Source organism: Paenibacillus sp. DMB20, from assembly GCF_000987955.1.
Taxonomy (GTDB): domain Bacteria; phylum Bacillota; class Bacilli; order Paenibacillales; family Paenibacillaceae; genus Paenibacillus_AQ.
In genome coordinates this window covers 288,358-403,700 of the sequence record NZ_LAZU01000021.1, presented here as the reverse complement: position 1 = coordinate 403,700, position 115,343 = coordinate 288,358, and the positions used below count along the sequence as shown (strand labels likewise).

General features: G+C 49.5%; 90 protein-coding genes, 5 pseudogenes, 1 riboswitch and 2 other annotated features (2 of these 98 only partly in view). Of the genes and pseudogenes, 23 read left to right on the top strand and 72 right to left on the bottom strand.

Going from position 1 to position 115,343, the window contains the following annotated elements; all coding sequences use genetic code 11:
• From XI25_RS09065 to XI25_RS09045, 5 genes and pseudogenes are all read right to left on the bottom strand, one after another.
• Positions 1–3,295, bottom strand: partial view of an ABC transporter permease gene (locus XI25_RS09065; RefSeq protein WP_046678271.1) — the 5' portion only. 17 nt of this gene lie to the left of the window's left edge; only the first 3,295 of its 3,312 coding nucleotides appear in the window; the start codon lies at positions 3,293–3,295; its stop codon lies beyond the left edge, outside the window.
• A 13-nt stretch (positions 3,296–3,308) separates the two neighbouring features.
• Positions 3,309–4,010, bottom strand: a complete 702-nt coding sequence (locus tag XI25_RS09060) for an ABC transporter ATP-binding protein (protein WP_046678270.1) — start codon at positions 4,008–4,010, stop codon at positions 3,309–3,311.
• Positions 4,011–4,219: 209 nt separating this feature from the next.
• Positions 4,220–5,095: an L-serine ammonia-lyase, iron-sulfur-dependent, subunit alpha gene (sdaAA, locus tag XI25_RS09055; protein WP_046678269.1), complete on the bottom strand. Its 876-nt coding sequence runs from the start codon at positions 5,093–5,095 to the stop codon at positions 4,220–4,222.
• Positions 5,080–5,786: pseudogene (sdaAB, locus tag XI25_RS09050) on the bottom strand (L-serine ammonia-lyase, iron-sulfur-dependent subunit beta). The gene sdaAA and the pseudogene sdaAB overlap by 16 nt, the downstream one beginning before the upstream one ends.
• Before the next feature lie 27 nt (positions 5,787–5,813).
• A complete protein-coding gene (locus XI25_RS09045; protein WP_046678268.1) occupies positions 5,814–6,860 on the bottom strand; it encodes a PTS sugar transporter subunit IIC in 1,047 nt (348 codons plus the stop codon).
• A gap of 400 nt (positions 6,861–7,260) precedes the next feature.
• On the opposite strand from XI25_RS09045, the gene XI25_RS09040 reads away from it, so the two are divergent.
• Both XI25_RS09040 and XI25_RS09035 read left to right on the top strand, forming a co-directional pair.
• Positions 7,261–7,950 (top strand): helix-turn-helix transcriptional regulator, encoded by a 690-nt coding sequence (locus XI25_RS09040; protein ID WP_046678267.1) that lies wholly within the window; start codon positions 7,261–7,263, stop codon positions 7,948–7,950.
• 226 nt (positions 7,951–8,176) lie between these two features.
• Positions 8,177–8,713, top strand: a complete 537-nt coding sequence (locus XI25_RS09035; protein WP_235439771.1) for a YobA family protein — start codon at positions 8,177–8,179, stop codon at positions 8,711–8,713.
• 79 nt (positions 8,714–8,792) lie between these two features.
• Here XI25_RS09035 and XI25_RS09030 read toward each other — a convergent pair whose 3' ends face one another.
• The 13 genes and pseudogenes from XI25_RS09030 to XI25_RS08970 all read right to left on the bottom strand — a co-directional run bounded on the left by XI25_RS09030 (position 8,793) and on the right by XI25_RS08970 (position 24,428).
• Positions 8,793–9,653: a MurR/RpiR family transcriptional regulator gene (locus XI25_RS09030; protein ID WP_046678266.1), complete on the bottom strand. Its 861-nt coding sequence runs from the start codon at positions 9,651–9,653 to the stop codon at positions 8,793–8,795.
• 97 nt (positions 9,654–9,750) lie between these two features.
• The gene (locus XI25_RS09025) at positions 9,751–10,458 is read right to left on the bottom strand and encodes a hypothetical protein (RefSeq protein WP_235439770.1); all 708 of its coding nucleotides are present in this window, start codon (positions 10,456–10,458) and stop codon (positions 9,751–9,753) included.
• 35 nt (positions 10,459–10,493) lie between these two features.
• Positions 10,494–12,641 (bottom strand): hydantoinase/oxoprolinase family protein, encoded by a 2,148-nt coding sequence (locus XI25_RS09020; RefSeq protein WP_046678265.1) that lies wholly within the window; start codon positions 12,639–12,641, stop codon positions 10,494–10,496.
• A gap of 73 nt (positions 12,642–12,714) precedes the next feature.
• Positions 12,715–13,617, bottom strand: a complete 903-nt coding sequence (locus XI25_RS09015) for a citrate transporter (RefSeq protein ID WP_235439769.1) — start codon at positions 13,615–13,617, stop codon at positions 12,715–12,717.
• Positions 13,611–14,009, bottom strand: a complete 399-nt coding sequence (locus XI25_RS34435) for a hypothetical protein (RefSeq protein WP_235439768.1) — start codon at positions 14,007–14,009, stop codon at positions 13,611–13,613. Before XI25_RS34435 ends, XI25_RS09015 begins: the two co-directional genes overlap by 7 nt.
• Before the next feature lie 91 nt (positions 14,010–14,100).
• Positions 14,101–15,459 carry an FAD-dependent oxidoreductase gene (locus XI25_RS09010; protein ID WP_046678264.1) on the bottom strand — a complete coding sequence of 453 codons (1,359 nt, stop codon included), beginning with the start codon at positions 15,457–15,459 and terminating at the stop codon, positions 14,101–14,103.
• Between the two features lie 458 nt (positions 15,460–15,917).
• The gene (locus tag XI25_RS35740; protein WP_268794481.1) at positions 15,918–17,027 is read right to left on the bottom strand and encodes a glycosyl hydrolase family 65 protein; all 1,110 of its coding nucleotides are present in this window, start codon (positions 17,025–17,027) and stop codon (positions 15,918–15,920) included.
• A gap of 65 nt (positions 17,028–17,092) precedes the next feature.
• A pseudogene (locus XI25_RS35735) lies at positions 17,093–18,256 on the bottom strand (beta-phosphoglucomutase); the annotation flags it as partial.
• A gap of 146 nt (positions 18,257–18,402) precedes the next feature.
• Positions 18,403–19,490 (bottom strand): annotated as a pseudogene (locus XI25_RS09000) (carbohydrate ABC transporter permease).
• Positions 19,491–20,573: a carbohydrate ABC transporter permease gene (locus XI25_RS08990; RefSeq protein ID WP_046678262.1), complete on the bottom strand. Its 1,083-nt coding sequence runs from the start codon at positions 20,571–20,573 to the stop codon at positions 19,491–19,493. It abuts the pseudogene before it with no gap.
• A gap of 121 nt (positions 20,574–20,694) precedes the next feature.
• On the bottom strand, positions 20,695–22,098 hold the full coding sequence (locus tag XI25_RS08985) for an ABC transporter substrate-binding protein (protein WP_046678261.1): 1,404 nt from the start codon (positions 22,096–22,098) through the stop codon (positions 20,695–20,697).
• Between the two features lie 290 nt (positions 22,099–22,388).
• Positions 22,389–23,396, bottom strand: a complete 1,008-nt coding sequence (locus XI25_RS08980; RefSeq protein ID WP_327204748.1) for a LacI family DNA-binding transcriptional regulator — start codon at positions 23,394–23,396, stop codon at positions 22,389–22,391.
• Positions 23,397–23,687: 291 nt separating this feature from the next.
• Entirely contained in the window at positions 23,688–24,428 is a 741-nt protein-coding gene (locus XI25_RS08970) for an SDR family NAD(P)-dependent oxidoreductase (RefSeq protein ID WP_046678259.1), read from the bottom strand.
• A gap of 123 nt (positions 24,429–24,551) precedes the next feature.
• Here XI25_RS08970 and XI25_RS08965 point away from each other — a divergent pair, with 123 nt between their 5' ends.
• Both XI25_RS08965 and XI25_RS08960 read left to right on the top strand, forming a co-directional pair.
• On the top strand, positions 24,552–25,439 hold the full coding sequence (locus XI25_RS08965) for a LysR family transcriptional regulator (protein WP_046678258.1): 888 nt from the start codon (positions 24,552–24,554) through the stop codon (positions 25,437–25,439).
• A gap of 447 nt (positions 25,440–25,886) precedes the next feature.
• The gene (locus XI25_RS08960) at positions 25,887–26,171 is read left to right on the top strand and encodes a hypothetical protein (RefSeq protein WP_046678257.1); all 285 of its coding nucleotides are present in this window, start codon (positions 25,887–25,889) and stop codon (positions 26,169–26,171) included.
• Positions 26,172–26,705: 534 nt separating this feature from the next.
• On the opposite strand, the gene XI25_RS08955 is transcribed toward XI25_RS08960, so the two are convergent.
• The 10 genes from XI25_RS08955 to XI25_RS32045 form a co-directional block, all read right to left on the bottom strand.
• Positions 26,706–27,680 (bottom strand): DMT family transporter, encoded by a 975-nt coding sequence (locus tag XI25_RS08955; protein ID WP_046678256.1) that lies wholly within the window; start codon positions 27,678–27,680, stop codon positions 26,706–26,708.
• 131 nt (positions 27,681–27,811) lie between these two features.
• A riboswitch (FMN riboswitch) is annotated at positions 27,812–27,972 on the bottom strand.
• Between the two features lie 229 nt (positions 27,973–28,201).
• Entirely contained in the window at positions 28,202–29,383 is a 1,182-nt protein-coding gene (locus tag XI25_RS08950; RefSeq protein WP_052759533.1) for a DUF4855 domain-containing protein, read from the bottom strand.
• Positions 29,384–29,448: 65 nt separating this feature from the next.
• Positions 29,449–29,874 carry a hypothetical protein gene (locus tag XI25_RS32870; RefSeq protein ID WP_052759532.1) on the bottom strand — a complete coding sequence of 142 codons (426 nt, stop codon included), beginning with the start codon at positions 29,872–29,874 and terminating at the stop codon, positions 29,449–29,451.
• 104 nt (positions 29,875–29,978) lie between these two features.
• Entirely contained in the window at positions 29,979–31,070 is a 1,092-nt protein-coding gene (locus tag XI25_RS08945) for a hypothetical protein (RefSeq protein ID WP_046678255.1), read from the bottom strand.
• A 204-nt stretch (positions 31,071–31,274) separates the two neighbouring features.
• Entirely contained in the window at positions 31,275–31,814 is a 540-nt protein-coding gene (locus XI25_RS08940; protein WP_046678254.1) for a GNAT family N-acetyltransferase, read from the bottom strand.
• 186 nt (positions 31,815–32,000) lie between these two features.
• Positions 32,001–32,837: a GNAT family N-acetyltransferase gene (locus tag XI25_RS08935; RefSeq protein WP_046678253.1), complete on the bottom strand. Its 837-nt coding sequence runs from the start codon at positions 32,835–32,837 to the stop codon at positions 32,001–32,003.
• A gap of 53 nt (positions 32,838–32,890) precedes the next feature.
• A complete protein-coding gene (gene erm, locus XI25_RS08930) occupies positions 32,891–33,757 on the bottom strand; it encodes a 23S ribosomal RNA methyltransferase Erm (RefSeq protein WP_235439767.1) in 867 nt (288 codons plus the stop codon).
• A gap of 446 nt (positions 33,758–34,203) precedes the next feature.
• Positions 34,204–34,530, bottom strand: a complete 327-nt coding sequence (locus XI25_RS08925) for a thioredoxin family protein (RefSeq protein WP_046678429.1) — start codon at positions 34,528–34,530, stop codon at positions 34,204–34,206.
• A 194-nt stretch (positions 34,531–34,724) separates the two neighbouring features.
• Complete coding sequence (locus tag XI25_RS08920) at positions 34,725–35,315, bottom strand: YdeI/OmpD-associated family protein (protein ID WP_046678251.1); 591 nt, start codon at positions 35,313–35,315, stop codon at positions 34,725–34,727.
• 71 nt (positions 35,316–35,386) lie between these two features.
• A complete protein-coding gene (locus XI25_RS32045; protein WP_082112289.1) occupies positions 35,387–36,307 on the bottom strand; it encodes an AraC family transcriptional regulator in 921 nt (306 codons plus the stop codon).
• A gap of 169 nt (positions 36,308–36,476) precedes the next feature.
• On the opposite strand from XI25_RS32045, the gene XI25_RS08910 reads away from it, so the two are divergent.
• Complete coding sequence (locus XI25_RS08910) at positions 36,477–36,824, top strand: RidA family protein (protein ID WP_046678250.1); 348 nt, start codon at positions 36,477–36,479, stop codon at positions 36,822–36,824.
• A 103-nt stretch (positions 36,825–36,927) separates the two neighbouring features.
• Here XI25_RS08910 and XI25_RS08905 read toward each other — a convergent pair whose 3' ends face one another.
• Complete coding sequence (locus XI25_RS08905; protein WP_046678249.1) at positions 36,928–37,683, bottom strand: MerR family transcriptional regulator; 756 nt, start codon at positions 37,681–37,683, stop codon at positions 36,928–36,930.
• 141 nt (positions 37,684–37,824) lie between these two features.
• Here XI25_RS08905 and XI25_RS08900 point away from each other — a divergent pair, with 141 nt between their 5' ends.
• Positions 37,825–39,045 (top strand): MFS transporter, encoded by a 1,221-nt coding sequence (locus XI25_RS08900; RefSeq protein WP_046678248.1) that lies wholly within the window; start codon positions 37,825–37,827, stop codon positions 39,043–39,045.
• 318 nt (positions 39,046–39,363) lie between these two features.
• Here the strand turns inward: XI25_RS08900 and XI25_RS08895 are convergent, their stop codons facing one another.
• The 4 genes from XI25_RS08895 to XI25_RS08880 form a co-directional block, all read right to left on the bottom strand.
• A complete protein-coding gene (locus tag XI25_RS08895) occupies positions 39,364–40,359 on the bottom strand; it encodes a LacI family DNA-binding transcriptional regulator (RefSeq protein WP_046678247.1) in 996 nt (331 codons plus the stop codon).
• A gap of 128 nt (positions 40,360–40,487) precedes the next feature.
• Positions 40,488–41,873 carry an ABC transporter substrate-binding protein gene (locus XI25_RS08890; RefSeq protein WP_046678246.1) on the bottom strand — a complete coding sequence of 462 codons (1,386 nt, stop codon included), beginning with the start codon at positions 41,871–41,873 and terminating at the stop codon, positions 40,488–40,490.
• Between the two features lie 56 nt (positions 41,874–41,929).
• Entirely contained in the window at positions 41,930–42,808 is an 879-nt protein-coding gene (locus tag XI25_RS08885) for a carbohydrate ABC transporter permease (RefSeq protein WP_046678245.1), read from the bottom strand.
• Positions 42,805–43,662 (bottom strand): carbohydrate ABC transporter permease, encoded by an 858-nt coding sequence (locus tag XI25_RS08880; RefSeq protein ID WP_046678427.1) that lies wholly within the window; start codon positions 43,660–43,662, stop codon positions 42,805–42,807. The genes XI25_RS08885 and XI25_RS08880 overlap by 4 nt, the downstream gene beginning before the upstream one ends.
• A 543-nt stretch (positions 43,663–44,205) precedes the next feature.
• Between XI25_RS08880 and ucpA the strand changes: the two genes are divergently transcribed.
• Positions 44,206–44,997 (top strand): SDR family oxidoreductase UcpA, encoded by a 792-nt coding sequence (gene ucpA, locus XI25_RS08875; RefSeq protein WP_046678244.1) that lies wholly within the window; start codon positions 44,206–44,208, stop codon positions 44,995–44,997.
• Positions 44,998–45,090: 93 nt separating this feature from the next.
• Here ucpA and XI25_RS08870 read toward each other — a convergent pair whose 3' ends face one another.
• The gene (locus XI25_RS08870) at positions 45,091–45,756 is read right to left on the bottom strand and encodes a M23 family metallopeptidase (protein WP_046678243.1); all 666 of its coding nucleotides are present in this window, start codon (positions 45,754–45,756) and stop codon (positions 45,091–45,093) included.
• Between the two features lie 299 nt (positions 45,757–46,055).
• Here XI25_RS08870 and XI25_RS08865 point away from each other — a divergent pair, with 299 nt between their 5' ends.
• The 4 genes from XI25_RS08865 (at position 46,056) to XI25_RS08850 (ending at position 49,091) form a co-directional block, all read left to right on the top strand.
• Entirely contained in the window at positions 46,056–46,517 is a 462-nt protein-coding gene (locus XI25_RS08865; protein ID WP_046678242.1) for a MarR family winged helix-turn-helix transcriptional regulator, read from the top strand.
• Between the two features lie 89 nt (positions 46,518–46,606).
• Positions 46,607–47,674 carry an alpha/beta hydrolase family protein gene (locus XI25_RS08860; RefSeq protein WP_046678241.1) on the top strand — a complete coding sequence of 356 codons (1,068 nt, stop codon included), beginning with the start codon at positions 46,607–46,609 and terminating at the stop codon, positions 47,672–47,674.
• Positions 47,638–48,012 (top strand): hypothetical protein, encoded by a 375-nt coding sequence (locus XI25_RS08855; protein ID WP_046678240.1) that lies wholly within the window; start codon positions 47,638–47,640, stop codon positions 48,010–48,012. Before XI25_RS08860 ends, XI25_RS08855 begins: the two co-directional genes overlap by 37 nt.
• Positions 48,013–48,017: 5 nt before the next feature.
• Positions 48,018–49,091, top strand: a complete 1,074-nt coding sequence (locus XI25_RS08850; protein ID WP_046678239.1) for a serine hydrolase domain-containing protein — start codon at positions 48,018–48,020, stop codon at positions 49,089–49,091.
• Between the two features lie 62 nt (positions 49,092–49,153).
• Here XI25_RS08850 and XI25_RS08845 read toward each other — a convergent pair whose 3' ends face one another.
• From XI25_RS08845 to XI25_RS08830, 4 genes are all read right to left on the bottom strand, one after another.
• Positions 49,154–49,798, bottom strand: coding sequence for an MBL fold metallo-hydrolase (locus tag XI25_RS08845; protein WP_046678238.1), 645 nt, complete (start codon positions 49,796–49,798; stop codon positions 49,154–49,156).
• A gap of 35 nt (positions 49,799–49,833) precedes the next feature.
• Positions 49,834–50,823, bottom strand: coding sequence for a GNAT family N-acetyltransferase (locus tag XI25_RS08840; RefSeq protein ID WP_160308898.1), 990 nt, complete (start codon positions 50,821–50,823; stop codon positions 49,834–49,836).
• Between the two features lie 87 nt (positions 50,824–50,910).
• Positions 50,911–52,548 (bottom strand): methionine--tRNA ligase, encoded by a 1,638-nt coding sequence (gene metG / locus XI25_RS08835; RefSeq protein ID WP_046678236.1) that lies wholly within the window; start codon positions 52,546–52,548, stop codon positions 50,911–50,913.
• A 47-nt stretch (positions 52,549–52,595) separates the two neighbouring features.
• Positions 52,596–52,856 (bottom strand) — a binding site (T-box leader).
• A gap of 115 nt (positions 52,857–52,971) precedes the next feature.
• Positions 52,972–53,778, bottom strand: coding sequence for a class I SAM-dependent methyltransferase (locus XI25_RS08830; protein WP_046678235.1), 807 nt, complete (start codon positions 53,776–53,778; stop codon positions 52,972–52,974).
• A 178-nt stretch (positions 53,779–53,956) separates the two neighbouring features.
• Positions 53,957–54,183, bottom strand: a binding site (T-box leader).
• A gap of 217 nt (positions 54,184–54,400) precedes the next feature.
• Between XI25_RS08830 and XI25_RS08825 the strand changes: the two genes are divergently transcribed.
• Entirely contained in the window at positions 54,401–55,306 is a 906-nt protein-coding gene (locus XI25_RS08825) for an NAD-dependent epimerase/dehydratase family protein (RefSeq protein ID WP_046678234.1), read from the top strand.
• 103 nt (positions 55,307–55,409) lie between these two features.
• Here XI25_RS08825 and XI25_RS08820 read toward each other — a convergent pair whose 3' ends face one another.
• Together XI25_RS08820 and XI25_RS08815 are read right to left on the bottom strand one after the other, a co-directional pair.
• Entirely contained in the window at positions 55,410–56,558 is a 1,149-nt protein-coding gene (locus tag XI25_RS08820; RefSeq protein WP_052759531.1) for a serine hydrolase, read from the bottom strand.
• Between the two features lie 126 nt (positions 56,559–56,684).
• Complete coding sequence (locus XI25_RS08815) at positions 56,685–57,134, bottom strand: GNAT family N-acetyltransferase (protein ID WP_046678233.1); 450 nt, start codon at positions 57,132–57,134, stop codon at positions 56,685–56,687.
• Between the two features lie 258 nt (positions 57,135–57,392).
• Here XI25_RS08815 and XI25_RS08810 point away from each other — a divergent pair, with 258 nt between their 5' ends.
• From XI25_RS08810 to scfB, 4 genes are all read left to right on the top strand, one after another.
• Positions 57,393–57,809, top strand: coding sequence for a MerR family transcriptional regulator (locus XI25_RS08810; protein ID WP_046678232.1), 417 nt, complete (start codon positions 57,393–57,395; stop codon positions 57,807–57,809).
• The gene (locus tag XI25_RS08805) at positions 57,809–58,318 is read left to right on the top strand and encodes a hypothetical protein (RefSeq protein WP_046678231.1); all 510 of its coding nucleotides are present in this window, start codon (positions 57,809–57,811) and stop codon (positions 58,316–58,318) included. The genes XI25_RS08810 and XI25_RS08805 overlap by 1 nt, the downstream gene beginning before the upstream one ends.
• Positions 58,319–58,484: 166 nt before the next feature.
• Positions 58,485–58,634 carry a six-cysteine ranthipeptide SCIFF gene (gene scfA, locus XI25_RS32040; RefSeq protein ID WP_006679204.1) on the top strand — a complete coding sequence of 50 codons (150 nt, stop codon included), beginning with the start codon at positions 58,485–58,487 and terminating at the stop codon, positions 58,632–58,634.
• Between the two features lie 97 nt (positions 58,635–58,731).
• Complete coding sequence (scfB, locus tag XI25_RS08800) at positions 58,732–60,111, top strand: thioether cross-link-forming SCIFF peptide maturase (protein WP_046678230.1); 1,380 nt, start codon at positions 58,732–58,734, stop codon at positions 60,109–60,111.
• A gap of 598 nt (positions 60,112–60,709) precedes the next feature.
• Here the strand turns inward: scfB and XI25_RS08795 are convergent.
• The 19 genes from XI25_RS08795 to XI25_RS08710 form a co-directional block, all read right to left on the bottom strand.
• Positions 60,710–61,798: a serine hydrolase domain-containing protein gene (locus tag XI25_RS08795; RefSeq protein ID WP_046678229.1), complete on the bottom strand. Its 1,089-nt coding sequence runs from the start codon at positions 61,796–61,798 to the stop codon at positions 60,710–60,712.
• 340 nt (positions 61,799–62,138) lie between these two features.
• A complete protein-coding gene (locus XI25_RS08790; protein ID WP_442950368.1) occupies positions 62,139–62,999 on the bottom strand; it encodes a MurR/RpiR family transcriptional regulator in 861 nt (286 codons plus the stop codon).
• A 130-nt stretch (positions 63,000–63,129) separates the two neighbouring features.
• Positions 63,130–64,071 carry an ROK family protein gene (locus XI25_RS08785; RefSeq protein WP_046678227.1) on the bottom strand — a complete coding sequence of 314 codons (942 nt, stop codon included), beginning with the start codon at positions 64,069–64,071 and terminating at the stop codon, positions 63,130–63,132.
• A gap of 48 nt (positions 64,072–64,119) precedes the next feature.
• The gene (locus XI25_RS08780) at positions 64,120–64,824 is read right to left on the bottom strand and encodes an N-acetylmannosamine-6-phosphate 2-epimerase (protein WP_046678226.1); all 705 of its coding nucleotides are present in this window, start codon (positions 64,822–64,824) and stop codon (positions 64,120–64,122) included.
• A gap of 340 nt (positions 64,825–65,164) precedes the next feature.
• Entirely contained in the window at positions 65,165–66,757 is a 1,593-nt protein-coding gene (locus XI25_RS08775) for an FAD-dependent oxidoreductase (protein WP_046678225.1), read from the bottom strand.
• Positions 66,758–66,879: 122 nt separating this feature from the next.
• Entirely contained in the window at positions 66,880–68,418 is a 1,539-nt protein-coding gene (locus XI25_RS08770) for a DUF4127 family protein (RefSeq protein WP_046678224.1), read from the bottom strand.
• 15 nt (positions 68,419–68,433) lie between these two features.
• Positions 68,434–69,264: a carbohydrate ABC transporter permease gene (locus tag XI25_RS08765; RefSeq protein WP_052759530.1), complete on the bottom strand. Its 831-nt coding sequence runs from the start codon at positions 69,262–69,264 to the stop codon at positions 68,434–68,436.
• 12 nt (positions 69,265–69,276) lie between these two features.
• On the bottom strand, positions 69,277–70,176 hold the full coding sequence (locus XI25_RS08760) for a carbohydrate ABC transporter permease (RefSeq protein ID WP_046678222.1): 900 nt from the start codon (positions 70,174–70,176) through the stop codon (positions 69,277–69,279).
• Positions 70,177–70,279: 103 nt separating this feature from the next.
• Positions 70,280–71,584: an ABC transporter substrate-binding protein gene (locus XI25_RS08755; RefSeq protein ID WP_046678221.1), complete on the bottom strand. Its 1,305-nt coding sequence runs from the start codon at positions 71,582–71,584 to the stop codon at positions 70,280–70,282.
• A 490-nt stretch (positions 71,585–72,074) separates the two neighbouring features.
• Entirely contained in the window at positions 72,075–75,407 is a 3,333-nt protein-coding gene (locus XI25_RS08750; protein ID WP_052759529.1) for a family 10 glycosylhydrolase, read from the bottom strand.
• A 140-nt stretch (positions 75,408–75,547) separates the two neighbouring features.
• On the bottom strand, positions 75,548–75,748 hold the full coding sequence (locus XI25_RS32030; protein WP_442950372.1) for a MurR/RpiR family transcriptional regulator: 201 nt from the start codon (positions 75,746–75,748) through the stop codon (positions 75,548–75,550).
• Between the two features lie 700 nt (positions 75,749–76,448).
• The gene (locus tag XI25_RS08745; RefSeq protein WP_046678220.1) at positions 76,449–76,904 is read right to left on the bottom strand and encodes a hypothetical protein; all 456 of its coding nucleotides are present in this window, start codon (positions 76,902–76,904) and stop codon (positions 76,449–76,451) included.
• The gene (locus tag XI25_RS08740) at positions 76,889–77,182 is read right to left on the bottom strand and encodes an inositol monophosphatase family protein (protein WP_046678219.1); all 294 of its coding nucleotides are present in this window, start codon (positions 77,180–77,182) and stop codon (positions 76,889–76,891) included. Before XI25_RS08740 ends, XI25_RS08745 begins: the two co-directional genes overlap by 16 nt.
• 199 nt (positions 77,183–77,381) lie before the next feature.
• On the bottom strand, positions 77,382–78,596 hold the full coding sequence (locus XI25_RS08735; protein ID WP_046678218.1) for an MFS transporter: 1,215 nt from the start codon (positions 78,594–78,596) through the stop codon (positions 77,382–77,384).
• Between the two features lie 793 nt (positions 78,597–79,389).
• The gene (locus tag XI25_RS08730) at positions 79,390–79,884 is read right to left on the bottom strand and encodes a hypothetical protein (protein WP_046678217.1); all 495 of its coding nucleotides are present in this window, start codon (positions 79,882–79,884) and stop codon (positions 79,390–79,392) included.
• Positions 79,885–79,905: 21 nt separating this feature from the next.
• On the bottom strand, positions 79,906–80,409 hold the full coding sequence (locus XI25_RS08725) for a DUF6630 family protein (protein WP_052759528.1): 504 nt from the start codon (positions 80,407–80,409) through the stop codon (positions 79,906–79,908).
• Between the two features lie 70 nt (positions 80,410–80,479).
• Positions 80,480–81,334, bottom strand: coding sequence for a hypothetical protein (locus XI25_RS08720; RefSeq protein ID WP_046678216.1), 855 nt, complete (start codon positions 81,332–81,334; stop codon positions 80,480–80,482).
• Between the two features lie 17 nt (positions 81,335–81,351).
• Positions 81,352–81,972 carry a hypothetical protein gene (locus tag XI25_RS08715; RefSeq protein WP_046678423.1) on the bottom strand — a complete coding sequence of 207 codons (621 nt, stop codon included), beginning with the start codon at positions 81,970–81,972 and terminating at the stop codon, positions 81,352–81,354.
• Between the two features lie 67 nt (positions 81,973–82,039).
• Complete coding sequence (locus tag XI25_RS08710) at positions 82,040–82,867, bottom strand: hypothetical protein (protein WP_046678215.1); 828 nt, start codon at positions 82,865–82,867, stop codon at positions 82,040–82,042.
• Between the two features lie 150 nt (positions 82,868–83,017).
• Here XI25_RS08710 and XI25_RS08705 point away from each other — a divergent pair.
• Positions 83,018–83,968, top strand: a pseudogene (locus XI25_RS08705) (IS30 family transposase).
• 830 nt (positions 83,969–84,798) lie between these two features.
• Here the strand turns inward: XI25_RS08705 and XI25_RS08700 are convergent.
• Positions 84,799–85,341, bottom strand: a complete 543-nt coding sequence (locus XI25_RS08700) for a cupin domain-containing protein (protein ID WP_046678422.1) — start codon at positions 85,339–85,341, stop codon at positions 84,799–84,801.
• A 163-nt stretch (positions 85,342–85,504) separates the two neighbouring features.
• Positions 85,505–87,121 carry a 23S rRNA (uracil(1939)-C(5))-methyltransferase RlmD gene (gene rlmD / locus XI25_RS08695; RefSeq protein ID WP_082112283.1) on the bottom strand — a complete coding sequence of 539 codons (1,617 nt, stop codon included), beginning with the start codon at positions 87,119–87,121 and terminating at the stop codon, positions 85,505–85,507.
• A gap of 563 nt (positions 87,122–87,684) precedes the next feature.
• Here rlmD and XI25_RS08690 point away from each other — a divergent pair.
• The gene (locus XI25_RS08690; protein ID WP_046678214.1) at positions 87,685–91,209 is read left to right on the top strand and encodes a copper amine oxidase N-terminal domain-containing protein; all 3,525 of its coding nucleotides are present in this window, start codon (positions 87,685–87,687) and stop codon (positions 91,207–91,209) included.
• 80 nt (positions 91,210–91,289) lie between these two features.
• On the opposite strand, the gene XI25_RS08685 is transcribed toward XI25_RS08690, so the two are convergent.
• The 3 genes from XI25_RS08685 to XI25_RS08675 all read right to left on the bottom strand — a co-directional run bounded on the left by XI25_RS08685 (position 91,290) and on the right by XI25_RS08675 (position 101,618).
• Positions 91,290–97,424, bottom strand: coding sequence for a phosphodiester glycosidase family protein (locus XI25_RS08685; RefSeq protein WP_046678213.1), 6,135 nt, complete (start codon positions 97,422–97,424; stop codon positions 91,290–91,292).
• A gap of 305 nt (positions 97,425–97,729) precedes the next feature.
• A complete protein-coding gene (locus XI25_RS08680) occupies positions 97,730–97,930 on the bottom strand; it encodes a hypothetical protein (protein ID WP_046678212.1) in 201 nt (66 codons plus the stop codon).
• Positions 97,931–98,591: 661 nt separating this feature from the next.
• Positions 98,592–101,618 carry a glycoside hydrolase family 2 TIM barrel-domain containing protein gene (locus tag XI25_RS08675; RefSeq protein ID WP_046678211.1) on the bottom strand — a complete coding sequence of 1,009 codons (3,027 nt, stop codon included), beginning with the start codon at positions 101,616–101,618 and terminating at the stop codon, positions 98,592–98,594.
• A gap of 255 nt (positions 101,619–101,873) precedes the next feature.
• On the opposite strand from XI25_RS08675, the gene XI25_RS08670 reads away from it, so the two are divergent.
• Both XI25_RS08670 and XI25_RS08665 read left to right on the top strand, forming a co-directional pair.
• Positions 101,874–102,782 carry a TIGR01777 family oxidoreductase gene (locus XI25_RS08670; RefSeq protein ID WP_046678210.1) on the top strand — a complete coding sequence of 303 codons (909 nt, stop codon included), beginning with the start codon at positions 101,874–101,876 and terminating at the stop codon, positions 102,780–102,782.
• 293 nt (positions 102,783–103,075) lie between these two features.
• Positions 103,076–103,876: a TetR/AcrR family transcriptional regulator gene (locus XI25_RS08665; protein WP_046678209.1), complete on the top strand. Its 801-nt coding sequence runs from the start codon at positions 103,076–103,078 to the stop codon at positions 103,874–103,876.
• 85 nt (positions 103,877–103,961) lie between these two features.
• Here XI25_RS08665 and XI25_RS08660 read toward each other — a convergent pair whose 3' ends face one another.
• The 4 genes from XI25_RS08660 to XI25_RS08645 all read right to left on the bottom strand — a co-directional run bounded on the left by XI25_RS08660 (position 103,962) and on the right by XI25_RS08645 (position 107,351).
• On the bottom strand, positions 103,962–104,750 hold the full coding sequence (locus tag XI25_RS08660; RefSeq protein ID WP_046678208.1) for an ABC transporter permease: 789 nt from the start codon (positions 104,748–104,750) through the stop codon (positions 103,962–103,964).
• Entirely contained in the window at positions 104,747–105,637 is an 891-nt protein-coding gene (locus tag XI25_RS08655; protein ID WP_046678207.1) for an ATP-binding cassette domain-containing protein, read from the bottom strand. The genes XI25_RS08660 and XI25_RS08655 overlap by 4 nt, the downstream gene beginning before the upstream one ends.
• Before the next feature lie 209 nt (positions 105,638–105,846).
• Positions 105,847–106,329 (bottom strand): GyrI-like domain-containing protein, encoded by a 483-nt coding sequence (locus XI25_RS08650; protein WP_046678206.1) that lies wholly within the window; start codon positions 106,327–106,329, stop codon positions 105,847–105,849.
• Between the two features lie 62 nt (positions 106,330–106,391).
• Entirely contained in the window at positions 106,392–107,351 is a 960-nt protein-coding gene (locus XI25_RS08645) for a helix-turn-helix transcriptional regulator (protein ID WP_046678205.1), read from the bottom strand.
• 197 nt (positions 107,352–107,548) lie between these two features.
• Here XI25_RS08645 and XI25_RS08640 point away from each other — a divergent pair, with 197 nt between their 5' ends.
• Entirely contained in the window at positions 107,549–108,034 is a 486-nt protein-coding gene (locus XI25_RS08640; protein WP_046678204.1) for a PH domain-containing protein, read from the top strand.
• A complete protein-coding gene (locus XI25_RS08635) occupies positions 108,024–109,787 on the top strand; it encodes a PH domain-containing protein (protein ID WP_235439766.1) in 1,764 nt (587 codons plus the stop codon). Before XI25_RS08640 ends, XI25_RS08635 begins: the two co-directional genes overlap by 11 nt.
• A 213-nt stretch (positions 109,788–110,000) precedes the next feature.
• Here the strand turns inward: XI25_RS08635 and XI25_RS36800 are convergent.
• The 4 genes and pseudogenes from XI25_RS36800 to XI25_RS08615 all read right to left on the bottom strand — a co-directional run bounded on the left by XI25_RS36800 (position 110,001) and on the right by XI25_RS08615 (position 114,769).
• Positions 110,001–111,628 (bottom strand): annotated as a pseudogene (locus XI25_RS36800) (extracellular solute-binding protein).
• 50 nt (positions 111,629–111,678) lie between these two features.
• Positions 111,679–112,563 (bottom strand): carbohydrate ABC transporter permease, encoded by an 885-nt coding sequence (locus XI25_RS08625; RefSeq protein WP_046678202.1) that lies wholly within the window; start codon positions 112,561–112,563, stop codon positions 111,679–111,681.
• Between the two features lie 13 nt (positions 112,564–112,576).
• Positions 112,577–113,482, bottom strand: a complete 906-nt coding sequence (locus XI25_RS08620) for an ABC transporter permease (protein WP_235439794.1) — start codon at positions 113,480–113,482, stop codon at positions 112,577–112,579.
• A 111-nt stretch (positions 113,483–113,593) separates the two neighbouring features.
• Positions 113,594–114,769, bottom strand: a complete 1,176-nt coding sequence (locus tag XI25_RS08615; RefSeq protein ID WP_046678201.1) for a Gfo/Idh/MocA family protein — start codon at positions 114,767–114,769, stop codon at positions 113,594–113,596.
• Between the two features lie 550 nt (positions 114,770–115,319).
• Here XI25_RS08615 and XI25_RS08610 point away from each other — a divergent pair.
• Positions 115,320–115,343, top strand: the beginning of a protein-coding gene (locus XI25_RS08610; RefSeq protein WP_046678200.1) for a hypothetical protein. 165 nt of this gene lie beyond the right edge of the window; the window shows 24 of its 189 coding nt (coding positions 1–24); the start codon lies at positions 115,320–115,322; its stop codon lies beyond the right edge, outside the window.

The window sequence follows — 115,343 nt, the reverse complement described above, 5'->3', positions numbered from 1 at the left end:
ACGCCTCGATCATATCGATGCGTTTCAGCTTAAAATGCATGGACACCATGACCACCGTCGAAAAAACAAGGGTCAGGACGGATGCGTTAACAAAGCTTATTCCTTTGATTTTCCGGCTGAACATCATCATGTCCACCTCGGCCGTTTGAAGCACGAAACCGTGCAGCCATATCCCCAAGAACAGGCCGGCAGCGATGCCGAGAACGGTAAGAATGATGTTTTCCCGATAAATATACATCGTGACTTCCTTATCGTAGAAGCCGAGCACCTTGATCGTCGACAGCTCGCGAATCCGCTCGGACACGTTGATGTTCGTCAGGTTGTACAGCACCACAAAAGCCAGGGCCGCCGCGGAAATGATCAACACGACGACGACGACGTTCATGCTGTCCATCGTGTCTTCGAAAGCGCCGCTTACGCCGCTGGTGAAGTTCACCATCCCCACCCTTGGAAGAGCCGTCAGCTTCTCGCCGAAAGCTTTTTCCCAAGCCGGACTCGCGTCCCTGGAGTTCAGCAGCTGGCTGTTTACCGCGGGTTTCTTTCCGAAAACCGATTCATAATAGGACGGCGTCATATAGAGATAATGCATCGCATAGTTCTCGGTGATGCCCGCAACCTGAATCTCAAACGTCTCGTTGTCGCTGCTTTGGACGGTAAGCGCATCCCCGGTGCCGAGCCCGTAAAGCTTGGCGAGTTTTTCCGAGACCATCGCCCCTTCGCCCGGCAAGGAACCGGGCTTCTCGCTGTTTCTTTCCTTCAGCACGATAAAATCCTTCAGCTTGTCCGGCGACTCCGGCACAAAAACGGTCACATCCTGGTTGTTAACGCCTTTGGCAATGGCTGTCATCGTCTCCTGCGTCGCATTCAGGGTTGCCGTAATTTCCGGCGTCCCGGCAATCGCCTTGTCGTAATCCCGCTTCAGCTGTTTGCTGCCGTCATCCTGGAAAATGACCATGGCGTCGTATTTCTTAATCTTTCCATACTGCAGCGGCGCAATGTCGCCGATCGAATCCTTGAGGCCGAAGCCGGTCAGAATCAAAGCCGTGCAGCCCGCCACCCCGCATACGGTCATGAACATGCGCTGCTTATAGCGGAACAAATTCCGGGCCGTGACCTTGCCCGTAAAGCCGAGGCGCTTCCAGATCAATCCCAGTCTTTCGAGCAGAATCCGCTGTCCGCTCTTCGGCGCTCTCGGCCGCATCAATACCGAAGCGTTGCTTCGCAGCTCCACCCTTGCCGCTATGAGCGCCGTCATCGTCGTACACAGCAGGGCGACGGCAACCGAAATGATGCTGTAGTCCGGATAAAAGCTTGTTTTTACGCTCGGCAAATTGTACAGCGCGCCATACGCATTAAAAATAATGTTCGGAAAAAGCGTGAAACCCACCGCCAAGCCTGCCGCCGAAGCGCTTAACCCCGCGAGCGTGGCGTATACGAGAAACTTGCTTAGGATATCCCGGTTGCCGTAACCGAGTGCCTTGAGCGTGCCGATCTGCAGGCGCTGCTCCTCTACCATCCGGGTCATGGTCGTTAAGCTGACCAGCGCGGCAATCAGGAAAAAGAACACGGGAAATGCGGTTGCAATCGATGCCAGCCGGTCGGCATTGTCGCTGAATTCGGTATATCCCGGATTGGAGCTGCGGTCAAGCACATACAGCTTGGGCGGCTTGAGCTCCGACAGCTCGCTCTCTCCTTGCGCCAGCTCTTTCTCTCCGTCCGCTATTTTTCGTTCGGCCTTCCGCTTCTCCTTCTCATACTCGGCCAGCCCTTTATCGTACTCCCTTTGCCCTTTATCCAGCTCCGCCTTTGCGGAGGCAAGACGATCTTCTCCCTGCCGTTCGGCAGTTTCCAGATCAGCCTTTCCTTGCGCCAGCTCCGCTTCCCCCTGCGCCAGCTCCCGTTCCCCGGCACGAATGCGGGCTGCTCCCTCTGCCAGCTGTTTAACGGTGGCGTCCAGCTCCAGCTGTGCCTTCTCCAGCTTGGCGGCCCCCTCATTCAAGCCCCGCTCAAACGAGGAAACGGCCGATAGGAGCGTTTTGGCATCCACGTCACCGTTAATGTATCCCGCGGCAGCCTGCCCAAGCCCGGGGTCTGCGGCGCTTGCCGCTGCAGCCAGCTTCTGCAACTGCCCGGCTGGCAGTGAATCCGGGGGCAGCTGAGCGACCCGCCTCAGGGATTCGGCCAGCTCCCTGCCCCGTGAAATACGGGGCCCGGCCGTTTTCTTCTCGGCTTCAAGCCGTTTTTGACCTTCCTTCAAGCGGATGTTTCCGTCCGCAATTCTTTTTCGGTTCCGCTCAAGCTCGGCCCGTCCCTGCTCCAGCTTCCGTTCCGCCGAATCAAGCTTGGCGCGGCCGGCCTCAAGCTCGCTTTGCAGCTTTTCAACGCCGTGCTCATAGCTGCTTCGGCCTTCTTCCAGTTTGGCCTTGGCATCCTTCAGCTTTTGGTCCGCACGATCCAGCTGTTTTTTGGCATCGTCGATTTTCCCCCGGGCTTCGTCAAGCTTCTGCCGGCCTTCCGTACGGATCTCGGCAAGCCGTTCCTCCGGCATCCCTTTCAAAGCCTGCTTAACGCCGGCGACGTGCTGTTCGATCCGCTCATCATAAGCCTCGGAATAAGGCGCCAAATGCGTCGTATCCTTAAAAGCCATATAAGCCTCGGTATATACCGGCAAATTGAAATCCTGCTCCGGTATGACGACGAATACGTCGGCCGTTCCTTTGCCGATTCTGCTCGTCCCCCGCCCGAGGTTGCTGATGAACATCGGGCTTTTGACCGTACCGACCACCTTGTAGCTCAAGGTGCGAAACGTATCCTCAAGATTCGTATCGGCATCGGGATTCGTGAACGTAATCGTATCCCCCGGCTTGAAAGCCCCCCGCATTTCTCCGTTTTCATCAATCGCAATCTCGCCGGATGCCTGGGGCAAGCGGCCGGAAGCCACGACATATCGGTTCAATGGGTTGTCGGGGGCGAAGGAGTAAACCTTGGCAATAAGTCCGCTGTCGCCGAGGAAAGCGTCCGCGCTGAATCCCGGCTGCACGGCCGATACGCCATCCATGTTTTTAAGAACGCCGATGTCTTTTTCCCGTAAACCGTACGTCGTCTGAACCTTCGCGTCCATCAGCCTCAGCTCTCTGAAATAGTTCTCGGCCGTATCAAGCATGTCCGGGCCCGTGGCTTTGATGCCCGAGAAAAAACCGACCCCCAGCATAATGATGGCAAAGATGGACAGAAACCGCGCCTTGGTCCGCCATATTTCCCGGAAAATATCTTTCCATAAAGCTCTTTTTTTCAAATCGGCCAGCTCCTCACCATTCGATCGTATCCACCGAAACCGGATGCGGATTTACTGCGATTTTTCTGACCTTGGCATCATAGATTTCGATAATCCGGTCGGCTATGGGCGCGATTGCCGAATTATGGGTTATGACAATCACCGTGGTGCCGGTATTCCGGCACGTGTCCTGCAGCAGCTTAAGCACCTGTTTGCCTGTCGTAAAATCCAAAGCCCCCGTCGGTTCGTCGCAGAGCAAAAGCTTGGGCTGCTTGGCGAGCGCCCTGGCAATCGCCACGCGCTGCTGCTCTCCGCCGGACAGCTGGGCCGGAAAATTATCCATCCGCTCTCCGAGCCCGACATCCTTCAGTACCTGCGCCGCGTCCAATGCCCGGGAAGAAATTTGGGAAGCAAGCTCCACGTTTTCTTTAGCCGTAAGGTTAGGAACGAGATTATAAAACTGGAACACGAACCCCACATCCGTACGGCGGTACCCGGTCAGCTGACGGCTGTTAAACCGGGCAATGTCCGTTCCGTCCACGAGAACTTGTCCTTCATCGGCCGTATCCATTCCGCCCAAAATATTCAGTACCGTCGACTTTCCCGCACCGCTCGGCCCCACGATGATCGCAAACTCGCCCTTTTCGATATCAAACGTAATGCCGTCATTGGCCACGATGGTCGTTTCGCCCATTCGGTAACGTTTGTATTCGTCCCTGATGCTTACAAATGCCATTTCAAGCCCCCCCGTCAGTTCGAACCATCCCGTTCCTTTTTCCGGTTATATCTGGTTATTACCAGTTTAGCACAAAGAAATGGCGGAATGAAAAATGCAACGAAGTAAGGTAAAAGGCATAGCCGAGGTTGCAGGCCCGTTGCAAATAAATAAGGCCTGTGAACCGAAATTCGTCAATGAATTCGCGGCTTCACAGGCCTTAATTCGTTTTATTGCTCGCCCCTTAACACCTTGGCTTCCAGTCTGCGTCCCGTTGGCGTTGCCGCAAGCCCGCCCTCCGCCGTCTCGCGCAGGGAGCTCGGCATGGCAAGGCCGATCTCGTACATCGCCTTGATCACTTCATCGCTCGGGATGCGGCTCTTGATGCCGGCCAGCGCCATATCGGCAGCAACGATTGCCGTGGACGTCCCGATTCCGTTGCGTTTGACGCACGGGACTTCCACCAGGCCGGCCACCGGATCGCACACCAGTCCGAGCATATTCTTCAAAGCGATCGACATCGCTTCCGCCGACTGCCGGGGCGTCCCCCCAGCCATCTCCACGATGGCGGCTGCCGCCATCCCCGTCGCGGAACCGACTTCCGCTTGACAGCCGCCGGCCGCGCCTGAGATGAACGAGTTGTTGGCAATGACGAATCCGAACGCACCGGCCGTAAACAGAAACTCCAGCATCTGCTCACGCGTAGGATTCAGTTTCTCCTTGACGGCGAACAGCGCTCCCGGCACAACCCCGGCAGAACCGGCCGTCGGGTTGGCGCAAATGATGCCCATCGCCGCATTGACCTCATTGGTGGCCATCGCTTTGCTTACCGCATCAAGCAGGAGAGAGCCCGACAAGGAGTTTCCGCTGGCAATGTATTGCTGCAGCAAGACCGCATCTCCTCCGGTTAAACCGGAATGGGAAACAACTCCCTTCAGGCCTTTTTCGATAGCCTGCTCCATCACGGTCAGGTTTGCGTCCATCAATTGCAGTATTTCGGCTTCGGTTTTCTTCGAGATGCTCATTTCCCTTTCTATCATCAGACGGGAAATTTTGCTCTGTCTTTCTTCCGCAAGCCGAACCAGTTCCTCTACAGTGCGGAACATGCTTTCGCCTCCTCCGTAATCTTGTGCTGATATCTGTTTACCTGCCACACTTCCTTAATATGGGGAAGTCCGTACATATGACGAATAAGCTCGTCATCGACCGAATCGTCGACTTCAATAGCCATGATGGCAGATTGTCCTTTTCCCCAACGGGAGACCTCCATATATCCGATGTTGATGCGTCGTTCGGCCAAGAGGGACGTGACATCGGCTACGGCCCCATGCTTGTCCTCATGCAGGATGAGCATGGCCGGCTTGGATCCGGACAGCTTAGGATCCGGTTGATTGACTTCGCGGATTTCCACGCTGCCTCCGCCAATCGATATTCCTACGACTTCCAGCGCCCCTTGTTTGTCCCGCAAGACGAGGCGAGCCGTGTTCGGGTGTTCCGCGTTTTCATCAGACTGCACGAACGATATCCGCACCCCCATCTCCTGCGCAATGTTCATGACGTTTGGAATGCGCTCGTCAGCCGTATCGAAATCGAGGATGCCGCTGACGATGGCCAGATCGGTTCCATGGCCCTTATATGTCTTGGCAAAAGAGCCATATAGCGTAACAATGACGGTTTCGGGCAAACGCCCGAACAGCTTTCGCGCCGCCCGACCGATACGGTTGCTCCCGCCGTATGGGAGCTGGACGGACCGATCATGACGGGACCGATAATATCAAAGACTGATTTGAACTGCATGAGGCTTATCCTCCTTAGGTTTCGATGTCAAGCGGCGGATGCGCTCTCGGCGGCGGGCTCGCTTCCGCGGATTTCCGCAATGGTACGGATTTTAAAGTTCTTGAAGACGAACGAGCCGACAAAACCGGCAGCAATGCCGCAGAGCGCGCACAGGACGGCGGCGATCGTCACCGTTTTGGCGTCATTGAAACCGTACATGACCATGAGTCCGGCGATCGGCGTGGCGGTACCCGTAGCGTTGTTCGTCAAATTAAACAGCGCGACGACAACCCCGGCCATGGCTCCGCCCAAGAAGTTGGTGATATAAACCGGTATCGGGTTGGCGGATATGACGTCCGCTTGCGTCAAAGGTTCAATGGCAACGGCAATCGTAGAACGGCGGTCGCCGAATTTCATGCGTTTGAAGAAAACGAAATTCATGAACGAAGATCCCATGACGGAAAGCGCGCCGATCGCCATCGGCAGCCCGGTCAGCCCGAGCATCGCGGTAAGCGCCATGGAACTGAGCGGCGCCGTCGCCACGACGGTAATCACTCCGCCGAGGACGATCCCCATAATAATTGGGCTGTTGTTGGCAGCCGTTGTAATGATCCCGCCTATGTTTAAGAGCGTTGCGTCCACCACCGGCGTCGCGAGATTTGCCGCAAAGCGTACCAGCGGTGCGGCCACGATAATGCAAACGATTAAGTCCAGGCCCTCCGGTACCTTCTTCTCAATGAACTTGATCAGAAATGAAACCAGATAGCCGGCGATGAAGCCGGGAAGCAAGCCCGTTCCGGCACAGGCCGCTCCAAGCAGCAGCGCGTAGACGGGAGAGACGCCCATGGCCAGAGAGACGAGAGCAGCCGCGGCAACGCCGCCCATGCTGCCGGAAGCAAGCCCAACCTCCTTGGCAAGCGAGAAACCGAACAAGTCCCCGCCGACATAGCTTTGAAAGGCTTCCACCAAAAAGCTGGCAACGGCCGCATTGGCCAAAGCGCCCATCGCTTTCATTCCGTTAGGGGCTTTGAAGCTGAAAAGAGAAAATAGGGACAATACCAATAAGAGCAATAACGTACCTACTAAAATGTCCATTTCGAAGTGCCTCCTTGTTATGCTTCGTCTCTTAGAAATCGTTTACATCCTTTTGAAAACAGGAATTTGCCGGAACGACTGCTTGACATCTAAAATATTAATTCAGTCAAAAATAATTGATTGACTTAACTATTTTTGATTATATCAAGTTCATTTGGGTTACACAATAAAATTTTTGTAAGCGTTTTATATTTTTTTTGGAAATAAAGCCAAACACTCCTTAAAAAGCCTTGGAATACCCGAATAATCAGAATTTACGCGTGACCAAGTATTGATTATCCAGGATTCCAGCGCTAAGATAATACTAATATTTATAAGTCATCCTAGTGATTTCAATAAACTTTTGTTAAGCCGATTCATCTTCATCATCATTTCAGATAAAGAAAAGGTGACTTCCATTATGAATAATATTGAATTTACGGACTTTGATCGGGCGATATTGCAATCTTATGATTCGATCGTGGACGGTTTGGCCGATTATTTGGGAGATGCCAGCGAAATCGTGCTGCACAGCTTGGAGGATTACCAGCATTCCGTTGTCCATATCGCAAACGGGCACCATACGGGCCGGGAGCTGGGGGCACCGATCACGAATTTGGCTTTGCAGATGCTGAACGAAATCAAACGCTCCAACTCGAAGCAAGCGATCAGTTATTTTACCCGAAGCAAAAACAACCGCCTCATGAAGTCCAGCACGATTGCCATTCGCGGCGAAGGCGGAAAAATCATCGGTTTGTTATGCATCAACATGAACATGGATGAATCGTTCTTCGACTTTTTACAGGCTTTTATGCCGCAGCCGGATATTGAAACAAGAGGACAGCAAGAGTATTTTGCCTCGTCCGTCGAGGATATGATTCTTGAAACCATCGAGCGGACGATCGAAAGCGTGGATTCTTCGCCGGACATCTCGTATGCCAACCGAAACAAGCATATTATCGGTCTTTTGCATGACCGGGGCGTGTTTAATATGAGAGATGCGGTAACCATCGTGGCGAATGCGCTGAAAATCACCAAGCATACCGTATATATGCATTTGCGAAATCTTGCTTCCCATAACGAAAAGAAGGATAACACAGGAACGGAATGATGGTTTCTGGCAGAAGACCAAAAGGCGTCCCCTGTCGGCTAATGCCGAAATGGGGGCGCTTCTTTTCGTCATCAATCCGTCCCCGCTTAACCCGAAGGACGATCGGACCGCAGCCTTGCAACATCATCCGAATTTTTGCGTCTACATAAATATAGAGTTCATCTCTAAAGCCAAGGAAGAACCCTTCCGAGCGATTGGTTAGATAGTATGAAGAGTGAGGTGTGCCATGAAAAAACGATTCATCTCCATATTGATCTTATTGGTCGGCATAGGGCTGATCGGATGCAGTTCGGGTACGGCGAAGGAACCCGGGATCAAGGATGCTCCCGATAACGGCAGCACACCCGGCATGGAAGGTTATGTCGTTGCAAAAGAGGATCGGAGCATTTTGGTCGTCAGCAGCGCGCCCAAGGATTTTAGCGGGACGGGAGGCGTGAAGGAGTTTTATGATGCCATCTGGTTCTCCAATGCGCCAAAGAACGTTTCCATCGGACAGAAGGCTCAAGTCTGGTACAGTTTTGTCCAGGAATCCTATCCCGGTCAGTCGAAGGCGGATAAAGTAACCGTCTTGCCGGACATCCGGCCTGAGGGCGCCCGTTTAACCGAAGCCGAGGCGATTGCCAAAGCCCTGTCGGAGCAAACGGGGCCAAAAGTAGGCGTTCCGGTGATCAAAAGGGCGGACCATGACCAAACATCAAAAACGTGGACGATTACCATTAAATACGGGGAGGACGAATCTCCTATTCAGATCGAGGATAAATAGCACAGCCATTCAATCCGGAAGTTCCTAAAATAAAAGACGCCCACCTGCGGTTTGTGCCGAGGCGAGCGTCTTTTTCAGTTTACAGAAAGTAATTCGTAATGGACTGGTCGCTGGCCAGAATGGCCTCGCTGTCCAGCTTCTTTTTCAAATATTTTTTGTCCGAGGAAATGAATACGTTCATGATGAGATCCACGACGAACAGGAAGGTAATGTGATTGGACATGAGCGCGCTGTTGCTGACCGAAATTTTATCCGGTACGATCATATCGACCACCGCGTTTTCCGTGATCGGGGAGGCATCGTAACAGGTTATCGCAACCGTTTTGGCCTGATTCATCTGGGCAATGGCAACCGCGTCCACGATCTCCTTCGTGGATCCCGACCGGGAGAACGCAATGACGACATCCTCCGGGCTGCACTGCGAAGCGGCGATCTTCATCGCCCGGCTGTCGCTGATTGCCTCCGACATGATTCCGATGATCGAAAGCCTGTTCTTTAACGCAATGGCGGCCAGAAAGGAGTCGAACAATCCGAACAAAAAAATCCGCCGAGCCTGTTTAAGCAGTCCAACCACTTGCTGCAGCTGTTCTTCCGTAATCAGGGCCGAGGTATTGACGATCAGCTCGTTATAGTCCAAGGCAAGCGCGTCAATCGGATTGATCTCCCGCCGCTCTTTCTTTTTCGCCTGCATGTCCCGGTAAAACGCATCCTGGGCAAATGCGATTTTGAAATCGTTAAAGCCCTTAAATCCGACTTTTTTGCAGAAGCGGTTGATGCTTGTCTCCGATACGCCGATCTCATTGGCGATGGCGGTAATGGTATTCCGCGTAATAAATTCGGGGTTGTGAATCACGAAGTTGGCGATCTGATTTTCCCCGTATGTTAATTTTTGCGTTTGCGATACGATTTTTGCGATGACGGCCGGAACCTGTGAAGACATGTTACCTCCTCCTGATCTACCTAAGAAAAATAGCTAATCCGGTAACCCTCGCTAGCACACCCCATTATATCACACTGATTCGGGTATTGAGAAAAGGTTACAGCCAGGATTGCCATTCCCGGAGCCGGGATTCGAACTGTTGCTCGCTCAGCTCTCCTCTGCCGATCAGGTAGACGTAATCGATCAGGTTGGGCAGGCACGGCAGCCGCAGCAGCTCCTTGCAAAACGCATGGGCCGCGATCTCGCTCGTTTTGGCCACGCCGGAACGCTTCGTATACAGAGAACCCAGACGGAACACCTCGACCGGTTCCAGTTCTTCGTTCGTAAAGCGTCCCGACTTGAATTCCAAATAGTGATAAAACTCGTGGGCCAGATGGATATCCACCAGGCGATCCATTTCACCCTTGTCCGGCGTACTTCCGAAAGTGTCCAAATAAGCCTGCTTCATCCCCCGGAGCGAAGCCGAATAAATGATGATTTCCGGTTTATCCTTGGCAAAATCGATTTGTGCGCGAAAGGAAAGATTGTGGAAAGTTCCGGTCCGGTCCGTCACTTCATACCGGAGTCCTTCCGTTCTGCAGAGGGCCCTGATGCCTTGTCCTTGAAAGGCGGACGCCGCCTTCCTGCCCCGGTCAAGCGAGGCGCTCACATAATACGGCAGTTTCTCTTTCGGGATTTTGTGAAAAAGAAGATCCTGTTCCAGCTCCGCGCAGGCCATCGCCTCGTCCGTGATCCGCCCGATTTTTTCCGGAAATGACATCGTTTCATCCCTGATCTGTCCGACCTCTTCCCGAGCCGCCATCATGGGTTCCTCCCCTCCTGTTCAAAACGCCGTTGCCGTTACTGATACGCGATAACGATCAATTCATCCTCGGCCCGCAGTAATTCCGTCTCGATTTCCAGAATGGATAACAGCTGCTCCTTCGTCTGCATTCCCGTTAAATCCAGCATCTTCTCCTTATAAAAAACAAACACCTTCGGGATCGTGGCATTGGCGTCGGAATAAATCGTGTTATCGTCCAAGAACTCGTTCAAAGCTCCCCCAAACTGTGACTTGGACAGCTTGGCGTATTGCACGTTCGCCCTTTTGAAACGCACGACGCCTTCCCGGTCCAGGACGCTTACGGCATTCGACTTTTTCTTAACCAATCCGAAAAATGCTTTTTTCACCTGCTCGCTGGCGTAAAGGCTCCAGCGTCCCGTTTGGGCCGCCAGCTTCGTGTGCTCCAGCGGCTGATCCACGGATTGGGCCGCGATCGCCGCCATTTCCTGTTCGGACATGGCCTGCTGTCCCAGATCCTTGGAGCGAAGCTCCGTCGATCCCGTGGCAATGGCGCGCAAAATATTTTTCTGGCTGTCGATTTCAATCGTGACCTCGACCGTATCCTCGTTGGCGCCCGATTTGACGATGCGCTCCACGATCTCGGCCCGGATCCGCTTGATGTCCTCTTCCGTCGGATTGACGACGGTCCGTTCAAGCTGCTCCTTGACCATGGCCAGAGCGACGCCGATGGTTGAAATATAAGGAGCATTATTCGCGATCTGGCACTTCATGTTCTCGCGTTCCGCCATGGCCGGGACAAGCACCGCGCCGCTTCCGCCGCCGCCCACGAGCGTGACGAACGAACGGTCCAGTTCGTAATCCTCGATCATCTCGTTTACCGTCTTCATCGTTTTATCGATCGCGATGTCCATGACCTGCCTTGCGGTTTCCTCCACGCTTAAGCCTACATGGGCCGCCAGGGCCTCCCAGGCTTTCACCGCCGCCTCCTTGTTCCCTTCCGCATAATCGCCTTCCGGGATATAACCCAGGATGTTGGCCGCCCCGGCAAGCGTATAGGAAAACTCCTTCCCGCCGGCGCACTCGCAGACGGCATATTCCGCCGGATCTCCCGCTCTCGGGCTGACATACTTCACTTTGGGACTGACGATATCCCCGGTTTGGGCAAATGCTTCGTACTCCTTGCCGGCAATATGGGCGCTGCGCGGGCCGACATCGCTGATCCGGCCTCCCGAAACCTTGATCATGCTGCCTCCGGCAATGCCGAGGGTCCGTACGTCCAGCGACTGCAAATACGTGCGGTGGCCGCCGACCTGAGCATTCTTGATCATGACCTTGCCGTTCTTGATGACGGAAATATCGACGCTCGTGCCGCCGACCTCGAAAAAGATGCCGTCCGAAATTTTTTCGTACATCAGCGCTCCCGCAACCCCTGCCGCAAGGCCGGACAGCATCGTCAGAATCGGGCGCTTCCGCACCTCGTCGATGCTCATCACGCCGCCGTCGCAGCGCATGATCATCAGTTGGGACTTGATGTTCGCGTTTTTGACGGATTTTTCCGTCATATTCGCGGTTTCCATCATTTTCGGGATGAGCGAGGCGTTGACCACGGCCGTTCTCGTTCGGGTCTTCAATCCGTATAGCTGGGATATTTCGTGGCCTCCGGTCGCGTAAATGCCTTTGCGGCTCGCGATGTCCGCCACCCTCAGCTCGTTCGCGGGATCGTCCACGCTGTAGGCTTCGGAAGCAACGATCACCTCGGCCCCCTGCCTCACCAACTCATCAATCGCCGCTTCGATCCGCTCGTCCGTGAGTTCCTTGGAATCCAGGTACGTATGGAAGGTCTTCAGGAACTTGCCAGGCGCCAGCTCAATGTCGCCCGGATTCGATTCCGAACGCGCGCTGAGACCGTCGAGCCCGGAACCCATGCCGATGATGCCGACGGACGCTACATCGCCTTCAAGCAGTGCGTTCGTCGCCTGCGTCGTGCCGTGCGCGATAAAGGTAACGTCGTCCGGCCGGATGCCCCGGCTTGCCAATATTTTGTCCAAAATCTGCACGATCCCTTTAGCCACGCCGTCCTCGTCGTGGTGGGTCGTCGGAATTTTCATTTTCTCGATCACTTCGAACGTTTCATTGTCAATGACGGCCGCGTCCGTAAACGTGCCCCCGACATCAATCCCTACCCTTACTTTTTGTCTCTCCATCGTTCTCCTCCTGAAGTAACGGGCGGGTGACCGCATGGGTTATGCAATGCCCCGCCCGGGTTCGTTCTTTGGTTTAGAACACCATGAATGATCCGATCAGCATGGAAATCAGCACGGCAACCATCATCCATGGCAGCGTCTTCTTCAAAATCTCGTTAATGTCGCTCTTCGTAAAATCGGCTACCCAAACGTTATGCGAGTTCGTCGGGTCGGATACCGCCTGCACGTTGCTCACCACGCGCAGGGCAAGCATCGCGGCGATCGGCGTCATGCCCGCCGACACGAACAAGGCGGCGATGCCGCTTCCGAGTCCCCATACGTTCAGCGGTCCGCGATAAATCGCCAGCGGCGACAGCAGCGTAAAGAACAGGACGTACATGATCGGATTCGTCGGCAATACCGATTCGATGAGCGGCGAGATCAGCGCCGAAACCTGAGGGGCCATGACGGAATTCAGGAGAATGCCGATGCCGATCATGAGCGCCATCGCCCCGGCGATATCCTGAATGCCCTCGACCAAAGCGCTGGAGAGCACATGTACCGGACGCTTCGGCAGCGTCAGCAGGATGGTGACCAGTGCGCCGATCACGACGGCAGGCACGATGTCCAGCTTAAAGGCAAATACGAGAATGACCGGCACGAGCGGGCTGATCAGGGCGATGGCCGGCACTTTTTTGCCTTCGCCGCCTGCGGCCGTATTCGGCATGGCCCAAGCTTTGCGGCCTTTTCCGTCTTTTCGGATGTAAAACACGATCATGGCTAGCGAAATAACGATCAGAGGAAGCGCGGCGACCAGCGTATAATCTGCGATTTCCGCCACGGAAAGGCCTAAAACATCCACATAAACCGCCCAGTTGGATACGTTGAACAAGGCGCCGACTCCGACGGCCGATACCACGACGATCGAGGCGACGAATTGCGAAATGCCTGCGGTAAGCATGATCGGAATGACGATGGTACCGACCAGGATCACCATGCCGAGGCGCCCGCCGCGGAGAAAATGATGGAAGCCGTCACGAAAAACAGGATGGCGATCAATACCGGCTTGTCGCCGGCAAGCTCCGCCGCCTTGCGGATGATGGATTTCGTGATGCCGACTTTGTTCAGAATTTGCCCGAACCAAGCGCCGAACACGAGGCCAGCGATTGCGCCGGACAATCTCATGGAACCGGCGGACAATATGGTTTTCGCGATCGTCTGCGTCTCGGGATCGTCGGACATCCACGGCACGCCGGCGATCACGGCAAACAGGATCGCCATGAGCGGCAGCGCCAGAATGGTCGGCAGCTTCCGGGTCATCATCAAGCCGACAAACACAAGGAACACGATTAGAATGCCTATAGCCTGAAACCACATTAAAGATGTCACTTTAATATCCCCTCTCAAAATGATGGCTCGTTTTCATTTGTAAAATAATAACTAAAGCACGCGATCAAAATATGACTTTTTGAATTTCCTCTTAAATCTCCAGATAGGCGCCTTGTTGTTTGAGCAACCGCTGCACTTCCTTGATATCCACGTCCTGCACGTCGACCCCGTTTTTTGCGGCCATCGCTGCCGCCACGCCGCCGGCATGACCGATCGCTCCCGTGGTCGGCGTGGTTCTCATTGCGGCCTGGGCTTCGAAGGTTGCCGAGATGCAGCGGCCGATGACGATGAGGTTTCGTACCTCTTCGGTGATCATGCAAGAGTATGGAATGCTGTACATGCCGCCCCATTCCAGCTTCTCGTGCTTCGTTCCTTCCCCGTCCGGACTGTGGATATCGATCGGATATCCGGAATGCGCGATCGCATCCTCGAATTTCCGCTGCTGCAGAAGGTCTTCCGCCGTCAGCGTATACATTCCGACGATCTGCCGGGAGCCTCTTACCCCGATGCTCGGTCCGGTGGATTCCACCACGGCGTTCTCGAAACCCGGAATATACTTGCGCACGAACAGCTCGAGCTCCCGGCACTGCTTGCGTCCGACCATTTCCGCCCGGCTGAGGCTGAACGCGTCCGTCGGGTCATGACCCAAGATCCGGGTCGTGTTCAGGATGACTTCGCCGGGGTTGTTCGTCTCGAAGAACAGGATATTTTCCCGGGGGATGGATATCTCGCCCTTGGCCTTCGCTTCCCTGAACAAACTGTCGAACCCGCCGACCGACAAGCGCGGAGCCTTCTCGATGATGGACGTGTCTCCGTTATACAGCGGGAAGTCCTCCGGGTGGGCATGAATGTATTCCTTAACCTTCGGAATATCCACGTTGTACATTTTCATTTTTAGCGTCATGGGCTGCATCGCCCCGTCGGATTCCCGGCCCTTGGTGAACTTTGCGCCTGCTCCGACCGATAGATCCCCGTCGCCTGTGCCGTCAATGAAGACGGACGCCTCGATTTCGCTCAATCCCGACTTGTTGCACACCGTGATGCTAGCGATCCGGCCGTTTTCGGTCTTTACCCCTGCCAGCATCGTATGGTACAGGATTTCGCCCCCGTTTTCGGTCACCATCAATTCCAGCTCATGCTTCATTGCTTCGGCGTCGAACGGGGTGACCGAATATGTAAACCCTACCGTGTCGAATATATGCCCCGGCGATTTCCCGAGCTTCTTCAGCCGTTCGATCAGCTGATCGGTGAATCCCTGGATGGCCAGCTTCTCACCTGCATGGAAGGTCATCATCGGACCGACGCCATTGGCGGTCAGCGTGCCGCCCAGGAATCCGTGCGACTCCACGATCAACGTCCTTGCGCCCGAGCTGGATGCGGCCACGGCCGCCATTGCTCCTGAAATGCCGCCGCCCATCACGACTACGTCATATTTCTGCACCTTGTTCATTTTTCAATCTTCACTCCTTCGGTTCATGAGTTATGTGGGTTTCTTGACCCTAGATTAACAAATCAAAACGATTATGTAAACGCTTTTAGGAAAATATTTTTCTAAAAATCCGGAAATTAAGAAAGTTATTTTCCGAAAAAAGACGAGCCCGATGTTACAGTACCCTGTCGGACGCCAAAATGAGCAAGCGGTTGCGGCATGGATTCCGGCTTGAGAGAGAAGTATGCTTTTCCCCCAAAAACTATGCCTTTCGGAACGGCTTGCGAATGAGAGCGCAATATTTTGAAGAAGGCCCTGTGCTAAACTAACTGAAACGAACAAAAAAGAGTGAATGGGATGAAAAGATTAACCGGAAAAACCGAAAAAAAACATGATCCTGGCATGCGCTCAGGATCATGTTTTTTTACATATGTTCAGCCCCAAGAAAAGTTAACCGGTCGGTTGAAAAACCTGCCGCCTTACAAACGCAAGGTTTCCTGAGGTTTTATCGCCACTTCCCTGCCTTCATGAAGAAATGCCATGGGCTCTCCTTCAAGCAGGGCATACTCCGTCCCGGAAGGCTTCATCCGGATTTCCAGCAGCCTTCCCCTGTACGTTATGCGGAAACGACAACCGTCCCAGTGTGCCGGCAGCTTGGGACGGAAGCTCAACCTACCGTCCGCGTTTCTGAACCCGCCAAAACCGTTTACGATCGCCATCCACGAGCCCGCCATCGCGGCCGTATGAAGTCCGTCCTTGGCGTTGCCGTTGATGTCATCCAGATCCATCCGCACCGTCCTGTTGAAGTAATCATACGCGCCCGCAAGATCGCCGATCTCCGCGGAAACGATGCTGTGAATGCAAGGCGACAACGAGGAATCATGCGTCGTCAGCGGCTCGTAATATTCGTAGTTCCGGCGCTTCTCCTCAAGGGTAAACCGCTCGCCGAGAAGGAACAGGGCAAGCACGAGATCCGCCTGTTTCAACACCTGATGCCGGTAGATGACAAGCGGATGGTAATGCAGCAGCAGGGGATATTTTTCCGCAGGCGCATTATCGAAGTCCCATTTTTTCTTGCTTAAAAAGGCGTCGTCCTGCGCATAGATTCCAAGCTCCTCGTCATAAGGCACATACATGCGTTCGGCGGCTTCCAGCCACAGCCCCGGCTCCTCGTCGCCAAGGCCGATTTTCCGCTTCAGCGCTTCATATTGCCCGGGATACTCCCGCCGCAGCAGCCCGGCCGTCTCGTACGCATACCTAAGCTGGCTCTGGGCCATCAGATTGGTGTAGGCATTGTTGTTCACGACGGCCGTATACTCGTCCGGTCCGGTGACCGCATCGATGCAGAACGCTCCGCCGCGCGCCGGATTGAAATGCCCCAGATCAACCCAGAATCTGGACGTTTCGAACAGGATCTCCGCACCCTTGTCGGCAAGGAACAAGGTATCTCCCGTAGCCTCGACGTACTGCCTGATCGCATAAGCGATATCCGCATTGATGTGCACCTGCGCGGTACCCGCAGGATAATACGCCGAGTTCTCGTCGCCGTCGATGGTCCGCCATGGATACAGCGCTCCCCTCTGGGACATGACGGAGCCCGGGTCCGCGCCCGGTCCAGCGTCGCATAGCGGAAGTCCAGCAGGGCCCTCGCCGTTTCCGGCTGCGTGTACGTGAAGAACGGAAGAATATACATCTCCGTATCCCAAAAATAATGTCCCTCGTAACCTTCCCCGGTCAGTCCCTTGGCACCGATATTCGTGACCCCGTCACGTCCGGCGGACTGCAGCAGCTGAAACGCGTTGAACCGGATACCCTGCTGCAGGGCCGGATCGCCCTCGATCTCGATATCGGCGCGGCTCCAAAACGCATTCAGAAACAGCTCCTGTTCCCGCTGGAGCGACTCGAACCCTTCCGCTGCCGCCTGCCCGTGCAGCTCTTCCGCAAGCGGAAGGAGCTCCGGTTCGGGATAATCTTTTGACGTGTGGTACGTAATATACTTCGTGAGGGTCAGGGCTTCTCCCGGGGCCAACCTTGCCGAAAATTCTACCGTCATGCATTCGTCCCTTACACTTGCGGAGCATTCGGTTTCACCAGGGGCCTCTACTTGATGGCTGATCGCCGTAAGCAGCTCAAATCCCGAATGGCGGGTACGCTGCCGCATCATCGAAACGCGTTCGCCGAAGATCGTCTCTTCCATCAGCAGGCTCGGCTGTACCGTTCCCGCTCCAAGACGGGGATCGCCCGAAGCTTCTCCCCCCGCGATTTTTCCGTCCATGGAGGATGCTAGCTGCAAGGTCCCGTCAAAATTGAGAGCTTTCACCTCATAGCATACGGCCGCCAGATGCTTCCGGCACAGCGCCACCATCCGCCGGATGTTGATCCGGACCCGATGACCCGCCGGAGACTCCCACTCCACCTCCCTGTGAAGCATCCCTTTTCTCATATCCAATTCCCTGCGGTAAGACAACACCTTCCCGGCATGAAGATGAAACGGCTCGCCTTCGACGATAAGCTGTATAAGCTGGGCATTCGTCACGTTCAGCATCGATTGATTGCGGGAAGGATACCCGTAGGCTCCCTCCGGATAAACGATCGGGTTGGAATCGTAAAACCCGTTTAAGTAATTGCCGGTGACGGATGAGCCCTTCTCCCCGAAATACCCTTCCTCGAAGTTCCCCCGCATGCCGATATATCCGTTACCAAGCGCAAACAGGCTTTCGCTCCTCTGATGGTTCGCCTCGTCGTAGGCTTCCTCCACAAGACTCCAGTCCCGGTATGGGTAAAGGGCCGCGGTACGCTCAAATTTCTTCAATTTCATCGGTTGTTCAGCCTCCTAACAGCTCGCGATTTCATATGAGAGGTCGTTCGTAAAGTCGACTTTTGATCACGATGAGAACCAAGTCCCGGTGCTGAAAACCCGCCTTTTTGAACTTATATTGAAAACCTGCTGCCACCGTTCCCTTGTCAACCCTTCACCGAGCCGCCCATCAAGCCCCGCACGAAATACTTTTGCAGCAGGAAGAAGATGGCGAGCGGCATAAGCATGGATATAAAAGCCGCTGACGTCAGCAAATGCCAGTCGTTGCCGCGGGAACCGACGAGATCGGCGATTTTCATGGACATTACCTGCACGCTCGGCTGGTTGCCGATGAAAATAAGCGATACCAGGTAGTCGTTCCATACCCACAGGAACTGGAAGATGCCGATGGAAGCCAGAGCCGGAACGGACAGCGGAAGAATAAGCTTGCTGAATATCGTAAAATGGCTCGCTCCATCGATGAAAGCCGACTCGAACAAATCTTTCGGCAGCTGGCTTATGAAGTTGTACATAAAGTACGTAACGAGCGGCAGACCGAAAGCGGTATGCGCCAGCCAGATTCCCAGGTACGTGCCGTTGAGTCCGAGCGCGGTATAATCCTTGAGCACCGGAATCAGCGCCACTTGAAGCGGGATGACCAGCATCGCGATGATCAGGACAAACAGCGTCCGGCGTCCAGGAAACCGTAGCCACGCGAAGGCATAAGCCGCAAAAGAAGCGATGAGCACCGGGATGACCGTAGCCGGGACCGCAATCGTCAGCGTATTCCAGAAAGCCTGGGACAGGCCGGTGCCTTTGTCCTTCGTTTCGCTGCCGTCCGGGTTTTTAATGGTATATTCCTTGCCGCTGACCACATTTTTGTAGTTGTCCAGCGTCAGCTTGGGAGCGGCCACCCAGCCCTGCTCCTGCACGTTAATTTCGCGTGCGCGGCGGTTTTGCCAGATCAGGCGGCTGTCCCCCTCCATACGCCCGATTTCAGTTGTTCGTCGCTGTAGGTTTTCCCGTTCACCTCGATCGGTTGCCGCAGATCGGTTTCCTTTGACAGCCGGATCGTTTCCGCCGTTTTCCATTCCTGGTGCGGAAGGACGTTCCACCAGCCGGTCTGCATAATGTCGGCCGCCGGACGGAAGGACGAGACCAGAAGGCCCAGCGTCGGAAGCAGCCATACGAAACAGATGAGGCCGAGGACCAGATTGACGATCCATTTGCCTTTTCTTTTCTTTTTGCCAACCATTTAGAATCCCCCCTGCTTGCGGAATTGACGTAGGTTGAAGTAAATCACGGGTATAACCGCAATCAGCAGCACGATCGCAAGGGTTGAGCCGTAGCCGAAATTCCGGTACATGAAGAACTGCCGGTAAAACTGCGTCGCTACCACCTCGGTTCCGTATTGTCCCCCCGTCATCACCATGACCACGTCGAAAATTTTCAGCGTAAACACGATAATCGTTGTCGTGACGGTCAGTATCGTGGTGGAGATGAACGGAATGATGATTTTGAAAAAGATCCGGATTTCGCCTGCGCCGTCCACTCTCGCCGCCTCGAGAATATCCTCGGGCACGCCTTTGATGGCCGCGGAGAAGATAACCATCGCAAATCCCGTTTGCATCCAGATCAGGATCACGATCAGAAAAAAGTTGTTCCACGGCTGCAGCAGGCTGACCCAGGCTTGCGGCTCCCCGCCGAAAGCGGTGACGATGACGTTCAGGAGACCGATCTGCTCATCGCCCGGCTGGTAATAATAAACAAACTTCCATATGACGCCGGCAGCCACGAACGAGATGGCCATCGGCATGAAAATAATCGATTTTGCAATCCGCTCATAACTGCTCCGGTCAGCAAGAATGGCAATCAGCAGCCCGAAAGCCACGCAGAACAAGGTTCCGACAAATACCCACAGCAGGTTGTTGCGCAAAGCCGTCGCGAGCAGCCGGTCGCTGAAGATTGCAATGTAGTTGCCGAGACCGACGAACTTATCAGAAGATGCATTAAAAAAGCTTAAATAAAACGTGCGCAGCGCCGGAAGCACCAGGAGCCAGCCCAGAACGATGACGGCGGGGCCGACGAATATATACGGGAGAACTTTTCTCCGCGTGAGATCCGGAAACTGTTCAACCGCCCAGCTCAGGGAGTAATAAATCAGGTACACCCCGATAACCCCCCACAATACGGCAAAAAGTGCCGTGAGCAGCGGATTCAGCGTGGAGTCCCGGAAAAACATGAAGATCAAGCCGTTGATCACGATGTTGGCGGCGAGCACGCCCAGGAAGAGCAGCACGCCTTTAAGGCTGATCCCTCTTTTGGCTTGTGTGTTCATTGGATAACCTCCTAGAATGGACCTCAAGGATGCAAAAAGAGAGGCAGACCTGCATGCGTAAATGACTGCCCCTCTTTTTGTCATGCCAAAAACCGCGTGGAATATCCGGTAAAGTTGTTCGTCAGTTGTCCCAACCGGACTGGATTTGTTTCAGGACTTCGTCAAGCTTTGCCGTTCCGCTCACATAGTCTGTCATGCCTTTCCAGAACGTTCCGGCACCTACTTTGCCCGGCATCAGGTCGGAACCGTCAAAGCGCAAGGTCGTGGCATCTTGCACGAGCTGTGCCATCCGCTTGTCGGATTCGGAGGAGTACCAATCGAGCGGAGCGTCGTTCATCGGCGCAATGACGCCGCCGGACTGCACCCAAGTCTTAATCGATTCGCCTGTCGTGAAGAACTCCATGACGGCGCGGACTTCAGGGCGGTCGTTAAACATCGCGTAAATATCGCCCGCTACCAGCACCGGTTTGCCGTACTGCTCATCGATCGGCGGCAGGTAGAACCAGTCGTAGTCCTCATCCACCTTGGCGGTTTCCGGGAAGAAACTTGTAATGAAGTTCCCGAGCAGATTAAACCAGGCTTTCGGCGGATTATCGAACATCGGCTTTGGAGCATCTCCGAACGACGTCGTGACGATGGACTTGTTGCCGCCGTATACATAGTCCGGATTCAGCCATATTTTGGACATGATTTCAAATGCGTTTTTCACTTCCGGCGAAGTGAACGGAAGCTCGCCCTTCACCCATTTATCGTAGTTTTCCGGCGAAGTCGTGCGGAGCATGATGTTTTCGATCCAGTCCGTAGCCGGCCAGCCCGTAGCCGCGCCGCTTTCGATGCCGATCGTCCAAGCCGGATCGCCGTCCTTCGCGATTTGCTCGGTCAGCTTCATCATGTCGTCCCAAGTTTCGGGAACTTTGTATCCGGCGTCCTCAAACTGCTTCTTCGGATACCACACCAGGCTTTTTACGCTGCTGCGGTTCCAGATGCCTGCCATGATTTTTCCGTCTTTTCCGTCCATCTTGGACATTTCCAGCCAGCTTTCGTTGTAGTTGCTTTTCAGTTTATCCTGGTCCAACACATTGGTAAGATCCACGACCTTGCCCGTTTTGGCAATGGAAGCCAGAAGACCCGGCTGAGGGAAGTCGGCGATATCCGGAGCATTGCCTCCGTCCACGCGGACGTTGATCGTGGCTTCGAACTCCTTGGAGCCCTCATACTGGATGTCGATGCCGGTCTTCTCTTCAAAGTCCTTGATGCTTTCCTCGAACTTTTTCTGGTCGACGTCCACGAAAGGACCGTACATCGTGACCTTGGTGCCCTTGTATTCCCCTTTGAGCGCTTTCTCCAGCGGGGAGCCGGCCGCCGTTTCTCCGCCCTTGTCTCCTTCATTGCCGCCGTTGTTTGAGGCAGGCGGTTCTGTCGAAGGTCCCGCATTACCCGATCCGCCGCAGGCGCTCAGCGTCATGGCAAATGACAACAGGAGCACCAGCAGCAGTGACATTTTGGATTTCGCAGCTTTTCTCATTTTTCCTTACATCCCCTTTGAAATAAATGTTGGAAAACAAAAATTCTTTGCCGTTCAGCACGTTTCGTCGCCGCTATCCGGGAGTTTGCGGATCACCTCCTTACCATTCCTCTGAGCCTTCCATCTATCTATCGACTTGAATCCAATTCGTAAAAGCGTTTACAAAACTTCGATTCGCTTAGGCGGTTCAATCAAGATCGGGGATCGCCGCAGGTAATCCGGTTAGCTTTGAGATTGGCCTCCGCCCCGCTTTGAAAAGCTTTTCAAAACGAAGGAAAAGCATGGAACTTTTACTTTTCCCGGGAAGATTCCCTGACAACCAGCTTATGCGGCATCCGCTCCCGCACAACCTCCACCTTTCCCGTGGTCGCAAGTTCATGAAGCTTTTCCGCTGCCCGGTACCCCATTTCATAGATCGGCTGGGCAATGGTGCTCAGCTTGGGAATAAACATATTCGCGATCCGCAAATTGTCGAAGCCCACGACCGATACCTGCCCCGGCACGAGTATGCTCCGGTCTCTCAGATAGGAAATGACCCCCATCGCAAATTCGTCCGCTACGCAGAAAACGGCCGTCAACTCGGGATAATCCGTAAACAACTCGTGGGCAGCCTCGTAAGCATGCTCAAAACGGTGCGTGGCGCTGCGGATTTTACTGGCATTATGCTCCAATCCGGCTTCGGTTAACGCCCTAACAAAGCCTTCATACCTCGGGGGTCCCGAAATTGAATTCTCGTGATTGAACCCGATCATGCCGATTTCGCGATGTCCGAGATCGATCAGGAATTTAACGGCATCATAGGCAGCCGCCTCATCATCGATCTCCACGCAGGGAATATCATATTCGTCGGAGTGCGTGGACAAGAGAACGAACGGAATTTTGCAGCGGAGCAGCTTGTCGTAATACTCGGGGAACAGCACGTCGCTCGCAAACACGATCCCGTCCACCTGCTTCTCATGCAAAATGTCGATGTAGGATAGCAGTCGGTCTTTGTCCCGGTCCGTATTGCAGATCATCAGGCTGTAGCCGAGCTTGATGCACGCATCCTGCATCCCCCGGATAATGCCGGAGTAATAAAAATTTTCGATGTCGGGAATAAGCAAGCCAAGCGTAAAGGACTTCTTGTAGATCAACCCCCTTGCAAAAGAGTTCGGCTGATACTGCAGCTTCTCGATGGCTTCAAGCACCCGTTCCCGCTTGCTTTCCACGACAGATTCAGGCGCGTTCATCACTCGGGACACGGTGCTGATGGATACTTGGGCCATTCGGGCCACGTCTCGGATCGTTGGTTTCATCATGTCGATAACATCCTCTTCTGAAAACCTTTTCAACGACATTATAACAAGGTCAATCGGCATTGGCAATCTTTTTGTCAGCGTTTACACGGAGGAGAAAAATGGAATCCGCATGCACGCTTTCGATTCTCTTACTCCTGCTTATCCTTTGCCCTGTGCTCGTTTTCATTCGAATCCGGCTTTTGGCGGAAATATAAAATGACCGAACAAGAACACCCTTGTCTTGTCCGGTCATCATGAGCACCCGCTACAGGGAACAAATCAAGAATATATACCTGCACGGGTTCATCCTTTTTACAGCGTTTGTCCACTGTCTACCGTAATGATTTGACCCGTCATCGCTTCCTGCTCCAATGCCGCGCAGATGAACTGCGCAATATCTTCCGGGGTTGAAATGCGCTGCAGCAGAAGATGGGGGGCCAGGTTCTTCATTTGTTCTTCCCTTCCCGCCCACCATCTTGTCGCGACGGCGCCCGGGACCACGCAGTTCACCCTGATATCGGGAGCAAGGGCACGCGCCAACGATTTCGTAAGACCGTGAACGGCCGCTTTGGAAACGGCGTAAGGCAGCGAGGAGCCAAGCCCCGTCTGTCCCGCGATGCTGCCGAGATTGACGATGGCGCCTTGCTTGTTCTTTTTCATGAAAGATGAGACGGCGCGGGCACAGTAAAACATGCCTTTCACGTTCACATCATAAAGCTCGTCCCACACCTCCCCCCTTGCCGACTCCAAGTCGTCAAACGGAATATGACGCGTAATGCTCGCGTTATTTACAAGCAAATCGATCGTCCCGAATTGATCCGCAACGATCTCGGCCATTTCTCTAACTTCCTTATCCCGGGAAACATCGGCCCGTACAGCTATGGCACGTCCGCCTTCGCCATTGATGATGTGTACCGTTTCTTCCGCCTCGGCTTTCGAACGCGAGTAATTCACCGCAACGGCCGCCCCCCGCTTGGCCAGAGCGAGGCACGTTGCCCGGCCGATCCCGGTACCGCCGCCGGTAACGAGTGCCACTTTATTGGTTAAATCCATCTTCCGTCATCTCCTTAGCTGCACCTGATAGAAATGATTGTATATCGTCGCGTTCAATTTGTATAATTGAATTAATTAAACTTTTGATTCAAAAAAATTGATCTTTAGATTGAAGGTACTCCAATGGATCTTAAAACCTTAAAAACGTTTCAAATGATTGTGAAGCACGGGAGCTTTATCCGTGCAGCCGAAGAAATGAACTATGCGCAGTCCACGGTGACGATGCAAATTCAAAAGCTGGAATCCGACCTAGGCGTTCCCTTGATCGAACGGGGGAAAAAAATCCGGTTAACCGAGGCCGGAAGGCTGTTTCACGAACAAAGCCTGCAAATCGTAAAAAACATGGAACAACTGCAATCAAGCATTTCAAATTTGCAATGGGGCGAAGCGGGGAACGTCCGTTTAGGGGTGACCGAGCCCACGGCCAGTTATCGCTTGCCCGGTATCTTGAGGAGTTTTTTAACCCGATTTCCGAACATTCGCATCTCGGTGGACATTTCGAATACGCCAACATTGAGCGAACGGCTGCTCAAAGGGGACGTCGACATGGCGCTCTGCTCGGCGCCTGATCTGGGCTCCGCTCTTTATTTTGAACCTTTGTTTAAAGAAAAGTTCGTGGTTCTGATGCCGGAGAATCATCCGCTTGCGCCAAAAACGGTGATAACGCCGGATGATCTTCGGGAGCACCGGCTTCTCATTACCTCGGCAGCCTGTCCCTACCGCAGAAAACTGGAGATGGTGCTGCAGGAATCGGGGACCGTTTCGCTGGATACGATGGAAGTCGGAAGCATGACGGCTTTGAAGTTTTATGTGGAAAACGGGTTAGGCATTGCCCTTGTGCCCGAAATCGTAACGAAAACCGTCCCCAATGGAACGATCGCACGGCCGATCGCCGGCAGTCTCATCGATATGACTTTCGGCATTCTCTGTAAAGCGTCGGAATACCCGTTAAAACTGGCGCAAGCCAAGCTGTATCAGTTTTTAAAACAAGAGCTGTTTATGCTGGGCTAACCGTTTCTCCAGTATCCATAACGACCGCCGTCCTAGCCCAAAATTTTAGTTAGAATACAATGCACACTCATACCATGATTTCTGCCATTTTCCTTCGTTCTCGCTTTGTCCGTTATTTCCGTCATTCCGGATGTCTTTTTCGACTCTCGGGACGTACGGCCAAAGCTTATAGACTTTCTTTCACTTCAGTTTATTCGCGGGATTTAACGGACATGGGATCCGTTAGACCCGTTTTTAGGGCGCTAAAAAATTCTAACGGACAACAGATCCGTTACTTGCCCATTTCGACGTATGTTACATCCCTCACTCCCTTCTAAGCGTTTCCTGTGTCCGTTAGAGAACGGGGACAAGGAGTTAGGAGGCAGTAACGGACTCTATGTCCGTTAACGTTAATTGGCGACTGACAGCTGCCGTCTATCGATATTTCATCGATTTTAAGGAGGGTCCATGAAACGATTATTACTGTACGTGCTTCTGCTTTCATTGCTCAACGGCTGCACGGATGAAAAAGGCTCTACCCGCGATACCGCTGAAGAAAATGCACTGGAACATGTTCCGCCATGCGGAAACGGCCTGCAAACGTTCAATAGAGTCACAGACGCCAGGCAAACCGGGAACGAATACATCATAAAGATAGAACGAAACTGCGAGCCGGAAAACGGAGAGGGGCCGAAAATGGAGACGGTCTATGCCTATTCGGTGACGCCGGAAGAGGTTAAATTGCTGGAATAGCCTTCCGGCTTGCTTGTCTGGCTGAAGTTCGAAAAAAGAGGCGCTCTAACGGGCATAAACGCTCTCTTCCATGTGTTTTCTTGCGATTCAAGAATGATTGGTGCGGCCGACCTCTTATAGCACAGAAACAAACACCCGCCCGGGCTAACGGACGGGTGTTTGCTGCATGTTCACGCTCAAGGCATCATATTCTGCCACTGTAAATACGGATAGGCGCGGCCGTCTTGCATGGTCCAAATGCCGTTCGGGCCAAAGTCCCAGCTTGTATAAGGGAGGATAGTTTTCATGATTGCGGTTGGCCAGCCCTGACCTTTGCCGACATTATTTTGCCCGGTCGTTTCCATATCGTAATTAGAATTGCTAACCCCCCCGGAGAAATTCGAGCCAACAAGGCCGCCTCTGGATTTGTATTTCCATCATACCAAAACCGCCGAGCTCCAATAAATCAGAAAATCCGAAAATTTGAACGATTAGGCAAAAAAAGCATAGCCCCGAAACGAGTCCGGAACCATGCTTATTCTTTTACGCGTATTATCACTCCCCCGCAGGGGCCGAGGAATCCGACTGTCTGGAAATCATGAACAGGGAAAACCAGATCAGCAAAAAGCCGGTAATTTGGGCATAGGTGACGACTTCATGGAAAACGACCCAGTTGATCAAAACGCCCACCATCGGGAAACTCAACTCGGCCAGCGTCGCCACCGACGCTTTGGTTGTGGTCAATCCCTTGTAATACACCAGAAGGCTGAGCAGTCCCGGCAGCAGCGCCTGGCCGATCAGATTGAGCAAGACCGCCGCAAAATCGCTCGTGCCGGCCGCAGGCAAATTCCATCCCGCTCCCTCATTCCACGTGATCACGCCCAGAAGGGGAAGCGCCAGGACAAAGCGCAGCGACGTGACCGTCTCATACTTCATCTGTCCCACCATGAGCCGGCCCATGACCGTCGATCCTCCCCATAAAGCTGCCGCTCCGAGCGACAGCAGACTGCCGACCTGCACGAATTCGCTCCAATGCCCGATCGGCAGGGTTACTCCGAAGGTAAGCAGATACGTCCCTGCAAGCGCCACGACGAACAGCTTGGCAAAATGCCGCGGAAGCTTCTCTTTAAGCAGAAGGCTTGCCAGGATAATGGCAAACAGCGGCTGCAGCTTTTGCAGAAGCAGCACCGCATTCAGGTTGCCGCTGGAAAGTCCCATGGTAAACAGAATCGTCGCTATGCCCGAACCGCCCCATGATATGAAGAGCAGCGCGCCGACATGCCTCCAGCCGATGCTTTTGAACTCGTGGCGGTTTTTCCAAATCACCGGGATGGCAATAAGAGATATAATGACATGCTCAAGCAGTACGATTTGCGAGGAGGTCATGTTCTTCAGAAGGATGATGCGGAACAAAGGGTCCACACCCCACAGGGCCGCTCCCAATACAACCAGCCAGAACCCGCCTCTGAAGCGGCGGTTTTCCTTTACCGAAACATTCGGTACCTTGACTCTTGCGCTAACGTTTCCCATCTTGCCGTCTCCTGTTCCTGAATACGGAGTCTTGCCAGCAGAAAGCCCCCGAAAATCGATCTCATCGACCGAACCGGGGGCTGACCAAATAAGCCTACCGAAAGCTAAAAAAAGCGCACGGCAAACCTAAGTTTGATCTTCTCCCATCCGGACTATACCGTCGGCCTTGGAATTGCACCAAGTCAGTCGCCGTCTTGAGTTTCAAAACGGAGAGTCGCGGGCTGAGGAACGTTTCTACATATAACGAACCATCACCGCCGGTCAGGAATTTCACCTTACCCCGAAGATCCATATTCATTTAAAATTTTGTTAACCTTAATTGTCTTGAACTTATGATACTAAAAATGAATGCAACCCGCTGATACATAGATCACATTGAAATTATATCATGATTATTTTCGTGAAAAACAATTATATTGCAGAAAAATCATGATAATTTCAAATAAATAAATCATTACTGAGAATTATACAGCATATATCAATAAGTTACCACCCCTGAAAATTCGTTTTTTATTTATGGCTTATGGCCGATAGGTCCCTTTTAAATAAGAATAGGTTTTATCGTATACCTCCCGGGCGGCGGGAACCGGAGATTCGGCTGCCTGTTTCAGCGTTTTCACTTGTTGATAAAATGCTTTGAAAGAGCGCATATAACCATATTCGACCCCTTTGTTCAAATAGGCATAATACTTATCCCGCGCCTCGGAATTTTCCAAAACCGCATCATTCATTTCGATCTCGACACCCATTCCGTGATCATATGCCGCTCTCGCTATCGTATCCAGCCGATCTTCCGCCGTATTATGGAACATGTAGTTCGGCTGCATCAGCGCCGTATCAAATCCGTTGCGTTTCCAATCGTTCCAACCGCGGGCAAAGTAATATGGTATCCATTGGAATGCTGCTCCTTGCCTATGGACATAATCGGAAGTCCATTGGATAAGAAGGTCTTCGTTCACGCTCGTCTGGCGTGAAACAAATTCCGCATACCAATAAAAGGAGGCTAATTCAAGTTCCTTGTAATCCGCCTGCATCCAACGCTTATAAACCTCGTCCACATACCACTTGACCACTTTTTTTCGATTGGCCAGGACCTGTTCCTCGCCCACCTCTTGCACGTTCAAATTCTCGTTGATTCCGTCGCCGTCCACGTCACCAAAGTTTCCTTGATCCGTGCGGGGATAAGGGATGGTCACCACCACTTTGGCCTTGTAATTCCGCTCCTTCAGCTCGGCTTTTGTCTCGGTCACGGCGCGATTTAGCGCCCCCAGCTCGCGGTCCTCCCGGAACAGACGGTCCAGATGATGCTCCCAGTCGTTCATATCGGTCGGCAATGCCGTATTCGGCGCATAATGGGCTCCGTTCGGCAGCGGTCCGTAAGGCAGGAACAAAAAACCGTCAAACATGAAATCCTTCGCTTCATTGTTCCGATCCACATAAGCCACCAGCGATTTCAGGTCCTCCTTGGTATAAGAGATCCAATCGGCTGGCTGATACTGCCACTCTCCCGTGTATAACAGCACCTGGTTATTCATGTGTCCCGAAGCTTTGGAACCCTCTTTGGGATATCCGGTATCGTCCTTCGGGCCTTTGGGGGAAGGGCGCAGTTTTCGACCGGAAAGATCCTCGGAACCCAAAACCTCAATCTCGTCCATGAAAATCCAAGACGATACCGGAACTTCCAATCTCACATACCGGGACACCGTGTTTATATCCCCGATTCCGATTTTTTGGACAACCGGGCCTCGCTCAGTGGAAGGGACTTTGCTTATCCCCTCCTCCAGATGCTGCCACTTTGTTCCGTCATTCGACAACGAAAAAAACACTTTTTCCGGAAAAAAATGCCGTTGGCATTGTCCTGCAGCATATGAATGTATACTTCCTGAACCGTGGACTGCTTGCCAAGGTCTATCGTGATGATGCGGCTGCCCTGCCACAACCTCCCTATGTAAGCGCTGTCGGAAAAGACCGTTCCGCCATGCTTCCCGTCGGTCAACTGGAATCCCGTATCATCCGGATGCGACATTTCCGTTTTTCCGAACAGCGCATCAACGGTGTAAGGCGTCTCCAGCGTGTAACTTTTTCCTAGAGCAAGGTTGATCGCCGGTTTGTCTGCCCCGTTGTCAGCGTTCAAGGAACCTGGTCCGGCCATCATCATTGCAGCCGCAAACAGTATCGCCATCGTTTTCTTCATGATATTCCATCCCTTCAATCATAAATTCGGTCCGTCAGCGGACCGTTAATAAAGACCGCTCCCTCCTCTCCAAAACAATTTTCTCGGCTTGCAGCTTCCCGAACCTATGCACCTTTACCGTCGGCGGTTTCCCCGTAAGGCCAATCCTCAAGCACCATGCAGGCAATCGTTCCGGCAAAACCCGCAGCTTTGCGGAATGTGGTCGTCACGGGCGTCCGGTCCGGCTCCTCATGTCGTACTTTGGGTTTAAACATCTCCATGCCGCGCTCTTTCAAGTCCTCCGCGGCTTCGAAGAAACGCCGGCGTCCTTTTTCGCGGATTTCGGGAACCTCGGAGACACGCCACAACGCCATATAGAGCTCCCATCCCAAACTCCAATCCCGTGTCCACCATGGAGCCTCGGTCTCTTCGGAAGGGGGAGACGCCATCGCGTTCACCATCGTTTCCACTGCTTCCCGCGAGACGGCAGTCCATTCATCGCGCATTGAAGCAGGAAGCAGGGGAACCGCCGTACGTGCCAGCCCGACAATCGTCGCTTGATACAGCACGCTGTTTCCCATCTGAACCGAGCCGTCCAAACGTTCGATGTAAGGCCACCATCCGGGCGTATTTTTGCCGAATCTTTCGGTTAAATGAGCAAATACGTCCCTGACCTTTTCCAAATAAACAGGATCGCCGCTTAGTTCGTAAGCACGGCCGAATGTATGCGCAGCGTACATATCGCCGTTCAGCACATCAAAATCTTCCCCCGGCCGCTTCATGACCACGCCCGGATTGTGCCTGGATACTTGTGTCAGCAGATACTCGGCGGAATGAATCAGGCTCGCCTTTGCGTGAGAGCTGCCTGTTGCCTTGTGAACGTGATATAACGTGTCGGCTGCCGCACCGACTTCTGCAATATCAATGGGCGGCTCCTCGCCTTGCTTCACGTAATAGGGCTGCGTATAGCCGCCGCTCGGCAGTTGCCGGTTTCTGACGTCCTCTGCCAGATGCCGGGCTATTTCGTTTCCATCCCCGCCGTGAAGGAGATGGTCCAAAGCGTAAAATGCGGCAATTGCCGCGGTGGTGCAGCAGCTTGCGCGATCGCCGAGCTCATCGTCACATAGGTATACTTTGTTCGTCGTTTCATCGAGCCTCAGCAATCCGTCAAAATAAGGCTTGATCTGTTTCGTTATCCGAGAAGCAAGCTCCTTCATTCAAATCATCCCTTTCGAATCATACTTCTTTACTAGATGAAAAAGAGAATATTTCTATGCTCCCTCCCCTCTTTATCATGAATGGATTCTGAAATCATTCTACTCCATCGGAACCTAAAAAAACGGACTTATCGATTTAAAGACGATTTTTTCTCTTTCGAAAATCAAAAGCAGGCATGCAAACATGCCTGCTTTTGGAACAGCCTAAGTGGTTTGAAGATATTCATGCTGTAGAATGCCCATGTGGATAATGTCACCCCACGCGCCTTCCCTGTATATGGCTTGACGGGAGGCGCCTTCATGCTTAAACCCAATTTTTTCGTACATATGTACCGCTCTATGGTTAAAAGAGAATACCCTTAATGAAACCCGGTGCAGATTCAGCTCTAAAAAGGCATAGTCCAGGAGCAGGCGGAGCGCCTCGTTCCCGTAGCCTTTACCCCAGTAATCCTTCTCGCCGATATCGATAATGCATTCCGCATTGCGGTTTTTGTAATCCAACTGAATGAGCGAGACGATCCCGACCGGCTGATCGCTTTGCTTGTCCACGATGATGTAGCTTTTGGACGTTCCTGATCCCAGGATAACATGATTCACGAACTCATTCGTTTCCTCCTCGGTAAACAAATCGAGTGCGGGGCTGGTCGTTCTCATGACCCCAAGGTCATTTCTCCATCGGTTATACATCCCCGCATCCTCCGCCGTCATCTTGCGGAATTTGATTCTTGCCGATTCAAACAGCATCTTCTTCTCTCCCTTTTACAAAATAGACATTAATGTCGTTTTTATAAGTCCATTATAACCAACATCCATCCAGGGTTTCAACTGCAACGAGACCCGGACGGCTTCAGGATTGAACTTTTCGCGCCTCAAAAAGAAAACGGACTGCCCGGCTTAACGGACAATCCGCTTGTTTTACTTGTTCTCCCTTTAAAAGGTAAACCAGTTGATTTTGTAACGATGACTTCTCGTTAAACCTGCCTTTTCCGCTGTTTTTTGGGAGGCGATATTGCTTTCCATGCAATCCCACCAAGCGGTAATTCCATGATTATGGAAGTCGTTCAACAACAGCTTCACAAGCGAACTCGACAAGCCCAGGCGCCGATAGTCCTCCAACGTCTCGACGCCAATGGCTCGGGTCATGCCAAACTTCGCCGAGGATACCGCCAGACCCGCGATAGCGTTGCCGTCGGTTAAGGCGGCATAACCAAAGCCCTCATCCAAAAAGTTGCTCAAAGTTCCCCAATACTGTTCAACATACCGGATCAGGAAATCTCCATTTTCCACTCGATCCAGCTCCCATTCATGAAGCTGCCGCGCATCCAGCCGGACAGCCCTAAAGGGTTCGGGAACGGCCGGATTCCCATCGGCAGAATGCCGCCAAGCCGGCGGGTCAGACTTGTACACATACTGATAGCTTTCTTGGAGATCCCGGCTGCCGAGAACATCATAGAGAGCCGGAACCCATGCCTCACCCTCCGCCGAAAATTCGAAACAACGAATGCCTTTCTCTTTCAAGAATGGAATGATTCCCCCATCGATAAAACTTTCGAAACCGTCTTGGGGCGGCAGCGTCAACGGATTCCCCATAAAACAAAAACCCTCCAACCCGCCTGACCATACGAGAGCCCATGAGGGACGGGCAAGGTCGTTTACCCATACTTCGCCGGGTTGATGCCCGGTTACTACCCCTGCGAACATGACGTCGCTGTCTGCGCGAAGCAGCTGTTTTCCTAACCATTCATTACGTTCTTTTATATAAAACATAGCTTACACGTCCTTTATCACGAAGACCGTTTCATGCTGTGTTTTTCCTAATGCTACCGTCTGTGTTTATTTTTTTTAAAGCCGTTCTTTGGCAATCTTGGCCGCCGGTGAGGCGGGGCGTACTGGACCATGGAACGGAATACCGTTCCCCATTGCCGTTCGTTCAATGTACCTATCGGCGCATCCCTGTTAAGATTCAGCAAACCTGCCAGCCTGGTGATCTGCACCGGCGTAAAAATGTCTCCCAAAGCCGCGGAAAGCGGCATTTTGGGCTGACGCAAAGCCTGGGAGGCGAGAGCCGAAAATTTGGCATGCTCCGCCGGCGATATCTCCGGATTTTTCTTTTTGCGGATGATCATCACCGCCGAGTCGACTCGCGGCCGGGGAGAGAAATGCTCCGGCGAGACCGTCCGTACCACCTGAAAATCGAACCACATTCTCCATTTCAGGATTCGCGGGTCCGTCACCGGAACCGATGTAAACCGCCTTGCCGCTCCCTTCTCAATAATCAGGACAGCGCATTTTAACGGCACTCCCGGATGATGGAGGAGTTTTTCGAGAATGGGGGTGGTGATGGAAAAAGGAATATTCGAGACGACCGAGAACGGCACCTTGGGAAGATCGGTTTGCAAAATATCCGCCTGTTTCACCCGGACATTCGGTATATCCCTCATTTTCAGAGCAAGCTTTTCGGCATATACCGGATCGTTCTCGACGGCCAAAACCCTGCCGGCTTTTTCCGCCAAAGGCAGCGTGATGGCACCCTTGCCCGCCCCGATATCCATGACGGTATCCATGGGGGTTATATGTGCGAGCCGGATCATTTCATGGATCAGCGGCTTATGGAATAACAAATGCTGCGAAGAGAAGTTCGGCGATGGTTCCGACTTCCCGCGGCGATTTTTCTTATTTTTCAACACAAAAAGCACCTCATTCATTCGTATTTAAGAGAATGAAAAAGGTACAGCACAAATAACCCTTGGTCATTTTTTAAAAAATGAAAGGGATAAAAGTTCTGTACCTTACATTTGTCTTAAACGAATAAATGCGATGCAATGCATTCAGGCTGAGCCTCCAAACATCAAGAGTGAGGTAAAGACGGTTACAATACCCAGTATAACAAAAGCTTTCATGTATTAGTACCTGAATTTTACATTAGTTCGTCGTCCTTTACATAAAAGCTTCCTTTGTTCGATTGTGGAAAACCATCGGTCTACGGGTGGAGTTGCAACTTAAAGATAATTTTGGCCGCAACGCTGCCAGTGAGTGAATTAAAGCAAAAGCACCGTCTCCCCGTAACCTTGCGCTTCAGGAAGAGCGGTGCTTTCTTGTCTACTATCCAATCGGGCATCTGCCCGGGATGCCTTTATTTCTTCGATTCCAGCGTCTCCAGGTACTCGGAAATCTGGGCCGGCGTTTTGGCGAACTTGCTGTGAAGGTGGGCGAGCTTCTCGCCGTTCCGGTATACCAACAGGCTTGGGATCCCGCGCACTTCATTTTTGCTTGAGATCTCTTCGAGTTGCTCGACATCCAGGGCGTAAAATTCTTTATCCGGATGCTTTGCCATAATATCGGGCAGGAATTTGTCCAGCGTCTTGCAGTCCGGACACCAAGTGGCGTCGTATTTAATGACGGTCAGTCCGTCGCGGTTGATCAAATCCTCGTATTGTTTCACGGTTTGTATGCGTTCCATGTTCATTCGTTTCCCCCTTGTCCAGATGTCTCTTGGCGGCTTCCATAGCAGTCGAGTTCGAAGTGATGCAATGATATAAATCACACTCCAAACCGATCAACTGTTATTGTAGCCGTTTAAGCCCCGGTTTGCAAAGGGTACTCGCCTAGTGCATGTTCATGAACCAAAGACGGATACGGATTCACCTGTTCCCGTCAGGGATATATCTTTTCCCCGTTTTCCAGCATGCGGATAAATTCCTCCGCCTTTCTCTTGCGGGTCTCGGCCTTTTTCGCATTTTGTATCCGGAACGAGATCGCATATTGGTTTTGGCGATTCAAGGTCTCGTAGAATTCTTTGGCCCGCGGATGCTCTGCAAAGCCAGCCTCCAGTTCCTCCGGCAAGGCGGTTCGGCTTTGCGGTTCGTAAGCGGCTTCCCAGCGTCCGTTGTTCTTTGCCGTTTCGACGGCCAGAAGTCCAGGGGGCTTCATCCTCCCCTCCTCGGTCAACCGCTGTACCTTCTCCCGATTCACCTGGGACCAGATGCTGTTTTTTCGGCGAGGCCCGAATCGCTGGACCCAGCTTTTTTCATCCAAAGCTTCTTTGCGGCTGTCAATCCATCCGTAACAGAGGGCGCTGTCCAGCGCTTCGACATAACTGACGGAAATTAGACCGGAATTCTTCTTGGCTATTTGCAACCGAATCCCCGTGGATTGATCATGGTTCTGATCCAGCCAAGCTTCCCAATCCTGCTGATTCTCGCACAGTAGAAGCGGCCACTCTGCTCCTCCCGCGGCATTACTCATGCTGCAGCGCCTCCTTTTTCCACGCTCTTCCCCGTTTTTTCATGGTCCCTTTTCAGGGGTTCCTCCCGCGATTAAGCTCTCTTTCTGATCGGGATGTACAGATCCACTTTGGCTTTGCCTTCCTTGTCTTCCGCAGGGTTGTTCATGCAGAATTCAAGGCACGGCCGGTCGTCGGCATCATACCCGCTGCCCGGCAGCCATTGGCCGAACAAGCTTTGGTAGGCAATGGCTAATTTGTCGATCGTGTCATAGAACGGATACAAGGCGCACTCTCCTCCCGCCAACTCCTTGAACTGAATTTCTTCGGGGTGGCCCGTCTTTGGAAACCCTGTCGGGAGCGTAACACAAGCATCATAACGGCACTCCGGCTCCGGAACCGAGCCCGGGTCATCCAGGGAAATCCCGATAAAATATTGATTCATGGGTGACAAGCCCTGCTCGGCCGCCCAACTTCCCAAGGCGTTCCACGCCAGATGCGTGTCCAAATAACTTCCGACATGCCGCACATACGCAACCTCATAAACGGGAAGCTCCTTGATCGTTACATTCATATCCCATATCCTCCTAAAAAACGTATTGGTGTGTCCTTCTTTATCGTAATTCGGAGGCTGGAATAACTCTTCTTGCTTTTTGCTGAGCATCCCGAAAATATTGCTATTTTGGCTTTCGCTCTTTCGAATCTCGCTGGGAGTCTTGTTATAGAGCTTTTTAAAGGCCGAGTTAAAGGCGGAAGCCGATTCAAAACCGCACAGCTGCGAAATATCCAGAATGGTCCTGTCGGTTTCCTTCAGCAAAGATAAGGATTTGCGCAACCGAACCTGGTTGACATAAGCCATCGGAGATTCCCCTACAAGGGAAGAAAATATTCGGCTGAAATGATACTTTGAAAAATTGCAGCAATCCGCCAGCTTATCGAGGCTAAGGCTGCCTGAGCTGTTTTCCTCAATATACTCCATCACGGCCTTGATTCTTTCCGCATAGTCATGATTCATCAACGATTCGTCCCTTTAATGGTTTGTAGAAAATGATGTTTACATTATACTTCCATAAAGGGAGTTTATGGAACATCGCCGGCTATCATATGAGAAATATTTTACATACAGGAACATTTGTTCTGTTATATCATAGTACGTATATTATACATAAGGAGGTTCACGTAAAATGGTGAACAGAATTCCCACTCCCTTCAGTTACTCCCAAGCCGTAATCGCGGGCGACTACATTTTTCTCGGTCTGCAGCGCGGGTTTGGGGAAACGTTTACGGAGCAAATACACAGCGTTTTTTCCGGATTGAAGGACACGCTTCAGAAATGCGACGCTTCGTTGGAAGACATCGTAAAGGTGCATGTGCACCTTAAGTCTATCGGGGATTTGCCTGAGATGGAGAAGGTCTTTTTCGATTACTTTCCCGAAGATTCTTTTCCCGCCCGAATGACCACGACCACCGAATTTATCGATTCCGACTGCCTCCTGATGATCGACGGCATTGCCTACCGGCCAAAGCCATAATGCAATTCGTGCCCCAAGCTTAACAAAACAAAGGATAGAGCAGCGGAAACGATCCCGCCGTTCTATCCTTTTTATGCTGGGTACATTTAAACCTATCCCGCGCCTATAACTCATGATTTTCAGCATAGGACTCCGCCGCTGCCGCAAGGTAATAGGCCAAACCGGTCTGCTGATCCTCTAACATGCGAAGATGAAAATCATCGCCGAGGAAAAACCGCGTTTGCGCCGCAAAATCATCCGCGGAAAGCGTAAGCCCCTGTTTATTCATAAAGTCCAGATGGCTGCCGATCCGAGCATGGACCTCCCGGTCATTATGCTTTATCCCCGTTTTCAAAGCCTGGGCCATGCCCTTCATGAACTCCGCGGCTTCCGCGGCTTGTTCATTCAACTCCTGCACTTCGATAGGAGCCGAATCCAGCATGTCAAAACCGTACGACTCCTTCAGGTGTTGATTTTGTTCCTCCAGTGCGTTTCTCCATTCTTCCTCGCTCTCAAAACCCTTGAACATGTCCTGACTCTCCATCGTTTCCCCTCTCTCCAACCTGGATATGGATTGCCGCAAAGTTTGAATGATTCGTTCCAGCCGCTGCTGGCGAAGCAGAAGAAGCTTTTCCTGCCCGGAAAGAATCGCCAGCCGTTCGGGTTCCCCATCAAGCAGCTGCTGAACTCTCTTCAAAGGAAAATCCAGTTCCCGATAAAATAAAATTTCCTGCAGTCGCTCCAGCTCTTTCGTTCCGTAGAGCCGATACCCGGCTTCACTGACCTCGTACGGCAAAAGGAGGCCGATTTTATGATAATGATGCAGCGTCTTCACGGTCACGCCCGACAGCTTCGATATTTCTTTTACCGTATACGGCACGCGTTCCACTCCTTTCTGTACTTGAGTGTAATCACTTACCCAAGGGGAGGGTCAAGCGAAAATTAATTTCCGAAAAAACGTTTGACCCTTACCTTGCGGGAGGGCCTAAGATGAGGTCCGAAACATAAGGAGGGAAAGATGATGCCCAGTTCCATTCAACTGCTTCGAAATCGTTTTGAGCGGGCGATCCTGGTTTCCAATTGGTTCTCCCAGGCCGGGATTTGGGTCCGTAATTTCGCTGTTCTGCTGTACGTTATGGAAATGACAAAAGGAAATGCATTCGCCGTGTCCCTGATTTCCGTGGCCGAGTACGGACCTATTTTTGCGTTTTCGTTCATAGCCGGGGTTTTTGCCGACCGTTGGCGCCCTAAGCGAATCATTGTCTGGTGCGAATGCTTAAGCGCCCTTTCCGTGTTTATCGTCTTTCTTGTGCTGAAAACCGGATCATGGGAGGCTGTCTTTCTGGCAACCTTGTGTTCTTCCATTCTATCGCAATTTGCCCAACCGTCCGGCATGAAGCTGTTTAAATTCCATGTACGCGACGAAGAAGCGCCTATCGCCATGTCGATGCTGCAGACATTATTTTCCGTCTTTATGATATTGGGGCCTGTGCTGGGGACGTATATGTTTCAACAGCTGGGAATCGAGCAGGCGATGTTGGCAACGAGCTTATTTTTTTTGATATCCGCTCTTGCCATGCTGTTCGTGCCCCCTGATCCAATTTCCTCTTCAAACAAGTCCGGAACTGAGCCCACTCTGCTTCGGGAGATGGCAGACGGTATCCGGTACGTCCTGCGGAGCAGGAGTCTTATGTGGTTAAGCCTGTGTTTTATGTTCGTGGGATTAGGAGTGGGGTTGATCTCGCCTCTTGGCATTTTCCTCGTTACGGAACGGCTCGGCCTGACGGCGGATATTTTGCAGTGGATCACCATTCCGTACGGCTTGGGGGAGATGATTGGCGGAGTTGTCACATTTATGCTGGCCTCCAAAATCACGCCCGGAAGATTATTAATGACCGGCTTGGCCGTCAACGGGGTTGGTATCATTATATCGGGATTGTCGACAGCGTTATGGCTCACGATGATTTCGCAATTTTTGATCGCTTTATTTCAGCCGGCTATTTTTATCGGCAACCATACCTTGGTCATGCAGCAGACCGAACAAGCGTATATCGGCCGGGTCACCGGTATTCGCACGCCGCTGATGACCGGCTCCATGCTGATCATGATGAGTTTATCCGGCGTTCTGAAGAACCTCTTCTCCCTCACCTTCGTTTATGCAATGGCAGGATTATGTTTTTTGATCGGACTGCTTATGATCATTCCGCTTCTTGGAGAAAAAAAGATCATCAGCAAAATATAAGTTAAGTTTAGGACGGCTCCTACCACGCTATGAGCTGACGGTCACGAAGAATCCGCCGGTCCGGACCGACGAGCAAGTTGTCGAACGCATTAAAGAACCGGCAAATGCCCGTAACGTACCCGCTTGGGTCGCAGCCTTCAGGCAAGTGTAACGTAGAAATAGAATGAGCTGAATCAACAAAGACACCTTGAAGAGGTGTCTTTGTTGTACACTCTTTGTCTTGTTGTTTGTTTTATAGATCAGGCTTCCTGCGAGAACCAGATCGAACTTATCCTTTTCCATGCCAAGTTTGTGCACGACATCGGCGTCAAATGGGGCCTATTTGGAAGCTGCCACCGTGGATTCACGAACAATAAGCTCCGGGTCAATCCGTATGCTGGATCCGCGTTTCATCTTTCCGGAGATGCGCCTGAGCAGCATATCCGCTGCCGCCAGTGCAATCTTGTCCGCTGGCTGGCGTAAGGTCGTCAGATGCGGACGAAGCTGTGAAGCAATGTAGTGATCATCATAACCGACGACGGCTACCTGATCCGGAACACGAATCCCCTCTTCCCTGAGGGCGTTAATAACGCCGAGGGCGATGTTGTCATCACCGGCGAAAACGGCGGTGGGCAGATTTCCATCGCTCAGCCAACGTCTGCAGGCGTTGTAGCCGAAATCAATTTCAAAATCCCCTTGCACGATTTCGAACGGGGCGAGTCCTTTTTCCCGAAGCGCCTGTTCGAATCCGTTGCGTCGCTCCCGCGTACTGCGGAACATTTCATGACCGCACAGATGGGCGATCGAGGTATGTCCGAGTTCCAGAAGATGGCTGGCGGCTGCGTAGCCGCCCTTAAAGTTGTCAATCGTGATGGAGAAGTTATCGTTTTCCGGCTTCTGGTTATCGATCAGTGCATAAGGTATGCCCCGCCGCTTTAATTGCACAATATAATTGTCTTCTTCCATCGGAGAGAGCAGAATCAAGCCGTCTACCCGGTCCTCCTGAATCAAATAGTGGTTCTCATCGGATTCGATGCCTGTCGATATGGCTATGGCCAGAAAATATCCGTGCAGTGCAAGCACTTCATTCAGCTCTTTGACAACGGCGTCAAAAAAGGAGTCCTGAAGGGTCGTTACAACAAGCCCGATGATGCCGGTCTTTCCGCTTGCCAGGCTGCGTGCAGCCGCATTAGGGCGGTAATCCAGCTCCTTGATGGCGTCCAGCACCTTTTGGCGGTTTTTCTCCCGTACCGAACCGGCCCCGTTTATCACCCGCGATACCGTTACGACAGACAGCCCTGATTTTTTGGCTACATCAAAAATACTCACTTTCATATCCAGTACTCCTTGCGGCAGATTTTCCGAACCTGTTATCCATCTTTAGTATACAGGGTTGGCAAACTGTCCGCTAAACATAAGATTTAAAGCAGGCATACCGCCCTGTACGGACGGCATGCCATGGATTAACGTTTGATGATTTCAGTGATTTTCTTCTGAATCGTCGGCATAACCTCTGCCACGGTCTTATGTCCTGTCTCGATCGGCTGCATTTCATTAATGAACATGTCATTAATTTGCGAGTAGTGGGTGATCAAGTGGTTGTAGGATTCAAAGCCGTATTTGACAGCGCCCTCGTAGACCTTTTTCACATCCGCCGGGTCGATGCCGTCAAAATGTTTATAGTAGGCTTCCGCAGCATCCGTGTTGACTGGCGGGTTACCGCCGCTCAACTCAATAGATTTCTCCTGAACTTCGGCTGTCACGAGGAATTTAATCCATTCAAAGGCTTCCTTCGGATGCTTCGAATCTTTCAGGATCAGCAGCGGGTCAACGTACAGCGTACTGCGCACCTTATCATTACCGCCCGCCGGGACAGCGGCAACGCCAACTTTGAACGGGAAGTCATTGGCGCCTGCAAGGCTCCATGATCCGCTGATGGACATGCCGATTTTGCCTGCTACGAACGGGTCACCGTTCTGGCCGGCTACGCTCTTGCTCCATTCGGTTGTTGGAGACACCTTTTCTTTAAAGATTAGGCCAAACAGTTTGTCATAAGCCGCAATCACTTCGGGAGAGTCAAAATGTGTCGACGAAGGAATGCCGCCGTTGGTCCAAGTATCCTTGGAATAGGGCTCAGCACCAAAATATAGCGGCCGCATATCCCGTTCCGACCAAGTGAAGTCCACGCCGTATTGTGCTTTGGCAATATCGTCCGTAGCCACAGTCAATTTTTTGGCTTCTTCGACCATTTTGTCGAACGTCCAGCTCTTGTCTTCGTAATCGCTTGGCGGGTAAGGAAGTTTCGCTGCATCAAACATGTCTTTGTTATAAAGCATGATGGTGACGTACATGTTCACCGGAATGCCGTAAGTGCGATCCTTGACGTTGTAGATCTTCATCAGGTTCTCTGGAATTTTGTAATCTTCCGCTTTGAATCCGTCTTCCTTGATCATGTCGGTCATATCCAACAGCATGCCTTTGTTGTAATATTCCGCAAACCCGCCATAACCGTAGTGGCTGGTTACATCCGGCGATTTGCCCCCGGCAATGAGCGTCTGCAGCTTGCTGTCAAACTGTTCATAAGGCGCCTTCTCGATTTTAACTTTGATGTTCGGGTGCTTTTTTTCAAAGTCCGGGACCAATTTCTCAACAAAAGTCCGGTCTTCCGAATCGATGGTGTAATGCGTGATCGTCACTTGGTCATCTTTGCCGCCGGAATTCGCAGAACCGTTGTTTGAGCCGGGTACGACATCTCCCGCCGATTTGCCGCCGCTGCAGCCTGACAATGCCAGAACAACGAGCATCGTTGTCGCGAGCAGAGTCATAAACGTTTTCCTGTTCTTTTTCATTAGCTAAACCCCTCCATGTTTCAAGTTTATTCGTCCACCGGCATGCCGGCGGGTTATTACTTGATGCCTGTGAGTACAATTCCTTCCACAAACTGTTTCTGGGCTACAGCGAACAAAGCAACGATTGGAAGCATTGCCAGCACGGAGGCTACCATCAGAAGATGCCACGGCGGAATACGGAACCGCGATGAGGTGAGGGAAGACATTCCGAGCGGAAGCGTAAATTTATCCGATGAACTTAAATAGAGCACCGGGGTAAGCAGGTCATTCCAACTATAAATGAAAGCGAAAATAGCAACTGTAGCCAGCGCAGGCGCAGAGAGAGGGAGAGCAATCTTGCGCCACATCCGCAGCTCGCCGCAGCCGTCAATGCGGCCCGCATCAAACATTTCTTCGGGCAGCGTGGTGAAGAATTGACGGAGCAGAAAGATATTGTAGGCAGAGCCGAAGAACGCAGGCACAATCAACGGTAGGAAGGTGTCAATCCAGTTCAATTTGGAAAAGAGAATAAACTGCGGAATCATGATCGCCGGATACGGCAGCATCATTGTGCTCAACAGCAGCATGAACCAAAGTTGATTGCCTTTGCCTCTGTATCTGGCGAATCCATAAGCGACCAGCGCCGAGGACAACAGGGTGCCGATGACAGTGAGAATGGCGATAATCAGACTGTTTTTATACAAGGTTCCAAACTGCAGCGTGTCAAAAATCTCCGTATAGTTGCTCCACTCCCAGCTTTCCGGCAAAAATGTGGGAGGAAACTTCAGCATTTCCCGCTTGGATTTCAGCGAGGTGGAGACCATGAAGAACAAAGGCAGCAGCATCAGGAATGTCGTAACTACCAAAGTGATAAAGCTAACGATCTTAACCGGGTCTGCCTTCCGACGTGGTCTTGAACCCGAAGTACGGGGGCTGATGCCTGGAACGGCGCTCATTTGCGTATGCCTCCTTCGTAGTGAACATAACGATTGGACAGTTTCATAATAAGTGCCGTGCACAGCATAACGACGATCAGCAGCACCCAGGCCAAGGCCGAGGAGTAACCGGCGCGGTATTCTTTGAAGGCGCTGGTGTAGAGATTATAGACGTAGAACCAGGTAGAGTAATTCGGACCGCCTTGGGTCATAACAAAAGCCTGGGTAAAGACCTGGAAGGAGTCGATCAAGCCCATAATCAACTGGAATAACAGTACGGGAGAAATCATGGGTAATGTAATGTTCCAAAAAATTCTGAAACGTCCCGCCCCGTCAAGCTTCGCTGCTTCGATGAGACTTGAAGGCACCCCTTGTAAACCCGCAAGGAACAGAATCATGCCTGACCCGGCTGTCCAGAAGGACATGATAATCAGGGCGTAGAGCGCGGTATCCGGGTTCATCAGCCAGGCCGGCCCACGGATGCCGAACCAGGAAAGGATGTAATTGAACAGTCCGATCTGCGGATTGAAGATCCAATACCATAGCAGGGACATGGCCACGCCGGATACCATACTAGGAAAATACATCGCTGTTCTGAAAAAACCACGGAGTGGAATCGTCTGGTTAAGCAGCAGGGCAAAACCGAGTGCGAGCACCATTTGGATAGGTACGCCAATGAGTGTATATCTCAGTGTGACCGTCACCGATTTCCAAAACAGTTCATCGTGGAACATCTCGGTGTAGTTGGCAAGTCCGATAAACTTGGGCGGGTGGATAATGTCATAATCCGTAAAGCTGAAGTAAAGCGACGACAAGATAGGGTACAGGGCAAAGATGAAGAATCCGATAAGCCAAGGAGAGATGAACAGGTACATGTAGAACGTCTGCCGCCGGCTCTCACGATTGATCACGGACACACCAACCTTTCTCTCTTAAAGTTTAAGCGCTTTAACTTTTATCCATGAAAAAAGCTATTAAAATAATATTTTTAATAGATTGTAATTCACGAAAGTTAAAGTGCTTTAACTCTTGAATCACTTCGATGACATTATCTTAGAGGAACGAAGCAAAATAATCAACACTTATTTTTAAAAAATAAAGCGCTACCAGTGATATAAAATGACATAAAAACCGATAATAACTCAAATTTATGGCTCGAAGAGCAAAACTAAACAAGTCATATGTCACATAATGTATCATGCGTTCAGGAAGTATAGGAACGGGGAGTCGAAATTTCCAGGTTGCGAAAAAACGTAAACCTCCTAATTCTTTCGTTGTTTCAGCGACAAGCAACCTTCTCTCGTATCTTGCATTAATGTATATTGCGACAATTTGATTGTTTACGGACAGGACTATTCATTTGATTATTTTTACCTAACTTATATAATATTGGTACATGCTAAAAGGAGGAATATCAAATGGGGAAAATGGACGGAAAAGTAGCGATTGTTACGGGAGCTGCCATGGGCAATGGACAAGGCATCGCAAAAATCCTGGCTAAACATGGAGCCGTAACGGTCTTGGCTGATATTTCTGACCAGGTATTTGAAACAGCGGAACATATGAAAAAGGACGGCCTGAACGTACACGCGGTTCAAATGGATGTGACCCGTCACGAAAGCATCCGTCAGGCGATTGAGGACGTGATCGGAAAGTTTGCCAAAATCGATGCTCTCGTAAATAATGCCGGTGTCGTGCGCCTTGCTAATTTTCTTGACATGACCGACGAGATCCGGGATTTTCAATTTAAAGTTAACATTGAAGGCGTATGGAACGTAACCAGAGCCGTTCTTCCCTATATGAAAGAGAAAAAATACGGCCGGATCGTAAACCTGTCGTCCGTGACGGGCACGATGGTTGCCGACGAGGGGGAAACCGCCTATGCCACAACCAAAGCCGCCATTTTGGGCTTTACCAAGGCACTCGCCCGGGAGACTGCTCCACATCATATCACCGTGAACGCTATCCTGCCGGGTTATATTTTAACCCCAATGGCGGAGCAAATCGCCCGCGAGTCCAACCCTTCCAATCCGCAGCAGGTCATTGACGGCATTGCGGGAGGCGTTCCGCTTGGCCGTCTCGGAAAAATCGAAGAAGTCGGAGAGTTGGCCGCATTTTTGGCATCCGATGAATCCAGTTACATTACCGGAACGCAAATCGTAATCGATGGAGGCAGCACGCTGCCTGAAACCGTATCGGTTGGCGTATGACATAAAGGGAGGCTTCCCGTCGAAATGGAAGCCTCCCTTTTCTATCTTGAAAATGATAGAGCCGTACTCCGGTATGGAGTACGGCCATTTGGATTATTCTGTGGGAATGCCCTTCTCGATCCGTTCCTCAACCGTCATGTTCTGAATTTCCTCCATGCTGTAGAAAACTTCATCATTTGCGGTTTCAACGGAGTTATCGGAAGTATCCGGCAGAGGCAGCAAATCGGTCTCTTCGGTAGTAAATGAATCCGCGGTTAAGCCGTAACTAGGGAAGAAATTCGATATCGGATTGACAGGAGTGGAAGAGTTGTCGATTTGGCAGGCACCCGAACATTTTCTTGTCTCAAAGTGAAGATGGACGCCGTCGGAATCACCGGTATTCCCCATGTACCCGACGGTGGTTCCCTTCGTTACCTTTTGATTGAGCGATACGGAAGGCTCTTTATTCATATGAGCGTATCTGGATTGATAGTTTGTACCATTGATTGAATGATGAATATAAACGACCCAACCATAGCTTGTAGACCAGCCCGATCTTGACACGGTGCCATCATAGAAGGCAACGATCCGATCGCCGGCTACGCCGGCAGTCTTGGCCCCGATATCGATTCCTTTGTGCGAGCTGCTAAATTTCTGTGTAACTCTGCTTGAATCAGGCACGGGCCAGGTGTAAGTACTGTTTGCGGAAGCAACTGCGGAGAGTGAGGTAAAACATAAAACAAGCACCGATAACAACGTTACCAATCTTCTTTTCATCATTCCATCATCTCCTTTTTATAGTAAATACACTATTATAATATCATATTTTTCATATTTGTAAATATATGTTTTAATTGGCAAACTATTTTTTAATAGAATATTCTTCATAAACGGAATATCATGGCAGGCAGAACAACGTTTGAATCAAAGATGGATTCATATAAATAGAATAAAAGTCTATGAAATATGATTTGAGGAACCAAGTTGACCAGCTTATGGCATGAAAACAAAATGTTGACGACTGAACGGAAGCCTTGTAAAATCACAATGTAGATAACTTAACATTTAAGGAGTTTGAAATGAGTGAAGATCTGTTAATCCGATACATCCAAGAAATCAACAAAGCGGAGTATGAATGCAATGTGATGCTGACTCTGGAGTACGAATCCTTAATGGATGAGAATATAACCGATAAACAGCTCATCCTGTTGGGGCTCGTCCATGAATCCGGTCGGCTTACCGCGAGCGAGATCGCCGACAAGCTGGGCGTTACGCCGAGCGCCGTGAGCCAACTTCTCGGCAAACTTGAAAACGCCGGTTATATCAAGCGGTCGATCAATCCAAGCAATCGGCGAGAGATCGTTATTGAATTGGACGAAAACGGTCATCGATACATGGAACGGAACCGCCAGGTCGAATTGTCCATCATAGAGCGATACTATTCGAAGCTGGGAATGGAAGATATCAAGGACTTGAGAAGGATTACGTTAAAGTTGAAAAAAATCATAACCGAGGAGCAGTCGAAAGAGAAGGAAACCTAATTTTTTTTATTCAACAGTTAAGGTTAATTAACTATTACGAAAACTTAACTTTTTAATTTTCCAAACAAAATGTTAAGGAGGTTTTAACGATGCGTTTATTCGAATGGATCATTGCCCTGTCAAGCATCGGAATGCTCTGGCATGTCATTTGGAGCCGAAAGCAACTGAAAGGATCGGCATTGAAGATATTTTCGATGATAACCTGTATCGTCCTTCACCTCATTGTCGAAGGCGGACGATGGCAAATGGCTCCTGCATACCTGTTATGCGCCATCGTTCTGCTTGTGTATGTCATCCGTACGCTTCGCCCTTCTGCCGTTCCCGGGAAAGGAAAACTCGCAAAGATTGCTTTAAGTACCGCAGCCGTTCCGTTTACCCTTCTTGCCATAGGGCTGCCCGTCTTGTTTCCGGTGTTTGCCTTGAACCAACCGTCGGGACCTTATCCGGTGGGCACCATAACCTTTGAATGGACCGACGAAACGCGAGAGAGCGCCTCTGGCAAGCCACGAAAAATCAACGTGCAAATATGGTATCCGGCTAAAATTACGGACTCCTCGGAAATGGCTCCGTACATCGACAAACTGCCTATTCTAGCGAAAGCGATGAAAGAGCAGTTCTCGACTCCCGAATGGATGTTTAACTACCTCAATTTGATACAAACCAACACCTATCTCAAAGCGGATTTCGCGGATGTAAACGACAAAAAACTGCCTGTCGTGTTCTTCTCGCACAGCAACTTATTGGGAGCGCGCTTCACGAATACGTTCCAAACGAGCGAATTGGCAAGCCACGGTTACATCGTCGCCTCGATTGAGCACCCCCGAACCGCCTTTACCGCGGCCTATTCCGATGGAAGTTATGTAGCTTTCGAGGATTTTTTCTCACGATTGCCTATGGAATTTGAAGTCCAGAATAAAGCATCTATTCCTGTGATCAAAGATCAAGTCCGGGATATTGAGTTTGCACTCGGGCAAATGAAAAAGCTGGATCATGCCGCAGACAATCCGTTCGCCGGAAAAATCGATTTTTTAAAGATCGGCCTGTTCGGCCATTCTTTCGGCGGAGCACCATCATCGAGGCTTTATATGATCATGAGTTGCAATTTAAAGCAGGAATTAACATGGACGGTACTTTATACGGCAGGGACAGGGTCGTAAACCTTAAGCAGCCTGTTCTCCTTATGTACGGTGATAAATCCATCGATGGAGAAATGACGGAGACTATGGCCTCCGAAGATCAGAAACGAAGGGATAGGGCATTGGGAAATGAGGGGTACGTGCTCAACATCGGGGAAGCCGGTCATTTGAACTTCACCGATCTCCCCCTGTACTCTCCATTAATCGGCTTTATCAGTCCTCAAGCCAAACGAAATCATCGCATTATTAACGAGACAACCGTATGCTTTTTCGATACGTCACTAAAAGGACTCCCCGACCGTGAATGCGAATCATCGATCCGCAAATACCCGGATATCCGATTCAAGAAAGGAAATTGATCTTCATGCATATTTCTTCTTCCCAATTATTCCAGTCTATCGAAGCCATCGTAAAGCCATATCAAAACAAAAGCAAAAGGTGTGCAAACCCCATATTATCGATCGGGGTATTAAATGGAAACGAGCGCTTTATCTTTGGCTTTGGCGATTTGCAGCCGTTCGGCAGGATGTCATACGGCGATCTCGTGTACGAGATCGGATCGTTAACCAAGGTCTATACGACTTCCCTTCTCGCACTCATGATCGAGGAAGGATTAATCCGGTCTGACGATTCGATCGGCCAATACATTCCATCGCTTTCTTGCGATCACCCGGTTAAGCTCAGCCATTTGGCCACCCATTCTTCCGGATTTCACGCCATGCCTATCCTCAAAATCGTTCGAAATCTCTTTGATAAGAAGGTTCGCGATGCATATTGCAAATATACTTTGGAAGAAGCGATTACGTTTTTGCGGTCCGTTCCGGCTCATAAAACCGGAAAAAAATTTCTTTATTCGAACGAAGGGATGGGGGTGCTGGGGCAGCTTTTGGCACAGACGCTCGAAACGGATTACGAGACCGCGGTTATGGACCGGATCTGCAGGCCGCTTGGCATGCCCGATACACTTATAACCTTATCGGACGAACAAAGGACGCGACTTGTTCCTGGTCATGGAAGAAACGGCGAGCCCAAGCCCGAGCTGAATATGTTTGATTTTCCCGGAACCGGGGCCCTTCGTTCCACCGTAAATAATCAGTTGACGTTTATGTCCGCCCATCTGGGACTTCATCCGGATAAGGAACGCTGCAGCCTGTTCTCAAGCACGCATCAGGTGCAATTGCGTCCTGCCAAATCCATGGGAGTCGGCTTGGGCTGGATGGTGGAGGAAAGCGACAATATCATCTGGCATAACGGAAGCACGATGGGATTTTCAAGTTTTATGGGGTTTCAAAAGGATATTTTGTCCGGAGTGGTGGTCCTCTCCAACTACAGATCCGGCTTGCTCGCAGCCTCCCCTCTTCAGATTGGCTTCGCCATTTTGAAACATTTGGAGGAACGTTTTGGGATACCGCCAACCATTGCCGATAAACGCAAATGACCCGCAGGAGGGACACTTTTTTTTAAGTGTTCCATCTTACGGGTCAATGTTGGCGGGACCCCTTATAAGAGATCCAAAATTTTGTTAAAGACCTGCTTTTCCAAAACCGTATTATGCCCGGACACACAAAGGTCCATATCCATATCTTTATACTTTAAAAGAGTCTTGATATAGTCGTCTTTTTCACCATAGAGGCTGGGAACAAGCTCCTCCATCGTGTCACCGATATTATCGCCTACATGAATGACCTTTTCCAATTCATCCATAACGCTGATGGAATCCGCAGTATGCCCCGGTGTAAACATGATTCTTATTTGGTCATCGGGAAAATAGATCTCTTGTTCGAACGTTAGATCGGGAAGACGTTTTTCCGCTTCACCATCAACATGCTGTCCATACTTCTGCATCATCTCTTCCCAATTCTGCTCGATCATTTCCCTGCAGCGCGTGTGAGATAGGATCGTGCAATCTCGGAATGAGCCGTTTCCCCAGATGTGATCCCAATGATAATGGGTGTTGATGACGATAATAGGCTTGGCGTCATGCTTTATGTACTCTTTGACAGGCTCCATGCTCAACGAGCCCAAGCCTGTATCGATGATGAAATTGTACCGATTCCCCAAAATAAGTTGAACGTTTATATCCCACCCTGCAGGCTGCCGATACGTAAACAAAATGTTTCTATTCCTGATTTTTTTTATTTGCATGATTATATTCCCGCTTTCTCGTAGCTTGTGATGTTTTAAAGCTTAAGCACCATCTTGTAATTCCCCGGCTCCGCCCGGAAACCGATAAGATCACGGTTAATTCGAAGCATCGGGACGTTCATGGAATCATTGTGCGTTCGCAAATAGGGTACTCCGCATGCACGGGCCGTTTGAATGCCGAGCAGCTTTAAGGCAAGGGCGATGCGGCGGCCCCGGTACTCCGGGAGAACGCCGGTATATTCATGATACATCGCCTGGGTCTGCTCGTTCTGCTGCAATGTGACGACACCGATGTAGCGGTCGCCGTCCTTGGCGATATGGATCCATTCCGGGCGCACTCCGGTTTGTCCGATGCTCCATTTCTTCCATTCTTCAAACCAAGGGAAATCGCCGGAATAGCCCGGTATATCCGGATGCGTGACCTTGTACAGCTCATAGAGCTTTCTTTCGCTCGCTTCCCCCGGCTCATCGGCTAACGTAACGAACCGAATTCCGGCCCGCTCTGCCTCTTCGACCGAATCATACAGCTTGCCGCCGTCAAACGATGCCAAATCCAAAACGGATTCGAAGATATGGCGCTCCTGTACGTAACCGCGGCGTTCGGCAAAAGCTGCCGACGAAGCGTCCGCATCTCGCAAAATAACGGTCAAACGAGAGGCTTTAACCTGTGTCGCCCATTGATGAAGCGTATCGTACATAGCTTTTCCTACCCCGTTCCCGCGGTTATCCGGGTGTACGACAAGGGTCAGGAATAATTCACCCGGCTCCGTCCAAGGAGCCCGCCAAACGATCCCGTAGGCCACGGCTTGCCCCGACTCGTCTTCCGCCACCCATTTGGGACGATCCCATCCTGTCAGCTCGCCCTTCTCATTGTAATCCAGCTTTCCCGGAGGAATTTGGTCTTCCTCTTCCTTCAAAAGTTCTGCCGTCGTCGGTTCCGACAAAACCGTATTGAGCAGCGACGCAACCGAAGCAAAATCGTCCGGCTCTCTCATCTTTCGAATCATGAATTTCAACGGTATCATTTCCTCCATATTTTCAGATCCATTCCAAAACCATTATCCCATATCCGGAGGCTCGTTTCATGGTAAAGTATGGATATAAAGAAAGATTCACTTCTGATTTCCCAATAAAGCGGTCTCTTCTTCAATCCGACTCGTATCAATGCGTTCAAACAACAATTCCAATTTTTCGATTTTTCGGTCAACAGGTACGGAGATCAAATTCCAACCAGATGCTTCAATCCCTAAAAACCCTCTTATTTTATCGCAAGAAAAAGGTACAAAAGGATGCAGCAAGTTAGCCAGATTAGCTATGACCTGAACGCATGCGTACAGCGTATATCCGCATGCTTCCCGATTTTCCTTAAACTGAGCCCAAGGTTTTTGTTCATCAAAGTATTTGTTTGCGCGTCGGATGAACCCGAAAATCAAATCGAGAGCTTCTTTGAGATGACCTCTTTCAATCCTTGTACCCGACTCTATATACAAATTGTCAATTCTCCTTTGCCATTCCTCATCTAAATGTCCTTCAGGAACATGACCGCCGAACGATTTGTCGATAAAAGCCAACGTACGATTTACGAAATTCCCGAATGCGCCAAGCAATTCTCCATTGTGGCTATGAATGAACTCCCTCCAATAGAAGTCCGTATCCCGTTTTTCCGGGCCGTTAGCGATCAGAAAATAGCGAATGGAGTCGGGTTGATATCTGCTCAGAATGTCTGGGACCCAAACAGCCCAATTGCGGCTAGTCGAAAACTTTTTACCCTCCAGGGTCATATACTCGCATGAGACGATTCGATCGGGCAGATGGAGACCTCCCACTCCCATAAGCAGTGCCGGCCAAACCAGCGTATGAAACGGGATATTATCTTTACCGTGTACGTAATAAGATGTTATTTTTTCATTCCCATCCAGCCAAAATGTCCGCCAGTCGCCGCCTGTCTCCGCAGCCCACTGTTTGCTTGCCGTTAAATACCCGCTCACAGCTTCAACCCAAACGTAGATTTTTTTGTCCTCGCAACCTTCGATTGGAACATCGACGCCCCATGTTAAATCCCTGGTCGCAGCACGGTCTTGAAGACCTTCCGCCAGATAGCGCTTGGTCAACTGAACCGCATTATCCCCCCACCCCCGGGCCTGATTTGCGTATTCGGTTAATTTATTTTGAAAATTGGAAAGCGCAAGATAATAATGTTCCGTTGGACGCTCGACAGGCGGATTCCCGCATATTTTACAAGTTTTCTCGGATAAGTCCGAAGGATCAAGCAGTGTAGAACAAGCATCGCACTGGTCTCCCCGGGCGCGGTTCCCGCAAACCGGACAAATTCCTTCGACATATCGATCCGGCAAAAAGCGCCGATCCGTTTCGCAATACGTCTGCTGTACCGTTTTTTTGTACAGATAACCATTTTCCAATAAGCTTGTAAACAATTCTTGAACGGCTTGGTGATGGAACTTTTGATCCGTCCGCGTATACAAATCATAGGAAAAACCTAACTGCCTAAAGCAATCGATAAATTCCTGATGATACCGATCTGCAATATCTCGCGGCGTAACGCCTTCTTGAATAGCTTGAACAGCGACAGGCGTGCCGTGGCAATCGCTGCCGGATACATACAATACGTTCTCGCCCTTCAAGCGGAAATAACGCGCCAATACGTCCCCGGGCAATAAACTCGCCAATCTCCCCAAATGCAAAGAACCATTTGCATAAGGCCATGCCCCGCCAATGAATATGTTGGCCATAGTGTATAACCTCCTTATTTTGAAAAAACACAAAAAAACTCTCATCCCAAAGGGACGAGAGTCGTGCTCACGCGGTACCACCCAATTTTATCAATGCCTTGCGGCATTCACCTCTTCAGGTACGACGCTCTTCGCGTTTATACCCTAGCACTGTAACGGATGCGGGTTCCGGCGCAGCTACAACCAAATGAGGGTTCGATGCGCAGCTCAGAGGCCATGTTCCCAAAATCCTTCTTTGCTCCTTTTCAGCTGCCGGAGCTCTCTGTTCAAAGAATCGTTTCGGTACTCTTTCTCTTCTTAGCCTTTCACGATATTCAAGTTACTGGAAATTATATTGAACACCTTCTCTAAAGTCAAGGTACAATTGCGCACTCCTAGAGTGGGATGTGCGGTCTGCAACATCTTTTATGCCCCTGTTATTTGTTATTTCCTTCTTCCGATATACAACAAATGTGATGAAATTCCCAAAACGGATGGATCCTTCGCTTTTTCAATAAGCAAGTTCATCAGTTTCCGAGACTCGCCTTTTTCTTCCCAAAACTGCTTTTGTTCGTTATTTAGCATCCCGCCGATACTTGAAGAACCGATCAAATCCATCGTCTCGAATCCATGGCTTTCCATAAAGGGCTTGATTTCATCCACGTTAAAGTAATATGCACCCGTAAATCTCCCCTGGTCTGCGTGATTAAAAATCCCCGTACTGCAAAACTCATTTATGGAATCCATCGTGTCATTCGGCTTCCAGTATTGCGGAAACTGCAACGAGGTAATCGTCATTCTCATACGACTTTGAAAAGCGACAAAAATGATGCCCTCCTTCTTTGTAACGCGGAACAATTCCCTAACGGCGTTTATTCGTTCTTCTTCCCTTTGCAAATGGTAAAGCGGTCCCAACATGAGAGAAGCATCAAAAAACTCATTCGGTAATCCATCTAAATTTGTAGCATTTAATACATGAAACCCGTTAAAATATTCCGTTAATCCTAATTCGGATGCCTTCTCCTTCGCAATTTCAACCAACCTCGGGGTTATATCGGAAAGGGTCACCGTCAATCCTTGTTTTGCTAACTCCATGGAATATTTTCCGGGTCCCGAACCGTTATCTAATACATTGCCGCAGGGAGGCAAATATTGTTTCATGTAATGCCAGTTCATGATAAATTCCAGCGGTTCCCTGTCTAACCTTCCCCATTCATCGAAATGGGAATAATAATCGATGACATTTTCCATCCGACATAACACCTGCCTTAAATGTATTCGTTTTTTGTTTCTGGTGAAAATAAGAAAAACGTCTATCGACGTACTTTCTCAGAAGACAGACCGCATTTAGCGGAATTTTTTCTTGCGAGATTAGGATGGAAAACCTCTGTAGTTTATCTTTCTCATCTCTAAAAAAACCTATTGCCTGCAAAGAGGCGATAGGTTTTACCTTCGCGGTACCACTCTTTTTGGATTCGTCGTTTCAAACATAAAACGAACCATCTTAAAACTTGGTTACGGAGGTTATCCGTTAAGACCTACCCGGGTCAGTCTTACCGCTCATGGGCGAGTTGGGGAAACCATTGACCGTCTTGCACCGATACGACGGTTCTCTGAACAATAGCAATCCTTAATACTCCCAATCATAACGTTTGGTTTGTATAAAATTTAACTCAGTATACCGTTTCCAAATAATTCCTGTCAATAAGGATTTTAAATTCCAATTACGTGTTTTTTTCCAGCACCTCCCTCACCCGCGGCTAATAAAACCATTCAGGGATGGGGAAGCCTAAAAAAGGTAACCGCATGGCTTGGAAATCATTACACGTGCATACGTGAGCCTTAAAATCATACAAAAAGAGGAGTGGAAACGGTGAAAATAGTGGTTACAGGAGCGGCAGGCAAAATCGGTCGGTGGACCGTAAGAACACTCTTGGAAGCCGGCCACGAGGTTAAAGCTTCCGATCGATTATTAAGGGAAGAATCGGCATCGACGGATTTTGTTCAAGCCGATTTGCGCGATTACGGCCAGGTTTGCCAACTGCTCAAGGGAAGCGAGGCCGTTGTCCATCTCGGAAATATTCCTACCGATGTAAGGAATACGCCCCAAGCCATATTCGAAAATAATATGCTCGTTAATTTTAACGTGCTTGAAGCCTTAAAAGATTTCGATATTCCCAAGCTGGTGTGGGCTTCCAGCGAAACGGTTTTAGGGTATCCTTTCGTTCCGGAAGAGCTTAGTTACCTTCCCTTGGACGAGGAGCATCCAACGACGGTAAAGTCCGCGTATGCCATGGCAAAACGGCTGACGGAGCATCTTGCGGGAATGTTCCACAACCTGACCAAAGCACAAGCACAGATCGTCGCCCTCCGCTTTGCCAATATCTACGAGCCGGATGAATATCAAAAAATTCCGACCATGCATTGGAATGAGCAACAGAAGGAGCTTCAAAAGAAAAACGGCTGGGCTTACTGCGATGTCAGGGATGCCGCTAGAGCCTGCCTTCTTGCCGTCGAGAAAAACGACCTGGGAAATCAGATCTTCCATATCACCGCCCCGGACACCATTATGCCCGATCTGAGCCGGGATTTAGCGAACCGTTATTTTCCTAACGTGCCTTTAAAAAGAGAAATACAAGGCCACGAAACGCTTATGGCCATAGACAAGGCCCGGAATATCCTCGGGTATAAACCGCAATATACATGGCGTTCGGTCCTGAATCAGGATGGCACACTCAAAGCTTTGCCGGAGGACCAATTGGCATTAAGCAATATATAAAACGATGTGTATGTAGAATATGCTCAGAAGAACAAAAGAAATCGCCTTTCGTTCAAATGGAAGCATCGAAGCTGCCATCGAAAAGAGCGATTTCTTTTTCAATTCATCGGGGACCCTCGTTCATCACGCCGATTTGGTCACTGACCTTTTTGCGAAACTCCGGTTTTGTAAGAACGCCATTCAAAAATGCATTTATATTTTTAGAAAAGTTTTGGTATTCCTTGCTCTCCAAATTGTTCGTAAACAGCAATATTTCAGTAGATTGGTTATCCTTATCCACGGCATACATGGCTGTATTCAATACATAGTTTGTGGATCCGCCCTTGAAGCCTAAATGCTTAAACGACTCCTTGTTCGCAGGGTTTTGCATGGGGCCTTCCATCACCGCATCCAAATGCTGGTGAACTTGCGGAGAAAAGGTAGTTCGGCTGTTGATTTTGGACAGGAGCAAACCATAGTCCTCTGTTGTGGAAGCTACCATTCGGTCAGAAAGGATTTTATCGAATTCTTCATCGTACCATTCTTCAATGGCAGCTGTTCGTTTATAAGAACCGTCCACATCATTTTTTAATTTTTCATGTTGCTGAATCGCAAAAGTCTGAAATTGTTCTTGTGACATGGTTCTTAATTCCTCTTTAGCTTTCTTGATCCTTTCTTCCTGAGGCAAATCCGGATTTTTTTGCATGATCTCATAAGGAATCAGCAAGGAAGAGTAAATTGGGAATACCTTTTGATGGTTCGTTAATCCAAGCTTCGCAATATTGCTGTTAATAGGATCCATGCCAAGCCGCTCTATCAAATATTCCATGTTGGCATTGCTGCTAAAATCAATCATTCCTTTGGCAACTTCCTCCAAGGCAACGGAATCATCCTTAATGAGCTTGCGCGATTTTAGGCTTTCACCCCATTCCGGCTGCGCTCCTCCATCTAATTTAGGAATGTAGTATTTGTCTATATCCGCCAATTTCACGTATTCATGAGGGCTAATCTTCCCGTCAGCCGCTTGCTGGGCATATTCAAGGGCCACCATGATTTTCACGACGCTCGCCAAAGGCATCATTCTGTTGGAATGATAAGCGGCTACGACCTCCTCATTATGAATGAGGGTGAAGGATACGTTCTCAGGATGCTTTTTGATGAATCTCAGCACGGCTTCTTCGCCTTTATTTATGTTGCTGAAAAGAAAAACGGCAGCAATGCTGACGACGGTTATAGAGGCCATGCTATAAAGAATTAATTTGGATTTCTTCATTCCCGCCCTCGTTTCCTTGGCCAGACTTAAGCAGCTTGCAACCAATGGCATGTATATTTTTCATGAATTTACTATAGCACTCCAACCTTTACCTCATCTAAACGGAACCTTAACATTTGCTAACGTTTATAATATCTTCACCATTACCTTCTCTCCGTTAAAATCCAGTTCCCCGTTGAATTGAAATCCAAACTTCCGGTATAGATGCAAAGCCCGTTGATTGTCTTCGTAAAGACTTAAATAAATTTCGCTGCAATGATAAAGAGCGACAAGATGTTCGATTAATGCTTCTAACATGATGCCGCCCAACCCTTGCCCTTGAAAACGTCCATCGATTAAATATCGATCCAGCCAGACCCTTCCGTTCGGGCCTTCGTCCGGAAACAAGCCATACATCGCAAAACCGACAAGGAACCCATTCTTATACAGGCCGGCTGGGCGATAATAAGGGCATTCTTCCGCGTCTTTCAAACATTGTCTCGTGGATTCCACAAAGGATGTCTGGGTCGAATCAACCTGCAATGCAAGGATCTCCTCCATGTTTTCTTTGGTTACCGCTCTAATTTCGGTATTCATCTCGATCACCTTTCCATAGCGACATCTATATCTCCCCCCCCAATAATAAGTTAAAAATAGTTTATTTTCCAATGCGATGCTATCCTTTACTTCTTCTAAACCATTACTCGAAACCTTGAAAATATTCAATCTAATGCGATTTCAATTTCACCTTTAGGGTGGACTTTTTTATTTTTGACAAACGAATACCGTTACAGTAAACTGTACACAATACACTAAAGTGTAACTTTAACAGTTAAATGTCATTGGAGGTGTAACATGAATAGCTATACCGCTAAACAAATAGCTGAAATTCTCCAACAAGATGACCCGCGCATGAATTTGCGAACGGTAAGGTACTACACGCAAATCGGTATGGTTCCGCCTCTTGAATTAGTAGGTAACAAGAGGGTTTACACGGATAATCACATTCACTACTTCCGCGCCATTATTACATTAACAAGAACCGGGGAAACCTTGGCTTCCATTCAGGAAACATTAAAAAAACTATCCTCGGAGGACATTGAAAAGATAAGTCAACAATTAACATGGTTTGAACCTAGCCGAATTATTGAAAACGAAACACTGAAAATAACGGATGATGTCATAATCACGATTAGCCCTCGGATTTCCGCAGAGTTAAAACAAAAAGTCATTGATTCGGTATCTCAAGCACTAAGGGGTGAAAATCAGTAATGCTTGAACTAAAACTAGCCAAGTCCATGATGGAGAACGAAGAAGGAATGAATCATTTATGGGTTCGGATAATTCAAAATGAAAAAGTTCAATCCCCAAAGTCCGAAATTCAAATACGGCTGCCAAATGGCATTTACCGTTCGCATAACCTCAATGGTTTTGTTGAGAATGAACGAGAACATATTGTAGTTGATGCCTTCGACCAAGATATGATCATAGAAATTTTCACCCAAGACGCGATTGAATGCGGGGAAATGACTATCGGGGTAACTTTGATTTCATGCGAAGCCACGATAAGCAGAGAAATTGCAATTCAAGTGGTCCTTGAAGATGAAATGGATGAGGCCCAGATCGACGAACAAGTTGTCGAACGAGTCAAAGAGATCAGTAATGCCAATGTTCCACCCCACAGTAAAGAAACAAATGCCGTATTCATTCAACCGAGGGTAATGGAAATAAGGGATAATGAATTTTCATACTTGGAAAAGAAATACCGTATTGACTACTGATTCTTCCTTATGGCGGGTGAGTTATCAACGCACAGCGTTCAACATGTGTGGAATGCTGACGGTACGTTTATGTGTGACCTTTTTGATTGATATGCATCCAAAATAGTTGTTACGATAGTTCAACGCAGCAAGTTAAACTAATGAAATGGTAGAGGAGTTTTTCATCATGAAGAGAATTGTAACACTGAGTACGCGCAAACTGATGGACACTGTAAAGCACGGCGGATGCGGCGCTTGCCAGACATCTTGCCAGTCTGCTTGTAAGACTTCCTGTGGCGTTGCCAACCAGCGTTGTGAAAACGCAATGAACAAATAGGAATTGAAACTCACCGCCGTCCCTACAAGGACGGCGAAGTTGTCCATGCTGGAGAGACGCCTGCAATTTATAGGCAAAAAGGAGCTTGATTCGCAGTATGATTCATCAATATCAACTGAACGGATTCAACATCGTGATCGACACCTATAGTGGCTCAGTGCATGTTGTTGATGACCTGGCGTATGAGATCATTGCGCTTTATGAGCATGCTACACCCGAACAAATCCTGACGATAATGAAGGAAAAACATTTTTCTGAGGAAAGCATTCGTGAGACCATCTCAGAGGTCGAGGAACTTAAAAGCAATGGGCAGCTCTTTACAGAGGATGCGTATGAGAAGCTGTCCATCGATTTAAAAAAACGAAAAACGTATGTTAAAGCGCTCTGTCTCAATGTTGCGCATACCTGCAATCTGTCATGCGAATATTGCTTCGCCAGCCAAGGGAAGTACAATGGCGATCGCGCAATCATGAGCTACGAGGTTGGACAAAGAGCTATCGATTATCTGCTGGAGCATTCGGGCCATCATCGAAACCTGGACATAGACTTTTTCGGCGGGGAGCCGCTTATGGCTTGGAAAGTCGTCAAACAGATTGTTGCGTATGCACGAAGCAAGGAAAAGGAATGGAAGAAAAAATTCCGCTTCACCTTCACAACGAACGGGATGCTGCTCAACGATGAGGTCACCGAGTTTTTAAATCAGGAAATGTACAATGTCGTCTTAAGTCTGGATGGAAGAAAAGAGGTCCATGATCGGCTGCGTACAACCGTTACCGGTAAGGGCAGCTATGATTCTATCGTGCCGAAGTTCAAGGAATTCATCCAAAAGCGCGGGGATCAGGAATACTATGTACGGGGAACGTATACGCGGAACAATGTCGACTTCACCAATGACATCTTCCATATCGCAGATCTTGGTTTTGACAAAATCTCGATGGAACCCGTTATATGTGATCCACGGGAGCCCTATGCGCTTACCGAGAAGGATCTTCCGGAGATATATAACCAATACGAAATTCTCGCCAAGGAAATGATTGAACGCAGCGAACAAGACAGAGGCTTTACTTTCTATCATTACATGCTGGATCTCTCAGAAGGCCCTTGCATCCAGAAAAGAATCACGGGCTGTGGTTCAGGCACAGAATATCTCGCTGTCACTCCATGGGGCGAACTATTCCCTTGCCACCAGTTCGTCGGGGATGAAGCGTACAGCATGGGCAACATCTGGGATGGCATCACGCGACCTGAGCTGCAGTGCCAATTCAAAGAGAGCAACTGCTACACGAAGCCGGAATGCCAGGATTGCTGGGCTAAACTCTACTGTAGCGGCGGCTGCCCTGCCAATGCCCTGCATGCGACGGGCTCCATCAACGGAACCTACGAGTTTAGTTGTGATGTTTTCCGTAAACGGATTGAATGTTCCATGATGGCTAAGGTTGCGGAGTCGATTAGAGCGATGGAAGAGAATCAAATGTAGATAAATGAAAGAGGGGCTCGCTGCCTCTCTTTGCTATTTTCGTCCGTACTTATCTATCATATTTATCTGATCATTTTGCAAAAATATCCATATGTTTTTGAAACAGTCATCTATTACCTACGATTTGCTTGAATGTGCTTGCAAAATTCCAAGAATGAAGGTGCTACAACTATTGCGTTATCAGGGTCGCAACTTTCTTCGTAATCCTTCCAAGAATCCTCGAATAAAATATCATGATTCAGAAATCTATTATTGTTCCCTTTAGAATGGTTGTTCATGTAAGTTCCACATCCTATCTTCCTTTTATTTTTCGTCTCCTTTTAGAGCGCCGCCTATATTACGTCCTTTTAGCTGACTGCTAAACCTTTTTCTTATTTCCATGATAAACTCCCCTACTTAAATAGAATATATCTATAAGCAACTTGGAGCAGTTCCATCTATCTCGCAAGAACCGACAGGTTATGACCTAGCAATTTAAAAAGAAAGAGTAACATGATAATCCAAGTTATACACCCCGGATTAATGCTACTCTTTAAATCTTAAAAATAAATCGATTTCTCCCTTGTTAAATTCAACAAAATATTGAGTTATTTTATAATTAAAGCTTCTCTTCCCATATCCAAATTGGCTCCTGAAGAACGATGGATGTAAGATTACGGTTGATTCTTTTTGAGTTCACCGTCATCTCGTTGCTAAGAACGATCACTGTTAATTCCTCGTCAATTAGCCGCGTAACATAATGACGGAAACCACTTGGATATCCTCCTGGATGCCCAACTGCTTTTTTCCCCATGACATCTTGCGTATACCATCCATATCCATATTGAGACGGAAACTTTTTAGCATGCGTCATACTCATCAGTTCTGATGATTCTTTGCTTATCAATACATTATTACGCAGGGCTCTGTCAAACCGCTCTAAATCTTCAACTGTAGAAATGATATCCCCAGCTGCATACGCTGCAGAATTATGCATTAAGGGTCCGACTTTCCCCTTTACATGTCCTTCCGCCTTGGGTATACCAGCCGAAACCGTAAACATAGAATTCAACATGTTGCTTGGTTCAAAAATATGCTCTTTTATGTAATTTGCATATGACTGTCCGCTGGCTTTTTCAACAATAAGTCCTAACATCACATAACCAGTATTACTATAACTAAAGCTTTTACCTGGGGTAAACTCTAATTCAGAATCGCTAACGGTTTTTACAATATCATTTGGATTCCATTCTTTGCTGTAGTCAAATTTGAAATTCGGCTTTAGATAATCCGGAATTCCCGAGCTATGACTTAGTAGATGACTTATTGTAATAGACTCTCCATTCGGGAAGCCTGGAAAGTATTGCGAAATTGGATTATCTAAGTTTAGAAGTTCCTTTTCTGCTAGTTGCATGACTGCTACGGCAGTGAATGTTTTAGATAATGAAGCAATCTGATAGAGCGTGCTTGGGCTATTAGGTAAATCAGTGGCTGCCAATCCATAACCTTTTTTAAATAAAACCTCACCTTCCTTTGCAATTAGGACGGTTCCCTGAAATTTTTCGCTTGTCAGATATTGATCGATTTTATCAGAAACGCTTCCAGATAAATTACTATGGTTGTTACGTCCAAATAATAGCAAAGCTATTATAGATACGATTACAATAACAAGAATAGTAATAGAGAAAATTTTTAAGAATTTTTTCACATTTATACCTCTCAATCTATTTCTTTATAGCCTATTAGATACTGCCGCAATAGATATAAATATTACAGTATATTCTACCGTTTTCTGTATCCATATTGAACCTCTTATCAAGATTGTTTTATGAAGAAATAATCAGCTGGTTGTTTCTGCTCCAGCATAGCGGCTAATTGGTTGCGCTCTTCTTCCGTGAGCTTAGGCGGTTGTCCAGGGGAGTAGCCCATTTCCAGCCCGCAAGACCCTGAGCTTGGCAACTTTGCCAATAATGGCAAAAAGCTCTCCATACGATGGGGAGCTTTCTCATTTTATCGACTAATTATAATTGAAATTAATGATTTTATCATTAATACAGTTTCTCAGAGATTGATTTTGCCGTTATCTCGCGGTATTTCAGAGCTTCATCCTTTATTTTTATAGAAACCCCGACATTCAAAATATCAATAACAGCTAGCTGGGATATCTTTGCAACAAGTGAGCTACCTTGTAATGGATTTTCTCTAGCAACCATTAACAGTTCGATATCTGCCAGTTTGGTTATAGGGGAACGCGCATTACTGGTAATAACGACTATTTTGGCGCCCGCTTTCTTGGCTAGGCTTAAGTTCTTCAGCGTATCTTTGGTGCTTCCCGAAATGGATATCCCAACAGCTACATCTCCTGGATGCATTAATGCAGCTGTCATAGCCTGAAAGTGCGTATCTGTCTTAGCGAAGCTTTGCTTGCCAATCCTGGTGAAGCTATGCGCGGCCTGTAACGCCGTCAATCCTGAAGATCCTACTCCAAAAAAGTGAATATGATTAGCTGCAGTCAATAGATCAATGGTCTTCTCCAACTGATCTGAACTAATAAGTTCCGAAGTTTGCTCCAGCGTCTCAATATGCATAGATATAACCTTACGGTTTATAGTCGCTGCATCATCCTCTTCAGTAACTTCATTATACAAGCGATCGGAAGGCTTAACCAAATCTTGTGCCAGAGATAATTTAAAATCCTGAAAACCATGGAATTTCATTTTCCGGCAGAAGCGAATCACCGTCGTCTCCCCGACGTCCGCTCTCTCTGCAAGTTCGGTCACCGAATGATAAATGATATCCTGAGCGTTTTCCAGAATAAAATTTGCAACTTTTTGTTCTGTTTTGGTTAATCCATTAAAATGACTTCTTATGGATAACAAAGTCTTTCCCGTTCCCTGCTCGTTAGACAAATCCATTCTCCTTTCAGGTTGCCTAACAAATAATGATACTGTAGACTAACCTATATTTAGGATATACACAAATCCTTCAAAAGGCAAACTAGTATGCTATAACAAGTTACATTATAATGTAAATTAAATTTTAAATAAAATAACCTGCTACAGCCCCTACTACACCTCCATTATCACCTAAAGAAGCCGAAACTACCTCGATTTCCCGAACCCTCTCCCTAAAAACAGGAAGCAGCTGGCGCGACAGACTTTCACGAACCGGATTAAGTAAAAAATCGCCTTGCCGAGTAATGGCCCCTCCAATGACAATCCCCTCTGGATTAAATGTATGGACCATATTAGCCAGACCAGCAGCAATATACTGAGTATATCTTCTCAGCACGTGAATAGATGCTTCGTTTCCTTCCTGCACAGATGCAAATATACTTTCCGCGGTACTAATCCCTTTTAGCTCTGCCCCAGCTTCCTCGACCATTCTCATCAATCCTGTAACAGAAGCATACTGTTCCCAACAGCCTGTTCTTCCGCAATTGCATGGATAACCACTGTACTCAATAACATGATGGCCTATTTCTCCCGCAAACCCATCCCGTCCTTGATACGGCCTATGATTAATGATCAGGCAACCGCCTACTCCCGTTCCCAAGGTAACACAGATGAAATCGTTCCAATGTCTGCCAGACCCTACCCACGCTTCGCCGAATGCCATGGCATTCGCATCGTTATCGATCAATACAGACAAGCCTGTCATGGAATGCAGCCGATTTCCAAGCTCCATTCCGGCCCATCCCGGCAAATTAGCTGTGGCCCCCATTACAACGCCTGTCCGACTATTAACTTGACCAGCAGTCCCTATGCCGACACCTTTTACCTTCCATCCTTGACTGCTTGAATACCTTTCTAATTCCTTCGTAATTTCGGCAATTCGATTTAACAGTGCTTCCCCACCTTCATTTGCCTTCGTCGGACAATTCAAATGGTGAATGACCGCTCCCTCCGCATTTACAATCCCCGACTTAATATTTGTTCCACCGATATCCAGACCTATAGCTACTTCCCCAGTATGTCCCAACCATAGAACCTCCTCGTTTAAAGGCTGCTGCAAATAAAATAATAAAGACTAAATTTCAGGAACGTTATGATATTGAAGTATAGCATCCGTATATTTCTTAGTAATCAATTGCGGCCTGGTAATGGCTCCGCCAATTACAACTGCGTAAGCTCCGGCCCGAAGACACTCAACAGTCTGTTCAGGACTATGAATTCTCCCCTCAGCTAATACGGGAATGCTAACCATTTGACTTAAATCAGCAACTAATTGAATATCTGGTTCCTCACTCTGCGGGCTGTAGTCTGTATAACCAGATAGCGTAGTAGAAATAAGATCAAAACCCAATCTCTCCGCCTCTACTCCTTCTTCTACAGAAGATACATCTGCCATTAATAGTACTTGGTGCTTCTCCCTTATTTCTTTAACCAAATCCGCAAGACGAACATTGTCCGGCCTATTGCGTAATGTAGCATCCGTAGCGACAATTTCGGCTCCAGCAGCGATTATACCTTCAACCTCTGTTAAGGTAGGAGTTATGTAAACGTCAGAACCCGTATACTCCTTCTTCCATAAGCCGATAACCGGCAAATTCGTCACCTTTTTTATCGCTCTAATATCTTGAGGCGTATTCGCCCTGATCCCTACCGCCTTGCCCATTTCTGCCGCTAGAGCATAGCGGGCCATATAATCACTTCCGTAGAATGGTTCTTCCTCAAGAGCTTGACAGGAAACAATAAGTCCACCTTTTAAAGTTTGAATAATTGAATGTAACATAGTGCAAACCTCCGTAAACTGTTCATTGAGTAATATGTAGCTCAAAAAGAAAATATCATTTTTAGTGGATATTATCTTCAAATATAAAATTAATATCGGTTATTTTCTCCAATTATAACAGATGCCTGTTCTTTGTAAACACTTTTAAGCAGATTATATAGAATTTAACAATTTAACGTTAATTCAGACTATTCTGCGGGTCCAGTACAGGGATCCACGGCATTCCGACGGTTCTTCACCTTGCGCAGTACGTACTCTTCCATTCCCTTAGAATCAGCAGACAGCCACCCTTTATTATCAATAGAGTGGCTGTCTGCTGATTTATTCTACTCTATCGGTGTTAAAGAACCAGATCGTCCGGCCAGTGGATTTGGACCCCTTGCCTTTGAATCAGCGCTTGATAGGCCTGAAGATGCTCCGAATTGGCGTGTACCTCATGCGGCGTCACTTGATTCTGTAGCGCATAGGCCGCTAAATAACCGACCGATTCCCCAATATTCCATTCCGTCGGGTGAAGGCGGTAGCATCCGTTCGTGATTTGAGTGGTGCCGATATTTTTACAAGCGGGAAGCAAATTCTTGACCCGGATCGGCAGTAACGCACCAAGCGGAATCTCGTACGGATAGTTCGGAATATAGAACGTCCGGTTCGTGACGGTCGTCAGGTGAACATCCAGATGATAGCTGCCGACACCGACGCTATCATCGTAACGGCGAATCCCTTGTTCCCCGCGGATTTCCTTACTAACATCCTGCTCCGTAATGGTATACATCGCTTGAATCCGGCGCGACTCGCGAATATACGGGTACTTCGCCAGTCCGTCCTCTGTACCCAGTACATCCTTACGCAACCGGATGCCTGGATACCCTCGCCCTCCGTCCGGACGAGGCGTCTCGGTCTGGAGCCAGTAGATCAGTGAGAGGCTTAACTGTCTAGCACTCGCCAGATGCTCCTCCCGTTCTGCTTCAGGAACGTCAATAATTGAACCCAGAAAATAATCGTTCTGCGGCCAATTGATCAATGTGATGTCGCTTTCATATAGCCCAGGCTCAAATAAAGCCGGGTCGATGATACGACGATACGTCCACAGCGACAGAAGCTCCCGCCCGGAAGCGTCCTTGCTGCCTGGAAACAGGGCGAACTCCTTCATTTTCTCCACGTCATCCGTATCGTTCGCATACCAGCTTAACAGCGGAATATTCGTATGCTTCGGTACGAACTTGCGCCAGAAATCATATTGCTCAGGCTTCTCAATCGTGAAATCGCCACCCTCAACATAATCGAGGGCAAACACATGGGTGATCGACTGCATATCGAGCGGATTTGCCTCTTCCAGCGCATGCGGCTCCCCTGTCTCATGCCTGGATTCCGCGCCTATTACATATTCAACCCCCGCTAACGGCAGTACGTCTCCACATTCCGTAGCATCGAGGAAGTATGATCCCCTTAGTACAACTTCTTCGCCTGTGTTTATATGTGTAACGGTTACACTCTCTATCTGATCCTCGTTCACCGAGGCTGCAGTTGGTCTGAAATGATACAATACCGTGATACGGCCGCTGTTCACATACGGGGCCAACATATCCTCGATGACGCGCAACGCCACCTTCGGCTCATGGCATAAGCGGCTTACCCAACCGTTGCCGGGATTAAGCAGTTCATTATTCTTCGCTTCCTCTGACATCGGATAGTTCTCTCGATAATAAGCACGCACCCGGTCTCGAAACTCGCGATACGTCTCTGTGCAGCCGAATTCCTCGATCCACTGATGTTCATCCGGCGGAACCGCCTGACTTGTCAGCTGACCGCCGAGCCAATCCGTCTCCTCTGTCATGATCACACGCACGCCCATTTTGGCTGCAGCCAATGCGGCCATGCATCCGCCCAACCCGCCGCCTAGGACGGCGACGTCTGTCATTCGCTCGTTATCCATCTCTCGCTGGCTCCTCCTCCGGCGCTTCCAGCATCCACCTGAGCTGTTCATGCACCTTTTCTGTTATTTGCAAAATTTGTAGACCCTCGCAGCATTAGCGAAGCTCGAACCCTCGTTGTACTTTATTGTCCTTGCTTAGTCTCACGGACATGGGTTTTCAATCCGACCTCAAACATCCGACTCCAAGGCATATAGCAATCGTCGATCACGATCTCATAATTATTCTCTGGGTTATGCAAATGCTGCTCGATGAACCGAGTCAATTCAGCTCTGACCCGCTCGGCGATTTGTCCCCGCTGTCCGTCGATCGAGAAATAATTGTATCCCGTACCAGGCAGCACCCGATCACTTACATCCCTACGCACGAAGGCACAATAGCCCCCATCCTCGACATAGCGTAGTGACAGGAAATCGCGATGCTGCGGCGTATTGCCATACACGGCATAGATCATGCCTTGAGCAATGCAAGTTCCGAGCGTGTTGCCACTTGTATTCCAGCCTGCATAACCGGCCAATTCGAACAATAGCTTCTTATCGCGAAGCAGCTGCAGCAGTTCAAGATCTGCTCCGTTGGCATAGGCTACATCGGCGATAACACAAGGCTTGCCGAGACGGTGAACAATATCATCAGCCATCTCTATCAGTTCAACTAGATTCCGGTATACCTGATACCCTAAATAAGGCTGCCCTTGATCATTCGACTCCATCATGCTCTCGCCGGGTGTATTGATGCATAGGGCCATATCGGCTTCTGCTAGGGAAGGCGACATTAGTCCTCCGGCCGCCATAATCTGATATTTGACCGATTCATATAGTACGCGGTCTTCATATAGAGGTATCACTAACGGCCCTTGCACACTGGCAAAATGAACATGCACCCGTGGCTTACGACCCTCAAAGTGATTGATCATGCGGGCAAGTAGCGTACATCCCACTTCGTCGGCCCCGGGATACATATAGACGGACAGCTGCTGCTGACACTTCTTGACATGCTCGCGAACGTGCTGCTGATCCACCGCAGTCAGACCATAAGGAGCCGAGTCATCCTGCGGGATGATCATGAAATCGACGGCCCCGTCCTGCACCAGTTCGATTGCTCTCTTATTCGCTGTTAAATTAACAGCACGGCGCTCCGTGTAGTCCTGCCACATCGATTCAGGCAAAACGCCCTCAATCTGCTGCAATTCATTTTGCTCTTCTTCTGTCGCGATGCCCAGCTCCAACCGGTGGCGGATATATCCGCGCCGGAAAATCTCCCTGCCCCAATTCTCGTAATAATCCGGTTCTTCATCACTGCTGGAATAGCGCGGGCAACGCATAATAAGCTGATAAGCAAATACCTGCAAAGCCGGGTTGATCCGCTTTAATTGACGGAGCTTCTCCAATTGCTCCCCGCATTGTTCCTCCGTCATCTCATGCAGCCGCGAGGGAATTATTCCTCCGTATAGCAACGTGTCCAAGGCCACAATCGCTCCGTCTGCATCACGCGCCTGCTCGAACAGCCAGGCCCATAGCTGTTCGATGTCTCCAGGGCGCTTCTTCAGCCCCATCATGCTCAAATCCGGACGAACGACATGATAATCCGTTCCCGCGGCAAGAAGTGCCGGAAATTCGTAATTGCACGGACGTTCGTCCAGCGGAATATATATAATTTTTCTCATTTGAGTAGTGTCCTCCTATCCTTTAACTGCTCCGGATACACCTTCCATGTAATATTTCTGGGTGCACAGGAACACGATGATAATCGGTATAACCGAAATGACGGTTCCGGCGGCAATCCAGCCAAAATTATAGGAAAATTGGCCATTTAAAAAGCTGAGCGCGGACGCGATCGGATACTGCTTCGTATCATTAAGCACAATCATCGGCCAGAGGAAGCTATTCCACATCCCCATGAACTCCAATAGTCCGATAACAGCGATCGCCGGCTTCACAATCGGCAGCGCCAATTGCAGCCAAATACGAAATTCGCTGGCACCGTCCACTTTACCGGAATCGCGCAGCTCATGTGGCATGCCCATAAACGCCTGTCTCATTAGGAATACGTTGAACACGGTAACCGCTGAAGGAAGCACGACTGCAAGAAACCCGCCCATCAAGCCTAGTGCTTTTACCGTCAAATAGTTAACTACCATGCCGGCTGCAGCGGGAATAATCATCGTCGCTACCAGTAGTGTAAAGATTAGATCCCGGCCTTTGAAACGGAATACGGCAAGCGGATAGGCTGTAAGACAAGAAAAGAAGATGTTCATTACAACGCCCATCAGCGCAATGATAACGGTATTCATTAAGTATGTTGGAAAGTCCATGTAATTCCATACTTGGACGTAATTATCAAAATCGATAAATGTCGGGAAGATCGCCGGCGGAGAGCTGAACACATTCTTGCCGGGCATGAGCGACACACTGAAGATCCATAGGAATGGTCCCATCATAAAAATGGCAAACAGAATCAAAGCTCCATACAACAATAATAATTTCACTAATCGAAGTGGTTTTTTTCTCATATCATGCATCCATTAATATGGATTGACACCACCCTTCCGGTTGAATCTGAAGATGACGATACTAAGCGCAGCAATCATGACGCTGACAATTAAGCCAAGTGCCGAGGAGTAGCCAAAATTAAATTGTTGGAAGCCTTGCTGATAAATATACAAGCTTGATGTTAAAGTTGAATCCCCCGGTCCACCCATCGTCAGGATGAACACTTCATCGAACACACGGATTGCCGCCATTAGTGAAATAAGCGTGCAGAAAAAGACATACGGCTTCAACAGCGGAATTGTAATTTTACGAATCGTCTGCGCCCGGTTCGCGCCATCAATCATCGCAGCCTCTGTCAGATCCTTCGGAATGGATTGCAATCCGGCCAAATAAATCATCATATAGTAGCCAAGGCCCTTCCACATCGTAATGAACATCAGTGTCCATAGTGCTGTATCTTTGTTGGACAGCCAGGTAATTCGCTCTTTCATTAACCCTACATTGGACAGCACATAGTTTATGACCCCATTCTGGTTGAGCAGCCAGCCCCAAATAAGCGCTACCGCGACCATAGAAGTAACTACGGGTATGTAATAAGCCGTACGAAATAATTTAATGCCTTTGACATTGCTGTTGACTAGAATCGCCATAAGAATAGATATAATCTGAATAAATGGCACAACAATGACGTATAGCAATGAGTTGAGCAGTGACGTGATGAAGCTCTTATCTTGCAACGCCTTAACGAAGTTATCCAAGCCAACAAACTCGGTATTGCCTATGACGGAGTAATTCGTCAGCGCCAGCGGTACGCTATAAATAATCGGCCAGAAGACAAATAGAGCCAGTAGAATCAAACCCGGTGTCATAAAGAGCCAAGCCACTGACGCTTCCGACTTGCCGAATCTAGTAAAGAAGGGGGTTTTTTTCATGATAGTAATCCTCCACCGCCTTTAATTAGGTAGTTCAAAAAGTCCACTTTTGAACATCCATTTATAGAAATCGGGCAGGACAAGCCTGCCCACCTAGACGTATTTAGTTGCCTAAGATTTTGTTAACCTCGCCCTCGGCCTCAGTCAATGTTTTCTTCGCATCAGCACCGTTCAAATAAATTTCCTGCAATGCTTTGGTGACGGCCTGATTGACGTCTTTGGCATTCTCAACGCCGATGTAGAAATCCTCGGCTTTATCAAGGCTGACTGCAGATACGGTCTTAGCCATTCCTTCCAGAGTTCCGTCATTTTCCGAGAAGAACGGATCTTTGGCGCTCTCTACTGTGGAAGGCAATGTATTAGCGAGCTTGGAGAATTCCAGTTGATTGGCCGCATTCGTTACGAATACAGCGAAGTCGACCGCTTCTTTCTTATGAGATGTTGCCGAAGGCACGACGATGTTCATCGTGTTGGAATAGCGGATGCCCGCTTTGCCAACCGGACTTGGAACGGCAAGCATTTTGTTGTATACATCCGGCGCGGCTGTCTTGATCTTGTTAATGAATGGCGAACTGGATAAGGACATGGCCACTTGCTCACTCGCGAAGTATTGCACTTGTTTATCGTAGTTGATAATGTCTTTTGGAATGACGCCGTCTTTTAACAGCTGTAAATTCTCATTAACATACTCTTCCACTTCCGGTGTATTAAAAGCTGCCTTCTTATAATCCTCGGTCAGGAACGGCAAGTTCTCTTCCAGCAGAGTGCGCGCCTCCATCGTGAAGATGTAGCCGTAGGCGCCGGTTTTCTCTTTGATCTGGCGACCCCATTCGTTCAATTCCTGTTTTGTCTTCGGCGGATTGTCCGGATTCAGTCCAGCTTTCTCCACCAGATCCTTATTCATGAATAGGACGGGCAATCCGGTGTACCAAGGGAGTGCGAACCCTTTGCCGTTCATTTCTGTTGAGGAGTAGATTCCCGGGAAATAAGCTGCCTTCTGGTCCGCTGTCAGCTCTTGGTTGAAGTCAACCAATGCATCCTTGGTTCCCATCTGATTGGCCAGCTCCGTATTAAGGTTCACCACGTCTGGCGCATCACCGCCAGCAATATTTGTCATGAGCTTGTTCAGTACAGCATCGTAAGGGTAGTCCTTCCAATCGATCTTGACATTCGGATTCTTCGCTTCATAATCCGCAATCAATTTGTTGAAGTAATCATTGAAGGTCGGCTGCAATGAGATTGTCCAGAACTCTACCGTGACTTGTTCCGCGGGCTTCTTGCTATCGTTGTTCCCACTTGAAGCAGCCTCTTTGTTGCCCGATGAATCCGAACCACACGCCGCCAATAGCCCTACCATCATCATTGATGACAATAGTAATGAAATCAATCTTTTACCTTTGAAACTCATACCATAACACCCTCTCTTTTTTTATAAACTATCTCTCAAAGCTAGGAGAAGAAATGACTGTAAGTCCGAAAACGGCAGCGCTTACAAAAAAGCTTTATTATTCTACGCTATATCTGTAATTGCTCCAATCCATGAATGATTTCGGAATAAGTGTCGTTCCTGCAACCTTCTCCCTTACTGCATGTTCATTGTAACACGAACTGAATAAATTCTCCACTATTTTTATAATAATAGGAGATTATTTTCTTCATATGACATAAACATTCGGATAGCGGCAGCGGTCTAGCACATACCACTAATTTAAACCGGCAACCCCATTCGCAATAAAATCAACCCACAACACATTTGCGCCTTTTTCGATGGATAGACTCATATTGGGATTGCCTCAACTATATAAATTAAAAAATTCGGGGTGCCAAATCGATCTGCGGCACCCCGTGAATTCATTAGGAATAGATGAAACCTAAATATTGCAGTTTCAACTCTGTCGTTATTCTTCGTGGTTCCCTTTATCATTACCAGCGCGCTGAATCGTCACCGTGTAGTTTTTCATTAGTCCATCTTCGGACATCACTTGTAACGTAACCAGATTCGAACCCACTTGAAGTTGTACGGGAATGACCGAATCATTTTCAATATGATTGCCACCCATGGAAATAACCGAATTCTGATTACTTGTACTCGCCGTAATATTTACCTGTGTAACCGAATGCCCGACCTTTACCTTGTAATCATACGTCGATGGTGTGAAGGAAGGCGTTAACTTCACTAACTTCCCCGAGCTCACCGTCAATTTACTTAATTGCGTTTTCGCTGTTTTGGAGAGATAGACGTCTATCATTTTACTGCCATAGTCCAAATCATGCTTCATACGATTCTTCACTTCTGTATCAATCGTGTTGCTTGCAAGAAGTTTGCTTATGCTGTCGATCTTCTGTTTCATGTCACTTGCAGTTTCATCTGTCATATTGGGATTCACATGTAGATCTTTTACAGCGGATTCAAGTTTCTGTATTAGTTTCTCGCCGTCCTTACGGCTCATCCCTTGGAAAGGAACGTAAATCTCATTGATTTTACGGATCATTTCTTCCATCACGGTCGCTAGAGGCTTGGTTGTATCATATTGAGGCAAAATTGCCTCATTACGATACACCCCAATCTTCAGCAACTTGTCATACTTATAATTAAATAGTCCTTCGAATTCAAATAATGCGGCTCCAGCACCATCATTCTTTGTCGCTTCATTAATTTGATCCACAACTGCTGATGTAGGATTGCCTTGGAACGTGTCTAGACCTGATGAGACGAATGCATTGTCCCCTGCTAATGCCATGGAGTTTCTCAGGTCAGATACCGTTAATTCCGAGCCCGGTGCATAAGACATATGATACAAGTGATCGATTAAATTATGATCTAACCAGTATTTCGCTTCTTGTGCGTGCGATTTCGGTGCTTCCTCATAATTCGGCCATACCGCAGTTGTAATTTGTAGCTTTGGTTTGATTTGATGCGCTTCATTCGCTACTCGAGCAACCCAAGTGTTAATGATATCCGCACGGAATTGAAGCCATTCATCCCAGTACTGATCCCCTGGATGAAGGTTCAGTGGATCAACGCCATACTTCTCGCTGAATAAGTCGCGGGTATACGTGTCGTAACCGAAATCATTCGTGTAATCTCCAGACCCTGGATACCTCGCATAATCCAAATGCAGTGAAGCAATGTCATATTTCGTGATGAGTTCATCGTATACAGAAGCAACGAAATCTCTAGCTTGCGGGAGCGCTGGATTAAGCCAATACCACTTGGCATTGTTAATGCCTTCTTCATAATTAATACCTTTTCTGCTTATCAAGAGCCAATCGGGATGATTCACCACAACCGGTCCGCCGACAAAGAAGTTCTCCACCCAGGCATGAATTTCAATCCCCTGTTTCTTGCCTTCCTCAATGAATGCTCCAAGTACATCAAAGCCTTCATACAAAGGATTTAATTCGGTATCTGGCAAAGACGTTGGCCAAGTAGTATATCCATCCCACCACGTTTCCAGATAGATGGCATTGATACCGGTCTCTTTGATTTTCTTCACATGATCTCGAACCTGCTCCAAGTTCTTCTCCTTCGGCCGCATCCAGAGACCTCGAGTTTGTACTTTTGGAGACTCAAAATTCATATAGCTTGCATCCGTAACTTTCTGATCCAAGTCATTCAGTAAATCCATTAATCCGTTGGTACCGCTTTCATTTAGTCGCTGTTTAGCCAATTCATAAACGTCTTTTGCCTCTACGATCTTCTGTTCAATTTCGGTATAAGGCACATCCATAAATTGATTCTTGGATAACTGGAGCGCCTTCTCTGCGCTATCGATACTTATCGATGCTTTATCTAAGTAAGATTCCGGCGTAAAAATAACCAACACTTGTTTTTTAGCAAAATCTAGACTCAATTTGGCTCCGACCAGTGCGTTATTCTTTAACCATGTGTTTTTAACCCCATGACCGGATAATACATAGCCGCCTTCAGGAATTTTACTGTTGTTCCCGCCATTGTTCGTCACATATCCGTCCGCATTAACAATCACTTCATTGCCCCATGGGTTCGTGCCAGTCTCCTCGCCATAATTATGATCATAGACGATCAACTGATCCGATCCACGAAATCCTGGATAAGGCACATTGCCAACATTGTCCCAGCCTCCGGGATTATCTTCTTTTACTTTCGGATTAAATGCATCAAACGAGGTTCTAGCCGCTTGGTAAATTAAACTATCCGTCACGAGCTCAACTTCTGCACCAATACGCACTTGACCCGCTAGTTGGTTATAGAATGGACTTGCCGATTGAATCGACAGTACATATCCATCCGATGGAATGGAGGAATTGTTATCGAGATAAGCCCCTGTGTTGGGATCGTATGCAATCTCCACGACGCCCGTTACCTTATTGCCAACAACTGTAAGCTCCATTCCCCAAGCATTCTGATTGGTGGTTGCGCCATAAGTAGGCTGGTATAACACCACCTCTCCCGCACCACGCGGCCCATTTATTTTATCAATGCCTACCGCAATACCATTCACTTTCAAATACTTGCTAGGCAGAATAGGAATATCTACGTTAATCGCTTGTACGGACTGCCCTACCCCCAAATTCAAGGATGACGCAGCGTTGCCAGAAGCCGAAATGACATAACCGTTCGCAGGAATGTAGGTTCCACTCTGACCATGAACATCATATGTGCTTTTCACGACCGACACATCATTGGTGATGATATATTGAACGGTATCTTCAGAGAATGGTTTTGTCTTCTCACCAAAATGACGTGTATAGACGGCGATGGTGTTCGTCGGTTGATCCTGATCTACAACGTCGATCGGTATGGTTCCCTGCTCTGTGATGAGCTGTGGACCTCCGACCACCGGTACAGGTAGCGTGTAGCCAACAATCTCAACCGGATCACCCGGACTCATATTGTCTTTAATCCACTGTTCACTCGATCCGTGACCAAACAGTACAAAGCCGTTCGTCGGTATTTGTACAGCACCTTCACGATAAGTGACGTCCGTAACACTGTAAGTACCTTCATGGTAGTCAACGACTGCAGCAGCCGCGTAAGGGTTCGAATCTGTGAGCTTACTACTATTTTCTCGGGTAAACAGGATCATTTCATCTGAAGCTCCGATGGCTCGATTCACTGCTGTAATGCTGATGGCGTTGCCATTTGCAGCTTTCGCCGTGATGGCTTCATCGGCCAACACAGTCAACGTCGTCCCTGAAAAAATGAGAGCAAAACATAAGATGAAAGACAGCGTGTTCTTTAATCTCATTTTCAAACCTCCCCATATTGTTCATGAAAATACAGCTTCCCAAGCACTCCATCTTATGTACAACTAATCTCATCTACAAATCTTTTTTTGCCGAGTTTTTTACAAGCATCACCTCCAACAATAATGATGGGGTATCCCTCTTATGCTATGATTTGTGAATCATGTTGAATTTCTACGTTTAACCCTAAAGCCCGGCAAAATCGAATAACAGATGTTTCCCCTACACCTGCTCGTTCCGCTAAATCTGTCACTGTAGCCAGTACCGCTTCCTCAGGATTGCTCTGTACAGCATCGACAACTTTCTTCTCCGCCTTCGTCAAGGAAGAATAAACACCAGAGATCAGTAATACGTGTTGGTGGAATTAATTAGTTTCTGTGTGTGCTTCATACAACCTACCAACTCCCAAAAATGTGAATAAATCGTTATATTCATCATAACAGACAACTCACATTCAAGGAAGAATATTTCCGCCTATTTTGTAATAAAAATTAAATTTTTCCTCCTTTCTAAAAAACTTTTGAGCACGTGTTTATACCAAGTGCAGTAAAATTTGGGGATTCATGATAAACATCGGATGAAGAAATGGATGAGGCAATATCGAGAGAAGGGTGAGTTTGGGCTTGGATTAGCGAGGAAGACGCCAGCAGTATATCGACCAAGATCGTTACGTGAATCAGCTGAAACGGGAGAATGAAATGTTAAAAAAGTGTTTGGAAATTTGGATGCAGGAGGAACGATTCAAAAATATAGAACGATAAAGGAAGCAGCAGGCGAGTACAGTGTTAGTGATTTATGCAAAGTGTAAGACAGCTCCAGAAGTAGGTACTATGCTTTTTTAAAGAGGCATAAGGCGGATCATGACAAGCCATTGAAAGACTTGATTCAGACCGTATATCAGAAGTTATACTCGGTCGTATTCGCCAAACCATCAGTAACTATTGGAAAAGCTAGTCATGGCTTTAAACTCTGGACTTGATTCAAATCCTTTACTCATAGTAAACTCCTTATTTCTTCTTTGTTCAGCCAACATAAAACTATCTTCATTTATCAAGATCTACAGTCCAATCCATCTCTTCCTTAAACCAATTGCAGAATTTTGTCGAACCATTATCCATTCTCAAAGGGATTTCGCGTGCCCACATTTTAATGTCATTTATGAACATCTCTTTCTCAAGCCCTTCAAAGTTGTGTTTCTGTAACGCCGTGTTTAGGTACTCTAAGAAAAGATTCCCCAAATGATACCGTTGCTCTGCTTTATACATCTCTTCATATTCTTCTACCGTAACTGCAATATCGATTGTCAGATAGTTATCCTTTGTAAATCGAATAAATGACTTTCTTCCATAGGATTCAGGCAAGCATCTAAAAGCGATACCGATCGAGACATCGACATGACCATATTTTGAGTTTATGTTGGATTCCAATGCTTTTCTTAATTCACTGGCTAATTCACCAACTCTCGCACCAGCAGTATCTGAGACTATTGAAAAATCCATACACCTTCTCCTTCTAATCTCATCAAAAATACTCCCTTTCTTTTTGCCCAGACACCACCTGAATTTTCTTCCGAGAGAATACCATGTTCAGGATAAGAGCTGGCAATTGCGTCACGAATAATGTTATCAGAGGCAATATCTGCTGAGGTTACAAGTTCTCCAACATTTTTATATGTTACTTCTACGAGTGATTCCGTCCTTAATTCAATCATTTTTTTCCCAGCTATGCGAATTACTCTCTCCGCGAATTTGGCCCATTCAAGTGCTTTATCTTTCACTTTAGACCCTCCCAAAATATTAATGTTCCTAAGGAATTGGTCTATCGAAAATCAGTAATTGAGCTTTATTGATCATTTATGCTTTTTAATTTCCTATAACTGCGTCTTTATTATAGTCCATACCATACCATACCATACCGAGCGTACCATAAAAAAAACGAATCCCTATGATGTGGAATTCGTTCTATCATGCTTATATTTATTTAACTTCAACGGGTTGCAGAACCTCATTCGGCTCTTTTCTTAGAGTCAACATGACGATAAAGGAAATGCAGTATAACGCAGCCAAGTAGATCATGACGACCGTCATATCATAACTTTGCAGAATATAGCCGACAAAGATTGGCGAAAATCCTCCAATGGCTCTACCGAAGTTAAAAATTGTATTTGTGGCCGTACTTCGAATCTGCACGGGATAGAAGCTGCTAATTAAAGCTCCATACCCAGCAAACATGCCATTCGAGAAGAAGCCGACAATCGCGCCACCGATTAAAATAGCGACACTTCCAGCAGCGTAGGAGTATAAAAACACAGCACATGCAGAGGCAAGCAAGAAGATGCCAAAAGCACGTTTTGCACCAAATCGGTCCATAAACAGGCCGAACGCCAGCATCCCAATAATCATGCCAACCGCTGTACTAATGGTCCACAGAGCGGAACTTGAAACGGATAAACCTTGCGATTTCTGCAGCATGGATGGCAGCCAAATCATCAAACCATTGTAACCGGCAATTTGCACCGTTGCCATAATAATCAATGAAATTGTTGTCATCGATGTTCTAGGCGTTTCAAATAGTTGAGCCAGCTTGCCTTTTTCATGTTGCTTGTTGATTTCTTTATTCTTCTGGGCAGCCAGCCACTTTGGAGATTCTTCAAGGTTCTTTCGCACAATAATGGCGAAAATGACAGGTACCACGCCAACAAAGAATAGGGCTCTCCATCCCAAGGACGGAAGAATGACAGCGCTTAGTAACGCTGCTAAAATAACGCCGTACTGAGCACCTACACTCACATAGGAGGATGCTCTTCCTTGTTTGTTTTTCGGCCAAGCCTCAGCAACGAGAGCCATACCAATGCCATATTCGCCCCCTGCGCCAAGACCTGCGATAAATCTGAAAATATAAACTTGTTCAATATTCGCTGCTAATCCCGTTAAAGCCGTTCCAATCGCAAACAACAAGACGGTATGCGTAAACACTTTTACTCGCCCATACTTATCAGCTAAAACCCCAAAAATAATACCGCCTAGCAGCATGCCGATATTCGTTATGGAAGAAATCAGTCCACCCGTTGCGAAATCAATGTTAAATTCTGAAATAATCATTGTCATCGCAAAGGAAATAAACATAATGTCCATTCCTTCCAACGTTAAACCAGCTACTGAAGCTACCACTGTTTTCTTACGATAATCCATTCTAACGTTCCTCCAATTTCTTGATGATAAAAACTCTCTTTTAGCGTGTTTGAGGGAATGGATTACACAAGACTTTCCATTCTCTTTTGAAGCCTCACAGGACTCCCTTTAAAAGAGGTGCTTAAGCAAAATAAAAAGCCCTTCTTGCACAGAGGGCAAAAAGGGCATGCGAAGACATAGATATTATTAACCTAAAATATCACGTAGCCCTTTTCAGCCTCTCTGGACTGTATTAAAGGAAAATTTATTCCGTGATACATACTAGCAAAATAGTGCAGAAGATGTCAACATCCGTTATATTTCTGATGTATTTTCATTTCTTCTATTTCTACTTTATAAAAGGGATTGGACTTTGTTGAGAAAAATGCCCACACTAAATTGTTTTGAATATCAACATTTGCAAAAAAACCTTCATTCCCCATGCTACCTTCACCACAGATAAATATATGTTTCAATCTCACACCAGATATCAGCATTAAAATTTTCTACACTTTCTATGGAAGTTTCACATACTGGATTTATAAAGAATTTGGTTATATCGTTATCAAGCACTTCATAAGAATCCATAATAATAATCTTGCCTGTTGAATAGACTATACCTTGCAATCCCTGGTAACTTATTATTTTTCCAATGATATTTTATAGTCTCATTATTTTGCATTTTTCCTCCGTAAAAATCCATTTCTATAATAACTTATTTAGTGTCTACACTTATTGCCTGAAAGATTGGCCATTAAAAACCACCCAAGTTACTAGATTTTGATCAACATTTGCATATCTTCTGAGGGCGTTTTCAATTCTTGTTCGAATCAGAAATGATTCCTATCTTTTTTAGAAACAAAAACCAATCATCCTGTTCAGAATCCGGGATCACCTTGCAATATCCAGATCCAAACACAACATTTGTCAAAAAGAACTCTAATTCTCCCAAGCCATTCATCGTCGTTCCGTCTTCATCCAATCTATAAACAGTTCCATCAAATCTATTCATGATTAAGGGTTCATAAAGAATCTGGCCGATTGATAACCATGATGCTTTGTCATCTTGAATATCGGAGAGAACATATTGATTACGCTCTAATTCACTGTAACTCCATAAATCAATGTCACCGCACCGCGCTCCATTTGTTAATTTTAATAAGTCGTAATATCTCCCTAGCTTTAGAGAATCCTCTTCTTCATGAATCCCCGTGATCCCATCATTTAATTTCCCAAAAACAATCGTTGAAGGATCTACCTTTAAACCTTCTTTTAGGCAATCCATCATTTTTGTAATGGCTTCATTCATTTTAAAATCAATCTCCCTACATCAAAAAGATTCTAGAATTCTATAACCTGCTATTTGTGCCAACTCCTTAATCTCATCAATGTCAGTGGATGGAACCGTGATTAGAACGTAACAGTCGCTTTCGATATCCAAACATGCCAACGAGATTCCCTTTTCACTTAGCCTTTTGGAAATTTCATTTAAGTACTGTGATGTCGGCAGTTCATCAAATTCTCCATCCTCAAAATCTTCCCATCTTATGCACGCCATTTTCTTTCTATCTAGCAATTCATCAACAACATCGCATAGGTATAACCCTGATTCTTTCCAGTCGATCTCAAATGCCAAATCATGTTCAAGGAGTGCATCGACGAGCGAAATCCATGCCAATTGATCAATCGGACTATCGATTCCTCTTTCATCAAGTCGATCTTTGAACTTCTCGACATAGGCTTCCGGCTTTTCTAAAGCTAATGAAACCTCTGCAACAATTTGTTCTTCCACATCACAAGAAAGCTTTTGCACAAGCAACAGCATTGCATTCATATCACCCACTCCTTTTCTACCTAACAGTTGAAGGTAACTCGTATTCTTAAAATTTCACAATGAAATGCCTTTAACGTATGATGCGTTGCGCATCAGGTACTTTTTCATATTGAATTACGAATTGCAATATCTCATCATCATCAATTTTGTACCCTGGTTTATCCTTTGGAATTGCAGCCAGAGGCGTTTGAAGCAGCGGATGTTCTATATTAGGGGTAGATAGTCCCTCTTTTTCTCTTATGAATTGAACACAATAATAATCGTAAGGAATACATTCAAACGATAAAATTTCACTTAATTTATGTGGCGTATCGCTTAGACTATAGATATGAAAATCACATAGCTCATAGAGATGCTCTCCGAAATCATTTGTATCGTTCCAACTTCGCATTAATTTTTGGTAGACATGATCTACTGGTAAAATATCAAACAATTCAGGCATTTCTCCCGTTTTCCATTTGTGATATAGGCATGTCATAAAAACATGATGGGTCTTATTCTCAGCATAAAAATCTCGATCTTTCGTGAACATATTTGTTGCATAGTTGTAGGTCAGCTCTGCAATATCTTCATAACCCCACAATAAGGCAAGCCCGATAAGTCCCCCTATTTGTCTATCTGATACATTTCTTCTACTTGGATTGCTTTTGATCATTTGATTCAACCAAAACAGTTGCTGCTCTAATAAAATCCATCCTGATGGTTCCCCATTGAATATTCTATGTTTTGCATTCATTTCAAGGTGTACACCTATTAATATTTTTAAGCGATCAGCTAAACGATTTCGTTCATTTTTTTCAATCAAGTCTTTCATTTCATTCAGTCGAGCATCACGTATTTCTTTCACTTCTTCATCTGAAATTACTCGTTTTTTGTACTCTTTCATCGCCCGATCAAAATACTTCCAGTATTTATTAGTACGCATGCTTTCACACCTTCACATTAAGAAAATTGCCAATAACTTTGTATGGGGTTCTCAATCGAACCTTCTAACATTCGTGCATATATATAGATAGCACCAAACGAAAAAGGATAACTTTTTCTTGGCTTTAAGAGTGTATCTGGATACCCATCTTCATCGACCTGGAATATAAAATCAAAACCGTCATCATGCAACCCCTTATAGTAATACTTTTCTCCCTGAATATGCCTTGGAGTTCCCCCAAATTTGATAAGAAAACGCTCTTCAAATGATTGTTTATCACTCACAATATCGGCTTCCGAAATAAAGTGCTTTACTAAATCGGGGTCGGCAAAAGTATCAAGTTTACTCTCTTCTGATTTAGGGTGTTTCATGGTGAATAACGAACAATTTGGATATCTATTTCTAGAAATACGATCTTCAAATTCTTTAGGAGCAAAAATGGAGATCATCTCATGATCATCAAAAGGGTTAACGATCGACAAATAAAAATACATTCCAGTCTCCTTATTTATCATGTCTTCCAATTCATCAAAATAAGCTGGTGCATTCCCTCCGATCCATCCATTACCGCTATCATTTTCACTCGTTTGGAAAAGCATACACTCTTTTCGTTCTTCAAGAATTTTCAAATCTTTCATTGTAATCTCCATTCTATTCACAGTCGCCTCTTATCCGTATCTATAGTGACTACATGATACATTGCATTTATATATATTCAACAATCTTTAAATATACAGGATCTGTATCCACCTCTATTAATCCCTCAACGACTGGAAACAAATCTTTAATAAGCGGGTGTTCCATAGTTTCCACTTCTAGTCCCATTCTTTTTCTCAGCAAAAGGGGGGCAAGTATTTCCGATGGTAAAAGCATTTTGTCTTCCCTATCAAATTCCTGGTACATTTTTGTTCTACTTAAATGAAATTCACAAGCTTGGTTCACAGAAGCATGGATGTCTTTCTTGGTTTCATCCATCAAATCGTTTATCAAATTTGTAAATATGTCATTTAGCGGTTTAGGGAATTCATGAGAAATTTCTTTATCCTTATAGAATACGGAGAACATTCTGTTTACAAACTGGCAAACGGATTCGGCCGGCTCTACATTAAAATCGATATGCTCAGGGGAGGCGTACTCTAACAATTGATGGGCTTTGTCTACTTCCTGTAAAATTAATAGATTACAAGCAGACAAACATACGTCTACGTACCATATTGGTTTAATATCTCCCATTTTTCCTGATGCATATAATAAATGATCTATTGTTCCCCATAACATACTTTGTTTAAGTGAATAAGAGTACTCTCCCTTTTTGTTCAAATAGCGTTCTAAAAAATCAGCACAATACCATGTGGAAAGTGTATTACATGCAATGCCTAAGGAAATAAAATCATTTTTTTCTTTAGGGCTTTTCAAAAATTTTTCTATAACCGTATAGCTTTCTTCATACATATACGGCCGTTCTTTATATGCAAATCCTTTACTCCATCTTTTAACTTTATTCTGTATTTTTTTATGTAGATTGCTTTCCAACTGTAATCCCTCGTTATAGGTATCATTTTTTACCTTTTATTTATAAGACAGATTGTAATATGAAGTGCGACACCTAAAAAAACAAAGGCCCATGAGGGTTTCGTGTAAAATGGGAGTTACCACACAACCATTCACACAGGAGAACCCAACATGAGCTACTCCCATCTTAGCATAATTGAACGCGGGCAACTAGAGACCTTGCATAGACTAGGCTGGTCCTGCAGGCGGATCGGTCGTGAGTTGGGCCGTCATCCTTCTACCATTGCACGGGAACTGAGTCGTGGCCGAAAGCCAGGCGAAGCTTATACCGCCTGCACGGCCCAGCAGACACATCAGGAGCGGAGAATGCGGAGCCGGAAAGTATACGGACTCTCTGGCCGAAGAGATTGATCTTAAGCTGCAGGAGACGTGGTCGCCCGAGCAGATTACACAGAGACGCCGAGCGGAGGGCAAGACTTCCGTGTGCTTCAAAACGATCTATCGCTGGCTCTACCAAGGCCGCGTGGCTAGCGGAAAGGTTCAAGTTCTGCGGCAGAAGGGGAAGCGCCGTAAACCTGTCGAAACCCGGGGCCGCTTCCTCGTTGGAACGCCGATTAGCAACGGCCCAAAGAGGTTCGCCAGCGCACGACCTTTGGCCACTGGGAGCTGGACACTGTCGTTTCCAGCCGGGGCAAAAGCAAAGCCTGTGTCGCCACCTTCATTGAACGGAAGACACGCCACTACCTTGCCCTAAAAATGCCGGACCGAACTGCTCACTCCATGGAGGTGGCCGTCGGAGTTATGGCTAGCCAGTATCCACAGGAGGCATTTCAGACAGCAACTACCGACAGAGGCAAAGAATTTGCTTGTTATACTGCCTTGGAGGCCGTTCATGAAGTGCAGGTCTACTTTGCAGACCCGTATTCCTCGTGGCAACGGGGGTCGAACGAGAACGCAAACGGCCTGCTCCGGGAGTTCTTCCCGAAGGGCCATGACTTTGCCTCCGTAACCGACGAACAACTCGCTGAGGCCATCCGCTTAATGAACAACCGCCCCCGCAAATGTCTCGGGTGGAAGTCCGCTCACGAAGCCTTCATGGAGGAACTGTCGCACTTAGCTTGACAATCCGTCATAAAAAAAGAGCAGCAATAAAAACCAATCTCAAGGACTTTATACCACTCTTTTATAAGTGCTTAATTACAAATATACCCGCGAAAAGGAAATCTCTTGTTTTACAACGCCAACATTAAAATGCCCATCTTTTCCAGTTCTGCCGTCCTCACGTCGCCAACACTTCTTCCAACGTCATATAAACGCCTCCTTAATGGATAAATCTCCGCATTTCAGGGTGTACCGTTAGGTGTAATCCTCTTGCCTTATCGGCTCGGACTTTCGGCAACGGTATGTTTCCCGCTATTCTTCTTACCCAGCTTGTAGAATCAGAAGTCGGGAAAATATTCTATTCCAATTGAGAACATTCATACAACAAATTATTTTTATAGTCATCCGCAGATACTCTTACAACTTCAGGATCTTCAGGAACTTTAAATACAACAACATGCGTTCCTTCTGTTTTCTCTGTCCTGTTCATCTTCTCACCATTATGACCATTTCATCATCCGCAAGCAACCTCTGGAACTCAGAATAGATCACATTTTGCTTGTTTCATTAACTTTTACTGTATATCGGATGGACCGCTTCCTTATGCTATTTCTAATCTACAAGAAGCCTAAGAAGAAGCACCACACGATAAGGATTTTGACAGAGATATGCCAAAAAGCGAATCTGATAAGTATTACATAGCCCCCTTTTATAATAGAAAGCACCTATTGTTCCTTGAAATAGAAACAATAGATGCCCGATTAGTTGACAATCATAATGTTCGCTTTTCGTAAATAATCCCTCGAATGGAACTTTCCAGAAAGTTCTGCAATGCTTAAAGCTAAATTTACTTACCTCGTTCCTTGAGCGATTGCTTTCGTTTCATGAACTGTACCATATGGATGCTCAGGCGGGGCATAGATAACGTAAACTTTAAGGGGGCGATTACCTGTATTGGTTATATTGTGCCATTTTCCAGCAGGTATCATAATTGCATAGTCGTCATACGCCATGACTTGAAAATTCAAGTTATCTCTGCTATCACCCATTTGAACAAGTCCCTGACCTTCTTCAATCCGTATGAATTGGTCAGTTGTCGGATGGACTTCCAAACCTATGTCTTCACCAACATTAATACTCATCAAAGTCACTTGGAGATATTTCCCTGTCCATAAAGCGGTGCGGTAATGATTGTTTTGCTCGGTTGCTTGGTCAATGTTCACTACAAATGGTCTTGTTCCATAATCTTGTAATGTGATGTTTCCATAATAAGGATTACAGTTGTGGTTGTTCCAATTGTAATAATGGGGATTCCCATCATAACTCCATTTGTTATTCCGGTGGCAATGCATTGGATGATGCCATTGATAGTGATAGCATGATTTAGAGTACATATTCATGCTCCTCTCAGTGATTTTCTTATTGACCATTTATCCTATGCAACTGCCTAGTTACATGGCAAGAAGAATTTGGCAAGGGTCCTCCGGTTTACAACGATAAAAAAAAGGAGCGGGCTTTGCCCGCTCCATGATTATATCCGCCAATACATCGCAAACATTAGTCTTTCCTCACTATCAACGCACAGCACTCCACATGACTCGTCTGCGGGAACATATCGACAGGCTGCACCCACTCGATGCCGTAGCCCCCATCCAGCAGGACCTTGCAGTCCTTGGCCAGCGTGGACGGGTTGCACGAAACATAAACAAAACGGCTGGGCTTGGTACGCAGCACCGTCTCCAGAAAACGCCGATCCAGTCCCGTACGGGGCGGGTCGGCCACAATGACATCGGGCTTCAAGCCGTTTTTAACCCACCGCGGAAGCAGTTCTTCCGCCGCCCCCACGTGGAAGCTGGCATTTTCGCGCCCGTTGCGGGCCGCATTCTGCTTGGCGTCCTCTACCGCTTCCGGGATGCTTTCGATCCCGCGGACCTCCTTGGCATACGGGGCAAGCCACAGGCCGATCGTGCCCGTGCCGCAATAGGCGTCGATCACCGTTTCCTTGCCGGTCAAGCCTGCGGCAGCCCTCACGGATTCGTACAGCTTGACCGTCTGCTGCGGATTCAGCTGGAAGAATGCCCGGGGAGACAGCGAAAATTGCAAATCGCTCAGCGATTCCTGCATCGTTTCCGAGCCCCAAAGCGTGATCGTCCGCTCACCGAAGATGAGCGAGGTTTTCTTCGGGTTGACGTTCAGGGCGATCCCGCTTACTTCCGGCACCGATAAACGCAGCAGACGGACGAAATCGTCCTGCCGGGGCAGCTTGGTCCCCGCCGTGACGAGCGTGACCTGAAGCTCGCCGGATTGGAAGCCGTGGCGGACCACGATGGTACGCACGCCGTCCTTGGCGCCGTTTTCTTTGTATAGCGGAATGTTGAGCTCTTGCAGCACGGCTTTCACTTTTTCCACGGCCTCGTTCACCTTGGGGTGCTGAATCGGGCAGCCGCTGATATCCACGATATCATGGCTTCCCGGTTCGTACAGGCCGGCAATGACCTCGTGCCCCCTCCGCTTCACCTGAAGCTGGGCTTTGTTGCGGTAGTCCCACGGGTGCTCCATGCCGAGGATCGGTTTGATTTTAATGTCATCCCGCCCGGCATAACGGCTGAACGCTTCGCGTACGATGTCGGTTTTGGCCTGAAGCTGGCCCTCATAGGAAATATGCTGGATTTGGCACCCTCCGCAGATCCCGAACACCGGGCAAGGAGGTTCAATCCGCTGCGGAGAACGCTTCTCCACTTGCAGCAGCTGTCCCTTGATGAATTTGGCTTGGTTTTCCCGGACCTCGGCCTTAACCACCTCATTCGTCAACGCGCCGTCGATGAATACCGCCTTCCGGCGGTAGTAGCCCACGCCTTCGCCGTTAATTCCCAAACGTTTGATCGTCACGACGATGACATCGCCGACGCGCAGCTCCTCGGCATGTTCCCGGCTTTTAGAGGGGCGTACTCGCGGTGCGTCTTGTTTGCGGGGCGGTTTGGCGGCGGCAGCTTGTCCGTTTTTCCCTTTATGCAGCTCCCGCTCACGAACCAGATCGCTTTTGCCCGAAATCCTCAGGGGCTTTGAATTACCCGGTGGTTTATTCGCTGAAGCTCCCGGGCCGGTATGCTTCTCCTTTTTCTTCATGCTTCCATATGTTTTCGTCCCGGAACGGGAACGCCGTTGTTCATCCATCAATCGATTTCTCCATCCTGTTTGGTTTCGTGTCCAATATACCATGACGGCTGAGCGAAAGCCATGCGGGGCGGGGAAAACCAAGTTCCTTCCCTCCTTTTCCTTACTCAGCTTACCTGGAATCTGGGGGCCATACCTAACGATACGCCCCAATAGACGGTTATAACCGCAATTGGAACTATGCAAAAATTCTAACGGACCTCAGATCCGTTGTTTGAACATTTAGATTCATTTCCGGCCACTGCCAGCGTTTTAACGGAATCCGTGTCCTTTAGAGAACCAAATCCCCGTTTTTGGAGTAAATAACGGATCCTATGTCCGTAAGCGAACGAAGCAGCTTTTCACCTTTTTGTCACTATATAGATAAAGTGGCTTTATCGGTTTACTGTCGTGGGATCTCTGGCTCAATGGCGCAAATGGCAGCGATTACTACAGCCTATATAACAGGTGAAAAATATTTTTTTCCGCTAACACCCTCCAATGATGAAACTTTACATTATTTTTAGTCGTCATATAATAGAGGTAAATTATAACAACATCTAAATTCTAAGGAGGACAAACGAGTGAAGAAGTTTTGGGCTGCCTTTCTGGCAGGAATACTTATGTTCCCTATGCTATTCCAGTCACAAGCACAGGCAGCGGTAAAAATTAACATTTTGATTAATGGGGTGCAGCTGAAAACCAGTCAGTCGCCCGTCATGATTCAGGGGCGTGTCATGCTGCCAATGCGTTCCATGTTCGAAGCCCTGGGAGCAAAGATAAATTGGAGTCAAAGAACTCAAACGGTGACGGCAGTTAAGGGCAGCACGAAAATCGTGCTGAAAATTAACGCCAAAACGGCAACGATCAACGGCAAAACGGTCAAAATGGACGTACCTGCGAAAAACCTGAAAGGTGCGACCATGGTTCCCGTCCGTTTTGTCAGTGAAGCCCTGGGCGAAAAAGTCGGCTGGAGCTCCAGAACAAAAACGGTAACGGTAACCACCGGCTCCGTTTCTTATCCAAAGCCCGGCAACGGAGGAGGCACTACGCCTCCAAGCAACCCTATACTCGGCATGGTCAATTACGTCTCGTTGAAAGATATTGGAAATTACGGCGATGGACGCGACTTGCAGGTCAACTTCACCAAGTCGTACAACGAGCAGCGTGCTTCCCATTACCGCGTGATGATCGTAAAATCATCGAAATCATCCGGCTTCGGCTTGTCTTCCGCCTATTCGGTACCATCTGCGAATTACACCTCGGTGTATCCTAACGGTTCCGATCCGTCGGTTACCCTGACAAGCGCTTCCCGCGATGTGGATGGCGATCTCATCCGCGATAATCAAGCTTATGTCGGTTACGTACTGGCTGTAGGTAACAACAGCAACGAAACTGTATTGTCGAGACCATCTTCCGCACTCACTCTGACCAATTCCCAGGCTGTCGAAGCGGCTACCAACGTCCGTGGGAACGATGTCAGCGATTATGGCGACGGAAGGGATCTTTCCGTAAGCTTCACCCGGGCATCCAACGAAAGCAACATTGCCCATTATCGGATATTTGCCGTCAAAACGAATGATATCAACAAATTCGATTTATCGGCTGCCAAATCCGCACCAAGCCAAAATTACGCCACAGTGTACAAAACCAGCTCCAGCAGCTCCACGCTGTCTGCAGTCCTTGGCTCATCGGCGCGCGATTCATCCGGTGAATTGATCCGGAACGGCATTTCTTACACCTTGTACGTACTGTCCGTAAGCAGCAATGAAAACACGACTGCAAGCAGGCTGTCATCAAGCTCTTCGTCCATCACCCTGAGCACAGGTTCTTCTACCTCCACTCCTGTCATTACGGATGTTACCGATGTGAGCGACTACGGAGATGGGCGCGACTTGCGCGTCAGCTTTACTAGAGTATCTGATGAATCAAGAATCAGCAATTATCGTATTTTTGTCGTAAAATCCAGCGACTCCAGCTACTTCGATTTGAACAGAGCCAATAATGTATCAAGCAATAACTCTACCTATGTCAGCAAAACGGGGTACAATACGATCACCCAAACGCTCTCTTCAACTACCCGCGACGTTGACGGCAACTATATTAGAAGCGGAGTTTACTACCGGGTATTCGTCATGGCCGTAAGCAACGGAAGTTATTCCAGTTACAACACGCTCTCATCGGCCTCAAGGGAAATTATCCTGTCGGGCAATACGAATGGCGGCGGCACAGTAGGCTCTGTTTCCGGCCTGTATATCAGTGATGTTAATGATTACAATGATGGCAGGGACCTGGAGGTATCGTTTAATCGCCTTTCTGATGAAAGTAACCTCAGCCATTATCAGGTATTTGTCGTGAAATCGCACAAAACCCTGGATCAATATAAGGCCGAGTCGTTATCAAGCTATTATTACACGCAAATCTATAAAACCGGATATAACATCAGACAAACGCTGAACAGCGGCAGCCGCGATACCGACGGGGATTATATCCGCAACGGCAACAGCTACCGGGTATATGTTCTGTCTGCACCATATAGCGGGTACAAAGCGCTGTCTTCCTCATCTTCGACAATCACGTTGACTGGCAACCAACAGGTTGACCGTCCTACGAACGTCGAAGCGAAAGATGTTGCCGACAAAAACAATGCAAGCGACCTACAGGTTACGTTCAGAGGTCCTTCCAATGAAAGCAACATCAATCAGTACAAAATCCTTGTCGTTAAGAGTCAAAATGCGCCATATTTTGATCTTTCTAAGGCTAATGCGGTATCCAGCAGCAATTCTACTGCAATAAACAGATCAAACGGAAGTTACACCGTGAACCTTCCATCGGGAGCCACAGACGTAGATGGAGCGCCGATTCGTAGCGGAGTCCCTTACAAAGTGTTCGTTCTGTCCGTAGCAACTAAAGGCACCAATGCGCTGTCTTCCGCTTCTAACGAAGTCACGCTCACCGGCAGTACCCCGGTAGATAAGGTAACAGAAGTAAAAGGGAGCGATGAGGGCACCAACAACGACGGGCGCGACTTGATCGTTTCCTTTAAGAAAGCGGCGGACGAATCCAGAATCAGCCACTATCAGGTGTATGTAGTCAAAGTTAATAAAGCACAAAATTTCACGGAGGCCGTCGCCAACAGCAACACCAACTTCACGCGATTTGACAAGAAAGGTGGCGACTTCTCCCAAAGTTTGGGCAACACCTCTACAGATACCGATGGTGAAAAAATCCGCAATCTTGTGGATTACAATATTTTCGTGCTCTCGGTGAGCAAAGACGGTAATGCGAACAACAACGCGTTGTCCGCTCCATCCGCACCCGTTACGCTTTCAGGCGAAAATGTAGCGCCGCCGCAGAATGTAAGCGCGACTGTATATTATTCAGATAGTACTGCTCCTAACGAAATCCGGGTTACGTTCGCACCGCCTGCCAATGCGAAAAATATTAAGGAATACAGGGTTATGGTTATTCCTTTCACCAAGTCGTTCGGTTTGGATGAAGCTAAAAAAGTAACTGCTGGAAATTACACTGTCGTTGAATCCAGTAAAGTTTCCGAAATGCCTATTAAACTGTTTGAAGGCCAAACACTTGATGTAACCGGCGCGAAGATTGCCAAAAATACATCATACAAAGTTGCCGTCCTTGCCGTAGGAGACGGAACCACAACAGCTTCCAGTGAGCTTTCGGATTCCACGGCCGGCGAACTTATTATAAGAGACCCTAAAGAAGCAACCAACGTAACAGCTTTGGTCAATCAGGACGGTCTTCAGGTCAGCTTTAAGAAAGCTGCCGTCGAACAAGGCATCGGCGAATACCAGATTATGCTTGTTCCGGATGAGACGGTAAAAAGCTTCAGCCTGAAAACCGCGGCAACCGTCAAAACCGAGAATATCCAAACCGCAGCACCGACAGGCAAAGATCAGAAGGTCACTGTACCTATGCCTACTGTCGATTCGTTTGGTAAGGAGATTCAACCCGGAAAATCTTATCAGGTGTTCGTCGTGTCCGTTGTCAAAACGGATAAAACGACTGCAACGACCGTAATGTCCCAGCCTTCCAAATCCTTCGTGCTGAAATCTGCAGACGCAGCAGCCAAGGTTGGAAACTAATACAATCTTTTGATCTTCCCGTTTTCAACCAAAAAGCCCGACTTTCCGTCAATGACGTGAAAGTCGGGCTTTCTTACGTTTTACTTCATTTTACCCGGAAGCCTGCCCAGCAGATTGTAGATCACCTGGGCACTCTCTGCGCGGGTTGCCGTTGCCTTCGGCTTAAAGAAGCTGCTGCTGCTTCCTTCCATCAGGTGAAGATCGTATGCGGCCCGCACGGCCTCCAGGGCCCATTGCGGAAGTCCGTCCACGTCGCTGAACGGCAGGGTCGACAAGTCCAGCGTTGGTTGGGCTGCAGCATATTGGTACGCCCTTACGATCATCGCGGCCATTTCCTGCCTCTGGATAAGGGCATCCGGCTTAAACGCCTGCCCGCTGAATCCTTTCACGATGCCCGTCTTCGCCGCGGCCGATACGGCACCGGCATACCAGCGGTCGTCTGCCACGTCGCGGAAGGAGCTTGTTCCTTCTTCCGCAAGACCCAGCGAGCGAACGAGCATGACCGTAAATTCGGCGCGCGTAACCTTTTGATCCGGCGCAAACTTTTCGTCGCTTACCCCTTGAAGCAGATGCTGTGCCGACATTTCCCGGATGACGCGATAGGCCCAATGGCGCTCCGGAACATCGCTGTACGTCTTGATATATTCAAGGGCGGCATACATGCTGAAGTGACGCACGTTCGCCGTAAGCTTCCCGTCTTTCCAGGTCCCCCCGATATATTCCAGTCCCCCGTCATTCGCAATGAAGTACATACCGGTCAACTTGCGGTCGGCATCTGCTCGGACAGGCAGGGTAATGGATACCGGTTTGGTAAACGAGTCCAGCCGTTTCTCTTTGCCGTCCTTCGGCGTAATGCCAAGACTGAAAGCAAGCAAATCGCTGGCTGTAACGATCTCCGCTCCCGATTTTCCGGCTAAAGCCAGCGGCCTCAAAGCGTCCTGCCCCGTAACCTGATTCACGGTCAGCTTGATCACGGCGCTTTCCCGCTGATCCGAGGCTACCAGAGCGCTTAACGCGCGGAGTACCTCCGCCGGGATCGTGACCGCCGCGTTAGGCGCCTCTACGGTGATCGGAATATCCCCAAGCAGCGCTCCGGCATGGCCCGGCAGCAAAAGCTCTTTCAAAGAACCTGCCGAGGTTATAACGACTTTCCCTTTGGATTTCATGGCTGCAAGCTCGGAAGCAGTTACCGTGATTTGCCCGCTGTCCGTCGGTTTTGGATCCGGTTGAACCGGTGGCTTAACAGGAGGCGGCACCGGACCGGTCGAACTACCACCGCCGCCGTTTCCGGGTTCTCCTCCGCCGTTTCCAGGGTTTCCTCCGCCGTCTCCCGGGCTGCCCGTTCTTTGAACCGTAAGATCATATCTGGCTCTGAACTCTCCGTAAGTGGCGGATATAACCGTCGCACCCGGACTCAGCGCGCGAACCAGGCCTCCATCGTCAACCGCGGCAACGCCCGGATTGCTGCTAAGATAAACGACTCCCTCAAGCAAGCGGATGCGGGTTCCATCGCCGTACACCGCTTCCGTCACCGTTTGATCGGTTTCCCCGGTCTTCAGCAAGGTTTTCCCCTGCAGTGCCAAAGATTCCATGGCTCCACCCGGTATCCGGTCTACGGTAATCGTCGTATCGGCATAAATGTGCGGTGCGGCTTTGCTTGCCGCCCTGACAACGGCTTTGCCCAAACCTTTGGCCGTAACGACGCCTTGTGCGGATACGGTGACCACCTCCTCAGCCTTCGAGCCGTATACCGACCAGGTTACCGTTTTATCCGAGGTATTGTCCGGTTTCACGACGGCCGTGAGCGCTTTGCTCTCACCGACGGCGAGGTTTACGTTCTGCTCCTTGATTTCCACCCGTTCCGGGGGAACGGTCGTTTTGGAAAGGGTGAATTCATCCACGATCCGTCCGCCTACCGTTTTGGTGACCATTTTTAGTTCGTCACCCGTCATTTCAATCGAGGCATACATTTGGGTCTGCTCTTCATCCGTAATATACTGCCAATCCCGCTTCGTTAGCGGATAAAATTTAGGACCCGACGAACCCGCGATAACATAGGTTGTTCCTTGGCCATCCTTGGCAATCTCTTTGCCTTTCATCGGATGCGTGCGCAAATAGATATGATCATGCCCGTTTAAAACAAGATCCACCCCGTTTTCCTCAAGAACGGGAGCCCACAAATCCCTAATCTCGGCCGTATCGTACACGCTGCCGTACGGTCCGCGGTGGAAGATGGCGATTTTCCACTTTTTCTTCGTTTTCGCCAAATCCTGCTTGAGCCATTCCTTCTGCGCTTCATACTCGTATTCGCTGTTCAGCACGACAATATGCGCATTTTTGTAATCAAAGGAAAAGCTGCTTCCCTTCAGGCTTGGCAGCCCGTTGCCCGGCTGATTGAAGTGGGCAAGGAAATCGCTGTTTCCTTTCGTTCCCATGACTTCATGATTGCCGATCGCCCCGACCAGGGTTGTATTCAAAAACGCATCCTGCGCTTCCTTGAACCAATAGTTCCATTCCTGTTCATTAAAGCCCTTGTCCACCATGTCTCCGGCCTGAACGATAAATTCGGCGTCAGGATGCTCATTTACCGCTTTCCGGACCGTATTGCCCCAGAGCTTGAACTCCGCTTCTTTACTGGCCTGCGAGTCGGCAAAATACAAAAACTTCGTACGATCACTAGAGTCATCCGTTGTCCGGAACGTTCCTTTCGGACCGTAGTTCCCTTTCTCGTCCCCTACGCGATACACATAAGCCGTACCGGGCTCCAAATCCGACGCCAACGCTTTGTGCACGCGGATCGTGCCCAGATCCAATGTATGATACAAATAGCTGTCGCCCGATATGGTCTTCACATCCGGACCGTCAAAATCGGTGAAGCCGGATTGTTTGGCGATCTCCACGACCGTCTGCTCCACGTCCGGATGGGTGTGCCAAGCAAACCCGCGGGATACGGTCGGGTCCTCGCCCATGTTGACGTTAATGTTATATGGCGTTTTGGTTCCCGCCAGTTTGGACACCGCAAACGCCATCACCGGGCTGTAAAAGCTGCCTTTTTCGGCCTGAAGCTTGTAGGTCTTAACAACGGCGGTAAGCTCCTTCGTTCTGAGCTGCCCTTGATCATCCGTCGTTCCAATCGCCTTGCCGTCTGCCGTCACCTGTGCTCCCGATACCGGCGTTCCGCGTTCATCCTTGACCTGAAGCACGGTTTCATATCCTTCGACCTGGCCGCTCTCGTTCCATGACAGCGTCAAGTGGTTCGCAATTTTGGACGTAAGCGGCAGTCCGAAAATCGGATAGACGACCGCCCCCGTATCCGCAAAGGATATCGATCCCGACAAAAAAGCAAACGCATGCGTGCCGGCGGCATCCTTCTTCACGTCATACTGCAGCTGTCCGATCAGGTCCTGATCGGACAGGCCCGCTGCGTCCAGATCGTTGAAACTTATCGTCACTTTGCCCCCTGCAGGGTCGATCTCGGCCCGCAGCCGGCTTTCGCTTACCTTGTCGTTCCGGATCAGCTGCAGGTTTCCAATCTTTGCGGGATCATAGGCAAACGCAATCGTCCCGCTGCGAATGTTCGAGGTTTTCACGCCCGAAAGATCCAGGGTATATGTCCCGCCCGCATATACGGTCTCAGGCGTATCGTAAACAAGCTTGGAAGCTCCGGTATCGACCTGGAACGTCCACTCCTTGATGGTCTGGTTGCCCGACAAGTCGCGAACCGACACCTTTGCCTGGTGGACACCGTCGGCAAGAGGAGTGCCCGGCGTGTAATGAATTTGCCCTTTTGGCGGATATAACGTATGCTCTACCAGCTTCCCGTCGAGATAAAAACGGATTTTCTCCGGATCGATCAGCGTCGTGCCGGGATGTTGATCCGGATCATAGCCCTTATCCTCCGCGATCACCGAGATTTTGGGCTGGTTCGTTTTTACGACGGCGCCTTCCGCCGGCATAAGATCCTTGACAACCGGCGGATCCATGTCATCCGTGTTCGGTCCGTACATCGCCCGGATTTGGTCCACATAAAGGACTCCGGCATCCTTCTTGTCCGCCTTCGTTTCCATGTACCGGACCGGCACGTCCATCGTCAGCGGCAAGGTCCGTCCTTTTGGCACGACCGCCTCAAGATATTTCCATCCTTCAAAATCGACCCCGACATCCTGCGGGACGAAGTCAATGTCAACAGCCCCCTTGGCGTCGCGCATTTTTGCCCGCAGCCAATGCTTCTTCCCGTCGCCGTATACCCACATGCTTATCTTTTCCGGGTAACCGGGGATTGCGATATTGTCGGCCTGGCTTTTGGTCTGAAGATAGGCACCCGACGTTCCCGGCTTTCCGGTAAAGTCATATTCCAGCTTCAGCGACCCGTTGCCGAACCGGACCAAGTCCTCGTTCTGTTCAATGCTGGCCTTGACCGAGTTATACTGCGCTCCAGCGCTTTCAAGATAGCGGTCGAGCCCGTTCTCGAAATCCTCCAGCACGACCGGAGGCAAGCCGATATTGACGTCAACGGAGGTTTCTACCCCCTTATGGCTCACATAAATTTTGCCTGTCTTTTCCGTAACGTTAGCGGCCGTGAAGGTACCGCCGGCGTCAATCGTTCCGATTTCCCCTTCGACCCGCCACTCCAGGCGGCTGTTATCCGCCCGAACGACCTGTCCGTCGCGCAAAGCCGTTACGCTCAGCGTTTCGGATTGACCGGGCGCAAAGCTTTTGACGGCATCGCCAAAACGCAGCTCGGTCAGCTGATCCACCACTTCAACCGTTCCCGTGCCGCTTAAGGCTCCCGACACGGCTTTGATTTCCGCGGTTCCTGCCTGATCTCCGGCCGTAAATGCGCCTCCCTCTCCGATCGTGCCGAGGTCCGGGGCAAGACTCCATTCCACGGCTCCGGGCATGCTGGCCGGATGAAGATTGCCGTCTACCGCCAAGGCTTTAAAAGAAGCCTTCGAACCAGCCAGTACCCGTTCCAGCTGCGGCTGAACGACCAGCTTGTCCGCCGCTCCTTCCGGCGTCTTATTGACGAGCAGCAGGCCATTCGCGGTTTTCCGCTCCACGCCGTCGGAAGGAGAGTTCAGGACCTTCCGCGCCGTCTCGCCCGGCAAGCGGGCGACAAACGTCGCCGAACCGCCGCCGTCCAGGTTCAGGGCATTGACCGCGCCCATTTCCTTCATGATGGCGGCCAACTCGTTCAGCGTTACGCCTTCGCTAAAACCCGGCTGGCGTCCGTCGATAACGAGCATGATGACGGTCCCGTCCGCCTTGGTGCCGATCGCCGTCCGCGGATGCACCGCCGGATCGGGGCTTTCCTGAATCTGTCCGTCCGCGATAAGTATCGCGCTCCCGCCGATGGCCGTCGTGACGTCCTTCCATGCCGGGTCCAGCTCCAGCCGAAGCGACGCTTCGTCTCCAACCTGAAGTCCGGCTAGCCATTCCCGCGGTTTGCCCGATGCGGATAAAACCGCCTTGCCTTCCGATAAAACCGTATTCCCTTTGTCCTTATGTATTGCCGCAACTTTCAGCTTCAGGGTTTGTCCGCTTTTGAACTCGCCCGAATCGATATCAAGAACAACCTCGTCCCCCAGGTCATTCGTTGCGGTCGACGTATGGAAAGAAGAAGTGTAAAGAACGAGCGAATCATTTCCGCGCAGCCGGTTGATGGCTGTCAACGCCCTGTCCGTCCCGCCAATGGACACGGTCCGGGTCAACTTGGGACTGGATCCGTAGAGCGTTGACCCGTCGCTCTTCATTCCGAATGCGTACCAATCGTCGGGAGGGCTGTTAAGAAGCTCTCCTCCGCCCATGAACAGACCTAAAGGCAGCCCGTTCGACATGTCGTAATAATCGCCGTTGATGCCCGCGATCACCCGGTTGCCTTCCCGGTCGGCATCCGCGGCCATTTTGGTAAGCTCCTGCATGCCGTAAATCTTCCCTCCGGTTGTGGCGGGCTGAAGCTCCATAGCAGGATTTGCCGGATTAAACTCGACATAGTGGAGCTTTTCCGCTCCCCTGTCCAGCTCGATGTTCTTCCAGGTATAAGTCGCCCCCGGGCCGATCTCCAACTTCCGCTCATCCACCGTACGTCCCGCATTCTGGTTGCTCGTTTCCGCCATGGACGGACGAACCGGTGCCAACAAAGACAGCAGCATGATGCCGCTGAGCAAAGAACCGACGAATCGGGTTGCGCTTCTGCTCCTTTTCACCCTTGGCATGTGTACATCATGACCTCCATTCCAGTAGTAAAATCTGCCGCATGAAAAAATAAAATTTCTTAATGGATCATGGGACAGTATATAACCGTCTTGTAAACTGCACCTCCTCAATATGTTAACCCCTTGTTAAATGACAAGAGATGTGAATCCGTCGTCCCTAGCGATGGTCAATATCTCCCGATATTAAAACGCTTACATAATAATATATAGAACCCGTTCTTATCCTTAAAGCATCTTTTTTACCAGATAGAAGGAACGCAAATCCGGGACAATCGGCCCCGGGATAAGACCTTCGAACCGTCCCCTTAAAAAGGTTGTCTAACCCGCTCGAATGCTGCCGCCATGACCTGGGTTCCGCCCCCCTTGGCTGTCGAACGGGTCTTCGTTCGATTCCCCTGCCTAACCTCACTGGCCTGGGTTCCGTCAGCCTTGGCTGTCGCGTCGAACTGCACTTGGTTATGCGCTCTCTTGCTGCCTGGCTGCCGCTGGCGTTGGGTTTGATTCACTCGGGCTCCCGCACCGAATACGGTTCTTCTTACAAACCCCGTCAACGGCTGCGCCGTTTACTTGTAAGGCTAACGGACATGAGATCCGTTACCGGCTCGTTAAACGCGGGAAAAAGTTCTTACGGACATGAGGGCCCCTTATCTGATCTTTTAGGTCCATTTTTCCCGCCCCAGACACTTGTAAGCGTATCCTGTGTCCGTTAGCGAATATATACCGGGGTTATAACTCGTCTAACGGACTCCATGTCCGTAACCATTTTTGGTCGTCGGTGCTTACGTTTCTGTTAGTTCTTAGGAGTATCGCCCGTTTTGCCGATGTGGCGCAGCCCCTAGGGATGCGCATAGCAAAGTCGGGATGTGCGGGAGACGAGACGGGCAACCAAGCCTGGCGCAGCAGACAGCAAAAGGGCATAGACGACTCATGCATCGAGCAGAAAAATCAGGCGGTCGAAGGTATCCGCGAAATTTTCATGCGTTATGAGATATACAAAAGAGGCCACGTCATCCGCAGCCCCTCGTCACCTAAACTATTATCTTTTTTCAAAAATCCAATAGCGCAAGGGAATTCACTCATCCATATATGGACCAAATTAAGCTTCTTCACCACGATGTCCTTAATAGCCGCAAAAATCGAACTCCGCAAAAGCTGTCTGTCCCCGTACTACTCATCCTCTTTAAATACAGGGCGCAGCCGGACCGCGTACTCAAATTCCTTCTCATCCAGGCGGTATGGCTTGAGCAGCTCCGGCCCGCAGGAGTTGGAGCCGACGCCGCTCATTTTGTAATCGAGGTGAACGATGGTCTCTCCCCGTCTTGCGAGCTCGTGCAGGTGGCGCGCTTTGGCCAGGTCTTCCGGCAAATAATGGCCGGCATGGAATGAGAACGGCCGGTCTCCTTCAAAACGCAGCCCCATGCCCAACTCGTTCGTGACGGCAGCCCATTCGGTCCCGTACCGCGAACCGTTCTCCTGCGGCATGATGTAAGGCACAAACATGTCGTCGACACGCTGAAGGTATTTGCCCAAACGGACGCTGCAGCGTTTGTCGATATAGCTTTCATGCGGACCGTAACCGAAATACTCTACCTCTTCATTGCCCTGCGGCATGATCACCCGGAGACCGAAACGCGGCAGAAAAGGAACCTCCTCGCGAACTTGAATGCTTACCCTAAGCGAAATTTCGCCCGATCCGTCCACCCGCCAGTACGCTTTGCCCCTCAAAACCGGCTTTTTAATATATCCGCCGAGGGAAAAATCCGTTTCGAATTCTGCAGCATGGCTCCCGCTTGACCGCAAGGCGGATTGATAAACTTTCATACCGGCACGGTGATAACCCTCATCCTCCCAAGCATGCCGGATGTTCCGATCATTATCCGTCGGCGCGCGCCAAATTCCGAACCCGAGAGGCGAAGCAATCATGTCCACGCCATGTTTGGAAATCCGGACGAAGGCGCCCTTGCCCAGGTCAAAAATATGCTCGAAATCCGGTCCTTCCACCGTGACCAGGCTCCCCTCCTCCCGAACGGAGACAGGCCGCAAACGGCTCTGCTTCAGCCACGGAACCTCTTCCTTCTCGTCCGGGCGGGATTCCGGCAATCGGAACTGTTCGAAGGTTACCTCATGTCCCAGCCCGGCCCACCAAAAGGATTCTTGGGTACGTACGGTCAAGGTAAGATAACAGCCGCCTTCGGGAACGGCCTTTTTATAAGGGATCACCACGTTGACCGATTCGTACGGGGCGGCCTGCACCATCGGCAGGTTTCCTTGCTCCAGAATCTCCCCTTCCTTTTCCAGGCTCCAGCTGAACGACAGATGGGATAAATCCCTGAAATCGTACAGATTGGTAATCCGAAGCACGCCGCGGGACAGCTTCTCCTCCTCGATGCGGACAGGAGCGATGACTTTTTTTAGCTCGAGCAGTCCGGTGTGCGGCTTCCGGTCAGGCGAGACCAGGCCGTCGATGCAGAAGTTTCCGTCATTCGGCTCATCGCCGAAATCTCCGCCGTATCCAAAGAAGGGAGTCCCATCCTTCGTGCGCGTTTTGATCCCGTGGTCGCACCATTCCCACACGCATCCGCCCATCAGCTTCGGATATTTATAAATGATATCCCAGTAATCCTTCAAATCGCCGGGGCCGTTGCCCATGGCATGGCTGTATTCGCACAGGAAAAGCGGTTTGTCGGCCGAATCTCCGGCCGCGTACTTCTCCACTTCAGCCGTGGACGTGTACATTACGCCGCGGACATCGAGAAATTCCCTGTTTTTGTCCCCGCCGTACCATTCCTCAGCCCCCTCGTAATGAACGGGTCTGGAAGGGTCCCGCTCTTTCGTCCACCGTGCCATTTCAATATGATTCGCCCCATATCCCGATTCGTTGCCCATGGACCACAGGATGACGCAAGGATGGTTCTTGTCCCTCTCCACCATCCGGACGGCGCGCTCCACGAAGGCCTCTTTCCACTCCGGATCCCGGGTAAGCATATGAAAATCCCCGGCCGGCTGCGTGCCGTGGCATTCCAGGTCCGCTTCGTCCACAACGTAAAATCCGTACTCGTCGCATAAATCGAGAAACCGGGGATCATTCGGATAGTGGGAGGTCCGGATGGTATTGATATTGTGCTGTTTCATCAGCTTCAGATCCTGGATCATATGGTTCAGCGGTATCGACTGGCCGAGCTCCGGATGGGAATCATGGCGGTTGACGCCCTTCAGCTTGACGGCCCTGCCGTTAATCTTGAATACCCCGTCCTCAATCGCTACGGTGCGGAAGCCGACCGGAAAACGCAGCACCTCTTCGCCTGAGGAGAGATAAAGCTGGTACAGATAAGGCTCCTCGGCATTCCACAGCACCGGATCGGGCACATTCAAGCCGAGAACGGCCTGCCCTCCCTCCGTTTTGAGCGATCCCGACGCCACCGTAAAACCTTCCGCGTCCCGCAGCTCTCCCTTAACCTCCAGCGCCCCTGTCAGCTCCAATTCGCACTGCAGGCTGGCAGATGAGCGGTCGGCCGAAAGCCGCTGCCGCACGAATGCATCCCGGATATGACCGGTTTCCCTTGCAAGCAAATACACGTCCCGAAAGATGCCTGAAAATCTCCATAAATCCTGATCCTCCAGATAAGTGCCGTCGCACCATTTGAGGACCATGACCGACATCCGGTTGGCGCCCGGTTGCAAGAATGGAGTAAGCTCAAATTCCGCCGGTACCCGGCTTCCTTGGCTATAACCGGCAAACTCACCGTTAACCCACACATAAAAACAGGAGTTCACGCCCTCAAATACCGTATAGACGGACTTGCCGTCCCATGTGTCAGGCACGGAAAACTCGCGTATGTACAGCCCGGCCGGATTCGCGTCCGGCACATACGGCGGATCATAAGGGATCGGATAATTTACGTTCGTGTAATGTAGCTGATCATACCCTTCGGTCTGCCAGCAGGACGGTACGATCAATTCATCCCAGTTAGAGCAGTCATAGTCTCTCCGGTGAAAGTTCTCCTCGATCTCCTGGACGCTCTCGTGGTACCTGAATTTCCAGCTGCCGTTAAGCGTCTGGTAGTACGGCGACCGGGAACGTTTGCCCGAGCGTGCAGAAACCGCATCTTCATAAGGAATATAATAAGCCCGCGGCGCTTCTCTCCTGACATGAAGCACGTGGGCATTTTCCCAATACTTGTCGATATCCGGCATATGATCCCTCTCCTTTAACATGCTTGATTTATGAATATCCTACCAAAAGCGGCCGGTGGCGGGAAGCACTCTTTTTGCAGCGCTTACATTTCAGGGCTGAAGTTATGTCTCTTTCGTGACATCGTTTCATTCTTGGCATTGCAACGCGGGTACATAGGACGATATTTTTTTCGCGGTTCGGCATTTGATTAAGCGTCCCCTCATCCTCTATGATGAGAGCAGAATACATGAATGAACGAGAGGAGGCCAGGCGTTGTGAAAATAACCGTTTGCGGAGGGACCGGCTTTATCGGTCAAGCGTTGTGCAACTTTTGGATAAAGGAAGGTCATCGTCTGTTGATCGTGACGAGGTCAAAACCCCGTCCGGATAAGCAGAATGAACAATCAGACCTGGTTTCCTATCTGACCTGGGAAGACATGGAGCGCAGCCCCCATCTGTTTGAGGATCTGGATGCCCTGGTCAACCTGGCCGGCTCCACGCTCAGCCAGCGCTGGACGCAGACAGGAAAGGAAAGAATCCTATACTCCCGGAAAAAAACGGTTGCTTCCGTAGCCGGTCTTATGCGCCGCTTGGAGCGAAAGCCGCCCGTCGTTGTCCAGGCCTCTGCGGCTGGCGTCTACGGCACCTCGGAAAACGAGGTCTTTGACGAGAACAGTCCCGTCCGCGTGATGGATTTTCCCTCCGGGGTGGTCAAGGCCTGGGAGGATGCCGCCGACCTGATTGAAGCGGACAGGCTGGTCAAGCTTCGCATCAGCGTCGTGCTCGGTAACAAGGGCGGGGCCTTTCCCAAGATGATGCTCCCTTACAAGCTCGGCTTCGGCGGAAGAATCGGCAACGGCCGGCAATGGATGTCATGGATCCATATCGAGGATATCGTCGCGCTGATCGATTACTGCATTGCCCATCCGGAAATTTCCGGGCCTGTGAACGCGGCTTCGCCGGATGCGGTGACCAACGATGAATTCGGACGTGCCGTTTCGAAGGTCTTTCGCCGTCCGTACTGGTTTCCCGTTCCTTCCTTCCTGCTTCGGGCCGTCCTTGGCGAGCTGTCCCTTATCCTGCTGAAAGGGCAGCGGATCATTCCGACCAAAGCGGAGGCACACGGCTTCCGGTTCCGGTATCCGCAATTGACGGAAGCCCTTAAGCAATTGAAAGGCAGCTGAAAAAAAGAACGAAAACCGCTCCGCGTCCGGAAGCTGACTTTAGGAGAGGTCATACCGATGAGTCGACGCATTCTTTTTTCGCACCGGACTTCCATACGGTTATATGGTTCATGAACGGCAGACATAGGCACACCCCGAAGCCATCCCCGCATGGCCGGCGTTACGGGAGATTGCGAAATATGCTATACTGTATATCGGATACGCATTTTTTGGCGGGCTTTTGCCAAAATATTCGTGCGCAGTTAGATGAGGCGACACTCCGTTCCTCAATTTACTTTAGGAGACATGAATACATGTTGAAGGATAATTCTCCGGATCTCGAAGCGGCAGCAAAAATCTTACCTCCGGGAGTAGCCATCAGTTGGGGCTTGGTCAAAGAGCCGCAACGGGGACCGAAGCGGGAGCTCAGCATTACGCAAATCGTCGAGGCTGCCGTCGCCATCGCCGACAGGGATGGGCTTCCCGCGGTCTCCATGGCCCGGGTTGCCGCTTCTTTGGGCTATACTCCCATGTCGCTCTATCGGTACATCCCCAGCAAAGATGATTTGCTGATCCTCATGCAAGAATCAGTCGGTCATATTACGATTCCGCCGGAAGGGGAGGAATCGGATTGGCGCGAAGGCTTGCGTGGATTCGTGCGGGCCTCGATCCAGGTCTACGTGGAACATCCCTGGTTCGGCGACATTCCGATTTCCGGAGCTCCGATCACGCCCAACAACCTTCGCATGGTGGATTGGGCCCTTCGTTCCATGCGCGGGTTAGATCTCAATGAATTTGAAAAAATGTCCATTGTTCTTCTTTTGGCGAGTTACGCGCGATCGACCGGCATGATGATGAGGGATTTGGACCGTTTCGTAAAGGCAGGGGCCAGTCCCGAAGCCTTCAACGGGCTGGAGTATGGATCTGCTCTTAAGCAACTGGTCTCGCCGGAACGCTTTCCCGACCTGCATCCGCTCATCATGTCCGGAGCTTATGTCGGCGAAACCGAAAATGAGCATGGAAATGAAAGCCCGATTGCCGATGACCTTGATTTCGGTACGGAACGAATATTGGACGGCATCGAGCACTATTTGGAGACCAAGAAAGGCAAATAGTCACCAGATTATGGTCACCGGTTTGACGGCAAAACAGCAGCCCGAGGCTGCTGTTTTTGTGTTTTTATAAAACCGTCTGTGCCGTTTAACGCCGTCCCGCTTTACGACGAAACGACCAGATGCTCCATGCCAATGCCCCCAGCAGGATAAAAATGCACCAACCGACCGCCAGCCAGGCTTCGTTCCGGATCGGGGCGCCGGTTAGCAATCCGCGAATCGTCTCAATCACAGGCGTGATCGGCTGATGGTCGGCGATCCCCCGCAGCCAGCCCGGCATCGTATCCGTGGAAACGAAAGCGCTGGAGAGATAGGGCAGAAACAGGAGCGCGAAGCCATATCCACTGGCGGCCGAAGGACTGCTGGCTACGAGGCCGATTGCCGCGTACAGCCACGTAAACGTCAAAATGAACAGGGCAATGATGCCCATGGCCCCGATCCATTCCAAAGGGCCGGCAGTCGGCCGGAATCCGACGAGCAGGGCCATCCCGATGACCACGCCGGTTGCAAGAAGGTTGCGAAGCAGACTGGCTGCAACATGCCCCACAATGACGCTTTGGCTGCGGATGGGCATCGTCCGGAATCGGTCGATAATGCCGTTTGTCATATCGGTTGCCACGTCCACGGCCGTGCTGGATGCTCCGAATCCGGCACACAGCAGAATGATGCCGGGAACGACATAATTCACATACCCTCCACTCGGGTCCAGCGCGCCTCCGAATACATAAGTGAAGAGCAGCATCAGCATGACGGGCAGCACGATGGCCATAAGCAACGCTTCCACGTTCCGCAAGCTGTGCCGAATGCTCCGGCCGATAAAGACGGCGTTCGTTCCCAGGAAGGAAGGTTCTTTGGATAATGCAGCGGGATGCCTCATGAATCGGTTACCTCCTTTTTCTTGGCCGTCAGGGCCAGAAACACATCGTCAAGCGACGGCCGGCTGATGCTTACCCGAGTCTCTATCGGAACGATGCCTTCCCATTCCTTCAACGCTCTGCTGACGTTTTGAATCGCATTGCTGAGAAGGGGTATTTTTTGAAACACCTCGTCGTTGGCATCACGCAGCTCCAGCATCTCGCCGCCTACCCTCGATTTCAATTCCGCAGCGGTACCCGAAGCAACGATGCGCCCCTCCGATATCACCGAGATCATGTCGGCCAACTGGTCCGCTTCTTCCAAGTACTGAGTCGTCAGAAAGATGGTGATGCCCTGCTCCTTGAGCTTCAGAATGATATTCCATAACGCCCGTCGGCTCCGCGTGTCCAGTCCCGTCGTCGGCTCGTCAAGAAACAATACCGGACGGACGACCGCCAAGCTGACAGCGAGGTCAAGCCGGCGCCGCATGCCGCCCGAATATGTTTTGACCCGCTTTCGGGCGGTTGCCTCCAGGTCGAAATCCCGAAGCAACTCGGCTGTCCGGATGAGCGACTGCACCGCTGAGAGCCCCGAAAGCCTGCAAATCATGCGGAGGTTTTCTTCAGCGGTCAACATTGCGTCAACGGCTGCGAATTGCCCGGTAAGGCTGATCGATCGCTTCACCATGTTTTTGTCCGCAGCGATATCATAGCCGGCCACGCGTACGGTTCCTTCGTCAGGGGCGATCAAGGTGGACAAGATGCTGATCAGCGTCGTTTTGCCTGCGCCGTTCGGGCCCAGCAGGGCATGAACGGTTCCTTGCGGCACCTGCAGATTGATCCCGTCCAGCACGACCTGGCTGCCGAGCCTCTTCCGCAGACCAATCACTTCAATGGCCTTCGTGTTCATCTCGCGCCTCCTTTTTGTTTATTTAATATACAGTATATGATGTATACAGTATATTCATTACGCAAATGTTTGTAAACAAGAAAAACGGGAAAATGGAACAAATGGCGCCGTCAATATGGGGAACAACCTGATCGTGCGGCCATTATCCCATACGCAAAAAGGCCGCGGACCGCAGGTCCATGGCCTTTCGATTATTTGCCTCTGATATTTCAGGATACCGCTACATAAATCTCCACTACGGCGTCCGAAGGATCGAATCCCTCCGCTTTATACAGCTCAAAATCGCCGGTATAGGTTCTCGATTCCGCGCTGCTCTGAAAATACTGCCATACCTGCTGCCATAATTCAATGACCACCGACCCCACCGGTCCTCGTTCGCTGGTGAACACCAGATAATCAGAAGCGGGCACCTCACGACTGACATACTCCGACGGTAATCCGGAATCCGGTCCGCCCATGTTTTCGCAACCAAGCAGTACGGTGTACTCCCCGTTTACGTCCGTCTCGTAATCCGTATATAGACCGTAGATCAGCCCGCCGTTGACTCGGTCGTTTTGCAAAAGCCCGCTTTGAAAAAAGCTGCCCCAAAGCCCCGGAATTTTCCCTTCCGGTCCGGCTTCATGACGATTGGAGGTCCGGGCGGCCACCCCCATCAGCTGTATGGCCTCTTTATGTACTCGTTTCATATTCATTTCTCTAAAGCCCCTTTCCATAAACCCGTGATGACCTTATACTAACCCGGAAAAGTGGACACCTATATGTCCTGGTTTTCGTAGCGGGCAATGATTTTTTTTGCCCTTCGGACAACTTCCTCGGCCACGGATGGGGGACTCTCGACGATCACCTTGCCGCCAAAGCTCAATATCATCCCGTAAAACCACTCATCCGCCTTCAATGAAACGTTCACCCGAAAGGATCCGTCCGGAAACTCTCTTATCTCGTCGGGATGAAAAACGTCGGCGATCCTCTGCCGGGCCTCCGGCTCGAACCGGAGCGCCATATCGGTCTCGCAGCCGTCCGACCAGGTCGTTTTCCAATCCAGCCTCTCGATTTCAGGGGCCTGCCGCGGAAGGAATGCCTCGTCCGTCAATTCAATATGCTGAATACGGGATACCCGGAAGATCCGAAATTCCCGCCGGAGTTTGCAGTACGCTTGAACATACCACACGTTTCCCTTCAAAATAAGGGATGCCGGCTCAATCATCCTGCTGCGGTTTACGGAATCGGACGAAATGTACCCGATCACGGCACACTGTTTTTCATGGATCGCCTGCTTCAGGATGCCGATGGTTTCCCGGATGCCTTCCCGCTGGCCCCATGGGTTCATATCCATGATCAAACGTTCCGTCTGCAAGCCTCCCTCCTCTCCGGAACGGCCTTGCAGCGCTTTTTGCAGGAGATTATTCACCTTTTCGAGAAGGGCTTCCGTTTCCATGTCCCCCATGGCATTGTTTATTCCTTTCACGGCGGTGACGAGCGATCTCATTTCTTCCACCGACAGCCAGTGCCTGTCGATCATGAAGGACTCCATGATCTCAAATCCGCCCGATACCCCCTGGTAGGCAATAATCGGAATGCCCGCCTGATTCAGGGTGTCCATGTCGCGGTATATGGTTTTGCTCGTGACCTCGAACCGCTCCGAAAGCTCTTTGGCGCTTACTCTTCCCCGGTTGAGCAGAAGCACGGTAATCGCAAGCAGACGATCCAGTTTCATTCGATCAGCCCTTCTATATTAGTCTCTTCATCTATCTTAACTCCAGCTAAACGCTTACGGAATACGTTAAGCCATTGTTAAAGTTGTCTTTACGCGGAATTCAAGCCATCGTGTTAAAATAGTAAGGTCGGCAGCAAGCTTCAACCATACATATAAACGGTCATCAAGGCAAACACATGAGGAGGATTATAAAAAAAATGAATCATCGACTAAGGGGCATGCACCAGTGCCACCCGGATATTATACAGGTATCCCGCATATCCAGCTTGATCGGCAATGCGGTTCTCATGGCCCTCGCCGCAGCCTATCTCATTGTGGCGGAATACAAGGATTGGACACTTCTCCCCGGCTGGATCGCCCTTGGGTTGTTTGCTCTTTCCCTTATCTGGTACACCTGGTTCGCTCCCGGCCTGTTCTATCGGACGTTCGGCTTCAAGGTATCCGACGAAGAACTTGAACTGCGCTCGGGGTGGATCTGGCTTAATGACACCGTGGTTCCCATGACCCGGATTCAGCATGTGGAGCTCGAAAGCGGCCCCATGCTGAGGAAATACGGACTTGCCGAAATAAAGGTCGTTACGGCTGCGAAAACCCATGTCATCAAAGCGCTGAAGCTGGAGGAAGCGGAAAAACTCAAACTGCAGATCGGGGAGCTTGCGAAAGTGGTGGAACATGATGAGTGAACGGCCGATCGAGCATCGTCTTCATAAGTTATACATCCTGTTTCCGCTTGCCGGCATCATCAAACCGCTGCTCCCGATCGCCGCTCTGTTTGCTTTCCGGATCTTCAAAGGCGATGAAGCCAAACCTTTTTCCTGGCTGTGGATGGCGGCTGCCGCCGCCGGCGTGGCCGCATTGCTGCTCTTTTACGGATGGCTCCGATGGAAACGTTTTGTTTACGTGCTGGAAGATAACAAAATCGTGATCCGGCGCGGGGTGTTGTTTCGGGAGGAGCTGTCGGTCTATACGGGACGCATCCATTCCATGAACATGGAACAGCCCCTGTTTCAGCGTATTCTCGGCCTGACCCAGGTGAAGATCGACACGCCGGGAAAAAGCGAGGAAGGAGGCAAGCTTCCCGCCGTGTCGGGCTCGGAAGCTCGGCGACTTCAGCAATGGCTGCGGGAGCGAACGGCGGCGGCTCACGACAGCAACGCTGCAACCGATCGTGCTTCAGATAGCCGTATGGCAGAGAGCGTTTTGAGGGCTGCACCATTCCCTGGGGCGGATACCATATCGGAAGCGGAACCCATGGGCTCCGTGAAAGAGCCGGGTCCGATCCATCCTGCCGGGGATGAATCCCTGCTCCCTCACGGGAAGGCAGAGGACGGGCACGCCATTCAAAGGCAGGGAGGATCATCCCCTCTTCAAGCCGTTCCTGCCGCCAACCGACACGGGGCTCCATCGGGACCTGCGCAATCCGCCAACGAACCGTACGGCGGTACGGCTGCACCGGCCGAAGAGCGCACCGTGCTGCTTCGCCTATCGGCAGGCCGCCTGCTGCTGGCGGCCCTGACCTCGTTCAATCTGTCGCTGGCGCTTGCGTTCGCGGCCGGCGTATTCTCCTTCGCGGATGATATCCTGCCCAAAAATCTGTACGGCAAACTGTTCCGCGAAGCCGGCCATCTGATGTCCGGCGGTTGGGCCGCTGCGGCAGCGATCGCCCTTTTGCTGGCCTGGCTTTTATCGGGCGTGCTGTACACGATCAAATATGCGGGTTTTACCGTGGAACGGGTCGGCAAACAAATCGCCGTCACTTGCGGCCTGCTGGAACGGAAGCAGATGTTTTTTTCTCCTAAACGGGTTCAGGCCGTATCGGTCAAAGAGGGAATTCTGCGGCAGCCGTTCGGTTACAGCGAAGTAAAACTGCACGTGCTTACCTCGGATTCCGACAAAAACCTGGTGCTGCATCCGATGATTCGTTTAAACGAGGTCGGGGAGCTGCTGCGGAACATCGTTCCGCAGTTCAGTGCCGATCAAGTGGACACCCGGTCCCCGCGGAGAGCGCTGTGGCTGTACCTGCGGATGGAAGCCGTCGTGACAACCGTCGTGTGCGCAGCGGTGATCTGGTACTTCAAAGCGCCGGGATTATGGTCGCTATTGCTGTTCCCGCTGTCCCTGTTGTGGTCGTACCTGACGCACAGGGATACGGGGATTGCCCTTCGCGGCAAGCAGCTGACGATGCGCAGCCGAACGTTGGCCCGGCATACCCGGTATGTGCGCCGGCCCCAGATCGTCAGCCTTAAGGTGACGGGCACCCGGCGCCAGCGGCGGCGGCAACTGCTGTCTTTTGAGGTCAGCCTGATCTCCAGCCAATATGACGGGAAGATCTACGCGATCGAGCAATCCGCCGTGGAAGGCATCTGGCACTGGTTCCGCCGCTCCAAGGAGGCAGCTTCGGAGGTTCCCGAAACCTCCGGATCCAGAAGCGGCTGATCGCGGGTAAGACACAGAAGACAGACCTCTTTTAGCGGAAGTTTTTCTTGCGATATCAGGAAGGTCCATGCTTCGAAGTTTATACTTTCCGATATCTTAAAACAAAACAGGCGAGTTCGTCTTAATCAGACGGCTCGCCTGTTTTTATGTTCCGTAGAGGAGACCTTGCCTTTCGTTCAGCTCTCCTGTTTTTGCGGCTCAGTAATCACATGGCTATTTCTCGCTCTTATACCGGTCATACGCAGCTTGGTACAGCTCCAGATAGCGCTTCACGTTCATCTGTTCAAGCTGCTTCACATAGGCGTCCCACTGGTCGGAACCAGCGGCGCCCGAAGCGAACTTGTCTCGCATCTCGTCGATGTAGGTCTGGATATCCGTCTGGATCGTCGTCAGTTCTTCCTGCTCTTCGGGCGTGAAGTTGAAAGCCGGCCAAACGTCTTCCATCTTGACGGAATAGGGCTCGGCGGCTTCCGCATTCTTCACGGAGGATGGGTAGCCCTCCGCCCCCTTGAAGAACTTCTGCTTCACGATGCCCGGGTAATAGCCCCCCGGCCAGGTGAGGTACTGGCTGATCGCCTGATCGAGATTCAAACCGTCCTTGTTGTTTTTAATGGAATCCAGATATTCGAATTCGCCCTTGTCGTTCACTTCGTAGGTCACGCCTTCGAAGCCCATAAAGAACATTTTGGCGCCCTCGTCGCCGTAGAAGTGGTCTATCCAACGGATAGCCGCCTCCGGATTTTGGGCTTTGTCGGTCAGGACGAACATGCCGATATTGCCCAAAGGCGAGCCGATATTCGTCAACAGCTTCTCCCCGTTTTCTCCTTGAATAACCGGCATGCTACATAACCCTCCTGGTTATAGACGGCTTTAGGGTCAACCCCGTCAAGGAAGCCATATAAGCCTTCGCTCGCTTTGGAGGTAATATCCGTATCCTTCATCGTAAAGGTTTCTTTATCCAGCAGGCCGTCCTTGTACAGCTTCGCGACATATTCCAGCAGCCGCTTGTATTCATCGGTCGCTTGGACGAAGCGAAGCTTGCCTGTGGCAGGATCCAGATCCACGTTGGGATTGGCTATGCCGTTCTTGCTAAGTCCAAAGGAGCCGCGCAGGAAGTTGATCATGATGTTGACGCCCCTCGACCCCCATGGAATCTCGTCCTGCTTGCCGTTTTTGTTCGGGTCCTTCTCCTTAAACGCTTTCAGCACATTGTATAACTCATCCAGCGTCGTCGGCGCCTTCATGCCCACATTGTCGAGCCACTCCTGCTTTACCCAGGGCGTCCCGTAAAATAGCGACTTGAACTCGGGATCGAACACCGTAGGCAGGCCGTAAATGCTGCCGTCCGGCATCGTAATCCCCTTTTTCACAATGGGATATTGGTCCATGATCTTCTTGAAATTCGGCGCATATTGGTCGATCAGATCGTTAAGCTTCAGAAACGTCCCCTGGCTTCCGTATTTGATTAAATCCGTTTTCGGCAGCGCGGAAGCAAAAAACATCTCCGGATAGTCGCCGCCGGCCAGCTTGATGTTCCGTTTCTCCTTCAGGCTGTCAACCTGCACGGTTTCCCATTCGACATGAATATTGGACATTTTCTCGTACTCCTGCCACAGCATGAGTTTGTTCCAATCGGATGAGGCATAGAACTTCCCGGCAAAGGCCGTCATCGGCAAATTCTCCTTGGCGATCGGCATGCCTTCCTTGTTGATCCGGGCCAGCCTTTCATCCTGATTGCCTCCGCTTGCCTCCCCGCTTCCTCCTCCACCGCACGCTGAAGCGATCAGTGAGAAGCCGAGCAGCACGCTCAGCGATACGGTATACCATTTTCCATGACGCATTCCATTATCCCCCTTATATAGACGTGATCAAAAAAGGTTGGCTGCTGCCGTTATCCCTTCAAAGCGCCAATCATAATGCCCTTCACAAAATAACGCTGCAGGAACGGGTACAACACGAGCATCGGCAAATTCGCCACCACGAGCACGGCGTATTTCAATCCTTCGACGCTCATCTTCATTCTCACCGCCGATTCGGAAGTCAGCTTCACGAACTCGCCGGAATCGCTTTGAATCAGAATTTCGCGGAGAATGAGCTGCAGCGGAAATCTCTCCTTGGTTGTCAGATAAATCAAGGCATTGAAATAAGAGTTCCAATGGCCAACCGCATAAAACAGCACCATGACTGCAATAATCGGCATGGATAACGGCAGTACGATGCGCAGCAGCGTCTGGAAGTGGGTACAGCCGTCAATCATAGCGGATTCCTGCAATTCCCCGGGAATCGACTGCTGGAAGAAGGTTCGCATAATGATAATGTTCCACACGGATACGGCGTTGGGTATGACCATGACCCAGAGCGTATCCAGCATGTTCAGGTTTTTAATGAGCAAGTACGTCGGAATAAGCCCGCCGCCGAAAAACATCGTAAACACGATGAGTCCCGTTACAAGCCCGCGTCCGGTCAGATCGCGGCGGGATAGCGGATAGGCGGCGCATATCGTCAAGACGACATTAATGGCCGTTCCGATCAATGTATACAGGATGGTATTGCCGTAGCCGAGCAGAATGTCTTTGTTCTGGAAAATCTTCGCATAGGCATCGAGATTAAAGCCCTTCGGAATAAACCACATTTCCCCGCGAAGAACAAACTCCGGGTTACTGACGGAAGCGCTTACTACAAACAACAGCGGATACAGCACGACAAGGGTAACTAGTGTCAGCAGCGCGTAATTGACGACGTTAAAAATCCGGTCTCCCAGCGAACGATCGATCATCTACCGTCCCTCCTTACCATAGGCTTGTCTCGTTGACGCGTCTCGCGATATAGTTGACGAGGATCAGAAGCGCAAAGTTCACTACGGAGTTGAACAGTCCGACGGCAGCCGAGAAGCTGTACTGCGCATCCAAAATACCGGTGCGGTACACATATGTGGAAATGATGTCCGAGCTGCTCATATTGAGCGAGTTTTGCATGAGGAACACCTTCTCGAAACCGACGGACATGACGCTTCCCAGGTTCAAAATGAGAAGGATGACAATGGTGGGCGCAATCGTAGGCAGATTAATATGCCATATGCGTTGGATCTTGTTCGCGCCGTCGATGGTTGCGGCTTCGTGAAGCTGTTGGTCGACGCCGGACAGCGCCGCCAAATAAATGATGGAGCTCCACCCCATGGTCTGCCATACATCGGACAGCACATACAGCGTCTTGAACCAGCCCGGCGAGGTCATGAACGTGATCCGCTCCCCGCCGAACGCGACGATCAGATGATTAATGATGCCCGTGCTCGGGTTCAAAAAAATGAACAGCATGCCGACCACGACCACGACGGACAAAAAATGCGGCGCGTAGGTTATCGTCTGTACGATTTTCTTGAACCGCTCCGCCTTAACCTCGTTCAGCATTAATGCGAGCAGAATCGGGATCGGGAAGCTGAGCGCCAGGGTGTACAGGCTGATAAGCACCGTATTGGTCAGCAGCCGCTCAAAATAGAAGCTGTTGAAAAAGCGCTCGAAATGCTTTAAACCGGCCCAAGGACTGTCCCAAATGCCCTTGTTCGCCATGAAATCCTTGAAGGCGATTTGAATGCCGTACATCGGCAGGTAGTGAAATACGATATAGTACAAAATGACGGGAAGAAGGAGAAGATAAAGCTGCCAGTTCTTCGTCAGCCCCTTGCGGATTCGCTCCATTCTGGTATGCTTGACGACGGTAATTTTGCCGGAGCTGTGCAGCGTCAGGTCTGTCGATTCCAACGCTTCTCCCTCCTTTGCTCTTTGTTCGAACCATGATTGCTCATCGCATCAACCCTCCGCCACCGCTTCGGCAGCCAAATTCGGTACCGGGGACACAGCCACGACGCCTCCGCCCTGGCGGATGGACTGCGTCGCCGCGCAGCCGACCGCAACGCTCATTCGTCCTGCAAGCGGCGTCGCTACAGGCTCCTTGCCATCCAGAATCATCTCGACGAAGTCCTTGCAGATATTCGGATCCGCCCCGCCGTGGGAGCCCTTCGCTTCTTTGATCTGATACACCCGATCCGCCAGCTCGCGCTCGCTGTTGGAACGGCGCGTCCAGACGTATACCTTGTCCTCCAGCTCGCTGTTTTCCATGCGTCCTTCCGTACCGATGAACGTATAATTCCGCTGATAGTCGGGCGTAAAATGACACTGCAGATAGGAAGCCTTGATGCCTCCTTCCAACTCCATAAGGACCATATTGTTGTCCTCGACATTCACCTCTTCGCGGAAAGCACATTCAATCAGACGCCCCGGGCTCGCTTCCGTACACGTATCGCGTTCCTCGCACGCTGGACACGTCAGGTCATTCGGCTTCTCGCCGCCGAAGAAATCCAGGCCGCCGAACCCGCTAACCTTCGTGGCATAGCGGCCTGTGATCCAGTGAATGATGTCGATATCATGCGAGCCTTTCTGAAGCAGCAAGCCGGTGCTGTTCTTCGAATTCGCATGCCAGTCATGAAAGTAGAAATAACCGCCCCAGCCTACGAAATGCCTCACCCACACCGCCTTGATTTCCCCGATGACGCCCGAGTCGACGATTTCCTTCATCGTGCGGTACATGTTCATGTAGCGCATATTGAAGCCGACCATGAGATGCTTGCCGGATTCCTTCCACGCTTTCAGGATGTTGTCGCAGCCTTCCACCGTAATCGCCAGCGGCTTCTCGCAGAACACATGCTTTCCCGCTTTCAGCGCCGCCACCGCATGTTCCTCGTGACAAAAATCCGGGGAGGTTACCGCGATGGCATCGATATCGTCGCGTGCGATGAGCTCCCGGTAATCGGTCGTCACGAACGCGTCCGGGTTGATGTTATTCTTGAATTCCTCAAGGCGCTCCGCATAAATGTCGGCTGCCCCCACGACGACGGACCGCCCTTCGGGCTGATGCCAATATTTTGCGATGGCCCCTCTTCCCCTGGCACCGATCATGCCGATTCTCACTTGTTTCCCGGTCTTCATTTCCTCATTCTCCTCTCTATGTATTTAGTGGCACGCATCATGGATGAAGCGCTTTCAAAGTGTCGGTCCGATAAACTCGGACTTTATCAAACAAATGGTAAGCGCTTTCTTTTTTTTGGCGGAAAAATAATCTCCGCTCAAGTGTTTAACGACATTACGGGGACAGATATTCAAAAGCGGAATTCAAGAGATCATAACTGAGCTTCAGATGTTCTTGACGTCGAAAATGTAATGGTTGTTCGGAAAAAATCATGAATTTGCACAAAAGGAATGTTGATTTGGGGAAAATAAATGCGCAGCATGGAAAATAATTCGTGAATGTTTGGTCATTTTTATAATCAACTAACGACCTGACGCCATTATATTACGGTCGTATTCATGAAGTCAACACGTTTTTAGGAAAAAATTAAAATAACCAAACCTAAATTATTTGGGGCAAATACAATGCACAAATCCTATTTGTTTGTCCTGATTCTTCGCGCAAGAAGGTAATCTGGCACTCTATAATTCCTGAGCTCGCTCTTTAGCCTGCTTGGAAGAGACGCGCTGGATGGAGGATGGTGACGGGTTATGC

Coding starts and splice junctions, on each gene's coding strand:
- XI25_RS09060 (WP_046678270.1), bottom strand. CDS start 4,010: ATGGCATTTGTAAGCATCAGGGACGAATACAAACGTTACCGAATGGGC.
- sdaAA (WP_046678269.1), bottom strand. CDS start 5,095: ATGTTCCGCACTGTAGAGGAACTGGTTCGGCTTGCGGAAGAAAGACAG.
- XI25_RS09045 (WP_046678268.1), bottom strand. CDS start 6,860: ATGGACATTTTAGTAGGTACGTTATTGCTCTTATTGGTATTGTCCCTA.
- XI25_RS09040 (WP_046678267.1), top strand. CDS start 7,261: ATGAATAATATTGAATTTACGGACTTTGATCGGGCGATATTGCAATCT.
- XI25_RS09035 (WP_235439771.1), top strand. CDS start 8,177: ATGAAAAAACGATTCATCTCCATATTGATCTTATTGGTCGGCATAGGG.
- XI25_RS09030 (WP_046678266.1), bottom strand. CDS start 9,653: ATGTCTTCACAGGTTCCGGCCGTCATCGCAAAAATCGTATCGCAAACG.
- XI25_RS09025 (WP_235439770.1), bottom strand. CDS start 10,458: ATGATGGCGGCTCGGGAAGAGGTCGGACAGATCAGGGATGAAACGATG.
- XI25_RS09020 (WP_046678265.1), bottom strand. CDS start 12,641: ATGGAGAGACAAAAAGTAAGGGTAGGGATTGATGTCGGGGGCACGTTT.
- XI25_RS09015 (WP_235439769.1), bottom strand. CDS start 13,617: ATGGTGATCCTGGTCGGTACCATCGTCATTCCGATCATGCTTACCGCA.
- XI25_RS09010 (WP_046678264.1), bottom strand. CDS start 15,459: ATGAACAAGGTGCAGAAATATGACGTAGTCGTGATGGGCGGCGGCATT.
- XI25_RS35740 (WP_268794481.1), bottom strand. CDS start 17,027: ATGTCCCAGAGGGGAGCGCTGTATCCATGGCGGACCATCGACGGCGAC.
- XI25_RS08990 (WP_046678262.1), bottom strand. CDS start 20,573: ATGAACACACAAGCCAAAAGAGGGATCAGCCTTAAAGGCGTGCTGCTC.
- XI25_RS08985 (WP_046678261.1), bottom strand. CDS start 22,098: ATGAGAAAAGCTGCGAAATCCAAAATGTCACTGCTGCTGGTGCTCCTG.
- XI25_RS08980 (WP_327204748.1), bottom strand. CDS start 23,396: ATGATGAAACCAACGATCCGAGACGTGGCCCGAATGGCCCAAGTATCC.
- XI25_RS08970 (WP_046678259.1), bottom strand. CDS start 24,428: ATGGATTTAACCAATAAAGTGGCACTCGTTACCGGCGGCGGTACCGGG.
- XI25_RS08965 (WP_046678258.1), top strand. CDS start 24,552: ATGGATCTTAAAACCTTAAAAACGTTTCAAATGATTGTGAAGCACGGG.
- XI25_RS08960 (WP_046678257.1), top strand. CDS start 25,887: ATGAAACGATTATTACTGTACGTGCTTCTGCTTTCATTGCTCAACGGC.
- XI25_RS08955 (WP_046678256.1), bottom strand. CDS start 27,680: ATGGGAAACGTTAGCGCAAGAGTCAAGGTACCGAATGTTTCGGTAAAG.
- XI25_RS32870 (WP_052759532.1), bottom strand. CDS start 29,874: ATGAAGAAAACGATGGCGATACTGTTTGCGGCTGCAATGATGATGGCC.
- XI25_RS08945 (WP_046678255.1), bottom strand. CDS start 31,070: ATGAAGGAGCTTGCTTCTCGGATAACGAAACAGATCAAGCCTTATTTT.
- XI25_RS08940 (WP_046678254.1), bottom strand. CDS start 31,814: ATGCTGTTTGAATCGGCAAGAATCAAATTCCGCAAGATGACGGCGGAG.
- XI25_RS08935 (WP_046678253.1), bottom strand. CDS start 32,837: ATGTTTTATATAAAAGAACGTAATGAATGGTTAGGAAAACAGCTGCTT.
- XI25_RS08925 (WP_046678429.1), bottom strand. CDS start 34,530: ATGGAACGCATACAAACCGTGAAACAATACGAGGATTTGATCAACCGC.
- XI25_RS08920 (WP_046678251.1), bottom strand. CDS start 35,315: ATGAGTAATGCCGCGGGAGGAGCAGAGTGGCCGCTTCTACTGTGCGAG.
- XI25_RS32045 (WP_082112289.1), bottom strand. CDS start 36,307: ATGAATCATGACTATGCGGAAAGAATCAAGGCCGTGATGGAGTATATT.
- XI25_RS08910 (WP_046678250.1), top strand. CDS start 36,477: ATGGTGAACAGAATTCCCACTCCCTTCAGTTACTCCCAAGCCGTAATC.
- XI25_RS08900 (WP_046678248.1), top strand. CDS start 37,825: ATGCCCAGTTCCATTCAACTGCTTCGAAATCGTTTTGAGCGGGCGATC.
- XI25_RS08895 (WP_046678247.1), bottom strand. CDS start 40,359: ATGAAAGTGAGTATTTTTGATGTAGCCAAAAAATCAGGGCTGTCTGTC.
- XI25_RS08890 (WP_046678246.1), bottom strand. CDS start 41,873: ATGAAAAAGAACAGGAAAACGTTTATGACTCTGCTCGCGACAACGATG.
- XI25_RS08885 (WP_046678245.1), bottom strand. CDS start 42,808: ATGAGCGCCGTTCCAGGCATCAGCCCCCGTACTTCGGGTTCAAGACCA.
- XI25_RS08880 (WP_046678427.1), bottom strand. CDS start 43,662: ATGTACCTGTTCATCTCTCCTTGGCTTATCGGATTCTTCATCTTTGCC.
- ucpA (WP_046678244.1), top strand. CDS start 44,206: ATGGGGAAAATGGACGGAAAAGTAGCGATTGTTACGGGAGCTGCCATG.
- XI25_RS08870 (WP_046678243.1), bottom strand. CDS start 45,756: ATGATGAAAAGAAGATTGGTAACGTTGTTATCGGTGCTTGTTTTATGT.
- XI25_RS08865 (WP_046678242.1), top strand. CDS start 46,056: ATGAGTGAAGATCTGTTAATCCGATACATCCAAGAAATCAACAAAGCG.
- XI25_RS08860 (WP_046678241.1), top strand. CDS start 46,607: ATGCGTTTATTCGAATGGATCATTGCCCTGTCAAGCATCGGAATGCTC.
- XI25_RS08855 (WP_046678240.1), top strand. CDS start 47,638: ATGGACGGTACTTTATACGGCAGGGACAGGGTCGTAAACCTTAAGCAG.
- XI25_RS08850 (WP_046678239.1), top strand. CDS start 48,018: ATGCATATTTCTTCTTCCCAATTATTCCAGTCTATCGAAGCCATCGTA.
- XI25_RS08845 (WP_046678238.1), bottom strand. CDS start 49,798: ATGCAAATAAAAAAAATCAGGAATAGAAACATTTTGTTTACGTATCGG.
- XI25_RS08840 (WP_160308898.1), bottom strand. CDS start 50,823: ATGATACCGTTGAAATTCATGATTCGAAAGATGAGAGAGCCGGACGAT.
- metG (WP_046678236.1), bottom strand. CDS start 52,548: ATGGCCAACATATTCATTGGCGGGGCATGGCCTTATGCAAATGGTTCT.
- XI25_RS08830 (WP_046678235.1), bottom strand. CDS start 53,778: ATGGAAAATGTCATCGATTATTATTCCCATTTCGATGAATGGGGAAGG.
- XI25_RS08820 (WP_052759531.1), bottom strand. CDS start 56,558: ATGAAGAAATCCAAATTAATTCTTTATAGCATGGCCTCTATAACCGTC.
- XI25_RS08815 (WP_046678233.1), bottom strand. CDS start 57,134: ATGAATACCGAAATTAGAGCGGTAACCAAAGAAAACATGGAGGAGATC.
- XI25_RS08810 (WP_046678232.1), top strand. CDS start 57,393: ATGAATAGCTATACCGCTAAACAAATAGCTGAAATTCTCCAACAAGAT.
- XI25_RS08805 (WP_046678231.1), top strand. CDS start 57,809: ATGCTTGAACTAAAACTAGCCAAGTCCATGATGGAGAACGAAGAAGGA.
- scfA (WP_006679204.1), top strand. CDS start 58,485: ATGAAGAGAATTGTAACACTGAGTACGCGCAAACTGATGGACACTGTA.
- scfB (WP_046678230.1), top strand. CDS start 58,732: ATGATTCATCAATATCAACTGAACGGATTCAACATCGTGATCGACACC.
- XI25_RS08780 (WP_046678226.1), bottom strand. CDS start 64,824: ATGTTACATTCAATTATTCAAACTTTAAAAGGTGGACTTATTGTTTCC.
- XI25_RS08775 (WP_046678225.1), bottom strand. CDS start 66,757: ATGGATAACGAGCGAATGACAGACGTCGCCGTCCTAGGCGGCGGGTTG.
- XI25_RS08770 (WP_046678224.1), bottom strand. CDS start 68,418: ATGAGAAAAATTATATATATTCCGCTGGACGAACGTCCGTGCAATTAC.
- XI25_RS08765 (WP_052759530.1), bottom strand. CDS start 69,264: ATGAGAAAAAAACCACTTCGATTAGTGAAATTATTATTGTTGTATGGA.
- XI25_RS08760 (WP_046678222.1), bottom strand. CDS start 70,176: ATGAAAAAAACCCCCTTCTTTACTAGATTCGGCAAGTCGGAAGCGTCA.
- XI25_RS08755 (WP_046678221.1), bottom strand. CDS start 71,584: ATGAGTTTCAAAGGTAAAAGATTGATTTCATTACTATTGTCATCAATG.
- XI25_RS08750 (WP_052759529.1), bottom strand. CDS start 75,407: ATGAGATTAAAGAACACGCTGTCTTTCATCTTATGTTTTGCTCTCATT.
- XI25_RS08745 (WP_046678220.1), bottom strand. CDS start 76,904: ATGGATTTTTCAATAGTCTCAGATACTGCTGGTGCGAGAGTTGGTGAA.
- XI25_RS08735 (WP_046678218.1), bottom strand. CDS start 78,596: ATGGATTATCGTAAGAAAACAGTGGTAGCTTCAGTAGCTGGTTTAACG.
- XI25_RS08730 (WP_046678217.1), bottom strand. CDS start 79,884: ATGAATGAAGCCATTACAAAAATGATGGATTGCCTAAAAGAAGGTTTA.
- XI25_RS08725 (WP_052759528.1), bottom strand. CDS start 80,409: ATGAATGCAATGCTGTTGCTTGTGCAAAAGCTTTCTTGTGATGTGGAA.
- XI25_RS08720 (WP_046678216.1), bottom strand. CDS start 81,334: ATGCGTACTAATAAATACTGGAAGTATTTTGATCGGGCGATGAAAGAG.
- XI25_RS08715 (WP_046678423.1), bottom strand. CDS start 81,972: ATGAAAGATTTGAAAATTCTTGAAGAACGAAAAGAGTGTATGCTTTTC.
- XI25_RS08700 (WP_046678422.1), bottom strand. CDS start 85,341: ATGTACTCTAAATCATGCTATCACTATCAATGGCATCATCCAATGCAT.
- rlmD (WP_082112283.1), bottom strand. CDS start 87,121: ATGGATGAACAACGGCGTTCCCGTTCCGGGACGAAAACATATGGAAGC.
- XI25_RS08685 (WP_046678213.1), bottom strand. CDS start 97,424: ATGCCAAGGGTGAAAAGGAGCAGAAGCGCAACCCGATTCGTCGGTTCT.
- XI25_RS08675 (WP_046678211.1), bottom strand. CDS start 101,618: ATGCCGGATATCGACAAGTATTGGGAAAATGCCCACGTGCTTCATGTC.
- XI25_RS08665 (WP_046678209.1), top strand. CDS start 103,076: ATGTTGAAGGATAATTCTCCGGATCTCGAAGCGGCAGCAAAAATCTTA.
- XI25_RS08660 (WP_046678208.1), bottom strand. CDS start 104,750: ATGAGGCATCCCGCTGCATTATCCAAAGAACCTTCCTTCCTGGGAACG.
- XI25_RS08655 (WP_046678207.1), bottom strand. CDS start 105,637: ATGAACACGAAGGCCATTGAAGTGATTGGTCTGCGGAAGAGGCTCGGC.
- XI25_RS08650 (WP_046678206.1), bottom strand. CDS start 106,329: ATGAATATGAAACGAGTACATAAAGAGGCCATACAGCTGATGGGGGTG.
- XI25_RS08645 (WP_046678205.1), bottom strand. CDS start 107,351: ATGAAACTGGATCGTCTGCTTGCGATTACCGTGCTTCTGCTCAACCGG.
- XI25_RS08640 (WP_046678204.1), top strand. CDS start 107,549: ATGAATCATCGACTAAGGGGCATGCACCAGTGCCACCCGGATATTATA.
- XI25_RS08635 (WP_235439766.1), top strand. CDS start 108,024: ATGATGAGTGAACGGCCGATCGAGCATCGTCTTCATAAGTTATACATC.
- XI25_RS08625 (WP_046678202.1), bottom strand. CDS start 112,563: ATGATCGATCGTTCGCTGGGAGACCGGATTTTTAACGTCGTCAATTAC.
- XI25_RS08620 (WP_235439794.1), bottom strand. CDS start 113,482: ATGGAGCGAATCCGCAAGGGGCTGACGAAGAACTGGCAGCTTTATCTT.
- XI25_RS08615 (WP_046678201.1), bottom strand. CDS start 114,769: ATGAAGACCGGGAAACAAGTGAGAATCGGCATGATCGGTGCCAGGGGA.